The organism is Ensifer sp. ENS03, assembly GCF_014852035.1.
Classification (GTDB): Bacteria; Pseudomonadota; Alphaproteobacteria; order Rhizobiales; family Rhizobiaceae; genus Ensifer; species Ensifer adhaerens.
Genome location: NZ_JACVAV010000013.1, coordinates 1 through 115,343, shown reverse-complemented (window position 1 = coordinate 115,343; position 115,343 = coordinate 1). Strand labels below are relative to the sequence as shown.

99 protein-coding genes (1 of these 99 running past the window's edge) are annotated in these 115,343 nt (G+C 64.1%); 66 read left to right on the top strand and 33 right to left on the bottom strand.

Annotated elements, in window-relative coordinates; translation table 11 throughout:
* Both IB263_RS30580 and IB263_RS30575 read right to left on the bottom strand, forming a co-directional pair.
* Positions 1–819, bottom strand: partial view of a sugar ABC transporter ATP-binding protein gene (locus IB263_RS30580; RefSeq protein ID WP_112975368.1) — the 5' portion only. 696 nt of this gene lie to the left of the window's left edge; 819 of the gene's 1,515 nt are visible here — the first part of the coding sequence; the start codon lies at positions 817–819; the stop codon falls past the left edge of the window.
* A 140-nt stretch (positions 820–959) separates the two neighbouring features.
* Positions 960–1,952, bottom strand: a complete 993-nt coding sequence (locus IB263_RS30575) for an autoinducer 2 ABC transporter substrate-binding protein (RefSeq protein WP_090299213.1) — start codon at positions 1,950–1,952, stop codon at positions 960–962.
* Positions 1,953–2,196: 244 nt separating this feature from the next.
* Here IB263_RS30575 and IB263_RS30570 point away from each other — a divergent pair, with 244 nt between their 5' ends.
* The 3 genes from IB263_RS30570 (at position 2,197) to IB263_RS30560 (ending at position 4,516) form a co-directional block, all read left to right on the top strand.
* A complete protein-coding gene (locus IB263_RS30570) occupies positions 2,197–3,255 on the top strand; it encodes a LacI family DNA-binding transcriptional regulator (RefSeq protein WP_034789995.1) in 1,059 nt (352 codons plus the stop codon).
* 88 nt (positions 3,256–3,343) lie between these two features.
* A complete protein-coding gene (locus IB263_RS30565; RefSeq protein ID WP_192439443.1) occupies positions 3,344–3,796 on the top strand; it encodes an Lrp/AsnC family transcriptional regulator in 453 nt (150 codons plus the stop codon).
* A gap of 96 nt (positions 3,797–3,892) precedes the next feature.
* Entirely contained in the window at positions 3,893–4,516 is a 624-nt protein-coding gene (locus tag IB263_RS30560) for a LysE family translocator (protein WP_034790024.1), read from the top strand.
* Positions 4,517–4,570: 54 nt separating this feature from the next.
* Here the strand turns inward: IB263_RS30560 and IB263_RS30555 are convergent, their stop codons facing one another.
* Positions 4,571–4,984, bottom strand: a complete 414-nt coding sequence (locus IB263_RS30555) for a GFA family protein (RefSeq protein ID WP_192439442.1) — start codon at positions 4,982–4,984, stop codon at positions 4,571–4,573.
* Between the two features lie 67 nt (positions 4,985–5,051).
* Between IB263_RS30555 and IB263_RS30550 the strand changes: the two genes are divergently transcribed.
* Positions 5,052–5,210, top strand: coding sequence for a hypothetical protein (locus IB263_RS30550; protein ID WP_192439441.1), 159 nt, complete (start codon positions 5,052–5,054; stop codon positions 5,208–5,210).
* Positions 5,211–5,238: 28 nt separating this feature from the next.
* On the opposite strand, the gene IB263_RS30545 is transcribed toward IB263_RS30550, so the two are convergent.
* The 3 genes from IB263_RS30545 to IB263_RS30535 form a co-directional block, all read right to left on the bottom strand.
* Positions 5,239–6,231 (bottom strand): DUF535 family protein, encoded by a 993-nt coding sequence (locus IB263_RS30545; RefSeq protein ID WP_192439440.1) that lies wholly within the window; start codon positions 6,229–6,231, stop codon positions 5,239–5,241.
* A gap of 200 nt (positions 6,232–6,431) precedes the next feature.
* Positions 6,432–7,604: an ATP-binding protein gene (locus tag IB263_RS30540; RefSeq protein WP_034790027.1), complete on the bottom strand. Its 1,173-nt coding sequence runs from the start codon at positions 7,602–7,604 to the stop codon at positions 6,432–6,434.
* The gene (locus IB263_RS30535) at positions 7,601–8,296 is read right to left on the bottom strand and encodes a response regulator (RefSeq protein WP_060643952.1); all 696 of its coding nucleotides are present in this window, start codon (positions 8,294–8,296) and stop codon (positions 7,601–7,603) included. The genes IB263_RS30540 and IB263_RS30535 overlap by 4 nt, the downstream gene beginning before the upstream one ends.
* Positions 8,297–8,667: 371 nt before the next feature.
* Here IB263_RS30535 and IB263_RS30530 point away from each other — a divergent pair, with 371 nt between their 5' ends.
* Complete coding sequence (locus IB263_RS30530; RefSeq protein WP_192439439.1) at positions 8,668–9,465, top strand: phosphatase PAP2 family protein; 798 nt, start codon at positions 8,668–8,670, stop codon at positions 9,463–9,465.
* A gap of 24 nt (positions 9,466–9,489) precedes the next feature.
* On the opposite strand, the gene IB263_RS30525 is transcribed toward IB263_RS30530, so the two are convergent.
* Together IB263_RS30525 and IB263_RS30520 are read right to left on the bottom strand one after the other, a co-directional pair.
* The gene (locus IB263_RS30525) at positions 9,490–11,583 is read right to left on the bottom strand and encodes a PAS domain-containing sensor histidine kinase (protein WP_192439438.1); all 2,094 of its coding nucleotides are present in this window, start codon (positions 11,581–11,583) and stop codon (positions 9,490–9,492) included.
* Entirely contained in the window at positions 11,580–12,323 is a 744-nt protein-coding gene (locus tag IB263_RS30520) for a response regulator (RefSeq protein ID WP_060643955.1), read from the bottom strand. The genes IB263_RS30525 and IB263_RS30520 overlap by 4 nt, the downstream gene beginning before the upstream one ends.
* Positions 12,324–12,541: 218 nt before the next feature.
* Between IB263_RS30520 and IB263_RS30515 the strand changes: the two genes are divergently transcribed.
* The 5 genes from IB263_RS30515 (at position 12,542) to IB263_RS30495 (ending at position 19,009) form a co-directional block, all read left to right on the top strand.
* The gene (locus IB263_RS30515; protein WP_226020740.1) at positions 12,542–13,564 is read left to right on the top strand and encodes an ABC transporter substrate-binding protein; all 1,023 of its coding nucleotides are present in this window, start codon (positions 12,542–12,544) and stop codon (positions 13,562–13,564) included.
* Between the two features lie 128 nt (positions 13,565–13,692).
* Positions 13,693–14,718, top strand: a complete 1,026-nt coding sequence (locus IB263_RS30510) for an ABC transporter substrate-binding protein (RefSeq protein ID WP_034790034.1) — start codon at positions 13,693–13,695, stop codon at positions 14,716–14,718.
* 140 nt (positions 14,719–14,858) lie between these two features.
* Positions 14,859–17,093 (top strand): iron ABC transporter permease, encoded by a 2,235-nt coding sequence (locus tag IB263_RS30505; protein ID WP_192439437.1) that lies wholly within the window; start codon positions 14,859–14,861, stop codon positions 17,091–17,093.
* Between the two features lie 8 nt (positions 17,094–17,101).
* A complete protein-coding gene (locus tag IB263_RS30500; protein WP_060585829.1) occupies positions 17,102–18,163 on the top strand; it encodes an ABC transporter ATP-binding protein in 1,062 nt (353 codons plus the stop codon).
* A gap of 33 nt (positions 18,164–18,196) precedes the next feature.
* The gene (locus tag IB263_RS30495) at positions 18,197–19,009 is read left to right on the top strand and encodes an inositol monophosphatase family protein (protein ID WP_060585772.1); all 813 of its coding nucleotides are present in this window, start codon (positions 18,197–18,199) and stop codon (positions 19,007–19,009) included.
* On the opposite strand, the gene IB263_RS30490 is transcribed toward IB263_RS30495, so the two are convergent.
* A complete protein-coding gene (locus tag IB263_RS30490; RefSeq protein WP_034790039.1) occupies positions 19,010–19,795 on the bottom strand; it encodes a slipin family protein in 786 nt (261 codons plus the stop codon). It abuts the gene before it with no gap.
* Positions 19,796–19,849: 54 nt separating this feature from the next.
* Positions 19,850–21,184, bottom strand: a complete 1,335-nt coding sequence (locus IB263_RS30485; RefSeq protein ID WP_089043676.1) for a nodulation protein NfeD — start codon at positions 21,182–21,184, stop codon at positions 19,850–19,852.
* A gap of 272 nt (positions 21,185–21,456) precedes the next feature.
* Here IB263_RS30485 and IB263_RS30480 point away from each other — a divergent pair, with 272 nt between their 5' ends.
* The 9 genes from IB263_RS30480 to IB263_RS30440 all read left to right on the top strand — a co-directional run bounded on the left by IB263_RS30480 (position 21,457) and on the right by IB263_RS30440 (position 29,963).
* Positions 21,457–22,146: a DUF2161 domain-containing phosphodiesterase gene (locus tag IB263_RS30480; RefSeq protein ID WP_060585768.1), complete on the top strand. Its 690-nt coding sequence runs from the start codon at positions 21,457–21,459 to the stop codon at positions 22,144–22,146.
* A gap of 64 nt (positions 22,147–22,210) precedes the next feature.
* Positions 22,211–22,534 carry a YbaN family protein gene (locus IB263_RS30475; RefSeq protein WP_060606331.1) on the top strand — a complete coding sequence of 108 codons (324 nt, stop codon included), beginning with the start codon at positions 22,211–22,213 and terminating at the stop codon, positions 22,532–22,534.
* A gap of 447 nt (positions 22,535–22,981) precedes the next feature.
* Positions 22,982–23,461: a GNAT family N-acetyltransferase gene (locus IB263_RS30470; protein WP_034790046.1), complete on the top strand. Its 480-nt coding sequence runs from the start codon at positions 22,982–22,984 to the stop codon at positions 23,459–23,461.
* Between the two features lie 21 nt (positions 23,462–23,482).
* A complete protein-coding gene (locus IB263_RS30465) occupies positions 23,483–24,505 on the top strand; it encodes a glycoside hydrolase family 3 N-terminal domain-containing protein (protein ID WP_089043675.1) in 1,023 nt (340 codons plus the stop codon).
* 40 nt (positions 24,506–24,545) lie between these two features.
* Positions 24,546–26,195: an ABC transporter substrate-binding protein gene (locus tag IB263_RS30460; protein WP_089043674.1), complete on the top strand. Its 1,650-nt coding sequence runs from the start codon at positions 24,546–24,548 to the stop codon at positions 26,193–26,195.
* Between the two features lie 193 nt (positions 26,196–26,388).
* A complete protein-coding gene (locus IB263_RS30455; RefSeq protein WP_060529168.1) occupies positions 26,389–27,366 on the top strand; it encodes an ABC transporter permease in 978 nt (325 codons plus the stop codon).
* A 1-nt stretch (position 27,367) separates the two neighbouring features.
* On the top strand, positions 27,368–28,258 hold the full coding sequence (locus IB263_RS30450; protein ID WP_192439436.1) for an ABC transporter permease: 891 nt from the start codon (positions 27,368–27,370) through the stop codon (positions 28,256–28,258).
* Positions 28,255–29,058, top strand: a complete 804-nt coding sequence (locus IB263_RS30445; RefSeq protein WP_034790084.1) for an ABC transporter ATP-binding protein — start codon at positions 28,255–28,257, stop codon at positions 29,056–29,058. Before IB263_RS30450 ends, IB263_RS30445 begins: the two co-directional genes overlap by 4 nt.
* A gap of 5 nt (positions 29,059–29,063) precedes the next feature.
* Complete coding sequence (locus IB263_RS30440) at positions 29,064–29,963, top strand: ABC transporter ATP-binding protein (RefSeq protein WP_192439449.1); 900 nt, start codon at positions 29,064–29,066, stop codon at positions 29,961–29,963.
* 121 nt (positions 29,964–30,084) lie between these two features.
* On the opposite strand, the gene IB263_RS30435 is transcribed toward IB263_RS30440, so the two are convergent.
* Together IB263_RS30435 and IB263_RS30430 are read right to left on the bottom strand one after the other, a co-directional pair.
* Positions 30,085–31,125 carry a glutamine synthetase beta-grasp domain-containing protein gene (locus IB263_RS30435; RefSeq protein WP_034790086.1) on the bottom strand — a complete coding sequence of 347 codons (1,041 nt, stop codon included), beginning with the start codon at positions 31,123–31,125 and terminating at the stop codon, positions 30,085–30,087.
* A 338-nt stretch (positions 31,126–31,463) separates the two neighbouring features.
* On the bottom strand, positions 31,464–32,879 hold the full coding sequence (locus IB263_RS30430) for a PLP-dependent aminotransferase family protein (RefSeq protein WP_034790116.1): 1,416 nt from the start codon (positions 32,877–32,879) through the stop codon (positions 31,464–31,466).
* Positions 32,880–32,980: 101 nt separating this feature from the next.
* On the opposite strand from IB263_RS30430, the gene IB263_RS30425 reads away from it, so the two are divergent.
* The gene (locus tag IB263_RS30425; RefSeq protein WP_060606261.1) at positions 32,981–33,844 is read left to right on the top strand and encodes a DMT family transporter; all 864 of its coding nucleotides are present in this window, start codon (positions 32,981–32,983) and stop codon (positions 33,842–33,844) included.
* A gap of 34 nt (positions 33,845–33,878) precedes the next feature.
* Here the strand turns inward: IB263_RS30425 and IB263_RS30420 are convergent, their stop codons facing one another.
* The gene (locus tag IB263_RS30420) at positions 33,879–34,772 is read right to left on the bottom strand and encodes a LysR family transcriptional regulator (protein WP_034790120.1); all 894 of its coding nucleotides are present in this window, start codon (positions 34,770–34,772) and stop codon (positions 33,879–33,881) included.
* 112 nt (positions 34,773–34,884) lie between these two features.
* Between IB263_RS30420 and IB263_RS30415 the strand changes: the two genes are divergently transcribed.
* The 3 genes from IB263_RS30415 (at position 34,885) to IB263_RS30405 (ending at position 36,853) form a co-directional block, all read left to right on the top strand.
* Positions 34,885–35,754 carry an NmrA family NAD(P)-binding protein gene (locus tag IB263_RS30415; protein ID WP_192439435.1) on the top strand — a complete coding sequence of 290 codons (870 nt, stop codon included), beginning with the start codon at positions 34,885–34,887 and terminating at the stop codon, positions 35,752–35,754.
* Between the two features lie 45 nt (positions 35,755–35,799).
* Positions 35,800–36,045 (top strand): DUF2798 domain-containing protein, encoded by a 246-nt coding sequence (locus IB263_RS30410; protein WP_192439434.1) that lies wholly within the window; start codon positions 35,800–35,802, stop codon positions 36,043–36,045.
* Between the two features lie 127 nt (positions 36,046–36,172).
* Positions 36,173–36,853: an XRE family transcriptional regulator gene (locus IB263_RS30405; protein ID WP_210338354.1), complete on the top strand. Its 681-nt coding sequence runs from the start codon at positions 36,173–36,175 to the stop codon at positions 36,851–36,853.
* Positions 36,854–36,911: 58 nt separating this feature from the next.
* On the opposite strand, the gene IB263_RS30400 is transcribed toward IB263_RS30405, so the two are convergent.
* The gene (locus IB263_RS30400) at positions 36,912–37,883 is read right to left on the bottom strand and encodes a quinone oxidoreductase (protein ID WP_034790126.1); all 972 of its coding nucleotides are present in this window, start codon (positions 37,881–37,883) and stop codon (positions 36,912–36,914) included.
* A 166-nt stretch (positions 37,884–38,049) separates the two neighbouring features.
* Here IB263_RS30400 and IB263_RS30395 point away from each other — a divergent pair, with 166 nt between their 5' ends.
* Entirely contained in the window at positions 38,050–38,919 is an 870-nt protein-coding gene (locus tag IB263_RS30395) for a LysR family transcriptional regulator (RefSeq protein WP_192439433.1), read from the top strand.
* A 25-nt stretch (positions 38,920–38,944) separates the two neighbouring features.
* Here IB263_RS30395 and IB263_RS30390 read toward each other — a convergent pair whose 3' ends face one another.
* Positions 38,945–39,985 (bottom strand): dipeptidase, encoded by a 1,041-nt coding sequence (locus tag IB263_RS30390; RefSeq protein ID WP_192439432.1) that lies wholly within the window; start codon positions 39,983–39,985, stop codon positions 38,945–38,947.
* Between the two features lie 245 nt (positions 39,986–40,230).
* Here IB263_RS30390 and IB263_RS30385 point away from each other — a divergent pair, with 245 nt between their 5' ends.
* Positions 40,231–41,751: a serine hydrolase gene (locus IB263_RS30385; protein WP_192439431.1), complete on the top strand. Its 1,521-nt coding sequence runs from the start codon at positions 40,231–40,233 to the stop codon at positions 41,749–41,751.
* A gap of 84 nt (positions 41,752–41,835) precedes the next feature.
* Positions 41,836–42,735 carry a LysR substrate-binding domain-containing protein gene (locus IB263_RS30380; protein WP_192439430.1) on the top strand — a complete coding sequence of 300 codons (900 nt, stop codon included), beginning with the start codon at positions 41,836–41,838 and terminating at the stop codon, positions 42,733–42,735.
* Here the strand turns inward: IB263_RS30380 and IB263_RS30375 are convergent.
* From IB263_RS30375 to IB263_RS30365, 3 genes are all read right to left on the bottom strand, one after another.
* Positions 42,732–43,076 (bottom strand): hypothetical protein, encoded by a 345-nt coding sequence (locus tag IB263_RS30375; RefSeq protein ID WP_210338352.1) that lies wholly within the window; start codon positions 43,074–43,076, stop codon positions 42,732–42,734. The two genes, IB263_RS30380 and IB263_RS30375, sit on opposite strands and share 4 nt — an antisense overlap.
* A 36-nt stretch (positions 43,077–43,112) precedes the next feature.
* The gene (locus IB263_RS30370) at positions 43,113–43,973 is read right to left on the bottom strand and encodes a D-amino-acid transaminase (protein WP_090299175.1); all 861 of its coding nucleotides are present in this window, start codon (positions 43,971–43,973) and stop codon (positions 43,113–43,115) included.
* Positions 43,974–44,044: 71 nt separating this feature from the next.
* Positions 44,045–45,103, bottom strand: a complete 1,059-nt coding sequence (locus IB263_RS30365) for a P1 family peptidase (protein ID WP_089043667.1) — start codon at positions 45,101–45,103, stop codon at positions 44,045–44,047.
* 288 nt (positions 45,104–45,391) lie between these two features.
* On the opposite strand from IB263_RS30365, the gene IB263_RS30360 reads away from it, so the two are divergent.
* The 4 genes from IB263_RS30360 to IB263_RS30345 all read left to right on the top strand — a co-directional run bounded on the left by IB263_RS30360 (position 45,392) and on the right by IB263_RS30345 (position 53,806).
* On the top strand, positions 45,392–46,774 hold the full coding sequence (locus IB263_RS30360; protein WP_246811122.1) for an amino acid permease: 1,383 nt from the start codon (positions 45,392–45,394) through the stop codon (positions 46,772–46,774).
* A gap of 62 nt (positions 46,775–46,836) precedes the next feature.
* The gene (locus IB263_RS30355; protein ID WP_210338351.1) at positions 46,837–49,131 is read left to right on the top strand and encodes an Orn/Lys/Arg decarboxylase N-terminal domain-containing protein; all 2,295 of its coding nucleotides are present in this window, start codon (positions 46,837–46,839) and stop codon (positions 49,129–49,131) included.
* A 22-nt stretch (positions 49,132–49,153) separates the two neighbouring features.
* Positions 49,154–50,719: an arginine/agmatine antiporter gene (gene adiC / locus IB263_RS30350; protein WP_192439428.1), complete on the top strand. Its 1,566-nt coding sequence runs from the start codon at positions 49,154–49,156 to the stop codon at positions 50,717–50,719.
* A gap of 288 nt (positions 50,720–51,007) precedes the next feature.
* Positions 51,008–53,806 carry an autotransporter domain-containing protein gene (locus tag IB263_RS30345; protein ID WP_192439427.1) on the top strand — a complete coding sequence of 933 codons (2,799 nt, stop codon included), beginning with the start codon at positions 51,008–51,010 and terminating at the stop codon, positions 53,804–53,806.
* Between the two features lie 21 nt (positions 53,807–53,827).
* On the opposite strand, the gene IB263_RS30340 is transcribed toward IB263_RS30345, so the two are convergent.
* Positions 53,828–54,766, bottom strand: coding sequence for an AraC family transcriptional regulator (locus IB263_RS30340; protein ID WP_192439426.1), 939 nt, complete (start codon positions 54,764–54,766; stop codon positions 53,828–53,830).
* A 108-nt stretch (positions 54,767–54,874) separates the two neighbouring features.
* On the opposite strand from IB263_RS30340, the gene IB263_RS30335 reads away from it, so the two are divergent.
* Positions 54,875–56,077 carry an MFS transporter gene (locus tag IB263_RS30335; protein WP_051659184.1) on the top strand — a complete coding sequence of 401 codons (1,203 nt, stop codon included), beginning with the start codon at positions 54,875–54,877 and terminating at the stop codon, positions 56,075–56,077.
* Positions 56,078–56,271: 194 nt separating this feature from the next.
* Here IB263_RS30335 and IB263_RS30330 read toward each other — a convergent pair whose 3' ends face one another.
* Positions 56,272–57,393, bottom strand: coding sequence for a DUF930 domain-containing protein (locus IB263_RS30330; protein WP_113504335.1), 1,122 nt, complete (start codon positions 57,391–57,393; stop codon positions 56,272–56,274).
* Between the two features lie 340 nt (positions 57,394–57,733).
* Here IB263_RS30330 and IB263_RS30325 point away from each other — a divergent pair, with 340 nt between their 5' ends.
* From IB263_RS30325 to IB263_RS30310, 4 genes are all read left to right on the top strand, one after another.
* Entirely contained in the window at positions 57,734–58,777 is a 1,044-nt protein-coding gene (locus tag IB263_RS30325) for an amino acid ABC transporter substrate-binding protein (protein ID WP_034790164.1), read from the top strand.
* 20 nt (positions 58,778–58,797) lie between these two features.
* Positions 58,798–59,988 carry an amino acid ABC transporter permease gene (locus tag IB263_RS30320; protein ID WP_192439424.1) on the top strand — a complete coding sequence of 397 codons (1,191 nt, stop codon included), beginning with the start codon at positions 58,798–58,800 and terminating at the stop codon, positions 59,986–59,988.
* Positions 59,985–61,058, top strand: coding sequence for an amino acid ABC transporter permease (locus tag IB263_RS30315; protein WP_034790167.1), 1,074 nt, complete (start codon positions 59,985–59,987; stop codon positions 61,056–61,058). The genes IB263_RS30320 and IB263_RS30315 overlap by 4 nt, the downstream gene beginning before the upstream one ends.
* 80 nt (positions 61,059–61,138) lie before the next feature.
* Positions 61,139–62,353: a TIGR03862 family flavoprotein gene (locus IB263_RS30310; RefSeq protein WP_034790169.1), complete on the top strand. Its 1,215-nt coding sequence runs from the start codon at positions 61,139–61,141 to the stop codon at positions 62,351–62,353.
* 54 nt (positions 62,354–62,407) lie between these two features.
* On the opposite strand, the gene IB263_RS30305 is transcribed toward IB263_RS30310, so the two are convergent.
* The gene (locus IB263_RS30305) at positions 62,408–64,222 is read right to left on the bottom strand and encodes an ABC transporter ATP-binding protein (protein WP_192371945.1); all 1,815 of its coding nucleotides are present in this window, start codon (positions 64,220–64,222) and stop codon (positions 62,408–62,410) included.
* A gap of 512 nt (positions 64,223–64,734) precedes the next feature.
* Here IB263_RS30305 and IB263_RS30300 point away from each other — a divergent pair.
* The 7 genes from IB263_RS30300 (at position 64,735) to IB263_RS30270 (ending at position 74,508) form a co-directional block, all read left to right on the top strand.
* Positions 64,735–66,090 (top strand): ABC transporter substrate-binding protein, encoded by a 1,356-nt coding sequence (locus tag IB263_RS30300; RefSeq protein ID WP_162770656.1) that lies wholly within the window; start codon positions 64,735–64,737, stop codon positions 66,088–66,090.
* A gap of 2 nt (positions 66,091–66,092) precedes the next feature.
* On the top strand, positions 66,093–67,994 hold the full coding sequence (locus tag IB263_RS30295) for an ATP-binding protein (RefSeq protein WP_192439423.1): 1,902 nt from the start codon (positions 66,093–66,095) through the stop codon (positions 67,992–67,994).
* A complete protein-coding gene (locus IB263_RS30290; protein WP_192439422.1) occupies positions 67,991–69,331 on the top strand; it encodes a sigma-54 dependent transcriptional regulator in 1,341 nt (446 codons plus the stop codon). The genes IB263_RS30295 and IB263_RS30290 overlap by 4 nt, the downstream gene beginning before the upstream one ends.
* Positions 69,332–69,490: 159 nt before the next feature.
* Positions 69,491–70,810 carry an ABC transporter substrate-binding protein gene (locus tag IB263_RS30285; protein ID WP_034790202.1) on the top strand — a complete coding sequence of 440 codons (1,320 nt, stop codon included), beginning with the start codon at positions 69,491–69,493 and terminating at the stop codon, positions 70,808–70,810.
* Positions 70,811–70,932: 122 nt separating this feature from the next.
* The gene (locus IB263_RS30280) at positions 70,933–72,642 is read left to right on the top strand and encodes an iron ABC transporter permease (RefSeq protein ID WP_113553547.1); all 1,710 of its coding nucleotides are present in this window, start codon (positions 70,933–70,935) and stop codon (positions 72,640–72,642) included.
* A gap of 14 nt (positions 72,643–72,656) precedes the next feature.
* Complete coding sequence (locus tag IB263_RS30275; RefSeq protein ID WP_113504339.1) at positions 72,657–73,757, top strand: ABC transporter ATP-binding protein; 1,101 nt, start codon at positions 72,657–72,659, stop codon at positions 73,755–73,757.
* A gap of 88 nt (positions 73,758–73,845) precedes the next feature.
* Positions 73,846–74,508, top strand: a complete 663-nt coding sequence (locus tag IB263_RS30270; protein ID WP_060529145.1) for a histidine phosphatase family protein — start codon at positions 73,846–73,848, stop codon at positions 74,506–74,508.
* Positions 74,509–74,596: 88 nt separating this feature from the next.
* On the opposite strand, the gene IB263_RS30265 is transcribed toward IB263_RS30270, so the two are convergent.
* Complete coding sequence (locus IB263_RS30265; RefSeq protein WP_113504340.1) at positions 74,597–77,896, bottom strand: autotransporter domain-containing protein; 3,300 nt, start codon at positions 77,894–77,896, stop codon at positions 74,597–74,599.
* A gap of 248 nt (positions 77,897–78,144) precedes the next feature.
* Here IB263_RS30265 and IB263_RS30260 point away from each other — a divergent pair, with 248 nt between their 5' ends.
* Positions 78,145–78,927, top strand: coding sequence for a DeoR/GlpR family DNA-binding transcription regulator (locus IB263_RS30260; RefSeq protein ID WP_371814280.1), 783 nt, complete (start codon positions 78,145–78,147; stop codon positions 78,925–78,927).
* Between the two features lie 254 nt (positions 78,928–79,181).
* Here IB263_RS30260 and IB263_RS30255 read toward each other — a convergent pair whose 3' ends face one another.
* Both IB263_RS30255 and IB263_RS30250 read right to left on the bottom strand, forming a co-directional pair.
* Positions 79,182–79,820, bottom strand: coding sequence for an NrsF family protein (locus IB263_RS30255; RefSeq protein ID WP_113504342.1), 639 nt, complete (start codon positions 79,818–79,820; stop codon positions 79,182–79,184).
* A 2-nt stretch (positions 79,821–79,822) separates the two neighbouring features.
* On the bottom strand, positions 79,823–80,359 hold the full coding sequence (locus IB263_RS30250; protein ID WP_060519968.1) for a sigma-70 family RNA polymerase sigma factor: 537 nt from the start codon (positions 80,357–80,359) through the stop codon (positions 79,823–79,825).
* A gap of 208 nt (positions 80,360–80,567) precedes the next feature.
* Here IB263_RS30250 and IB263_RS30245 point away from each other — a divergent pair, with 208 nt between their 5' ends.
* The 4 genes from IB263_RS30245 to IB263_RS30230 all read left to right on the top strand — a co-directional run bounded on the left by IB263_RS30245 (position 80,568) and on the right by IB263_RS30230 (position 83,248).
* Positions 80,568–80,891 (top strand): DUF2282 domain-containing protein, encoded by a 324-nt coding sequence (locus IB263_RS30245; protein WP_034790329.1) that lies wholly within the window; start codon positions 80,568–80,570, stop codon positions 80,889–80,891.
* 126 nt (positions 80,892–81,017) lie between these two features.
* Entirely contained in the window at positions 81,018–81,944 is a 927-nt protein-coding gene (locus tag IB263_RS30240) for a DUF692 domain-containing protein (protein ID WP_113504343.1), read from the top strand.
* Positions 81,945–81,957: 13 nt separating this feature from the next.
* Positions 81,958–82,734 (top strand): DNA-binding domain-containing protein, encoded by a 777-nt coding sequence (locus tag IB263_RS30235; protein ID WP_192439421.1) that lies wholly within the window; start codon positions 81,958–81,960, stop codon positions 82,732–82,734.
* A gap of 4 nt (positions 82,735–82,738) precedes the next feature.
* Complete coding sequence (locus IB263_RS30230) at positions 82,739–83,248, top strand: DoxX family protein (protein ID WP_371814279.1); 510 nt, start codon at positions 82,739–82,741, stop codon at positions 83,246–83,248.
* A 45-nt stretch (positions 83,249–83,293) separates the two neighbouring features.
* On the opposite strand, the gene IB263_RS30225 is transcribed toward IB263_RS30230, so the two are convergent.
* Genes IB263_RS30225 through IB263_RS30215 form a run of 3 tightly spaced genes read right to left on the bottom strand, consistent with a single transcriptional unit; the run spans position 83,294 to position 86,443 of the window.
* Positions 83,294–84,394, bottom strand: coding sequence for an ABC transporter substrate-binding protein (locus tag IB263_RS30225; protein ID WP_113504345.1), 1,101 nt, complete (start codon positions 84,392–84,394; stop codon positions 83,294–83,296).
* Between the two features lie 2 nt (positions 84,395–84,396).
* Entirely contained in the window at positions 84,397–85,782 is a 1,386-nt protein-coding gene (locus IB263_RS30220; protein ID WP_192439420.1) for a sensor histidine kinase, read from the bottom strand.
* A complete protein-coding gene (locus IB263_RS30215) occupies positions 85,769–86,443 on the bottom strand; it encodes a response regulator transcription factor (RefSeq protein WP_192439419.1) in 675 nt (224 codons plus the stop codon). Before IB263_RS30215 ends, IB263_RS30220 begins: the two co-directional genes overlap by 14 nt.
* A gap of 279 nt (positions 86,444–86,722) precedes the next feature.
* Here IB263_RS30215 and IB263_RS30210 point away from each other — a divergent pair, with 279 nt between their 5' ends.
* From IB263_RS30210 to IB263_RS30185, 6 genes are all read left to right on the top strand, one after another.
* Positions 86,723–87,694, top strand: a complete 972-nt coding sequence (locus IB263_RS30210; protein ID WP_113504347.1) for a tripartite tricarboxylate transporter substrate binding protein — start codon at positions 86,723–86,725, stop codon at positions 87,692–87,694.
* Between the two features lie 127 nt (positions 87,695–87,821).
* Positions 87,822–88,280 (top strand): tripartite tricarboxylate transporter TctB family protein, encoded by a 459-nt coding sequence (locus tag IB263_RS30205; protein WP_034790226.1) that lies wholly within the window; start codon positions 87,822–87,824, stop codon positions 88,278–88,280.
* A 24-nt stretch (positions 88,281–88,304) separates the two neighbouring features.
* Positions 88,305–89,810 carry a tripartite tricarboxylate transporter permease gene (locus IB263_RS30200; protein ID WP_060529152.1) on the top strand — a complete coding sequence of 502 codons (1,506 nt, stop codon included), beginning with the start codon at positions 88,305–88,307 and terminating at the stop codon, positions 89,808–89,810.
* A 156-nt stretch (positions 89,811–89,966) separates the two neighbouring features.
* Positions 89,967–90,578: a transcriptional regulator gene (locus tag IB263_RS30195; protein ID WP_083523682.1), complete on the top strand. Its 612-nt coding sequence runs from the start codon at positions 89,967–89,969 to the stop codon at positions 90,576–90,578.
* The gene (locus IB263_RS30190) at positions 90,575–91,552 is read left to right on the top strand and encodes an ornithine cyclodeaminase family protein (protein ID WP_060606183.1); all 978 of its coding nucleotides are present in this window, start codon (positions 90,575–90,577) and stop codon (positions 91,550–91,552) included. The genes IB263_RS30195 and IB263_RS30190 overlap by 4 nt, the downstream gene beginning before the upstream one ends.
* Complete coding sequence (locus IB263_RS30185; RefSeq protein WP_060606180.1) at positions 91,549–92,511, top strand: pyridoxal-phosphate dependent enzyme; 963 nt, start codon at positions 91,549–91,551, stop codon at positions 92,509–92,511. Before IB263_RS30190 ends, IB263_RS30185 begins: the two co-directional genes overlap by 4 nt.
* Positions 92,512–92,545: 34 nt before the next feature.
* On the opposite strand, the gene IB263_RS30180 is transcribed toward IB263_RS30185, so the two are convergent.
* Entirely contained in the window at positions 92,546–93,487 is a 942-nt protein-coding gene (locus IB263_RS30180) for a LysR family transcriptional regulator (RefSeq protein WP_060606177.1), read from the bottom strand.
* A gap of 111 nt (positions 93,488–93,598) precedes the next feature.
* On the opposite strand from IB263_RS30180, the gene IB263_RS30175 reads away from it, so the two are divergent.
* The 11 genes from IB263_RS30175 (at position 93,599) to IB263_RS30125 (ending at position 108,257) form a co-directional block, all read left to right on the top strand.
* Positions 93,599–95,398: an adenine deaminase gene (locus IB263_RS30175; protein ID WP_060606174.1), complete on the top strand. Its 1,800-nt coding sequence runs from the start codon at positions 93,599–93,601 to the stop codon at positions 95,396–95,398.
* A gap of 59 nt (positions 95,399–95,457) precedes the next feature.
* On the top strand, positions 95,458–96,858 hold the full coding sequence (locus IB263_RS30170) for an NCS2 family permease (RefSeq protein ID WP_060520030.1): 1,401 nt from the start codon (positions 95,458–95,460) through the stop codon (positions 96,856–96,858).
* Between the two features lie 67 nt (positions 96,859–96,925).
* Complete coding sequence (gene ade / locus IB263_RS30165) at positions 96,926–98,722, top strand: adenine deaminase (protein WP_060606171.1); 1,797 nt, start codon at positions 96,926–96,928, stop codon at positions 98,720–98,722.
* Between the two features lie 530 nt (positions 98,723–99,252).
* Positions 99,253–100,929 (top strand): bifunctional diguanylate cyclase/phosphodiesterase, encoded by a 1,677-nt coding sequence (locus IB263_RS30160; protein ID WP_060606168.1) that lies wholly within the window; start codon positions 99,253–99,255, stop codon positions 100,927–100,929.
* 147 nt (positions 100,930–101,076) lie between these two features.
* Positions 101,077–101,595 carry a hypothetical protein gene (locus IB263_RS30155; protein WP_034790260.1) on the top strand — a complete coding sequence of 173 codons (519 nt, stop codon included), beginning with the start codon at positions 101,077–101,079 and terminating at the stop codon, positions 101,593–101,595.
* A complete protein-coding gene (locus IB263_RS30150; RefSeq protein ID WP_060606165.1) occupies positions 101,595–102,767 on the top strand; it encodes a class I SAM-dependent methyltransferase in 1,173 nt (390 codons plus the stop codon). The genes IB263_RS30155 and IB263_RS30150 overlap by 1 nt, the downstream gene beginning before the upstream one ends.
* Positions 102,764–105,124: a SpoIIE family protein phosphatase gene (locus IB263_RS30145; RefSeq protein ID WP_060606162.1), complete on the top strand. Its 2,361-nt coding sequence runs from the start codon at positions 102,764–102,766 to the stop codon at positions 105,122–105,124. The genes IB263_RS30150 and IB263_RS30145 overlap by 4 nt, the downstream gene beginning before the upstream one ends.
* Before the next feature lie 4 nt (positions 105,125–105,128).
* Positions 105,129–105,689, top strand: a complete 561-nt coding sequence (locus IB263_RS30140; protein ID WP_034790266.1) for an ATP-binding protein — start codon at positions 105,129–105,131, stop codon at positions 105,687–105,689.
* 13 nt (positions 105,690–105,702) lie between these two features.
* The gene (locus IB263_RS30135; RefSeq protein WP_034790268.1) at positions 105,703–106,044 is read left to right on the top strand and encodes an STAS domain-containing protein; all 342 of its coding nucleotides are present in this window, start codon (positions 105,703–105,705) and stop codon (positions 106,042–106,044) included.
* A gap of 234 nt (positions 106,045–106,278) precedes the next feature.
* Positions 106,279–106,956, top strand: coding sequence for a FadR/GntR family transcriptional regulator (locus tag IB263_RS30130; RefSeq protein ID WP_060606160.1), 678 nt, complete (start codon positions 106,279–106,281; stop codon positions 106,954–106,956).
* On the top strand, positions 106,953–108,257 hold the full coding sequence (locus tag IB263_RS30125) for an MFS transporter (protein WP_060585714.1): 1,305 nt from the start codon (positions 106,953–106,955) through the stop codon (positions 108,255–108,257). The genes IB263_RS30130 and IB263_RS30125 overlap by 4 nt, the downstream gene beginning before the upstream one ends.
* A gap of 85 nt (positions 108,258–108,342) precedes the next feature.
* Here IB263_RS30125 and IB263_RS30120 read toward each other — a convergent pair whose 3' ends face one another.
* A complete protein-coding gene (locus tag IB263_RS30120; protein ID WP_060585713.1) occupies positions 108,343–109,557 on the bottom strand; it encodes an MFS transporter in 1,215 nt (404 codons plus the stop codon).
* 308 nt (positions 109,558–109,865) lie between these two features.
* Between IB263_RS30120 and IB263_RS30115 the strand changes: the two genes are divergently transcribed.
* Together IB263_RS30115 and IB263_RS30110 are read left to right on the top strand one after the other, a co-directional pair.
* Positions 109,866–111,086: a hypothetical protein gene (locus IB263_RS30115; protein WP_060606157.1), complete on the top strand. Its 1,221-nt coding sequence runs from the start codon at positions 109,866–109,868 to the stop codon at positions 111,084–111,086.
* 10 nt (positions 111,087–111,096) lie between these two features.
* The gene (locus tag IB263_RS30110) at positions 111,097–111,738 is read left to right on the top strand and encodes a DUF5074 domain-containing protein (RefSeq protein ID WP_060520008.1); all 642 of its coding nucleotides are present in this window, start codon (positions 111,097–111,099) and stop codon (positions 111,736–111,738) included.
* Positions 111,739–111,956: 218 nt separating this feature from the next.
* Here IB263_RS30110 and IB263_RS30105 read toward each other — a convergent pair whose 3' ends face one another.
* The 4 genes from IB263_RS30105 to IB263_RS30090 all read right to left on the bottom strand — a co-directional run bounded on the left by IB263_RS30105 (position 111,957) and on the right by IB263_RS30090 (position 115,195).
* Complete coding sequence (locus IB263_RS30105; protein WP_060520010.1) at positions 111,957–112,787, bottom strand: alpha/beta fold hydrolase; 831 nt, start codon at positions 112,785–112,787, stop codon at positions 111,957–111,959.
* A gap of 85 nt (positions 112,788–112,872) precedes the next feature.
* On the bottom strand, positions 112,873–114,474 hold the full coding sequence (locus IB263_RS30100; protein WP_192439418.1) for an MFS transporter: 1,602 nt from the start codon (positions 114,472–114,474) through the stop codon (positions 112,873–112,875).
* On the bottom strand, positions 114,471–114,857 hold the full coding sequence (locus tag IB263_RS30095) for a DoxX family protein (RefSeq protein WP_371814281.1): 387 nt from the start codon (positions 114,855–114,857) through the stop codon (positions 114,471–114,473). Before IB263_RS30095 ends, IB263_RS30100 begins: the two co-directional genes overlap by 4 nt.
* 122 nt (positions 114,858–114,979) lie before the next feature.
* Entirely contained in the window at positions 114,980–115,195 is a 216-nt protein-coding gene (locus IB263_RS30090; protein WP_060520016.1) for a hypothetical protein, read from the bottom strand.
* Between the last annotated feature and the right edge of the window lie 148 nt (positions 115,196–115,343).

Here is a 115,343-nt window from a genome sequence, read left to right as displayed (position 1 = left end):
GCCCTTCACATCGAGCACGACGGGCTGACCGTCGCGGAATTTCGCGCGCACCTGCTGGTCGAAGGTCTTGCCGGTCATCAGTTCGGTGATGCGCGACTGGGTCATGCCGGCGGCGGGGTAGACGCCCACCAGCGCACCATCGCGCAAGACCGTGATGCGGCTCGAAATCTCCAATACCTCGGCAAGCCGATGGCTGACGAAAACGACGGCGACGCCGGAGGCGGAGAGCCCGCGAACGATATCGAGCAGATGGTCGGTTTCCGATTGCGTCAGCGACGCGGTCGGCTCGTCCATGAAGACGAGCCTCGCTTCACCCACAAGCGCCCGGGCGATCGCCACGATCTGGCGCTGGGCAATCGCATATTCCTTGAGCGGCAGGTCGACGTCGAGTGTCACGCCAAGACGGGCGAGCGCATCGGTCGCGATCTGGCGCATTCGGCCATAATCGACCAGTTTCGGCCAGCGGCCGAGCACCGTCTGGAAGGCGATGTTTTCGGCGACGCTCATTTCGGGAAACAGCGCCAGGTCCTGCCAGATCACCTGGATGCCGCGATCCTGCGCGGTCACCGGTGACATGTGGGAATAGGTTTCGCCATCGAACTCGATCGAGGCGTCATCGGCGGGGCGGTAAACGCCGGTGATGATCTTGATCAGCGTGCTCTTGCCGCAACCGTTTTCGCCGGCAAGGCAATGAACCTCGCCCGGTCGGACGTCGAAGCTCACATTCTTGAGCGCACGAACCCCACCAAACGTCATGTTGATATCGCGCAGGGCCAGAAGCGGCTTCTCGCCTCCTCCCGCGGTCGCAAGCTGGTGCATGGACTGCCCCTAAATCACGTTAAGTCCGAGCAAGATGCGGGCAGAAACCGCAAACACCTTTCCTCATCCGGCTCCGGTACGGTTGAGGGACTTGCCAGGCCGGCCGAAGCCGGCCCAGCAGCCGGGAGAACCCTTGAGGATCAGAGACCCATGGCCGCGAGATCCGCGACCGTGTCCTTGTTGATCGGCACGAGCTGATCGACGATGATGTTGCGGTTTTCGAAGTCCGGCTTGACCTTGCCGAGACCTTCGATCTCGTCACCGTCCTTGACCTCCTCGCCCTTCATCAGCTTGTCGGCAAGCGTGACGAAGACTTCGCCGGCCTGCTTCGGATTCCACATGAAGCCGCCGGAGATCGCATCGGACTTCACCAGCTTCTGGCCTTGGCCGGGAGAGAAGGGACCGAGCACGAAGATCTCGCCGACCTTGCGGCGCTCTTCGACGGCGCGGCCGGCGCCGATCGGGCCCTGGCTGCCGAAGGCAAGGAAGCCTTTCAGGTTCGGATGGGCAGAGATCAGGTCGAGTGCAGTCGAGCGGCTCTTGTCGACGTCTTCGGCAACACCGTAGCGATCGCCGACCAGCGTCATGTCCGGATGGTTCTTCTTGATGTAGGCGATTGCCGCATCGGCCCAGGCATTGTGCAGCGGCACGGTCAGCGAGCCGACGAAGACTGCATATTCGCCCTTGCCGCCCATCTTCTCGGCCAGCAGCTTGCCATGCGCCTCACCGAAACCGGTCGAGGATGCGAGCTCGAAGTCCCAGTCGGCACCCTTCTGGCCCGGGGATTCGTGGGTGATGACGATGATGCCCTTTTCCTTGGCCTTGGTCAGCACCGGCTCAAGCACCTTGGCGTCGTTCGGCACCACGCCGATGACCTTCACGCCTTGGGCGATGAGATCCTCGATGGCGCGCACCTGCAGCGCCGGGTCGGCGCTGGTCGGGCCGACCATGAAGGCGTCGATACCGAGCTTCTGGCCGCGTTCCTTGATGCCGGCTTCCATGGCGTTGAACCACGGAATGCCGCCGATCTTGACGACGACGCCGACCTTACCGGCATCCTGCGCAAAGGCGGTCGCCGAACTCGCAAGCGCCAGCGATGTCGCCAGGGCGGCGACGAGAATTTTCCTGATCATGTTCTCTCCTCCACTCGTTCCCATAGGGGGAACGCGCCCGGTCGCCTCAGCGCCGGCCTCCAGTTTCAAATCATCACTGGCGAAGTGTTCCTCGCCTCCCTGAAACGCCGCCTCCTCAGACGACACCATCAAATGTGCACAATCGATATTTCTTGTTTGCACAATCGATGGTGCAAGAACTATTGTGCAGACTTAATCTTTCGTCAAGGGGAAATCGGCACTAAAACCACCAGGGGAGAAACCGATGGCCAGCAGCAGCAAGAAGAAAGCGACGATCTACGACCTGTCAGTGTTGTCAGGAAGCTCGCCTTCAACCGTAAGTGCGGTCCTGAACGGCACCTGGCAGAAGCGCCGGATCAAGGAGAGCACGGCGGAACTGATCCGCAACCTCGCCGAGACGCACCAATATACGGCCAACCGCCAGGCGCGCGGACTGCGCAGTTCGCGCTCCGGCCTGATCGGGCTGCTCCTGCCGATCCATGACAACCGCTACTTCTCGTCGATGGCGCAGACCTTTGAGGCGCATGTTCGAAGCAAGGGGCAATGCCCGATCGTCGTCAGTGCCAGCCGCGATCCGGAGGAAGAGCGCAAGACCGCCGAAACGCTGATCTCCTATTCGATCGACGAGCTGTTCATCTGCGGCGCGACCGACCCCGACGGCGTGCACGAGGTCTGCGAGGCGGCCGGCCTCAAACACATCAACATCGACCTGCCCGGCACCAAGGTGCCCTCCGTCATCAGCGACAACTACGAGGGCGGGCGAATGCTGACCGAGGCGATCATCCGCCACTTCCAGGCATCAGGTCCGCTTGCGCCGCACGATCTCTACCTTTTCGGCGGCCGCAACGACCATGCCAGCCGCGAGCGCATCCGCGGCTTCCGTGCCGTCAAAAGCGAACTGCTCGGCGCCGATCCGGACGAATGCATCCAGCCGACGGGCTATGCGCCGAACAATGCCCGCCTCGCCTTCGAGGCCTTCTACGAAAAGCACGGCAAGCTGCCGCGCGGTCTCTTCGTCAACTCGTCGATCAACTTCGAGGGGCTGCTGCGTTTCATGGCAGGGCATCCACACGAAAACTTCGCCGACCTCGTGGTCGGCTGCTACGATTACGATCCCTTCGCGTCCTTCCTGCCCTTCCCCGTCATCATGATCCGCCAGGACGTCGAGGGCATGATCACCAAGGCCTTCGACGTCATAGAGGAAGCCCGGCCGCAGCCGCGCATTCACCTGATCCAGCCCGAACTGGTGCAGCCGCGCACGGCACTGACCGGCCCGCTCGACGCCTTGAAAGACATCGAATAGCCCCGGCAACCAACGTTTCCGCGGAAACTGCAGCTTCAGACAGAAAAATCCTCTGTACATTCTATTAGAAACAGCGTATTCATTGGACATGGATGACGTTGACAGAAAAATCGTCGAAATTCTCGCTGACGATGCGAGGCGATCGCTGACTGATATTGGTGCTGCGGTGGAGTTGTCGCCGTCGGCCGTCAACGAACGCATTCGCCGGCTCGTCGCCAATGGCGTGATCCGAAATTTCACCGTCGAGGTCGATCATCGCGCGCTCGGCCTCGACGTACTCGCCTTCGTCTGGGTCGGCCTTGCGCCGGACGCGGACGAGGAAGCGTTCCGCAGCTTCATGGCCGGTCACCCTGCCGTAGCGGAATGCCACCATGTCACCGGCGCCTGGTCCTATTGCGTCAAGGTCCGGATGCCATCGCTCGGCGACCTCGAGCCGTTCCTTGCCGAAATGAAGCAACGGCGGTTCCTGGCGCGAAGCGAAACGGTGATCGCGCTGTCGACCGTGCGGGAAAGCCTGGCAACGACCGCGCAGCGCGCCTGACCGGACGCGCACACTGCTGCAACATTTTTTGTTTGCCGGGCATGCACCGTCCTCGAAGCGAACGGCGCAACCATGCCCCGGCCGGAGCCCTACGCCATGTCCACATTGTTGTTTGGAAAAAGCCTCCTCGTCGGCCTCGCGGTCGCAGCCCCTCTAGGCCCGATCGGGGCGCTCTGCATCAACCGCACGCTGGAGCGCGGCTTCTGGGCGGGCGTGGCCGGCGGCCTCGGGACAGCCGCCGCCGATGCCACGTATGCAGCACTGGCTGCGATCGGATTCGCGGCCTTCGCAGCGGTCCTTGCCATCATCGCCACGCCGCTTAGCTTGGCCGGTGGACTGTTCATGATCTGGCTCGGCTGGAGCGGATTACGGCCAAGGGCGGTGACGGCAGCCGCCGATGTCGGCGGACGCGATCTCATTCGCACAACCATCGCCACCTTTTTCCTGACGATGACGAGCCCGGCGACGATCCTCTCCTTTGCCGCGATCTTCGCCGGCCTCGGCCTTGCCGAAGCGGGCGACGCGCTCAGCGCTGCCGTCGTGGTCATGGGCGTCTTCCTGGGATCGCTCGGCTGGTGGTTTTTCCTAAGCGGCGGCGTTGCGATCGCCCGGACGCGACTGCCCGACAGCTTCGTCGTCTGGGTATCGCGCATTTCGGGGCTGGTTCTGATCGCTTTCGGCATCATTGCCATCGGAGCCGCCGTGAAGGGGCTGCTCTAGCCCCTGTCGACGCAGCCTCTACCGGCTGCGTCAATCACTTTCGACCCCTGCTCGTCAGGTCGTGGGCTTCACCGCCTCCACGTGCCACCACTTGGGTCGGGCAGTGCGATAGCTGTGGCTCTTCGGAATCAGATCGATGGCACTCGTCTTGTCGAAGACGCCCAGCAGAAGGGCAACCACCGGCGCATCGTCGATCGCACCGAGACTGCTGCCGCAGGCCGGGCAGAAGGCGCGGCTGGAATAGTCCGAGGAGCGATAGACCGATGGCGCGCCGCCCGGTCCGGTCCAGGTTACGGCTTCGCTCGGGAATTCGACCCACGCCAGGGTCAAGGCGCCCGAATGGCGCTGGCACATCTTGCACGAACACGTATGCGGCTTTCCGGCCGTCCCCTGCACCTCAAACCGGATTGCTCCGCAGAGGCATCCGCCCGTGTGCGGCTTAAGCCTCTTGGCAACGGCCCGCGTCATACTTACCTCCAGTTGTGGTTTCGAATCGGCGCCAGTATAAACAACCGCGACAAAATTGGAGGCATCCATGCGTGCAATTCGGGTGATATCTGCCCTTGTGGTTGTCGGCGGCATCGCAGGCGAGGCGATGGTTGAGGATGGTGTGCGCCCGTCTGCAGCCGGGCCAACGCCGAAGGGCCGGATCGTCTCCGGCGCCTTCGAGATGGACTTCAGGAAGATCCCGTAATCGCGGCAGCTTACATGCCGGTACCGGCTCAGTAGAACCACGCGCCGATGTCGCGAAACGCGCGTTTGCTCTGATCGCGCCTGTTGCCGTCCCGCGCCGCCGGGTCGTCGCCGATCGGCAGACTGAAGCCGAAAGGCTCGGCCGGCACGCCGCCGCGATCGCACCAATAGGCATCGAGGTCGGCCCTCATCATGCGGCGCCGCTTCAAGCGGCGGCGGTTGATGACGTGCTTGTCGTTCGAGACCGCAAAGACGTGGCCCGCGTGGCCTTCCGTCACCAGGCCATTGAGGACGAGCAGCGCCGCATCCTTCGGCCGGAGCCCGCCGAGATCGCGAGTTGCCGTGATCAGGGATCGCTTGGCCTCTTCGCCCTTCGGCCCCTGCATCCCGCCGATGGCGAGACTATAGGTGTCGCCTTCGCAACGCACGAAGATGAAGCCGACAGTGCAGAGCGCATAGCCATCGCTCTGCCGGCACAGCCGGATCGCGAATGCCCCCTCATGGCGGGCGCCGCCATGGTCGGCCAGTTGCAGCTGGATGCGATAGTTCTCGCTGCGGCCGGAAACCGTGCCCATTTCCAGCGTGCTGCCGCGCCAAAGGGCCATCAGTGAACGGCGCGACAGGACCTCGCTTGCGACATCGAAGTGATTGAGCAGCAGGTCGAGCCTTGCTGTCGACGACGCGCCGTGCAGGAAGAATGTCGGGATCGACTTGCGCACGAGATCATCGTGCGGCAGACCCAGCCGGTAGCGTTCGGCGAATTCGCCTAGAAAGCCGATCCAGCGCGATGTCAGGAACGGATGGCGCGCAAACCGCATGGAAAATACGACGGCGCGCTTCAAGCTCACCCTCAGGCCGAGCTTGAGCACATGGCTGGTGATCGACGTCTCTCGCGAGCCTTCACCGACGACGGGCGCAGAAACCGGCCGGCCCGAAGGCGTCAGCTGTTCGCCGACGAATGCCTTGCCATCGACCGGCAACCGCAGATCCGCGCTGTATTCCTGACTGAATTCCAGGGACATGGTGCTATCCTTGAGAGCAAACGCTGTTGGCCGAAGGACTCGGCCGAGCTCAGGTTTGCCCGGGCACTGTCAAGGATTTGCGGAGAACCGGTGGGCAATTGCACGCCGATTCTAAGCGGGCGCGAGGGCGGCGAAGCCGCCGATGTTCCGATCGGGAAAAGCGGAAAATTGCTTGGCGCAACGGCTGTTGCGCCAATCGCTCACAGGGCGATTTCCCGCGGCAGGACGAGCGTGATCACGGCGCCGCCGCCGGCACGCGCGGAAAATTCCAGCCGTCCGCCATGCGCCTTGGCGATCGCCTGGACGACGGAAAGCCCAAGGCCCGTGCCGCCCGTCGCACGCGACCGCGAGGCGTCGCCGCGCCAGAACAGGTCGATCGAATGGATCGAAACGTCGTCCGGAAGACCGGGACCACGGTCCAGCATCCGGATAAAAGCCTCGTCGGCACCCCGCCGCCCGGTCTCGCAGCGCAGGACACGGCCGTCTGCGGCGTAGCGTGTAGCGTTTTCGATCAGCGCCAGCAGCGCCTGGCGCAGACGCTGCGAATCGCCGGAGACCCGCACCGGCTCAAGCGCGACCTCCACCGACATGCCAACAGAGCCAAGCAGGGTGTTTGACGCACCAAGCACCTGGGTCGCCTCCACGGCGAGGTCCACCGTCTGACGCTGGGTGACCAACTTCTGGCCGGCGGCGAGCGAAAGCGTACGCAGATCTTCAACCAGGGCGGAAAGCCCCTCCACCTGCAGCAGCAACTGCCGCACCCTTTCCGGCTCGAGAGGAAAAACACCGTCGGCCATTCCCTGAAGGTTGCCCTGCAGGATCGTCAGCGGCGTACGCAGTTCGTGCGCCACCGCCATCGTATTGAAGCGCAGCCGGTTCTCCATGTTTTCCAGTTCGGCTGCCAACTCATCGAAGGTCTTCACGAGCGTCGCCACCTCCTTGGCACCCTTGCGAAACGATCCGACGCGCACCGCGAAGTCACCCGTCCTGAGGTCCTGCGTCGCCTGCGCCAGCACTTCCAGTGGCCGGCTGATCTTGCGCGCCAGCCAGTAGCCCACGAGCCCGCAGAAAGTGACTGCCGTCGCTCCGAAACCGAGGATGATCTTGTCCACCTCCCAGTTCGCCCAGTCTTCGAGTTCCGGCATCGTCGAAAGTAGCTTTTGCAGCGACTCCTGGCGCGGCAACTTGCCGGCATTGATGTCCTTGTAAGCCTGGGCCGCCTCCGCAGGCATCCGCTCCAGCAGTCTCGCCTCCAGCCGCGGCTCCATAAATTCGACGCCGGCATAGATGATGAACACGCTGATGATGAGCAGCGCGATCGTCACGAGCGCGGTGAGAATGCCGAGCGGCAGGCGCGAGAGACCGATCTTCATCTGGGCTCCACGAAACGGTAGCCGACGCCGCGCACGGCACTGAAGAAGCCGCAGGCACCGAGATCTTCCAGCTTGCGCCTGAGATTGGCGATATGGGTATCGACCGTGCGGGCGAGCGCATCGCTGTCCGGCAGGCAGGCGTCGAGGATATCGGCGCGATCGAAGGCATGCGTCGGGCGGCGGATCATGTGGGCAAGGATGCGGAATTCGCTGAGCGTCAGCGGCACCGACTGGCGATTGCCGGCCCTTTCGACGAAGGCGACATGGGCATCGAGATCGACCTCGACACTCTCGAAGCGAAGCACGGTGGCGCCGGCGCCGTTGCGGGTACGGCGCAGCACCGCGTTGACGCGCGCCACCACCTCCTGCGGGTTGAACGGCTTGATCACGTAGTCATCGGCGCCGAGCCTCAGCCCGGTCAGCCGGTCGAGATCTTCTGCCAGTGCCGTGACCATGATAACCGGCGTATTCCCCTCGCGGCGAAGGCGGGCGAGAACCTCGAACCCATCGAGCTTCGGCATGCGAACGTCCAGCAGCACCAGGTCCGGCGACAGCACCGCATGGTGGGTCAGCGCCGTCTCGCCGTCGGCGGCACGCACCGTCCGGAAACCGTCGCGCACGAGATAGGCATCTAGGATCTGCGCAATCTCCGGCTCGTCCTCCGCCAGAAGGATGAGACCCTTATCGACCATGAACTAACTCCCTGGGTCTGATGTTGTGATCAGCAGCTTATGTGACGAATAAGCCCGCGTTGCAATTCGTCCGCGCGGCCCAATGGTCGCTTGATCGGCCCTCCGGATAGAGCTCCGTACAAATCTTCGCCGTTTCTTGACAATTGGCGACGGACGCGCCGCACAACCGACAAACCGGGCCTCTCCCCGCGGCCGAAATGCGGGGCAGAGTGCCGGAGACCTCCTTCCCGCATGTCGGTCGCGCTCGACCAGAAGCTGTATCAGCCAACCGTTCGGTCTTGCGCATCAAGCGCTCCCAGTTCCTCGACGCAGCCTTGACAGAGCGGCGCAAGTGTCCGGCCCACACACACAGACAACTTGCGAGCGACCGCATGCCCAGCCTTTATTCATCCACCGCGACCTCTTCAGACAGCGGCCGATGGCCGCGCGCCAATCCTCGTCTCTGGCCGGGGCAGGCGCGCGCGTGCCTGGAACACCGGCCAATCGCGGCCGCCGGTGCAATGACCATTTGCGCGGCCTTCGTCTTCATGGCCTTTCCCGGGATCGATCTTGCCGTCTCGCGCTGGGCCGCCTTCGCCACCGGCGACTTTCCGCTCTCGCGCGAGCCGGAGCTGCGGGCCCTTCGCGACTTCAACCGTATCTTGCCGGTTTTCATTCTGCCTTGCGTTCTGGCGCTTCTGGTTGCGCAGGCCATCGCACCCCGCCCATGGCTGCCCCGCCCGCACAAGGCACTGTTCTTCCTGACCTTCTTTGCGCTCGGGCCGGGGCTCCTTATTCAGGCGCTGAAGCGGCTGATCGGACGGGCGCGCCCCCATGAGATCACCGATTTCGGCGGCAGCCTGCCGTTTACGCCGGCCTGGCAAGTGTCCGGCGCCTGCTCGCGCAGTTGCTCTTTTGCGTCGGGCGAATCCGCCACCGCGATCGCGCTCGTGGCGCTCGCACTGCTGTTACCGGTTCAATGGCGACGGGCGACAATCATCGCCCTCGTCCCCCTTGTCCTCGCCTTCTCGCTGAACCGGATCGTGTTCGGCGCGCATTATCTGTCCGATGTCGTTCTGGCGTGGTGCCTGATGCTGTGGCTGATGGCGTGGCTGTGGGCCGTATTTGCCGACAACGGCGAACGGATCGATGCCGCCGTTATGCGCCTTTCGCGCCGAAGCGCGCCATAGAGCGCCCGAGAAACCGGTATCGCTTCAGCGCGGAAAGACGAGTTCCACCGTCGTCCCGCGCCCAGGCTGCGAGAGAATGCGGGCATCGCCGCCGCTTTGCCGAACGAAGCCGTAGACAACGGCGAGGCCAAGTCCGGCACCGCCCTCCTGGTCACGGGTGGTGAAGTAGGGCTCGAACGCCTTGTCCACCGCCTCCGGCGACATGCCGATCCCCGCATCGGTCACCGAGACGACGACATCGCTCTCGACGCAGCCCGCGCGGACGAGGATGGTGCCGCCGAGCGGCATCGCCGCGGCGGCATTGAGGCAAAGGTTGAGGATAGCCTGCTCGAAGAGCGCTGCATCGAGATGCGCGTTGGGCAAGCCGTCCGCAATCTCGAAGGCGAGCCGGCATTTTTCGCCGACGGCGATTTCAAGCACGTCGGCCATGCCGCGCAGCACCGCGCCGATTTCGAGCGCGCCCGGCTGGAGTGGATGCTGGCTGCCGACAGACAGCATGCTCGAGGCCAGCGAACGCCCCCGGTCGGCCGCCTTGCGAATGCGGGCAATATGGCGTTTCTGCCGGTCGCTGAAGCCTGTCTCGCGCTCCAGCAGCCCCAGGCTGCCAGTGATGATGCCGATCATGTTGCCGACCTCATGGCTCACCTGGTGGGTCATCCTCATGATCCCGTCCAGCCGCTGCGCCTTCGCCGCCTCGGCCTCCTGCCGGTCGATCTCCGTCACGTCCCGCGCCAGCAGCACGATGCCCCGGTCCGGCTGCCGCGACAAGGAGACCTCGGTCACCCGGCCCATGTCGGAGCGATGGCGCAGCACCAACCTGTCGTCGAGCGATCCCGCGTCGCGATCGGCGGGCAAGAGGGTTGGATCGATCTCCGGCATTGGGCTCACGAACCGGCGCAGCGGAAGCTTCCGCGCCGAGCCTGGCCAGCCGACGAGCTCCATGACGCGACGATTCATCGTGATCGGTTTGCCGCCGGGATCGAAAAGCGCGATCCCTTCGTTCATGTTGCGGAAGGTCGAGCGAATGGTGCGCGCCGCCGCCTCGGCCGTCCGACGAAGCCGCGACACACGCTCGACGCTTTCGCGGAAGGCGCTGAAGGCTTCAAGCAGCCGCAGGAACTCGGTCTCAGTCCCCTTGTAGCTCGGCGTGTCGACGTCACGGCGCCCCTGGGCAAGCGCGTTCATGCCCTTGGAGAGCGACACGATCCCGCGCGACACCCGCATGACGGAGCGGATCGAGAAGATCGCCATGACGAGCACCAGCAGGGCGGAGACCGCGACGATGACGAGCAGTCGGCTCAGCGCATCAGAGGTCGAGGCGAGATCCTCGTTGAGCCCCCGGGCAACGGCCTCGCTTTGTGTTTCCGTGGCGTGCGAAAGATCGCGCGAGACCGTGTGCAGCCGCGCCACCGCGGCGCGGATGGCGAACATTTCCAGAAGATAGTGGGTCTGCGCCTCGAACACCCGTTCATAGGGCGTCAGCTCGGCTGCCGAAATCCGGCTATCCGGCCCGGCGGGCGCCAGCCGGGGCGTCGTTACGGCAACGTAGCGGCGGCGCAGTTCGCCAAGCTGGAACAGGCTGTCGGAATTGGATGCCGATTGCACGATCGCGTTGAGGCTCTGGCGAACCTCTGCGTCGGCTATGCCGTTGCCGGTGGCGATCTCTCCGAGCGCTGCTGCCGCATCGGCCTTGTACTGCTGGGCCGAATCCGCGTCGGCGGCGAGTGTCACCGTCTGTGTGCGGATCGCATCCAGCAACTCGACGATGTGGGCGCTGGCAAAGCCCTCGACCGCTGTCTTGCCGGTCTCCGGCGCCATGGTCTGAAGCAGGACGTCGACCTGCGCGACGACCGAGCGGCTTTCGCTCGACACCCGATAGGGCGAGGTTGCGTTCATCAGGAACGGCGCGCTGGACACGAGATCGGAAACCTGGCGCGAAACCAGCGAGGCCTTGGCAAGGCTCGAAAAGGCCTGCAGCCCGTAGGCCGCCATCTCGTCACGCGCCCGTTGCAGGCCGAACACGGCGACCGTTGCCAGGCTGAAAACGAGCACGCAGATGAAGACGATCGCAAACGGCAGGCGGAAGGCGATCGACGAAAGGAACGGGCGGCTGATCACGGCCGGGCCTCGTCGTCGTCGTCGGTATCCAGCACATAACCCTTGCCGCGCCGCGTCTTGATGTGGCGCGGAAGGTCCGGATTGCGCTCGATCTTGCGCCGGAGCCGAAGCACGAGCACATCGACGTTGCGGTCGATGTAGCGATCGCTTTCGGCGCCCAGCCGATCGAGGATATGGGCGCGGGTGACTGGCGTGTTCGGCGTTTCCGCGAGAATTTCCAGCAGAGCGAACTCGGCGCTGGTGAGCGAGCGGGTCGCATCGGAAAGGCAGACCGCGCGCCGGCTCTTGAGGTCGATCGACCAATCGCCGAGTTTCAGCGCCGCGGGCTCGTGCTCGCGCTCGGTCTCCCGCTCCGGCTTCAGCGACGGGTAAGTCCGTCGAAGCACGGCCTTGATCCGGGCCGTCAGTTCGATCGGCTCGAACGGCTTGACGACATAATCGTCGGCGGCCGTCTCCAGTCCCAGCACCCGATCCGCGGCGCTGCCTGCCGCCGTTACCATGACGATGCCGATATTGGTGCGCGCCCGCAGCCGCTGGGCAAAGGTCCGGCCCGAGGCTCCAGGCAGGTTGTGGTCGACGAGCACCAGGTGCACCGTTTCCCGCTCGAGGACGACAGCGGCGGCCTCCGCCGATGGCGCCGTCAGCGGCATCCAGCCTTCGGCCTCCACCAGATCGGAAACAAGCTCCGCCATGTCCGGATCGTCTTCGACGATCAGAATCCGTATTCTCTCACTCAGCATGCACGTCCTCCCGCCGCCATCATAGGCGGGGCTGCCCCAATGATCAAAGCGGCTCGCGTTATCCGCATTGTCACATTTGTAATCTTTATAATCTTGAAACGGCAAAGCCGCATCCGTGTTGTAAGAACGGTAACCATTCTGCGGGTTGCGACCCGCAGGGAATACCGACATCCTGATTGCGGAGATTGGGGCGGCAACGCTCCAAATGGGAGGACATCGTGAAAGGCATTACCGCTATCGGCGCGGGCGTGGCCCTATGGCTGTGCGCCGCCACGTCAGGCATGACGGCACCGGCGCTCACCGTGCTTTGCGGTGTCGACGAAGCGTGGTGCGCGACGATGAAGGCCTCTTTCGAGGCGAAGTCGGGCATCGAGGTCGCTATGACCCGAAAAAGCAACGGCGACATCCTCACCCAGATCCGGGCCGAAAAGGACACCCCTACCGTCGATGTGTGGTGGGGCGGGACAGGCGACACCCATCTGCAGGCGGGATCGGAGAACTTGCTCGAACCCTATCGGCCGGCGCATGAGCGCGACATGCTGCCCTGGGCGCAGAATTTCTTCGCCATCTCCGGCGGACGTTCGGCGGGCATTTATGCCGGAGCGCTTGGCTTTGCCTACAATGCCGACCTGCTGCATACGCTGAAATTGCCGGCCCCGACCTGCTGGAAGGATCTCGCCGACAACGCCTATCGCGGCCGTATCCGCAGCGGCAATCCGAACTCGTCGGGCACCGCCTTCACCACGCTTGCAACGCTGGTGCAGCTCTTCGGCGAGGATGAGGCCTTCCGGTTCATGGGCGCACTCAACCGCAACATAGACCAGTACACCACGGCCGGCTCGGCACCGGTCAAGGCGGCAGCACGCGGGGAAACCCTGATCGGCATCTCCTTCATGCATGACGCGGTCACGCAGAAGCAGGCGGGCTTCCCACTCGTCATCGTCGCGCCGTGCGAAGGGACCGGCTACGAAATCGGCGCCGTCAGCATCGTCAAGGGCGCGCGCCATCTCGAAAACGCGAAAAGCTTCGTCGATTTCGCGCTCACCCCGGAAGGCCAGGGTACGGGTGCAGCTGCCGGCCAGAACCAGGTCCCATCCAACGCCCGCGCGGAGTTGCCGCCTGGCGCACCGGACATATCGCTGATCAAGATGGTCGATTTCGACTTCGCCACCTTCGGCTCGCCGGAGGAACGAAGTCGATTGCTCAAACGGTTCGACGCGGAGATCGCCGCGACGAACTGAGCGCTTCGCAGAAGCGTAGCAAAATCCACAGCACCGAGATCGTGAACGTGCCGCCCGGCGGGCAGGCCGATGGCCGCGCCATGCCCGTTCGCGCCCAAGTTTCAAACAGGCAACAGGAGGATGCCCCAATGAAAACAACGACGCTTTCCCTCATGCTCTTTGCAGGCACGGCGCTTGCCGCCCTGCCCGCCCAGGCTGCCGGCAGCCTCAACCTCATCTGCTCCGCAGACGTGGTCATCTGCGAACAGATGACCGGCGACTTCCAGAAGGAAACCGGCATCAAGGTCAACATGGTTCGCCTGTCTTCGGGCGAAACCTACGCCAAGATCCGCGCCGAGGCGCGCAACCCGAAGACCGACATCTGGTGGGCGGGCACCGGCGACCCGCACCTGCAGGCAGCCTCCGACGGCCTGACGCTCGAATACAAGTCGCCGATGCTGGACCAGCTCCAGGATTGGGCGAAGAAGCAGGCTGAAGGCTCCGGCTATCGCACCGTCGGCGTTTATGCCGGCGCGCTCGGCTGGGGCTACAACACCGAGATCTTCCAGAAGAAGGGCCTGAAAGAGCCGAAGTGCTGGGCCGACCTGCTCGACGCATCGCTGAAGGGCGAGATCCAGATGGCCAATCCGAACTCTTCCGGCACCGCCTACACGGCGCTTGCCTCACTGGTGCAGATCATGGGCGAGGACCAGGCCTTCGATTACCTCAAGAAGCTCAACGGCAACATCGCGCAGTACACCAAGTCCGGCTCGGCACCAGTGAAGGCAGCCGCACGCGGCGAAGCCGGCCTCGGCATCGTTTTCATGCACGACGCCGTGGCACAGACTGCCGAAGGCTTCCCGATCAAGTCGATCGCGCCTTGCGAGGGCACCGGCTACGAGATCGGCTCGATGTCGATCATCCGCGGCGCCAAGAACCTGGACAATGCCAAAGCCTGGTACGACTGGGCGTTGAAGCCCGAGGTCCAGTCGCGCATGAAGGACGCCAAGTCCTTCCAGCTGCCGTCCAACAAGTCGGCCGAAGTGCCGAAGGAAGCACCGAAGTTCGAGGACATCAAGCTGATCGACTACGATTTCGCCACCTTCGGCGATGCCGAGAAGCGCAAAGCCCTGCTCGAGCGCTGGGACCGCGAGGTCGGCGCGAGCGCCAACTGATCGCGGCCTGAACGGTTCGGCCGGGTGATTGATCCGGCCGGCACCGCCCAACGGTCCCAACCGTCGTTCATCGCTTCCGGCAGGCGCCGCGGCGATGCAATGTCACATCATCTTTCATTCCAAATTGCGCGAGGACCGTCATGGAACATCGCAACCGCAGGCTCGACCTCACGCTCGGGCTCGGACTGGCCGCATTCTTGGCTGTCCCCTGGTATCGCATCGAAGGCGGCTTCTTCGGGCTCGGCTGGCTTGCCGATTTCCCCGGGGATCCGGCCGTTGCCCCCGGCCTGATGCAGATTTTCGCCCATGGTAAGCCGTGGCTGATCGTGGCACTGGCGCTGCTCGGCATCTGCGTCGCAGCGCGGTTCGTCCGCGATCCCGCGCGTCGAGGGCTTCTGCTTGCCGTCGCCGGCGCAGCGGGCGTTCTCTATCTCGCTCTCCAGGGGCTGGCGATCGGCTTTTCCGGCTGGACCTGGACGATCAGCGAGACCCTGTTCGGCGCGCTTTCCGACGGTCAGCCGTCGATGGGCGCCGGCGCCGTGCTTATGGCACTCACCTTCGTTCTTCTGTTCGCCTTCGGGCTGGCCGAGCGCGGCGTGCTCAAGGGCGACGCCTTCATCGTCGCGGCGATTTCCCTGCTCGTGACCCTCGTCATCGTCTTCGTCTTCTATCCGGTCGGCAGCATGTTCGCGGCGTCGGTTCAGGATTTCGACGGCTCGTTCAAACCGGATGGTTTCATCCGCAATATCCAGGACGCCTCGATCTGGAGCCTGAGCTGTGCCGTCGGCGAAGGCCGCTGCGGCGTCGCCTGGCGCACCCTATGGCTGGCGCTGATGACGGCGTCCGGCTCGACGCTGCTTGGCCTTGCCTTCGCGCTTGTCGCCACCCGCACCCGCTTCCCCTTCAAGAAGGGCATGCGGCTCTTGACGGTGTTGCCGATCATCACGCCGCCCTTCGTCATCGGTCTGGCGTTGACGCTGCTCTTCGGCCGCGCCGGGGTCGTTACCGAATTTCTCTCGGATGCCTTCGGCGTCGAACCGGGGCGCTGGCTCTATGGCCTCACCGGCATCTGGATCGCGCAGGTCCTCTCCTTCACCCCGATTTCGTTCCTCGTGCTGATCGGCGTCGTCGAAGGGGTCAGCCCTTCGATGGAAGAGGCGTCGCAGACGTTGCGCGCCGATCGCTGGCGCACCTTCTGGACCGTCTCTCTGCCGCTGATGAAGCCGGGCCTGGCGAACGCCTTCCTCATCGGCTTCATCGAAAGCATGGCCGACTTCGGCAATCCGCTGGTGCTCGGCGGCAGCCATGGCGTGCTCTCGACCGAAATCTTCTTCGCCGTCGTCGGCGCGCAGAACGATCCGTCCCGTGCGGCCGTGCTCGCCATCATCCTTCTCTGCTTCACGCTCACGGCCTTCGTGGCGCAACGCTACTGGCTCGCCGGCAAGAACTATTCGACCGTGACCGGCAAGGGCGATTCCGGTGCCCACAGTGCACTGCCACGCTCGATCTCGATCGGCGTTCACGCCATCGTCATTCCCTGGATGATCTTCACCGTCGTCGTTTACAGCATGATCCTCTTCGGCGGCTTCGTGAAGACCTGGGGTCTCGACAATTCGCTGACGCTCGACCACTACGCCAAGGCCTTCTCGATCTCGTTTGCCGACGGCGCAATCGCCTGGACAGGTGTTGCCTGGAACTCCTTCTGGACGACCATGGAGATCTCGCTGATCGCAGCACCACTGACGGCTATGGTCGGGTTGCTGACGGCCTATCTGATCGTGCGCCAGCGTTTCGCCGGCCGTGATGTCTTCGAGTTCGCGCTGATGCTGAGCTTTGCTATCCCCGGCACCGTCATCGGCATCAGCTACATCATCGCCTTCAACCTGCCGCCGCTCGAAATGACCGGCACGGCGCTGATCCTCGTCGCCTGCTTCGTCTTCCGCAACATGCCGGTCGGCGTGCGCGGCGGCATTGCGGCGATGAGCCAGCTCGACAAGAGCCTCGACGAGGCGTCGCTGACGCTTCGGGCAACGAGCTTCCGCACGTTGCGCAAGGTCATCCTGCCCTTGCTGCGTCCGGCGATCGTCGCGGCACTCGTCTACTCCTTCGTCCGGGCGATCACCTCGATCAGCGCCGTCGTCTTCCTCGTCAGCGCCGAGTACAACATGGCCACCGCCTACATCGTCGGCCTTGTCGAAAACGGCGAGTTCGGCGTGGCGATCGCCTACTCCTCGGCCCTCATCCTGGTGATGATCACCGTCATCACCGGCCTGCAACTCCTCGTCGGCGAACGCAAGCTGAGGCGCGAGAACCGCGTCCTCGGCGCCGCTCCGGTCCGTTCGTCCAACACCATCTCCCAGGAGAAAACCGCATGAGCACCTCCATGAGCACCCCGCGCACCGGCTCGGTCGTCTTCCAGAACGTGCGCAAGCAGTTCGGCAGCTTCACCGCCATCCACGACCTGTCGCTCACCATCGAGCCGGGCACGCTGGTGACCCTGCTCGGCCCTTCCGGCTGCGGCAAGACGACGACGCTGCGTATGCTGGCCGGCCTCGAACACCCTTCCGCCGGCCGGATCCTGATCGGCGGCAAGGACGTGACCATGCTGCCGGCCAACGAGCGCGACGTGTCGATGGTCTTCCAGTCCTATGCGCTCTTCCCGCACATGTCGGCGCTCGACAATGTCGCCTACGGCCTCGAATCCTCGGGGATCAAGAAGAAGGAAGCGCGTGAGCGCGCCGAAGAAGGCCTGCAGCTCGTCGGCCTCGGCGGCCTCGGCCAGCGGCTTCCGGCCGAACTTTCGGGCGGCCAGCAGCAACGCGTCGCCGTTGCCCGCGCGCTCGTGCTCGAACCGCAGGTGTTGCTGCTCGACGAACCGCTGTCCAACCTCGACGCGCGACTGCGCCGCAGGGTGCGCACAGAGATCCGCGAGTTGCAGCAGCGCCTCGGGTTCACCGCCGTCTACGTCACCCACGACCAGGACGAGGCGCTTGCCGTTTCCGATCGCATCATCGTCATGAAAGATGGCGCGATCGCGCAGCAAGGTGCGCCGCGCGATCTCTATGAAGCGCCGGCCTCCACCTTCATCGCCGACTTCATGGGCGAGGCCAATGTGCTGCCCTGCGAGGTGACCGCGACCGACGCCGGCCTGGCGACGATCCGCATCGGCGGATTTGAGCACCGCCTGCCCTCCAAGGGCGCCCGGACGGGTCCGTCGAAACTCGCCGTAAGGCCCAACGCGGTGACGCTGACGCCGGCCAAGGGTGCCGCCCTTTCAGGCACGATCAGCAGCGCCGCCTATCTCGGCGGCCACGTCGAATACGAGGTCGAAACGCCGGCGGGTCTCCTCTTTGTTGTCGATCAGGCGGTGGAGGAAATGCTATCTCCGGCAACGGAGGTCGCGATCGGTTTCCGCAGCCGCGGCCTCGCTTTGATTGACGCATGACTTTTCACAACTGGATACGAGAAGGACACTTGCATGACTGCTGAAATTGCCGGCCTCGATGCCCGGTTCGCGCTTGCCAAATCCATGGCCGAGGAGGCCGGCCGGCTCGCCTACGATTACTTCCTGAAGCGGGAAACACTCGTCATCGAAACCAAGCGTGACGCCCACGACGTCGTCTCGATCGCCGACCGCAACGTCGAGACGTTGATCCGCGACAAGATCGCCGCCGCGTTTCCGGACGATGGCGTGCTCGGAGAGGAGCATGGACTTCTCGACGGCACATCCGGCTTCACCTGGGTGCTCGATCCGATCGACGGCACCACGCCCTTCGTCAACGGCATGCCAAACTGGTGCGTCTCGATTGCGGTGGTCTATGCGGAGAAACCCGTTATCGGCGTGATCCACTCGCCCTGCCACCAGGAAATCTATGCCGCTGCAACCGGCCGGGGCGCGACGCTGAACGGCAAGCCGCTTCGTCTCGACGGCACGCGCACGATCCGCAACGCCGTCACCGGGCTTGGCGCCAACGATCAGGTGAAACCTGGCGAGATGGGTGCCATCGTCGAGCGCCTGCTCTCGAATGGCGGCAACTTCATGCGCAACGGTTCCGGCGCACTGATGATCGCCTATGTGGCGGCAGGTCGCCTCGTCGGTTATTACGAACCCTACATGCATGCCTGGGACTGCCTTGGCGGCTATTGCCTGGTGACCGAAGCCGGCGGCTGGACGCTGCCTTTCCCCGCGCGGGGCGAGGCGCTGACGCATTGGGCACCGGTGTTGGCCGCAGCCCCGAGCGCCGTCGATGACCTGCTGAAGGTCGCCCAGCTTGACCGGGCAGCAGCTTGATCACTCTTGCGTCGAGCCGGTGGGTTTGTCGGGCTTGAACCCCAGCAGACCACCGAGTTCCATCGGGAATGGGAAGATCACGGTCGAGTTCTTCTCGCCGGCAATGACGTTCAAGGTGCTCAGATAGCGCAACTGCATGGCCTGAGGCTGCCGGGCGAGGATCTCGGCGGCCTCGAGCAGCTTGGCCGCGGCCTGCTGCTCACCCTCGGCATTGATCACCTTGGCGCGCCGCTCGCGTTCGGCCTCCGCCTGACGGGCAATCGCCCGAACCATGCTCTCGTTGATGTCGACATGCTTGATCTCGACGGTCGCCACCTTGATGCCCCAGGCATCCGTCTGGCTGTCGAGGATCTTCTGGATATCGTCGTTCAGCCGATCGCGCTCGGCCAGCATCTCGTCGAGATCATGTTTGCCGAGCACGGAGCGCAGGGTCGTCTGCGCCAGCTGGCTCGTCGCCATCATGAAGTCCTCGACCTGGATCGTCGATTTCTCGGCGTCGATCACCCGGAAATAGATCACGGCGCTGACCCGGACGGACACGTTGTCATGAGAGATGACGTCCTGGCTCGGCACGTCCAGCACCCGGGTTCTGAGATCGACCCGCACCATCTGCTGCACATAGGGCACAAGCAGGATCAGCCCCGGCCCCTTGACGCCGGTGAACCGGCCGAGGGTGAAGATCACGCCCCGTTCATATTCACGCAGGATCCTGATCGAATAGGCGATGACGAGAATGACGAGCACCAGCAACGCAGCAAAAGGAGCAAGGCTCCCGAACATGTCCATGACCATTCCTCCATTCCGGGCGCCTTCACCGCGCCCTCACCCGATCCGCGGGCGCTATGTCTTTGGTCCGTCGCGGATCACTTCGAGCGTCAGTCCGTTCCGCCCGATGACCTTCACGTTCTCGCCCCTCGACAGCGTCTCCGTGCTGACGGCCTGCCAGCGCTCGCCATGGGCGATGACGTAACCGGCCGCGCCGGTCCAATTTTCGACCGTGCCGGCAAGGCCGATCATCTGTTCGCTGCCGGTCACCACCGCATGGCGCCGCGAACTGAAGGCGAGCCGAGCGACCAGAAGGCTAAAACCGAGGCTTGCAACCGCAAGCGCCGCCAGCACGGACCAGGAAACCCCAAAACCCGGCGTATCCGTATCGAAGAGAATGGCCGCGCCCAGAACCAGTGCAAAACTGCCGCCGGCGCCGAGCACGCCGAAGGATGGCGAATGCGCCTCGGCGACCATCAATCCGATCCCGAGCATGATCAGCCCTATGCCGGCATAACTGACGGGCAGCACCGAAAGCGCATAGAGCCCGAGCAACAGGCAGATGCCGCCGATCGTTCCCGGCGCCACCGACCCCGGCGACAGGAACTCGAAGATCAAGCCGTAGATGCCGATCATCATCAGGATGACCGCGATATTGGGATCAGTGACCACTGAAAGCAGCCGGGTGCGCCAGTCGGGCACGAAGTCCTCGGTCGTAAGACCTGCGGTATCGAGCACGATCTCTCGCTGCCCCACGCGCACCGTCCGCCCGTTCGCCTGCTTCAGGAGATCGGTAACGTCGGTCGCGGTGAAATCGACGGCCTTTTCCCGGACGGCCGCCTCGGCCGAGAGGCTTGCAGCCTCGCGCACCGCCTTTTCGGCCCAGTCGGCATTGCGCCCGCGCAACTCCGCCAGCCCGCGGATATAGGCCACGGCATCGTTGACCATTTTTGCCTCGGCAGGGCTCTGCGCCGCCGGCTGTTTGTCGCCGTCCTTACCCTCACCGAACATGTCGCCACCGATCGCAATCGGCGTCGCGGCGCCGAGGTTCGTTCCCGGCGCCATCGCCGCAATGTGGCTGGCATAAAGGATGTAAGTGCCGGCGCTCGCCGCCCGCGCGCCGCTCGGCGCAACGTAGGTTGCGACGGGTATGGGCGAGCCAAGGATCGCTCGGATAATCTCGCGCATCGAGGTGTCGAGGCCGCCGGGCGTATCCACCTGCAGGACCACCAGCGGCAGGCGGCGCTCTTGCGCCTTCGTCAGGCCACGCCTGACATATTCGGCGGTCGCCGGACCGATGGCGCCGTTGACATGCAGCACCAAGGCGACCCGATCGTTTTCGGCCCGCGACGAAGCTGGAAACGCGAAGGACAAGATCAACAAAAACAACAGCGTGAGGGTTCGCAACATCCGTCGTCAGAACCTCGCATGCTCGACACCTGCGAAGAGGGCCACTCGCCGCATGATAGCACAACACAAGGTTAGCACGAAGCGAAGGCCTCTACTGCGCCCGCGCACTCGCGCGTCAGAGCACGGGACGCCGGCGGCCTCTCGGCTGCGACGGGATGACAACGGCGGCGATCGGCGGTATCTGCTAGATGTTCATTTGAGCGGCAACGCTTCGCCGCCAATTCGAGGCCGCCTTTGGCGCCTTCCAGTTTCAGCAGAACAGGATTTTGGGTTTGGAGACGACCCTCTACCAGCCGATCAAGAGCTTCCTCGAAACCCGCGGCTATAGCGTCAAGGGCGAGATCGGCGGCTGCGATATCGTCGCGCTCAGCGACGACGAACCGCCGCTGGTGGTCGTGTGCGAACTGAAGCTGAGCTTCAATCTCGAACTGATCCTCCAAGCGGTCGATCGCGCCACCGCGGGCGACGAGGTGTGGGTCGCCGCCCGTGTTTCGGCCAAGGGCAAGGGGCGGGAGAGTGACCGGCGTTTCCGCGATCTCTGCCGCCGGCTCGGCTTCGGGATGCTGGCGGTCGCCGACAACGGCATGGTCGATGTTATTCTCGCGGCTTCCGCGGTGATGCCGCGCAAGAACAACAGGAAAAGAGCGCGCCTGATCAGCGAGCATCGCCGCCGCAAGGGCGATCCGACCGCGGGTGGCGCCACGCGCACACCGATCATGACCGCGTATCGGCAGCAGGCGCTCGCCTGCGCTGCCGCCCTGCAAGCCGGCCAGCAGCGCCCGCGCGATCTGCGCCCGGTAGCACCGGATGCCGCCAAAATCCTGCTCAGCAACGTCTATGGCTGGTTCGACCGGGTCGACCGCGGCATCTACGCGCTGTCGGAACAGGGCGCCGAAGCACTTCGCCGCTGGCCTCCGCTCGAGACCGCAACGGTCGTGATCGCCGAGGCATCCGAAGCATGACACAGCCTGGAGCCCTCCGGTGAACCCCGCGCTTCGCCTTCTCTATCTTTGCCTCGCATGGCTGATGGTCGGTTTCGGCGTCATCGGCGCCTTTCTTCCGATCCTGCCGACGACGCCGTTCCTGTTGCTGGCAGCCGGGCTCTTTGCCCGCGCCTCGCCCCGGCTGGAGCAATGGCTGCTCAACCACCGGGTCTTCGGGGCCCCGCTTCGGCTGTGGCGCGAAAAGGGGGCGATATCCCGGCGGGCCAAGACCGGTGCGGTCAGCCTGATGGCCGCCAGCTTCGGCCTCTTCCTTTTCTTCGGCAATCCGAGCCTCTCGCTCGCCGCTATCGTCGCAGCCGCAATGGCGCTTCCCGCGCTTTTCATCCTGACGCGTCCAGCGGAGTAGCCGGTCGGCACGGCCAACGAACCAGAGCGGTGCAAACGGGAAACGATACTTTTCCTCTCAAGAAATACTTGATTGCGCGCGAAAAGGTCGAAATATTCTCCGGGCGCACACGCTATAAGCGTATACATCCATACTTAGTGTTTTTGTAAATCAAAATATACTTCGAACAACTCAAGAACAAAGTTGTACAAATGTGCAATTTCCGCGGCCGCGCAGCGGCTCGCTCTCTTGCTCGACCGTTGTTCCGCATCCACGCAATGCACGATCGCGTGAATTTATGCATCGCGAACGGCCGTGGAAACGTTTCATCGGCTCACATAGGCACCTGCTGAACGCAGATAGACCCCCAAAACTGACGATTGGCGATTGACAAGCCGGTCCGGTTGGCTCCATCTATTGCATTACAAAGGCAGCAATTCCTTAATAAAGGAATATGTGGAGGAGCATATGCCTGACATGCTGGTGAGCTTGTATTCGCCGATCCTCGGTGAACTCAAGCGCAGAACAAAAACCGACAAGGTGACGATCCGTCCCGCCTTGCCGCCGGAAATGGGCCTGGTCGTCGGCTGGGTTCGGGAGAATTTCAGCGAGAACTGGGCGAGCGAGGTGACTGTCGCCTTCACGCGCAGGCCCGTCGCCTGTCTTATCGCGGTTGACGACGGCAAGCTCGTCGGCTTCGCCTGCTACGACACGACCGCTCCCGGCTTCTTCGGCCCGACTGGCGTCGATCCCGTCGCCCGCGGCAAGGGCATCGGCGTCGCCCTGCTTTCCGACTGCCTCGACACCATGAAGACGCTTGGCCACGCCTATGCCTTCATCGGCGACGCCGGCCCGGTCGATTTCTACGCAAAGACCGTAGGCGCCGTGCCGATCCCCGCCCCCGACAAGGGGATCTACCAGGGCATGCTGCGCCGCCCCTCCAAATAATTCCAATCTCGGAGCCTCTGAATGTCCTCGACACCCCTAGCCCTTTTTGTCGGTCTTCCGAACCCTACGCTTTCGGACGACGAGTTCGCCCTGTTTCGCGAAACCAACCCGCTCGGTCTCTTCGTTGGCCGCCGTAACCTGCGTGATCCGCAGCAGGCAAAGGCTCTGATCGAACGCTTCCGCGAAGCCGTCGGCCGCGAAGACGCTCCCGTCTTCACCGACCAGGAAGGCGGACGCGTTCAGCATCTCGACGCCGGCCCCTGGCCGCTGTTCCGCTCCTTTGGCGAATTCGCCGAACTCGCCCGCCGTGACTTTGCCCTCGGCAAGAAGGCCCTGCGCCTGTCAAGCCAGGCCATGGGCACGATGATGACCGATCTTGGCCTGACGAGCGGCTGCTCGCCGGTGCTCGACCTCGTCTTCTCGACGACGAGCTCCGTCATTGGCGCCCGCGCCTTCGGCGCCGACCCGGACTTCATCGCCGCACTCGGCCGCGAAGTGGTCGACGGCCTGCTCGAGACCGGCAACATGCCGATCATGAAGCACATTCCCGGCCATGGCCGCGCGACGCTCGATTCGCACAAGGAGCGCCCGGTCGTCGACGCCTCGCGTGAATTGCTGACGTCCACCGATTTCAAGCCCTTCGTCGCCCTGCGCGACACGCCCTGGGCCATGGTCGCCCACGTCGTTTACTCGGCCTTCGACAAGGAACTGCCGGCGTCCATCTCGCCGATCATGCACGACGTCATCCGCAACAACATGGGCTATGACGGCGTACTCATCTCCGACTGCATCTTCATGGAATCGCTGCGCGGCACCCTGCCGGAGCGTGTTCGCCAGGTGCTCGATGCCGGCTTCGACATCGCGCTCCACAGCCATGGTGATCTCGCCGAAAGCGAAGCGGCAGCCAAGGCGGCAAGCCCGCTGACCGCCGCCGCGCAAAAACGCATCGACGCCGCCAACGCCCGGCTCGGCACGCTCAAGGTCGACGTGCGCGCCGTGCATGCGGAAGTCGAGGACATGTTCAACAGCGCCCTCGTTGCCTGACCGAAACAAGAAATCCTAGCGATCTAAAAGGGGAACTACCGTGAAAAAATCGCTTCTCGGCGCAGCCACCGCGCTCGCCCTCATCGCCGGCCCGGCGGCGGCACAGACCGTGCTGACGGCCAATATCGAGCCGGCGACCACCTGGGTTCGCAACTTCAACCCGTTCAACCAGACCTCGGCGCGCCAGAGCACGCTCGACTTCATCTACGAGCCGCTGGTCGTCTTCAACCGCTTCGACGGCAACAAGCCGGTCTTCCGGCTGGCCGAAAGCTTCAAGCTCTCGGACGACCTGAAGTCGATCGAGTTCAAGCTTCGTCCGAACCTCAAGTGGTCCGACGGCAAGCCGCTGACGGCGACCGACGTCAAGTTCACCTACGACTACCTGAAGAAGTTCCCGGCGCTCGACTTCGTCAGCATCTGGACCTTCATCACCGGTGTCGAGGCCGTGGACGCTGAGACCGTGCGCTTCACGCTCGCCAATCCGAGCTCGCTTGCAGCCGAACAGCTGGCGCAGCTGCCGATCGTGCCCGAGCACGTCTGGAAGGACATTGCCGAGCCGGTCACCTTCGCCAACGAGGCGCCCGTCGGCAGCGGTCCGCTGACCGAAATCCCGCGCTTCACCGGCCAGACCTACGACCAGTGCCGCAACCCGCACTACTGGGACGCAGCAACGCTCAAGGTCGACTGCGTGCGCTTCCCGCAGCTTGCCGACAACAACCAGATCCTGACGGCGACCGCGTCGGGCACGCTCGACTGGGGCGTCTCCTTCATCCCGGATATCGAGAACGTCTATGTCGCCAAGGATCCGGAACACTTCCACTTCTGGTATTCGCCAAGCAGCATGGTCGCCTTCCTGTTCAACCAGGAAACGGCGAGCGAGAACAACCGCAAGGCCTTCAACGACGTGAAGTTCCGCCGTGCCGCCTCGATGGCGCTCGACCGCGGCACCATGGTCGACGTCGCCGGCTACGGCTACCCGACGCTCAACGAAGACCCGGCAGGAATGGGCGAGCTCTACAAGAGCTGGGCCGATCCGTCAGTCGCGGCCGATTTCGGCAAGTACGGCAAGTACGATGCGGATGCCGCCAAGGCGCTGCTCGACGAGGCCGGCTACGCCGACAAGGACGGCGACGGCTTCCGCGACAACCCGGATGGCAGCAAGATCTCGTTCTCGATCATCGTTCCGAGCTCCTGGACCGACTGGATCGACACGGTGACGATCGCCGTCGAGGGCCTGCAGGCCGTCGGCCTCGACGCCAAGATCGAGACGCCCGAGGAAGCGGTCTGGACCGGCAACCTCATCAACGGCACCTTCGATGCGGCGATCAACAGCCTGCCGGCATCGGCCTCGCCCTACTACCCCTACAAGCGCGCCTTCAGCGCGTCGGACAAGGGCAAGACCCGCTTTACCTCGCAACGCTGGTTCAATCCGGATGTCGAAGCGCTTCTGACCGAGTTCACCCAGACCGCGGACCCGGCCAAGCAGAAGGAAGCGATGAACAAGGCACAGCGCATCGTCGCCGAAAACATGCCGATGATCCCGGTGTTCAACAACCCGAACTGGTACCAGTACAACACAAAGCGCTTCAAGGGCTGGGCGACGGCGGAAAACCCCTTCGTCAACCCGTCGATCACCCGCAACAACCCGGCGCGTCTTCTGCACCTTCTGGCGCTTGAACCGGTGAAGTAATCCCTGATCGAAGGCGCGGCGCCCTTTCGGACGACGACCCGGGAGGGCGCCGCATCTCGATCGGCAACGGTGGCGGGCGCTTTTCGCCCGCCACGCAATCGTCCTTGGGGTCAGTCTCCACGGGCGGTTCGACAAGAAGACAGCCCTGCCGCCTGACGCGCGCTTGCGGCAGCCGCAGTCGATGGAGTTCCCTATGGCTTTTCTGCTACGCCGCCTCTGCTTCTATCTGGCGGCCTTCGTCGCGGCGGCGACGATCAACTTTTTCCTGCCGCGGCTGATGCCCGGTGACCCGGTGCAGATCATGTTTTCGAGCGCCGGCGCTGAACTGCCGCCCGAAAGCCTGCAGGCCCTGAAACTCACCTTCGGCTTCGTCGATGGCCCCCTTTGGCAGCAGTACCTCACCTATCTCGGCAGCATCTTCAGCGGCGACCTCGGCCGTTCCATCAAGTATTTCCCGCTGCCGGTGACCACCGTGCTCGGCAACGCACTCGTCTGGACCGTCGGTCTGATGGGAACTGCCACCATCGTCAGTTTCGCGCTCGGCACCTTCCTCGGCATTCTCGCGGCCTGGCGCCGTGGCAGCCTGTTCGACGTCATCGTTTCCGTCGGCGCGATCTTCGCGACCTCGGTTCCCGCCGTCGTCACCTCGCTGATCGTCGTCTTCACCTTCGGCTTCACGCTTGGCTGGTTCCCGACCGGCTATGCCGCCGATCCGGCGCTCGATCCCGCCTTCACGTTCGAATATATCGGCAGCATCCTCTACCATGGCATCCTGCCGATGCTGACGCTTTGCGCGGTTCTGACCGGCGGCTTCGCCGTGACCATGCGCAACAACATGATCAACCTGCTCGGCGAAGACTACATCGTCATGGCCCGCGCGAAGGGGCTCTCCGACACCCGCGTGATGATCTGGTATGCGGCGCGCAACGCCCTGTTGCCGACCGTCTCGAGCCTTGCCATCGCCATCGGCACGGTGCTCGGCGGCTCGCTGGTGACCGAGGTGGTGTTCAACTATCCGGGCCTCGGCAACATTCTCTACCAGGCGATCCTCGCCCGCGATTACCCCGTCATCCAGGGACAGCTCTTGATCATGACCGCCACCATGCTCATTGCCAATTTCATCGTCGACGTCAGCTACGTGCTGCTCGACCCGCGACTGAAGAGGGCGTGATATGAAAACCTCCTCCTTTCCGCTCGTCCACAACCGCAAGGCCATGGTCGGCGCGCTGATCGTCGCCTTCATCCTGGCTGTCGCGATCGCAGCCCCCTTGCTGACCTCCTATGACCCGGGCGCCCGCGTCGGACGGCCGCATCAGTCACCGTCGCTCGAGCACTGGCTCGGTACCACCCGTATCGGCCAGGACGTCTTCGCCCGCCTCATCTACGGCGCACGCACGTCGCTCGCCGTCGGCTTCGGCGCCGGGCTTCTCATCACCATTGTTGGCACAGCACTCGGCATCATCGCCGGCTATCGCGGCGGCAAGATCGACGAGGTCATCAGCTTCTTCACCAACATGGTGCTGGTCGTGCCGAACCTGCCGCTGCTGCTCGTGCTCGCCGCCTTCATCGGCCAGGCAAGTCCGTGGGTCATCGCGCTCATTCTCGGCTGCACGTCCTGGGCCTGGGGTGCCCGCGTCACCCGCGCAGAGACGCTGTCGGTCAAACAGAAGGACTATGTGAAGTCCGCCGAGATGATGGGCGAGCCACGCTGGCGCATCATGACCTTCGAAATCTTCCCCAACCTCATCTCGATCGTCGGCATCAACTTCATCGGCAGTGTGATCTTCGCGATCATCACCCAGGCGACGCTCGAGTTCCTGGGCCTCGGCGATCCCAAAGTCGTTTCCTGGGGCACGATGCTCTATGCGGCGCAGAAGGCCTCCGCCCTTTCGGTCGGCGCCTGGTGGGACATCCTGACGCCCTGCTTCGCGCTCGCCTTCCTCGGCATCGGCCTGTCGCTGCTCAACTTCGCCGTCGACGAAATCGCCAATCCGCGGCTTCGCACCGGCAACCGGCTCGGCCGCTGGTCCGCGCTCATCCGCTCCGGGGAGGGCCGCCTGTGACCGCACCTTTGCTTTCGGTCAAGAACCTGACCATCGATTACATTGGCGAGACCAACGATTTCCGCGCCGTCGACAATGTCAGCTTCGACGTTGCCCCCGGTGAGGTCTTCGGCCTTGCCGGCGAATCCGGCTGCGGCAAGAGCACGATCGCCTTTGCCATCAGCCGGCTGCACAAGCCGCCGGCGCTGATCCGCAAGGAAAGCGCCATCCTGCTCGACGGCCGCGACGTGCTCGACCTCGACCAGAAGGATCTCGCCGACTTCCGCTGGCGCGAAGTGGCGATGGTGTTCCAGAGCGCAATGAACTCACTGAACCCGGTGTTGCGCATCGAACAGCAGTTCTACGACGTCTTGAAGACGCACAAGCGCATCACCCGCGCACAGGCGCGTGATCGCACCGCCGAGATGCTCAAGCTCGTCGATATCTCGCCGGACCGGATGCGCGATTATCCGCACCAGTTTTCCGGCGGCATGCGCCAGCGCATCGTCATCGCCATCTGCCTTGCGCTCGATCCGCGGCTGATCGTCATGGACGAGCCGACGACGGCGCTCGACGTGGTGGTGCAGCGCGAAATCCTGCAGCGGATCAACGAACTCCGGCGCAAGCTCGGTTTTGCCGTGCTCTTCATTACCCACGACCTCGGGCTGATGGTGCAGTTCTGCGACCGCATCGGCATCATGCTCGGCGGCAAGCTGGTCGAACAGGGCACCGCCGACGCCATCTACCGGACACCGGAGCACGACTATACCAAGAAGCTCTGGGCCTCCTTCCCCTCGCTGCACGGAGGCGTTCTTCGATGACCGGCATGTCCGCACCCATTCTTACCCTGGACAAGGTCAGCAAGACCTTCGGCAATGGCCCCGCCGCCGTGCGCGCGGCGAGGGCTATCTCGTTCTCATTGCATGCGGGCCGGGCGCTTGCCGTCGTTGGCGAATCCGGCAGCGGCAAGACCACCTGCGCCCGCATCGCCATGCGCGAATACGAGCCGAGCGAAGGACGGCTGCTCTATAAGGGCAAGTCCGTCGACGCGGCCGGATCCAAGGAAATCGCCGACTATCGCCGCTCGGTGCAGATGATCTTCCAGGATCCCTTCGCTTCGCTCAATCCGGCCCACACCATCGCCTACCACCTGAAGCGGCCGCTGATGCTGCACCGTGCTGACATCAGGGGTGCGGCGGTCGACGAAGAGATCAAGGCCCTGCTTCGGCAAGTGAAGCTCGATCCTGAGATCGTCGCGCCGAAATACCCTCACGAACTTTCCGGTGGCCAGCGCCAGCGCGTCAACATCGCGCGGGCGCTCGCGGCCAAGCCCGAAGTCATCGTCGCCGATGAGCCGACCTCGATGCTCGACGTTTCCGTGCGGCTCGGCGTGCTCAATCTCTTGAGCGAAATGAAGCGCGAGATGAATCTCGGCCTGCTCTACATCACCCACGACATCGCGACGGCCCGCTACGTCGCCGAGGATATCGCGGTGATGTATGCAGGCCAGATCGTCGAATGGGGCAACACCGGCAAGGTCATCGACAACCCGGCCCATCCCTATACCAAGCTGCTGCTCTCGGCGGTGCCGGATCCGGACATCCGCTTCGACGATCCGAACGCGCAAGTCAGTTCCGCTGAAGCCGATGAAACGCGCCGGCGTTCGGCGGCGACCCAAGAGACAATCCGCGAAGTCGAGCCCGATCATTTCGTGCGCGCGGCCTGAGCCGCCCACCGACTGGCTAAAGCAAAAACGCCTCGCTTACCGCGGGGCGTTTTTGTTTGGTCGCGAAAAGCGCAACCCCGTCGATTTTTGGCCCGGCGCCCTCGTGCGCCGGGCCAAAAAATCAGGCGGCTTCGCGCTTTTCGACGTCGGTCGGAACGGTGGAGATCGTCTTCAGGATCTGCGAAGCGATCTGGTAGGGGTCGCCCTTGGAGTTCGGGCGGCGATCTTCGAGATAGCCCTTGTAGTCGTTGTTGACGAAGCTGTGCGGAACGCGGATCGACGCACCACGGTCAGCAACACCGTAGCTGAACTGGTGGATCGAAGCGGTTTCATGCTTGCCGGTCAGGCGCATGTGGTTGTCCGGGCCGTAGACGGCGATGTGGTCGGCACGAGCTTCGGCGAAAGCAGCCATCAGCTCTTCGAAGTATTCCTTGCCACCGACTTCGCGCATGTAGGCGGTCGAGAAGTTGGCGTGCATGCCCGAGCCGTTCCAGTCGGTGTCGCCGAGCGGCTTGCAGTGGTATTCGACGTCGATGCCGTACTTTTCGGTCAGGCGCTGCAGCAGGTAGCGGGCAAGCCAGATTTCGTCGGCAGCCTTGCGCGAGCCCTTGCCGAACACCTGGAATTCCCACTGGCCCTTGGCGACTTCCGCATTGATGCCTTCATGGTTGATACCGGCAGCCAGGCAGATGTCGAGATGCTCTTCGACGATCTTGCGGGCCACGTCACCAACGTTGCTGAAGCCGACGCCGCAGTAGTAGGGGCCCTGCGGCGCGGGGTAACCGGCATCCGGGAAGCCGAGCGGGCGGCCGTTCTGATAGAAGAAGTATTCCTGCTCGAAACCGAACCAGGCGCCGTCGTCATCCAGAACCGTAGCGCGGGTGTTGGACGGATGCGGCGTCTTGGCATCCGGCATCATGACTTCGCAAAGGACGAGAACGCCGTTCTTGCGCTCCGGATCCGGATAGACGGCGACCGGCTTCAGCACGCAGTCCGAGCTGCTGCCTTCGGCCTGCATCGTCGACGAACCGTCGAAGCCCCAGAAGGGCAGCTGTTCCAGCGTCGGGAAAGCATCGAATTCCTTGATCAGGGTCTTGCCGCGCAGGTTCGGGGTGGGCTTGTAACCGTCGAGCCAGATGTATTCGAGCTTAAACTTTGTCATTTCGTTCTCTCACATGACGCCAGGAATGGCTTGGTTCCGAAGCGGTTGGGCAATCCAGACTGGCTGCCCGACGACCGATGACCGTTAAGAAGCATTAATCGTGCCAACTCGGATTAGGCGTCGAGAATCCAGAAAAAGGGTCATTAGAGGCAGGTGTGAGGGCTGCCGAACCGATACCACAGCGCAAGGAAGCAGCGATTCGCACAAAAAATAGGCAAAACCTGCCCGACTCCGCGGCAAAGCAGGGCGGCAAGTCTGCGATCAAAGATCCAGCGTCAGTAGATGCCGGCGATTGCCTGCAAAACGTGCAGTGGCGCAATGAACCGGACAGGTCAACTTCAGCGCCCGACGACGCATTGGCGCATGATCGCGGGCAGGACCTTGAACAGCCGCGCGTCCTCGCACTGGGAAACATTGAAGCGCATGAAGCCGTTGGCGGTTCCGGCGTGAGAGAAGACGTTGCCGGGCGCCAGCACGATTTCCTGCTGCAGCGATTTCTGCGCCACCTCGGCCGCGTCGATGCCATCGGGCAAACGGCACCAGAGAAACATGCCGGCCTGCGGCTCGATCCATGGCGTGATACCGATCTCGCCGAGCCGCGCCGCCGTCTCGTTCATCGACCGTGCCAGGCGCTCGCGCAGTGCCTCCATGTGCTTGCGGTAGCTGCCGTCCTTGAGCATCGCAAAAACCAGCTCCGCCGCAAGGCTCGGCCCGCCGAACGTGGTGGCGATCTTCAGGTCGACCAGCCCCTCGATCCACCCCCGCGGCGCGGCGATGAAGCCGCAGCGGATGGAGGCCGAGAGAGTCTTGGAGAAGCTGCCGATCTGCACGACACGCTCGAGCCCGTCGAAGGCGGCAAGCCGCGGCGCCGGCGTATGCTCGAAATCGGCGAAGATATCGTCCTCGACGATCGTCAGCCCGGCCTGTTCGGCAAGCTTCAGCAGACGATGGGCGACGACCGGCGAGAGCGTGGCGCTTGTCGGATTGTGAAGCCCGGAATTGGTGATGTAGAGCCGCGGCCGGTGGGTTGCGAGAACCTCAGCGAATTTCTCGAGATCGGGGCCCGAAGGCGTATAGGGCACGCTTACGACCTCTGCCCGATGGGCGCGCAGCAGAGCATGGAAATTGAAATAGCAGGGGTCGTCGACCACGACCGTATCGCCTGGCTCAATCAGGAAGCGGCAGAGCAGATCGATCGCCTGCGTCCCGGATTCCGTCAGGATGATCTGGTCGGGCGATGCCTCGACGCCGTGCTCGCCGAGACGCCGCGCCAGAAGCTGGCGTAAGGGCCGATGGCCAAGCGGCGTTCCGTAGTCCGTCAGCCCGCTCGCCTCCAGCTTGGATGCCGATTTAAGAGCACGGCGGATTGCAGTTTCCGGCATCCAGCTCGGCGGCAGCCAGCCGCAGCCGGGCTTCAGCACGCTATCGCCCGTTTCCAGCGCCTGGCGCGACACCCACAGCGGATCGACGGCCCGGTCGAGCCGCGGACCGATCTCGGCCAAAGACAGAGGCGCCAGCGGCGCCGCCACGAAGAAGCCGGCGCCGGGCTTCGAGCGAATGACACCTTCGGCCACCAGCCGTTCATAGGCTTCGACGACGGTGGATTTCGAAACGCGCATGGTGTTGGCGAAGGCGCGGATCGACGGAAGCTTCGCCCCCGGCGTTAGGACACGTCCGGCGATCCGCTGCCGGATCGTCGCCATCACGCCTTCGAGCAGCGTTTCGCTGCCGAGCTCCAACTCCTGAACCGTCATCCGTACTGCTCATACACCCAATACAGTTTTGCAAAACTGTACCGCATTGTCTCTGGCAGAGCCAGTCCGTTCGACGGATACAGACGAAAAAGGAGAATGCTATGGACAAGACGGCAGACGGTTGGATGAGCGGTTTTCTCGGGGTACTGATCTTCAGCGGATCATTGCCAGCGACCCGCGTCGCAGTGATGGACTTTGATCCGGTGTTTCTGACAGTCGCGCGCGCGGCGATCGCCGGCCTGCTCGGCCTCTTGTTGCTTCTCATCTTCCGCCAGCCGCGACCGGCGAAGGCCGATCTCGTTTCGCTGGCAATCGTCGCCTTCGGCGTCGTGCTCGGCTTTCCGCTGCTAACCGCGCTGGCCTTGCAGCACGTCACCTCGGCGCATCTGATCGTCTTCGTCGGACTTCTGCCATTGGCAACCGCGATCTTCGGCGTGCTTCGTGCCGGCGAGCGGCCGCGCCCAGCCTTCTGGCTCTTTTCCTCGCTCGGCAGCGCCGCCGTCGTCGGTTTCGCGCTGGTGCAGGGCTTTGCCGCATCGCCCGTCGGCGACCTCCTGATGCTCGGCGCCATCATTGTCTGCGGCCTCGGCTATGCCGAAGGCGCCAGCCTTTCGCGCAAGCTTGGCGGCTGGCAGGTGATCTGCTGGGCGCTGGTCCTGTCCTTGCCGATCATGCTGGCGCTGACGCTCTTCACGCTGCCGGCCTCCTTCGCAGCCGTCACCAACGGCGCCTGGGCGGGCCTTGCCTATGTCTCGCTCTTCAGCATGCTCGTCGGCTTTGTCTTCTGGTATCGCGGCCTTGCGCTCGGCGGCGTCGCCGGCGTCGGACAGTTGCAGTTGCTGCAGCCCTTCTTCGGCCTGGCACTCGCTGCAACACTTCTCGGCGAGCCGGTCAGCTGGAGCATGCTGGCCGCGACCGGCGCGATCGTGCTCTGCGTTGCCGGCGCCAAGAAATTCGCGAAATAGGCGGCTTTTCACGGGGCGGCGCAGCCCAAGCCCTTCAGAGGCGGTCGAGCTTCAACCGCGCGCCGAGCAGATCGAGAAAGCGGCGGATCTTTGCAGATGGGGTCCGCCCTTCTAACCACAGCGCATGGATCGGCACCGGGGCCGGCTCGAAGTCTTCAAGCACGGTTTCGACCTTGTCGGCATCGATCAGATGTTTGATCTGCCAGAGCGGCGAAAAGCCAAGGCCGAGGCCCTGCTCCACCGCCGCATAGATCGCATTCATCGAGTTGGTGCGAAACCCGCCGCTCACCTTGACGGCGCGAGCCCGCCCGTCGATGCTGAACATCCAGACGCCGGGTCGCTCGTCGCCCGTGCGCGTGACGCAACGATGCGCAGCGAGTTCCTGCGGATGAGACGGCCGGCCGAAGCTCGCAAAATAGGCGGGCGAGCCGAAGACGACGCGGCGAAGCGCGCCCAGGCGCTTGCCGGTCAGGCCAGAATCCTGCAGATCGCCGATCCGCAAGACCAGATCGAGTCCGCTCGCTGCCAGATCGACGAAGGCATCGGAGAGGTCGAGATCGACCTCGACTTCCGGATATTTCGCCATGTACTCGGCGATCACAGGTATCAGGAACCGCGGCGCAAACAGATTGGGCGCCCCAAGGCGCAGCACGCCTGACGGCTCGGAGCGCCGCTGTGCGGCCTCCTCGCGCGCGTCGTGTATCTCCTCCACCGCAGGCTTGATGCGCAGATAAAAGCTCTCGCCCGCCTCGCTCGGCATTGAGCGGCGGGTCGTGCGATGCACCAGCTCGACACCGACATCGGCTTCGAGCATGGCGAGCGACCGGCTGATGGTCTGGAGCGGTCTGCCCAGGCGTTTCGCCGCGGCCGTCAGGCTCCCCTGCTCGACGATGGCCAGAAAGGCCTCCAGATCTTCGATGCGGCTCATTCGATAATCCCGTTTTGCTGGAGAATAAATCACATTTTGCGTCGATTGTCCGCATTGTTGTGCAGCACTAGCTTGAGATCGTCACATCACGACGGCTCGAAAGGCAGACCCCATGAACCAGCGCTCCAACACGATCCTTGTCGTCGGTGCCACCGGCCGCTTCGCCGGCCTTGTCCTTCCCGAACTGGCGCGGCGCGGCGCCAGGGTCCGTGCCCTCATCCGCGACGAAGCGCAGGGCACGATTGCGAAATCGCTCGGTGCATCGGAGATCGCGATCGGCGATCTGCGCGAGCGCACCAGCCTTGACCGGGCACTTGAGGGCGCTGACGGCGTCTTCCACATCGGCCCGGCCTTTGCGCCGGACGAGGCGGCGATGGGCGTATCGATGGTCGAAGCCGCCGTTCGCGCCGGCGTCCGGAAGTTCGTTTTCTCCTCGGTCATCCAGCCAACCCATGTGCGGCTGAAGAACCATGCAGCAAAGATTCCGGTGGAGGACGCGCTCTATTCCTCGCCGCTCGAATACACCATTTTGCATCCGGCAAACTTCATGCAGAACCTGCGGTCGGCCTGGGCGAGCGTGCTTGCCACCGGCAGCTTCGCCGAGCCGTTTCCGACAGCGACGCGCATCGCCCGTGTCGACTACCGTGATGTCGCTGAAGTCGCGGCCATTGCCCTCACGGAGGACCGGCTCGCCTATGCGACGCTGGAACTTAGCGCCGAGGGCCGGCACAACCGCGAGGAAATCGCCCGAATGATGAGCGCCGCGCTCGGTCGGCCGATCATTGCGGCAACCATCGGCTTTCACGAATGGGCAAAACCGATCGCCGCGAAATACACCGACCACCAGCTGGAGCTGCTGTCCAAGGTTCACGCCCACTATGCCGAAGTCGGACTTGGCGGAAACAGCCTGACGCTCCGCGCCGCTCTTCAGCGCGAACCGCGCAATCTCGAGAGTTTCATTCGCGAGCTGGCGCAGGCCTAACGGTCGGCGGCCACACCTGTTCCCTTCACCCCCGGAGTTCACCTCATGTCAAAAAAGCTTCCGCATCGATACCAGGCCATCGTCATGCCGCTTGTTCTTTCCGTCCTGATGTCGGGCATCGTCTCCTTCGTCTCGACGGCCATCGCCAACGGCATCCATCCCGATATTCTCACACTATGGATCAAGGCCTGGGCTTTCTCCTGGCTGGTCGCCTTTCCGAGCCTGCTCGTGGTCCTTCCGCTCGTGCGCCGCATCGTGGCGGCGACCGTCGAACAGCCGCGCAGCAACTGACCGATCTCGCGCTATTCACCCCGAGCCGACCTTTCGGGCGCACCCGATATTTTTAGGATATCTAAAAACGATTGACAGGAAATCGGGCCGCGCCCTAGCTTGAGGAGAGACGAGAAGGGGACAGACAGTGACGACGGACCATGCCAGCGGCGCTTCGCCCGGCGAGGCAGAAACGCCGCCGCTCGGCGATCGCCTGCGCCAACGGCGAAAGGCCCTGAAGATGACGCTTCAAGAGGTCGCCGACGAGGCCGGTTTTTCCGTCGGCTTCATCTCGCAGATCGAGCGCGGCATCACCGTCCCGTCGCTGACCTCGCTGATCGCCGTCTGCCGGACCTTGAAAGTCGAGGCCGGCAGCTTCCTCAATCCGCCGAAGGTGGCGACGCCATTTACCCGGCGCGAACACCGTCCGGTGTATGGGCTCGGCGGAGAAAGCGGCAAGGCCGTCTCCTATGAGCGGCTCTCCGCCTCCTTTCCCGGCAACGTGCTCAGAAGCACTATTATCCACGAGCCGCCCGGCCATCGCAGCGAGCCAATGTCGCATGAGGGAGAGGAAATCTTCTTCATCTTGAAGGGAGCGTTGACGCTGGAGGTGGACGGCGAAGCGATGGTTCTCGAAGCGGGCGATTCCGCTCATTTCCCGTCGCTGCGCACCCATACGATGTGGAACCACACCAGTGAGCCGACCACGATCCTGCACACCTGCACCATGGACGTCTTCGGCGACGGAGCGCCCTCAGGAAGCCCCACCGACAGCCTCGCCGTGACCCGGGCCGAGAACCGGCTCGAGGGGATCGCCGAAGGCAAGTGACGGGCGCCACAGCCAGCGCCGCCACGAGTTCTTAGAACATATCGCCCCATCGCTGGCCTTACGGCAGGAGCACCAAGGCGCCTGTCGTCTGGCGTCCTTCGAGCCGGCGATGCGCCTCGGCTGCCTCGGCCAATGGCAGACGCGCGTGCACGCGGATATTGACCGCGCCGCGCGCGACAACGTCGAAGAGATCCTTGCTCATCGCCAGCACGTCCTCGCGTCGCGATAGATGCGCAGGTAACAGCGGCCAGGTGGCATAAAGCGATCCCTTCTGCGCCAGCGTCGTGATGTCGAAGGGAGGGATCGAGCCGGAAGCGGCGCCGAAACTGACGAAATGACCGAAGGGGCGCAGGCTGTCGAGCGAACCTTCGAACGTCGCCTTGCCGATGCTGTCGTAGACGACGTCGACCCCCTCGCCTTCGGTGATTTCGAGCACGCGCGTTGCAAAGTTCTCCTTGCCGTAGTCGATCACGTAGTCCGCACCATTGGCCCGCGCCAGTTCGGCCTTCTCCGGCGAACCGACGGTGCCAATGACCTTTGCCCCAAGATGTTTCGCCCATTGCGTCAGGATCAGGCCGACACCGCCCGCGGCCGCATGAACGAGGAGGGTGTGGCCGGCCTCGACCCGGAAGGTGCGACGCAACAGATATTGCGCCGTCAGCCCTTTCAGCATCATCGCCGCACCCGTCTCGAAGTCGATATCCTCAGGCAGATGCACGAGGACACGGGCCGGCACATTGTGTTCCTCGGCATAGGCTCCGAGCGCCTCGGCATAGGCAACGCGGTCACCCGGCTTGAAGCCCTCGACATCGGGCCCGACAGAGACCACCTCTCCGGCTCCCTCCTTACCTGGGATGAATGGAAGCTGCGGCGGCGGGTAGGCGCCGCTGCGCAAATAGATGTCGACGAAGTTGACGCCGATCGCCCGGTTGCGCACGCGCACTTCCCCCGGGCCGGGTTCGCCGAGTTCGAAATTTTCGTAGGCGAGCACATCGGGCCCGCCGTGCTGATGCACGCGGATAGCTTTCATGGATCTGGTCCTCTGGTTGAGTTGGCTGGTCCTGGCAGCCTCCAGGCGGCGGCCGATGCCGATCTGCCTGATGCTGCCTCGCCTTCCTCGCTGATCACATCTGACAGATAGCCATGCGTGAGTTGCCCGTGTAGACTGATATCAATGACAACAGAGTTCAAACTTCATGATATCTGACCAGATCGGCATCGACCTCCTGCGCAGCTTCGTCGCGGTCTGCCGGCAGGGCAGCCTGAACCGCGTCGCCACCCAGACCGGCCGCACGCAATCGGCGCTGAGCATGCAGATGCGCCGGCTCGAAGATCTGCTCGGCCGACAGCTCTTCACCCGCACCGGTCGCGGCGTCGTGCCGACACCCGAAGGCGAATTGTTCCTCGGATACGCCACGCGCATGCTGGCGCTCGGCGACGAAGCGGCGGCGCGGCTGCGGCAGGCCGACCTGAGCGGTGGCGTGCGGGTCGGCCTGGCCGAGGAAGTGGCAACGACGGCGCTGCCCGAAGCGCTCGGTCGACTGCGGCGCGGCTACCAGGAGATCCGGCTCGACGTGGTGGTCGAGCAATGCGTGGCGCTTGGAAAGACCTGGCCCGAAGGCGACCTCGATATCATGGTCGTGCCGACCTCCGTGGTCACCGCCGACGCCCTCACCACCTGGAATGTGGAGCTGCAATGGGTCTGCGGGACGGACTACGCCTTCGACGAGACCCGACCGATCGACCTTGTTGCCTTCGCCGCACCCTGCCTCTGGCGCCGCCGCATGATCGAGACCTTGGCCGACCAAGGCCGGGAACACCGGATCACTTTTACCAGCCAGAGCATCACGGCGCTGCAGGCCGCGATCGAGAACGGGCTCGGCATTGGTTTGCTTCCGCCGGACGCGATACGCGCGGGCACGATGCGGGCGCTGCCCGCCTCGTCAGCCGTACCGAAGCCGTTTGCCGTCCAGTATGGGCTTTTTGCCAGGGATCGGCGATCGGCCGTCGTCGATTGCGCGATCAGCGTGCTGCTCGAAGGCTTGCCGATCGCTTCAAGGACCTAACGTCCTTCGCGGCTGAGCGCGACGCTCACCCGCCCCAGGTTGTCTCCAGCACGCGGATCCAGTTGCCGTGGCAGATCTTTGCGAGTGCCGCATCGTCATAGCCGCGGGTGCGCAGCAGGTCGACGAGCAGCGGCAGATCGGCCGCGCTGCGCATCGCAGCAGGGATGGCCGTACCGTCGAAGTCAGAGCCGAGCGCCACATGATCGATACCGATACGCTCGACGATATAGTCGATGTGGTCGACAAGGAGCGAGAGCGGCGTATCCGTGTTCCTGGTCCCGTCCGCGCGCAGGAAAAGGACGCCGAAGTTGATGCCGGCCAAACCGCCGGTGTCCCTGATCGCGTCGAGCTGACGGTCCGTCAGGTTGCGGCTATGCGGGCAGAGCGCGTGCACGTTGGAATGGGAGGCGACGAGCGGCGCCTGCGACAGCGCGGCGATGTCCCAGAAGCCCTGCTCGTTCATGTGCGAGAGATCAAGCATGATCTTCAGCTCGTTGCAGGCGCGCACGAGATCCTTGCCGGCCTCGCTGAGGCCTGGACCGATATCGGGTGAAGAGGGAAAGCGGAAGGGAACGCCATAGGCAAAGAGGTTCGGCCGGCTCCAGACGGGGCCGAGCGTGCGCAGACCCGCGGCGTGAAGCACATAGAGCGCGTCGAGATCGGCGCCGACCCCCTCGATACCCTCGATGTGCAGCACCGAGGCAAAGGCACCCTTGTCCATGGCGGCGCGGATATCGGCAGCACTGCGGCAAATCTTCAGCCGGCCCTCCGACTGGCGTTCGATCCGCATCAGCAGGCTCGTCATGCCGAGCGTGGCTTCGAGTGCGCTTTGTTGATCGGGCGTTGCAAACTCGCCGCCGCCATCCTTGGCAAGGCCGGGCGAGGCGACGTAGACGGCGCAGAGGCCGCCGGCAAGGCTACCCGCCGCGGCCTTGTCGAGATCGATATGCCCGGTATCGACGCCATCGAGGAAGCGGCGCTCGGCAGCGCCGCCCGGCGAACGCCAGAGCCGCGACAGCACGTCGTTATGTCCGTCAAAGACCGGGATTTTCGCTTGCGTCGCCAATTCTGGATCGCCTTCTCAACCTGTTGTCCTCAAGTGCGACTCATGGATAGTCGCCGACGGACCATAGACATTGGGTGCGGGAACCGCACCCTTTTTCCCCGCCGGCCTAACGCAATGCAGGCGGGCCGGGCAAATGCAAACCGTGCATAGGCCCTGCCGGAATCGGAATTGGCGGCACGAGGTTCTGTCGTGCTTAGTCGGAGATACGCGTGGGAAACCACTGCGACCAGAATTGGAGAATGGACATGACGAAGCCGGCATCGCTGGATTGGCAAGCCGCCGAAGCGGCTGCGAGGCGCCTGACCGCACAATGGGTGGCAGACGAACCGGGCGGCGCGGTCATCGGCTTCGATGCATCCGGACCGCGCTTCTCGCATGCGGCCGGCGTCGAGAGCCTCGCGACATCCGCCCCGTTCACGCTCGACAGCGTCGTGCGCTATGCGTCCCTCACCAAGCACGTCTTCTCAGCAATGGTGCTCGCCCACGCCGACCTTATCGGTCTCGACGATCCGCTCGGCCAGCATCTTCCGGAACTGCGGTCGCCACTTGCGCGCGTGACGGTCGGGCAGGCGCTCGACATGAGTGGCGGCCTGCCGGATACCCGCGAATGCCTGTCGTTGCTCGGCCTTTCCGTCTACACGGAGACCAGGGCCGGACCGCTGCTGGAGTACCTCTCACGCCTGGAGCGGCTGAACTTTGACGCCGGCACCGAGGTCTCATACTCCAACACCGGCTATCGCCTCATCGAAGCGGCTTTGGAGCGCAAGGGCTTCCGCTTCAACGATTTCGTCCAACGGGAAATCGCGGCCCCGCTTGGCATCGCGCTGAAGGCGCCGGATGTCTGGAACGATCCGGTGAGGGACCTCGTTCCCGGCTACTGGCACTCGGGCGAAACCTGGCAGCTATCTGCCGCTGGCCTGCACATTTCCGCATCGGGCAGCCTCACCGGCAGCGCCGGGGCGCTTGCCACCTGGCTGCAGGCGCTGCTCGGTGGCGAAGGCCGCTTCGCCGGTCTTCTGCAGAAGTTGCAGGCGCCCCGATATCTCGCCGACGGGCGACCAACAGGATACGGGCTCGGCCTGCGCAACTCGTCGCTCGGCGGCCGCGAATTCGTTGGCCATGGCGGTTCACATCCCGGCTACAAGACCTATTTCCTCCTCGATCCCGAAACGCGCGCCGGCTTCGTCGTGGTCTCCAACCGCGAGGACACCAACGGTTACAAGATCGCGCTCGAAAGCATGGCAGCGCTCACCGGCATTCCTCTGCCGACCCCGGCAGCCGATCTCGGCGACGGTCTCTACGTGACGGAGGCCGGTCCCTGGTGGGTCGAGGTCAAGGGCAGCACCTGCACCTATCTCGATGCGGATGAGACGCTCTATGACGACGGCGACGGCTGGGCCTCGTCGCGCTCGGCCTCATCCCCTGTCCGGCTGCGCCGCGACGGCTCCGCCCTTGTCGGCGAGGTCGGCCATGCGGCACGGTGCTTCCTTCCAGCGGCGACGCATGAGCCGCTGCCGGCGTCGCTCTCCGGGGTCTGGCGCTCCGACGAAAGGGCGGAATTCACGGTCGAGAACGGCGCGGTCCTGATGGGCGTCGGCCCCGTACGTCAGACCATGAAGCTCACTCCCCTTGGCAATGGTCGCTTCCTGTTCACGCTGAGCGATGGGCCCTGGGTCAAGCGCATCTGCCTGCATCTCCTCGGGCCCGATCACCTCGAACTGGTGACAAGCCGAGCCCGGATGATCGAATATCGCCGCCGCGCCTGATTTTTCTTGATGACGCGCGGGCGCTGCCACAAAAGAAGTCCGGTCGCCGGCGAATGACGGACCAGACTTCAGGAGTGCATGCCCGTGGAAATCAAATGGCTTGAGGACTTTCTGGCGCTCGCCAGCACGCTGAACTTCTCAAAGGCGGCGGACGAGCGCCATGTCACCCAATCCGCGTTCAGCCGCCGCATCCGGCAGTTGGAGGCCTGGCTCGGCGCCACGCTCGTCGACCGCGCGACCTATCCTTCACGCCTGACGGAGGCGGGGTCGAAATTCGTGCCGGTGGCGCAGGAGACTCTGAAACAGCTCTACCAGGCAAGGCGCAATCTGCAGCAGGAGGAAGGCTCCGACGCCCGCACCATCAAGCTGACAGCGCTGCATACGCTCTCCTTCACCTTCTTTCCCGCATGGATGACACGGGTCAACGCCCGGAGTGGGCCGCTCTTCTCCCGACTTCGCCCCGATTCCGGCAGCATGGAGGAAAACCTCAACTCGCTTGTCGACGGCGAATGCGACTTCCTGCTGACCTACGCCCATACCCAGGTCCCGCACCTGCTCGACCCGCAGGCCTTCGAACATCGCGTGCTCGGCCACGAACGCATCATCCCCGTTTCGGCGGCGAATGAAGCAGGGGAGCCCCTGCACCGGCTGGAAGGCGGCACGAAGCCGTTCCCGCATCTGAGCTACGAAAAATCGTCGTTCTTCGGCCAGCTTCTGGATGATCTGATCGGGCGCGAGCTACCGCCGGCGCAAAGGGTGCACGAAGGCAGCATGTCGGTGGGGCTGAAAGCCATGGCCGAATCCGGCTGGGGCATCGCCTGGGTGCCCGAAAGCCTGATGACGGATGAGCTGGCGAACGGCTCGCTGGTCAGGGCCGCCGACCCGCACTGGGACGTCAGTGTCGAGATCCGGCTCTATCGCGCCAAGGAAAACCGCCGGCCGATCGTCGGCCGCGTCTGGCAGGGCCTGGAAGCCGGGTCCTAGTCACGCGGCGCGAGAAGTGTGCTGTCGTACCAGACATCCTCGTAGTCAGGCGCAATCAGAAAGCGCCAGCCCGGAGGCAGCGCGAGATACGGCAGCACTGAAACACAAAGTTTCTGCAGATGATGGGCATGGAGAGGCATGAAGAATTCAGGATCGGCAGATAGCTCTTCCCCTCCCCAGATATACCAGCCATTCGTTCCATTCTCGGGCGGATGCCGCAGCCCATTGAGCCGCTGTTCCCCTCGCAATGCGCCGGCAGAAATACCAAGCTTGCAAGATAGGTCGAGCGCGTCGAACCCGGCCCCGTAGCGCCGGCAGACGTCGCGTTGAGCCTGCTTCATTTCTCGCTCTTCCAAGGTAGGAGATCCGGCCGTCGGCTAGATCGCCGTCTGCCGTGCACGTTCCAGATAGAGTTCGCGCAGGCGCTTGACCACCGGGCCCGGTTCACCGCTACCGACAGGCTTGCCGTCGATGCGGGTGATCGGCGCAACGAAGTTCGAAGCGCTGGTGAGGCACGCTTCGCGGGCGTTGAGCGCCTCTTCGAGCGTGAAGGGGCGTTCTTCCAGCGTCATTCCCTGTTCGGCGGCGAGCGCGAGAGCGGCGAGCCGGGTGCAGCCGGGCAGCGTCTTGTGGCTGTTGCCGCGCGTGACGATGCGGTTGTCCGCGGTGACGATGTAGGCGGTGGAGGAAGCACCTTCCGTCACGAACCCGTCCTCGATCATCCACGCCTCATCGCAGCCTTCAGCCTTGGCGATGCGCTTGGCGATCACCTGCGGCAGCAGGCACACACTCTTGATGTCGCGGCGCGCCCAGCGCTGGTCGGGCACGGTCTTGACCGACAGCCCCTTGGTGGTGGCAGTCACCAGCGTCTTTGCCTGGGTGAAGAGCACCAGCGTCGGCTTGATATCCTCGGAGAACAGAAAGTTCCGGTCCTCGGCGCCCCGGGTGAGCTGCAGATAGACCATGCCTTCGACAAGGCCGTTCTCTTCGATCAGCCGCTTTTCGATCGCGACGATCTCGTCGGTCGATACCGGCAAAGGCACATCGATTTCACGCGCGCAGCGCTCCAGGCGCGCCATATGCGATGCGCTGTCGATCAGCCTGCCCTCAAGCACGGCGGTGACCTCGTAGATGCCATCACCGAAGAGGAAGCCGCGATCGAAGATCGAGAGGCGCGCCTCGTTCTCGGGCAAAAACTCGCCGTTGAGATAGACGGTGCGGATGGACGGCTGGGACATGTAGGCTCCGTAAAAATTGGTTTGGCAGAAGCGCATGGACCGCAACACCGAACGCGATCCAGGGGCACAAATCAGTGTTCGCTGAGCGCGCGAAGCCGTTCGAGCGAGATCGCCTCGACCGTGCTCGGCTTGCCGTTCGCGGCATTGAAGCCATGCGTCGTGCGGGCCATGGTCAGCGAATTGAGGATGGCCTCCTCCGTCGCCTCGATGGCCGCTTCGAAGAGCGGCGATATTAGGTCGTTTGGAAGATCGGGATAGTCGGCAATCGCGGCCCGGCGCGCCTTGGTGCGACGAACGGCGGCAGCCGTCGAGAAGGCGAGCGCATAATCGCCGGAACCATTGCTGAGCGCGGCGCCGGTGCGGGCCAGGCCGCCGAAGGCGCGTTCGGCCAGACGCTTGAGGTTGCGGGAAGAGAGCGGCGCATCGGTCGCGATCACGATGACGATCGAACCGTCGCGGTCGTGTGCCGCCGGCGCCTCATAGGCACGACCGCAGACGGTGAGCCGGCCGCCATAATTGGATTGGACGAGCACGCCGAGCGTAAAGACCTCGCCTGCCGCCTTCACAAGTCGCGAGCTCGTACCGATGCCGCCCTTCAGCCCGAAGGCCACCGTGCCGGTTCCGGCACCGACAGCCCCCTCCTCGACGGCACCGGTCTTCGCGGCGGCAAGGGCGGCGCCGATCTCGTCGATCGTCGGGCGACCGGCGCGGATATCGTTGAGGCGGGAGTCGTTGGTCTCGCCGACGACCGCGTTCAGCGACACGACCTTCTCGTTGCCCGGCTGCGCCAGCGTCCAGCGATTGACGGCCTCGATGGCGCGTCCCGTCGCCAGCGTGTTGGTGAGAACGACGGGCGTTTCCAGCTCGCCGAGCTCCTCTACCTGGGTGGAGCCCGCAAACTTGCCGAAGCCGTTGAGCACAGCGAAGCCGGCCGGCACCTTGTCCTGAAAGAGGTTGCCGTCATGAGGCAGTATGGCGGTGGCGCCGGTGCGGATGCAGTCGGCCTCGACAACGGTGGCATGGCCCACCGCGACACCCATCACATCGGTGATCGCATTGAGCGGTCCGGGTTCGTAAGCCCCCGGGCGGAAACCGATGTCGCGAAGCCGTAAATGCTTGATATTTGTCATTTTTCGCCGTTTTCCTCACCCATCACCGCGGTCGCGAAGCAGTCATTTCGTCGCAGGCGACCCTACCTGTATCGGCGGCAAAACGGCATCGCAAAAATGGAATAGTTTCATGAGAAGCCTGCAACGCCGCCCTTCGCGGTCGGTCGTGGAGCTATGAGCCGAATGAGACTTTTCCGCATGGGCCCATGGGTCAGCGCGGCGACTGATAGTCGAGTGAAATAAAGCAGTTGCAACCATAAGAAACAGTTCATAAGTTCGCCTCGTCTTTGGCAAGGGAGCCTCCCATCCATGACGAAGCCGCTTGATGCAACCTCAGGCAGGTCTCAGCAGACGACGCCCGAAATGGCGACACGGCCGAGCCTCGGCATCTGGGCTTGCTCCGCGCTCGTCGTCGGCAACATCATCGGCTCCGGCTTCTATCTCTCTCCCGCCGCACTCGCGCCCTACGGCGCCGCAGCCCTCGTCGGCTGGGTCTGCATGGCGGTTGCCGCCATGTGCCTCGGCCTTGTGTTTGCGCGGCTCGCAGGCGTCAGGCCCGCGACCGGCGGCCCCTACGCCTACAGTCGCATGGCTTTCGGTCCGTTTGCCGGCTTTCTGGTCGCCTGGGCCTACTGGATCTCGATCTGGGCGTCGCTGCCGGCGATCGCCATGGCCTTCACCGGTTATCTCGGCGTGTTCTTCCCGAACCTTCAGCATATGCCGGGCGGCTTCACGGCGGTTTCGCTCGCCGCCATGTGGCTGGTTGCCGCCATCAACATGTTCGGCGTCAGGAGCGCCGGGCGTTTCCAGATCGTGACCGTCGGATTGAAACTCCTTCCCTTCATCGCGATTGCGCTTTTCGGCCTCTTCTGGATCGAGCCGCAGAACCTGACACCCATCAGCCCGAGCGGGCTGTCCATGCTCGGTCTGATCTCCGCGACCGCACCGTTGACGATGTTCGCCTTTCTCGGCATCGAGTCTGCCACCGTTCCGGCCGGCGATGTCGACGATCCGAAACGCACGATCCCGCGGGCGACCGTGCTCGGCACGCTCTGCTGCGGCCTCATCTTCATCCTAGGCACGCTCGTGGTCATGGGCACGGTCCCGCGCGAAACGCTTGCGCGTTCCGCCGCTCCCTTCTCCGATGCGGCCTTCATGATGTGGGGCTGGTGGGGGAGCACGCTGGTTGCGGCCGCCGTCGTTCTTTCGTCGATCGGCGCGCTCAACGGCTGGACGCTGCTGATGGCTCAGGTGCCGATGGCAGCGGCCCGCGATGGGCTGTTCCCTCCAGTTTTCGGGCGCCTTTCCAGCCGTGGCGTGCCGCAGTGGGGTATCGTCCTGTCGATGCTACTTGCTTCGGCCCTTCTCGTTCTGCAGACCTCGGGCGTGTCGGGACTGATGGCCGTCTATAGGTTCGCCGTCGACCTTTCGACCACCGCAGCCATGGTGCCTTACGTCTTCTGCAGCCTCGTCGAGGGCGCGCTGTTCCTGGCACTCACACGTCCGCGCGACGAGGAATGGGGCGGCTTCCGCCTTGGCCCCTACAAGCCTTATGCCCTGGTCGCCTTCATCTTTTCGCTTTGGACGGTCTACGGCAGCGGACCTCAGGCGGGCCTCTGGTGCCTCCTGCTGCTGCTCGTGGCACTGCCCGTCTACCTGTCAGTCGAAAGGAAGGAGCCGTCCACTGGCTGACGTCAAAAAGAATACCCCCACCTGCACCTAGCACCGAACTAGAGAGAGGATTGGATATGAGCATGTTAAACAGGGGTCACCGCCGTCTCGGCATGAAAGCACTCGTTCTTGACGACGAGATCAGCGAGGAAAGTGCTGCAGGCCGCGCCGTCCGGTCGCTGATCGCGGAGATGGAGCGCCGCCAGATCGAGGTGGTGACCGCAGAAAGCGCCGATGACGGTATTGCGGTGATCCGATCGGACCCCGCTCTCCAATGCGTATTGGTCGACTGGGATCTCGGGTCGGACGGCCACGAACAATCGATCGGCGTCGTCGAGGCGCTGCGCAAGCGCAACGGCACCGTTCCGCTGCTGCTGCTCGCCGACCGCAGCGTCGCCTCGTCGGTTCCGGCCGATATCATGGCGAAGGTCGACGATTTTGTCTGGATGCTCGAAGACACGATGGACTTCGTCGGCGGCCGTATCCAGGCGGCAATCGAGCGCTATCGTTCGACCGTGCTGCCGCCGATGTTCAAGGCGCTCGCCCAGTTCTCCCAGGTGCACGAGTACTCCTGGCACACGCCCGGACACACCGGCGGCACGGGTTTCCTGAAGTCGCCGCCCGGCCGCGCCTTCTTCGAGTTCTTCGGCGAACCGCTGCTGCGCTCGGATCTCTCGATCTCGGTCGGTGAACTCGGATCTCTGCTCGACCATTCCGGCCCGATCGGCGCCAGTGAAAAATACGCTGCCCGCGTCTTCGGCTCGCACCGCAGCTACCACGTCACCAACGGCTCCTCGACCTCCAACCGCGTCATTCTGATGGCGAGCGTCAGCCGCGACCAGATCGCGCTGTGCGACCGCAATTGCCACAAGTCGGCCGAACACGCGATGACCATGTCGGGCGCCGTGCCGACCTATCTGGTGCCGACCCGGAACCACTACGGCATCATCGGGCCGATCCCGCCGGAACGGCTGACCGCGGTCGCGATCCGCAAGGCGATCGACCAGAACCCGCTTGCCGCGGACCTTTCGGACAAGGAGCCAAAGCACGCCATCATCACCAACTCGACCTATGACGGTCTTTGCTACAACGTGACCCGCGTCGAGGAACTGCTCGGCGCCAGCGTCGACCGCCTGCATTTCGACGAGGCCTGGTACGGCTACGCCCGCTTCAACCCGATCTATCGCGACCGCCACGCAATGCACGGTGATCCGAAGGCGCATACGGCCGACAAGCCGACGGTATTTGCCACCCAGTCGACGCACAAGCTGCTGGCGGCCCTTTCTCAGGCGTCCTTCATTCACGTACGCGACGGCCGCAAGCCGATCCCGCATGGCATTTTCAACGAGACGTTCATGATGCACGCCTCGACCTCGCCGAACTACGCGATCATTGCCTCGAACGACGTCTCGGCGGCGATGATGGACGGGCCCGGCGGCGCGGCGCTCACCAACGAGTCGATCGAGGAAGCCGTGGCGTTCCGCCTGATGATGTCGCGGCTGGCCAACGACGCGGCAGAGCGCGGCGACTGGTTCTTCGATTGCTGGCAGCCGGATACGGTGCGCGACCCGAAAACCGGCCGCACAAGCCCCTTCCATGAAGCCTCGCCGGAATCCCTCGCGACCGATCCGTCCTGCTGGGTGCTGAAGCCCGGGGCAGCGTGGCACGGCTTCGGCGAGATCGAGGACGGCTATTGCATGCTCGATCCGATCAAGGTCTCGATCGTCACACCGGGTGTTGCGCCCGGCGGCGGGCTGATGCCGGTGGGCATCCCCGCAAGCCTCGTCACCGCCTATCTCGATGCCCGCGGCATCGTTGTCGAGAAGACGACCGACTTCACCATCCTGTTCCTCTTCTCGCTCGGCATTACCAAGGGCAAATGGGGCTCGCTCGTCAGCGCGCTTTGCGACTTCAAGCGCGACTACGACGCCAACCTCACGCTCGAAGTGGCCATCCCGTCGCTGATCGAGGACCACCCGGAACGCTACGCCGGCATGGGTCTCAAGGATCTCGCCGACACAATGTTCCAGGCGATGGACCAGCTGAAGACCACCGCCTCCATGGCCGCCGGCTTCTCTGTCCTGCCACATCCGGACCTGAGCCCGGTGCGCGCCTACGAGCGGCTGGTGCGCGGCGAGGTGGAACAGGTGACGCTCGACCATCTGGCCGGCCGCACGGTCGCAACGGGCGTCGTGCCCTATCCGCCCGGCATCCCGCTTCTAATGCCGGGCGAAAACGCTGGGCCCGCCGATGGTCCGGTCCTCGGCTACCTCAAGGCGCTGGAGGCCTATGATCTCCGGTTCCCGGGCTTCACCCATGACACGCACGGGGTGGAGGTCGAGGACGGCCTCTACCGCGTCTATGTGTTGACCCGCTGACCCGGCTTCAGGAGCGAGAACAATGGCTGCTGTCGATACGGCTTCCAAAACCACATCCGCGGGCGTCGCGGAATCCGCCAAGATCGGCCTCGCGCCCGCGACCCTGATGGTCGCGGGCAACATGATGGGCTCCGGCGTCTTCATGCTGCCGGCAAACCTTGCCGCAGTCGGCTCCATCGCCGTCTTCGGATGGCTGATCACGATCGCCGGCGCGATCGCGCTGGCTTTGACCTTCGCCAAGCTGGCAGCGATCGACCCCGCCGCCGGCGGACCCTACGCCTATACGCGCAAGGCCTTCGGCGACTACATGGGCTACCAGACGAACCTCATCTACTGGCTCGCCAACGTCGTGGGTAACGTCGGTCTGGCGGTCGCGGGTCTCGGTTACCTCACCGCCTTCTTCCCGATGCTGCGCGATCCGCTCGTCTCGGCGCTGGCGCAGGTGGCGCTCATCTGGTTCTTCACCTACGCCAACATTCTCGGGCCGAACGTGGTCGGGCGGCTGCAGTCCTTCACCACCTCCTTCGCCCTGGTGCCGATCCTCGGCATGGCGATCTTCGGCTGGTTCTGGTTCTCGCCGGCGACCTTCTCCGAGGGCTGGAACGTATCGGGCAAGGACAGCTGGGCGGCGATCATGGCGACGCTCAACTTCACGCTCTGGGCCTTCATCGGTGTCGAAAGCGCGTCGGTCTCGGCGGGCGTTGTGCGCGACCCGCAGCGCAACGTGCCGATCGCCACCGTCGGCGGCGTCATTCTCGCGGCCGTTGCTTATATCCTGTCGTCGACGGTGATCATGGGCATGATCCCGAACAAGGAGCTGATCGCGTCTTCGGCACCTTTCGCAGACGCCGCGCGGTTGGCGCTCGGCGATACCGCAGGTGCCGTCGTTGCGATCTGCGCCGCACTCGGCTGCCTGGGCTCGCTTGCAGGCTGGACGCTGCTCGTCGGTCAGACGGCGAAGGCCGCCGCCGATGACGGCCTCTTCGGCTCGATCTTCGCCAAGGTCAATTCCAAGGGCGTGCCCTCGGCCGGCCTTGCGATCGTTGCCGTGATCATGACCGTGCAGGTCTTCGCCACGATGTCGCCGACCGCCAGCGAGCAGTTCGGCAAGATCGCCTCGATCGCAGTGATCATGACGCTGCTGCCCTATATCTACTCGGCGATCTCCATCAAGGTGCTCGGCTACAAGAAGATGCCTGCAAGCACCTACAACTGGTACGTCATCATCGGCCTGGCGGCCGCGATCTACAGCCTCGTTGCGCTGATCGGTTCCGATGGCGAGCAGACGCGCTGGTCGCTGATCTTCGTGATCTCGACGATCGTCTTTTATTCGGCTGCGATCACCCGCAAGCGCGAGATCGACGAGAAGCACATCGATCCGGGTGGGCACGCCCCGACCTGGATCCGCTATGTCACCGTGACCGTGACGATTGTCGCCCTCGTCGCGCTCTTCTGGGTCTCGGTCGGCCGCCATCGCGCCGAGACGCTGCGCACGCGCTCACCGGTGCCACCGGTGGAAAGCACCACGCAGCCAGCCGCCGGGTCTCCGGCGGCAATGCTGCCGGCTGAACAGCAGCCAGCTCAGTGACAAAGTAAGGGGCGGTGATGCGACGACCGCCCCTCGCGCTATACCCTGGGGAGCCCAAGCGAAATGTCCCTAAGCGGACACCGCGTTCGGCCATTGGGCACCCGTCCCCACTCCCCGCCGCTCAGGCCGGGCGATAGGCGGCGAAGCAAGCCGACGAAATACGGCATCTGCCGTATTTCCCAAAGCCACGCGCGAGGCTAGCGTTCGCGCGCCCGTGCCGTAAATTTCCGTTTTCCTTCAATACGATGCGCAACGGACGCGCCGTGATGCCGGGCATTGGGGAATGTCTTGGAAAAGTATTGTCGTAGCGTCATCCATGTCATCACACTCTTGTTGTTGACCGCAGTGCCATCCCTTGCGCTCGCGCAGGATGCGGGCGACCCCCGCGATCCCGAGACATGGCGCACTGCTGAGTTCAACGCACAGTGGGGATTGGCGGCGATCGACGCCGAATATGCCTACATGCTGGGCTACGACGGCAGCGGCATCAAGGTCGGTGTGGTCGACAGCGGCCTCGACATTACCCACCCGGAGTTTGGCGGACGCTATGCGGAGGGTATCACCTATGATCCGGAGAAGCCTTGGACGTTCGTAGGGGAGGGCCACGGCACAACGGTCGCCTCGGTCATCGCCGCCAATCGCGATGGGGTCGGCATGCACGGTGTTGCCCCGCGCGCGACCATCGTTCAGGCAGGGGCATCCGACATACCGGGCTACATCAACAATGCTGCCGCCAACTACGGAATCCATACACTCGTCGACCGCGGCGTGAAGATCATCAACAACAGTTATGGCGACGGCTTCATTACAGAAATGACGGCCGACCGGGCCGAAGCGACGCTCTCAAACAATCTGTCCGCCTATCGCTACGCGGTTTCGCGTGGTGCACTTCTCGTCTTCGCAGCGATGAACGACGGCGCGGCACAACCGTCTATCGATGCGGGTCTCCCCTATCTTTTCCCGGAGCTGGAACAGGGCTGGCTCGCCGTGGTGGCGACCGGTCCTACACACATGCCCGATTGGTCGAACAGGTGTGGCGTTGCAGTAAATTGGTGTCTTGCCGCACCTGGTGGAGACGACGCCACGCGCTGGGACCCGGAAAGAGGCGAATGGGTCTGGGCCAATCCTCAGGACAACATCATGGTCGCCGTCCGCGGTGGAGGATACAGCAGGGAAAACGGCACGTCCCTGGCTGCACCGTTCGTGGCCGGAACGGCCGCGCTGGTCGCGCAGGCATTCCCGTACATGACGATGGACCAGGTCCGCCAAGTCCTGTTGGGAACGGCCACCGACTATGGCGACCGGGGCGTCGATCCCGTGTTTGGCTATGGCATGGTAAACGCCGGGCGGGCAGTGCGAGGTCCGGGCAAGTTCGACTGGGGTGATTTCCACGCCGTGATCGAGGACGGCGAAAGCGCATGGTCCAATAACATCACCGGCGCGGGAGGGCTGATCAAATCGGGCGACGGCATATTGATCTTGGCCGGTGACAGCACATATCACGGCTCCACACGCGTCGATGGCGGCTTCCTGGCGATTGCCGGCAGCATTGCCTCCGAGACCTTTGCTGACGGAAACGGCATACTCTCCGGCAACGGTACCATCTACGGCAATGTCGACAACAACGGCGCCGTCAATCCGGGCTGGGGCCGCAGGGGCGGTGCGCTGACCCTGGCCGGCAACTATCGCCAGTCGGGCGACGGCTGGTTCCTCGTCAATCTCGACGCACCCGATGGCACCAGCCGGCTCGACGTCACGGGCACGGCGGAGATCGCCGGCGCCGTTGATGTCAGGGTCAGACCCGAAAATTACAAGGGCGACGGCCGCCACACCATTCTCTCCGTGCTCGGCGGGGTGACCGGGCGCTTCGAAGATGACTGTGGCTGCTATGCCTTCCTCGATCTCACCCTCGCCTACGACCCGAACACCGTCTATCTCGATGTCGCGCGCAATGCCGTGGCCTTCGCGGATCTGGCGACGAGCCGCAATGGTGCAGTTGCTGCCTTGGCAATCGAGCGGCTCGGCATCGGCGCGGAACTCCATGATCTCGCCGTCACTCTCGACGAGCACACCGCAACCGACCTCTTCGGGCAACTGCCGGGCGAGGTTCATAGCTCCACGGTGACGGGTCTCATCGAAAACAGTCAGCTCATCAGCTACCGGATGAACGACCGGCTGCGTGCGGCCTTTGAAACTGTCGGCGCCACGGCGCGGCCGATCGTTGGCACCGACGAGATCACCACGGCATCGATTTCTCCGGCAGAAACCATGGGCGCGTGGGGCTCGGCGTTCGGGTCCTGGGGGGATACCGACGGCGACGGCAATGCAGCCGACTTGTCTCGATCCACCGGCGGTTTCGTTGCCGGTCTCGATGGTGAGATCGGCAGCGGCTGGCGGCTCGGCTTCCTCGGAGGCTACAGCCATTCCAGCTTCAAGGTCGACGACCGCCGCTCACAGGCCTCGAGCGACAACTATCATCTCGGGGTCTATGGCGGCGCGGTCCGGGGCGCTCTGTCGTTCCGCTCCGGTCTTGCCTACACCTTCAGCGAGATCGACAGCAGCCGGCAGCTCGTTTCGCCAGCGCTTGTCGACAGCCTGACCGCGGACTACCGCGCCGGCACCACGCAGGTGTTTGGCGAACTCGGATACGCCCTCACGGCCGGCGATATTGCTTTCGAGCCCTTCGCCAACCTCGCCTATGTCAACGTGCACACCAACGGGTTCAAAGAGGTGGGCGGTGCGGCAGCGCTCTCCGTTCATGGCGGCTCCAGCGACATGGCCTTCACCACAACGGGACTTCGCGCGTCTGCCGATTTCGAGCTCGGGGCCGGAAAGGCGACGGCGCGCGGTATGATCGGCTGGCGGCATGCCTATGGCGACATCACCCCTGCGCTCGCCCAGGCATTCTCCGGCAGCGAGGCCTTCTCGGTCGCCGGTGCGCCCATCGCGCGCGACGGCGCCATCCTCGAGGCCGGTATCGATTCCGCGCTGACGCCAGCATCGACGCTCAGCGTTTCCTATCAGGGTCAGATCGCCTCGACGGCCCGGGAGCACGGGGTCCGAGCCGATCTCAATGTCAAGTTCTGAGGTTTCGCGACCGAAAGCGGATCAGGACGCCAGTTGATCCGCTGACATAGTCAGGTTTCGCGAATGGCTTGGCGGCGCGCCCATGATCTTGCGGAAGGCGCGGCTGAACGACGCCTCGGAATCATAACCGAGCCGGTTGGCGACATGGGCGACCCGTTTTCCTTCGCGCAGCCACTGATGCGCTTGGTGCATGCGCATGCGTGCCACGTAGCGGGCCGGTGTCTCGCCGACCGTATCGGCGAAGCGCTGGGCAAAACCGGAACGCGACGCCCCCATGAGCTTTGCCAGTTCCGGCACCGTCCAGTCCTTCGTCGGGTCGAGATGGATGGCGGCGAGCACCCGGCCCACCTCCGGATGGCGCACGGCGGCAAGCCAGCCGGTTGACGTGCCGCAACCGTGTTCCACCCAGGCGCGGATGATCGTGGCGGTCAGCACGTCGGCAAGGCGCGCCAGGATACCGCCCGCACCGACGCGCTGCATCGCGGCCTCGCGCGTCATGGTATCGAGAAGCGACGGGATCGACGGCTCGCTCTTGGCAAGATCGCTGGTGCGCATGACCGACGGCATCAGCTGCAAAAGCGGATGCAGGCGGTCGACGTTGAATTGCATCACTGCGAAGAACAGGAGGTTCTGGCTGTCCGAGTTGGGGCACTGCACATCGACGATGCCGTCGCAAAGCTGCCGTTTCGGCAGGTCGCGGATCGATATCGTCGGCAGGCCGGGCTTGCTCGCGAGCACGTGCGCATCGCCCCGCGGCAACAGCACGGCATCCCCGGGCGTCAACTCCATCCACGAACCATCTGGCGATTGCAGATGGGCGGAACCGGAGGCAAGAAAATGAAATCGTGCCGGTTCCTGTTCGGGATAGGAGGTCGCCCATGGCGCGCAGGGCTGGCAGCGCCCATATTCGACACCGTCGAGCCTGAGGCCGCGCAGGATCTCCGTCAGCGCATCGCTCATATTACATCTCACCTTTGGACAAACAGCACAGTGTTTTGGATTTTCTAGCATAGAAACTCCAGAGGGCCATGCATATTTTCATCATCACATGCAATGGAGATGAAAGTCATGGATGGTATTGTCGCCAAGCCCACGGGACAGGCGGATGAACGGGACAAGCCCTTGTGGGCGGCTGTCGTTTCCCTGTCGCTCGGCGTTTTCGGCCTGGTCACGGCAGAGTTTCTGCCGGCAAGCCTGCTGACGCCGATGTCGGCGGATCTCGGCGTGACCGTCGGTGCCGCCGGCCAGTCGGTCACCACTACGGCCGTGGTCGCGGCCATCGCCGGCCCGGCGATCGTCGTCTATACCGGACGTTTCGACCGCCGCAACGTGCTCTTGTCCCTAACCGCGCTGCTCATCGTTTCCAGCCTGATCGCCGGTTTCGCGTCCAGCCTTTCGATGCTGCTCGTCGCCCGTTTCCTCCTCGGCATCGGCCTTGGCGGTTTCTGGGCGCTGTCTTTGGCGCTCGCCATGCGGCTCGTTCCCGGCCGGCTGATGCCGCGGGCGATGGCAATCGTGATGTCCGGCGTCTCGATCGCAACCGTCTGCGCGGCCCCGGTCGGCGCCTGGATCGGCGCGACGCTCGGCTGGCGCTACGCCTTCCTGCTTGCCGCCGCCGTCGGCATCGTCACCTTCATCGTCCAGGCGCTAACGGTTCCGCGCCTGCCTCCCATCGGCACAACCGGCCTCGACACGATCCTCAACGTCCTGAAGCGCCCGGCGATCCGGCTCGGCCTTGCGACCATCCTCTTGGTCGTCACCGGCCACTTTGCCGGCTTCACCTATGTCCGCCCGTTCCTTGAACAGGTGCCGCAGTTCGGCGTCGAGGCGATAACCGCGATCCTGCTCGCCTTCGGCATCGGCGGCTTCTTCGGCAACATTGCCGGCGGCTTCCTCGCCGAGCGCAGCACGCGGCTCTCGATGATGTCGGCGGCCGCCGGCGTCGCTGCCACCACGCTGGTCCTGGCCCTGGCGGGCGCGCTGCCGGCCGTCGCCATCGTCGCCACGGCGGCCTGGGGCTTCGCCTTCGGCGCCCTGCCGGTCAGCGTCCAGTCGTTCCTGAGCCGTGCGGCCGGTGATGAGGCCGAAGGTGCTGGAGCGGCGACGCTCACCACCTTCCAGATCGCCATTTCCACCGGGGCGATCCTCGGCGGCCTCCTTGTCGAACTGCAGGGCCCGGCCGGCGTCTTCCTCTTTGCGGCGGTTGCCGCGATGCTCGGCACCTCACTGGTTTCGGTCTATCGCGAGCGGGCTCTTCAACCGGCGGAGTAACAACATCCGCGCCAGCTTGGTGCGAGAGTGGCAACTCGCACTCGCGCCTGCCGGGCTCGGAAGAGTCCGGCAGGCAAGAATGTTCTAGGTGCAGCGCGGCGATCCGTGACGTCTGGCAACAGGCGTTGCAAGAAGGCGCGCACCGGTTGCGGCATGAGGCAAGACCGACGCCGCATCGCCTGTGCCGCAAGAAATCAATTCCCGGGAATTCTCCTCTTCTTCCAGTCTGCCTTCGGCACCTGGCCGCCAATGGCAATGCTGAAAGAGACCACTTCCGTCGCCTCGTCGTTGACGATGCATTGGAAATCGACGTCGTACCAATTCGATTTGCTCGGGTAGGCACCGCCGCTGGCGTCCATACGGTTTTTGGTGATGAAGCCACCGTTAGGTCCGAAAGGGAACAACCCTTCGGGCGGCGTATCTGGTCGCTGATTGCGGATCTGCTCCAGTGCCTCGATATTGCAGATTTGCCGGATGCGTTTCTTGACCGGCAGATTGATCAGCGCCTGCTTAACGCGAGGATCGGCGATCGACTTTGCCGAGTAAAGTTCCTTTGCGTCGGTCATCTTACTCGGAACCGGCTTCAGGTCGACCTTCGCTGCGGCATCGGCCGGTTTTGCCTTTGCAGCCTCCTGCTCCGATTTGAGGGGCTGCTCTTTGGCCTCGGGCGCTTCTTTCGGCTCAGGCTTGGCCTCGGCAACCGTCGCCGCTGCCTTTTCATCCGCCTTCTGCTTGGCGCTGTCGGGGGATTTCGCAGGGACGGCAAGAGTTGTCGGCGGCTTAGGGTCCTTCACCGGCTCTTTCTTCTCGGCCGACGGCGCCTTTGCCGGTTCATCCACTGGCTTCGCCTTGTCGTCCACCGCCTTTGCCGGCTCGGAAACTTCGGTCTTCTTCACCGACTCGCGCGCGGCCGGCGGAAGTTCCGCCTCCTTGTTGTCCTGCTTGGTCTTGGCCATGGCAGAGGCGAAGGACTGTGGCAGCTGCTGCGCCGGTTTGGGTTGCGGCTTCGGGTCTGCCTTCGGCTGGGGCTTGGGCTTAGGCTGGGGCTGCGGCTTTGGCTGTTCAGCCTTTTTCTCTTCGCCCTTTTTCGGCCCCGCCTTCTTCTGCTCCGCCTGTTTCTGTTCGGCCTTCTTCGGATCCTTGGCCTCGGCGGGAGGCGGAACGAGCTCGACGTTGACCGTCTGCTCCTTCGGCGGCGTCGGCAGCTCGAAGGGCAGGTCGTACAAAAGGAAAAGCGCTACGACGAGGTGCAGGGCGACCGACACCGGCGCGCCCCATCCCATCCGTTCCCGCCATTTTCCCGCAAAAAGCTGCATCGCCAAGGAGATAAACCAATCGACGGGCGGAACCTAGGAGCTTCCGCCGATCTCAACAAGAGGCTCAGCCTGCATATGCAGCCGGAGATCCGCGCGGCAATCTGCGGGCCATCGATCGAGGGCGGATGAAATTGACGCCTTCGGGGGTCGCCGCCATCAACCGCTGGCTTCTTGTCAAAAACGTTCCCGGCAAAAACGAGGCGGCGAAATCTGTTTCGGGCCACGCGCCAATTTCGCACAAAAATACCTATTATATAATTTCTATAGATTTAATTTTTACTCACGCCCGAACGGCTTCGCCCGGTGGCGCAATGACATTCTTTTGGCTTTGGGGACCCTCATGCAGCGAACTTCCACTCACCGAAAACTTTTCACAAAAGCCTTTGCCGCGACGGCAGCGCTGGCGGCGGGCCTCATCGCCACCTCGGCGCTTGCCGGCGAAACGCTCGACAAGATCAAGGCGCGCGGCGTCATCAAGGTCGGCGTCGGCACCACGCCGGGCTTCTTCTCACCCGACAGCAACGGCCGCTGGCAGGGCTTCTTCGTCGATTTCGGCCGCGCCATCGCCATCACCGTCTTCAACGATGCCGAAAAGGTCGAGTTCACCAACTCGTCGCCGCAGCAGCGCTTGCCGGCGCTGCAGTCCGGCGAGTTCGACATCCTGCTGTCCGGCGTGACCCAGACGGTGAGCCGCGCCTTCAAGCTTGGCTTCCACTTCGGCCCCGTCGTCTTCTACGACGGCCAGGGACTGCTGGTGCGCAAGGACCTTGGCGTAGCCAAGGGCGAGGAACTCGACGGCGCAACGATCGGCGTCCAGAGCGGCACGACCGGCGAACTCAACATCGCCGACTTCTTCCGCAAGACCGGCAAGGCCTTCACGCCGGTCACGATCGAGGAAACCGGCGAGTTCCTGAAGGCGCTCGACTCGGGCCGCGTCGACGCCCTGACCCAGGACGCGACCGACCTTGCGGCCAAGCGCACCCAGCTTTCCAAGCCCGACGATTACGTGCTTCTGCCCGAGCGCCTGTCGAAGGAGCCCTTGGCGCCGGCGATCCGCGCCGGTGACGACCAGTGGCTCGAAATCGTCAACTGGACGGTCTACGCGACGATCCAGGCCGAAGAGTTCGGCATCACCAAGGAGAACGTCGACACGTTCCTTGCGAGCGAGGATCCGGCGATCAAGCGCTTCCTCGGCGTCGATCCTTCGCTCGGCGAAGCGATCGGCCTTGATCCGAAATTCGCCTACAACATCGTCAAGACCGTCGGCAACTACGGCGAGATCTTCGAGCGCAACGTCGGCAAGGGCACGCCGCTCAACTTCGAGCGCGGCTACAACCAGCCCTGGACGGCCGGCGGCCTGCTCTATTCGCCGCCGTTCCGTTGAGCCGGTTCATGGTCCTTCCCATGACACGCCAACTCCAACCGGGCCCTTCGGGGCCCGGACCCGTCTCGCGCCTCCTGTCCTGGATCGGACCGCTGCCTTTGCAGCAAGGCCTGCTCTTTGTCGGCGTGCTGCTGCTCTTTGCCTTTCTCGGCCAGAACACCGCCGAGAGCATGCACCGCATGGGACTGACGCCGGGCTTTGCCTTCCTCTCCCATCAGGCCAATTTCGAGATCGGCGAAAGCGTTCTTCCTTACGCGGCCGGCGACAGCTACGCCCGGGCGCTTGCCGCCGGCATCGCCAATACCGTCAAGGTCGCGCTCGTCGGATGTCTGCTTGCAACCGTGCTCGGTGTCGCACTCGGCATCTTCAGGCTGTCCGGCAATCTGCTGCTAGCGACCTTCGCCCATGGCTATGTCGAGCTTCTGCGCAACACGCCTTTGTTGCTGCAACTGTTCCTGTGGAGTGCGATCATCCGCGCGCTTCCGCCGCCGCGCGGCGCCTATACGTTTCTGGGCAGCGTCTACCTCAGCAATCGCGGCGTCTTTCTGCCCTCGCTTTCGGTCGACGGTCTGCCGGCCTCCGTATGGCTGCCCGCGGTGCTCCTGACCGTCTTCGCGGCACTCGTCATTTCCAGGCGCCTGCTGGCGGGCGCGACGTTCTATCTGCCGAAAACCGCCGGCACCGTACTCGGCGCGTTGGCAATCTTCTATTTCGCTCTCGTATCCCTCGGCTTCAGCGCCTCGGTCGAAGTGCCTGCCAAGGGCGGCTTCAACATTCGCGGCGGCCTATCGCTGACCCCGGAATTCGCCGCTCTGCTGATCGGCCTCGTCGTCAATGCCTCCGCTTCGATTTCCGAGATCGTGCGCAGCGGCATCCAGTCGGTGACGTCGGGTCAATGGGAAGCCGCTCGCGCACTCGGGCTGAAGCCCGCGCAGATCATGCGCCTCGTCGTACTGCCGCAGGCGCTTCGGGTGATCACGCCGCTGATGATTTCGAGCTTTCTCGATCTGACCAAGAATTCGAGCCTCGCGGTCGCAATTGGTTACCCCGATCTCGTCAGCGTCGCCAACACGACGGCCAACACCACCGGTCAGGCTCTAGAAGCGATCATCATCATCGGCGTCGTCTACCTGACGATCAGTCTTGCGGTTTCGGCCCTCATGAACCTCTACAACCGGCGCGTCGTTCTGCGCGGAGAAGGAAAACGATGAGCCAGATCGAACTTGCGCCGCCGGTCGCGCCCGACTGGCACCGCTGGCGTGAAGGCCTCTTCAACGGTTGGGCCAATGGCCTCGTCACGCTGGCGACGCTCGCCGCAATCCTCTGGATTGCACTTCCCTTTGTCCGCTGGGCCGTCATCGATGCCGTCTGGACCGGCACCGCGGCCGATTGCGCCACGGAAACGGCGGGCGCCTGCTGGGCGTTTGTCGGCGCCAAGTTTCGTTTCATGCTCTTCGCCTTTTTCCCGCCGCCGCTGCAATGGCGCCCGGCGCTGGTGATCGCCCTCATTGCTGCGCTCCTGACCGTCTCCGCCATTCCCCGTTTCTGGAGCTTCCGCCTGGTGCCGGTCTGGTTGCTGGCGCTCGTCGGCATCTGGCTGCTGATGGCGGGGACGTCGGGCTTGGAACCGGTCTCGACCAATCATTGGGGCGGGCTGCCGATCACGCTCACAGTCTCGATCGCTGGCCTTGCCTTCGCCTTTCCGATCGCGCTGCTGCTGGCGCTTGCCCGCCAGTCGGACATGGGGCTCGTGCGCTCCCTGGCCATTGCCTTCATCGAAGTGCTGCGCGGTGTGCCGATGATCGCCGTGCTCTATGTCGCCATGCTGATCGTGCCGATGGCGCTACCGAGCGGCGCGGCCATCGACAAGCTGCTTCGGGCGCAGATCGGCGTCACCCTGTTCTTCTCGGCCTACCTCGCCGAGATCATCCGCGCCGGATTGCAGGTGATCCCGGCGGGTCAGAAGGAGGCGGCGCTGTCGCTTGGCCTCAGCCGGATCCAGATGCTCCGGCTGGTGGTGCTGCCGCAGGCGCTGCGAGCTGTCATCCCGGCCATCGTCAACCTGTCGATCGGCATCGTGCTCAACACCTCGCTGCTTGCGGTCATCGGCATCTACGATCTGCTCAATGCCGCCAAGACCTCGGCCACCGATCCCGCCTGGCTCGGCTTTTACAGCGAGGCCTATATCTTCGCGGCATTGGTCTATTTCGCCATCTGCTTTTCCGGTTCGCGCTACAGCCTGTGGCTGGAGAAGAAGCTCAACGGCGCCCATCGCCGATAGCGGCATCTGACGGGGGTTGCGTGCCACGCGCCGCCGGGCCAAGAGTGCGCCGAAGCGAAATCTGTGACCGGGCAAAGCGCATGGGACAAAAGAACATCGCCGTCATTGGCGGCGGACCGAGCGGCTTGATGGCCGCCGAGGTGCTGTCCGAGCGCGGCCACGCGGTCACCGTCTATGACAGCATGCCGACGGTCGCGCGCAAATTTCTGCTGGCCGGCAAGTCGGGCCTGAACATCACCCATTCGGAGCCCTATACGGCCTTTGCGGAGCGCTTCGGCAATGCCTCGCCGCGATTGCGTGCGGCGCTGGACGCCTTCACGCCCGATGACATCAGGCAATGGGCGGCAGACCTCGGAACCAGGACCTTCGTCGGCTCCTCGGGCCGTGTCTTCCCGGAGGTGATGAAGGCGTCGCCGCTCCTGCGCGCCTGGCTCAAGTCGCTGGAAAGCCGAGGCGTTCGTATCCTGACGCGGCACCACTGGACTGGCTTTGAAGGCAAAGCACCCGCGTTCGATACCCCGGACGGCAAGACGCTTGTCAGCGCAGATGCGACTCTGCTCGCCCTCGGCGGCGCCAGCTATCCGCGTCTCGGGTCGGATGCCGCCTGGGTTTCCTGGCTGGAACAGAGGGACGTGTCTGTCGCCAAATTCCAGCCCGCCAATTGCGGCTTCGACGTCGACTGGAGCGAGACCTTCCGCGATCGCTTTGCTGGCGCCGCGCTGAAGGGCGTCACCGCAACGTCGGAAGCCGGCACCGTCCCGGGCGAATTCGTCATCAGCAGGACCGGCATCGAAGGCAGCCTCGTCTACGCCCATACGAGCGCGCTCAGGGACCGGCTGTCGCGCGGCGAACTGGCCGACCTGGTGGTCGACCTCACCCCGGGACGTGCCGTCGGGAAATTGGCAAAAGACCTTGGCCGCCTCGACACCAAGACCAGCTTTTCCAACCGCCTGCGCAAGGGGGCCGGGCTCGAAGGAGTGAAAGCGGCGCTGCTGCGTGAGGTTTCGCCTGATGCCGCGCGCTTGCCGCCTCCAGAACTTGCGGCCTTGATCAAGGCGTTGCCAATCCCGCTCATCCGCCCACGCCCGATCGCCGAGGCCATCTCCTCCGCCGGCGGCATCGCCTGGTCCGCGATCGATGACGAATACATGTTAAGAGCGCTGCCCGGCACCTTCGTCGCCGGCGAAATGATCGATTGGGAAGCGCCGACCGGGGGCTATCTGCTGACCGCCTGCTTTGCCACAGGGCGTGCGGCGGCTCGCGGCCTCGATCGTTGGCTTAACCGGCCAGCATAAAAGATCGCCGCGCCTTTGGCAGGCGCGGCGATGGTTTCAGGTGGCGTCAAAGCCTTACTGGTCGTTCAGCACCAACCCCTTGGTCAGCTCCAGCGCCTGGCGCTCGAAGAGACCGCGGTAGATGCCACCGTCGAGGCGGATCAGCGCGTCGTGCGTGCCCTCCTCGGCAATCCGGCCGTGGTCGAAGACCAGCAGCCGGTCGAGCGCCCGCACCGTCGAGAGCCGGTGCGCGATGACGAGCGTCGTGCGCCCCAGCATCAGCCGCTCCATCGCCTGCTGGATCAGCACTTCCGATTCCGAATCGAGGCTCGATGTCGCCTCGTCGAGGATCAGGATCGGTGCGTCCGCGAGGAACGCGCGGGCAATTGCGATGCGCTGGCGCTCGCCGCCCGAGAGCTTGACCCCGCGTTCGCCCACCAGCGTGCCGTAACCTTTCGGCAGAGCCGTGATGAAGTCGTGGGCGCTCGCAAGCCTTGCCGCCTTCTCGATCTCGCTCTGCGTGGCGTCCGGCCGCGCATAGGCGATGTTCTCCGACAGAGAGCGATGGAACAGGATCGGCTCCTGCTGGACGATCGCGATCTGCTGGCGCAGCGACGTCTGCGTCACCGATGCGATGTCCTGACCATCGATCCGGATCTCGCCGGCCTTCAGGTCATGCAGACGCTGGATCAGCTTGACGAAGGTCGTCTTGCCCGAACCTGAGTGCCCGACAAGACCGACGCGTTCGCCCTCCCGGATCGTCACCGAGAAGCGGTCGTAGAGCGGCTTGCGGTGCGCACCGTAGTGGAACGTCACATCCCTGAACTCGATGCGGCCGTCGGTGATGCGGATCGGCTTGGCATCCGCCTTGTCGTCGATGCCGAGCGACTGGCCATGGATGTCGACAAGCTCTTCCATGTCGTTGATCGAGCGCTGCAGGTTGCGGATGTGCTGCCCGACTTCACGCAGGTAACCCTGCAGGATGAAGAACGAGGTAAGCACGAAGGTGATGTCGCCGGGCGTCGCCTGGCCTTTCGACCAGAGGAACAGCGCAAAGCCGATCACCGCCGCGCGCAGGATGAGCAGCATGGCGCCCTGCGACGTGCCGTTGGTCGTGCCGCGGATCCAGGTGCGGCGCGTACGGTCACGCCATTTGGCGAGCACCTTGGCAAGGCGTGCGTCCTCGCGGCTTTCGCCACCAAAACCCTTGACGACGATGTTGCAGCTCACGGCATCGGCGAGCGCCCCGCCGAGCTTGGTGTCCCACCGGTTGGCAAGGCTTGCCATCGGCGCGACGTAACCAAGCGACAGCACGATCGTCATCAGGATGAAGACGATCGACCCGATACCGATGATGACGCCCATCATCGGCCAGTAGAACGACATCAGGATTGTCGATCCGACCAGCATCACGACGGACGGAAACAGGGCGACGAGCAAGGTGTCGTTCAAGAGATCGAGCGCCCACATGCCGCGCGTCACCTTGCGAACCGTCGATCCGGCAAAGCTGTTGGCATGCCAGTCGGTCGAGAAGCGCTGGATGCGGTAGAAGGCAGCCGACGCGATGTCGGTCATCATCTTGAGGGTCAGATCGGTGACCCCCAGGAAGGTGAGGTGCCTGAGAATGATCGCACCGAGCGACAGCGCCATCAGCATCCAGAAGGCGGCAAGCGCCGCATCCCAGGCAAGCTGATCGGTCGCCACACCGGAAACGACGGCATCGACGAGCCGGCCCGAATAGAGCGGCGTCAGGACGTCAGCGAGGGTCGACAAGAGAACCATGCCGAGAATGACGCTGATGCGCAGCGGCTGCGCTTTCCAGTGAGACCAGGTGAATCCAAGAACGCTGCGGAACGCACCGCCGCGCAGGTCAATACGAGTAAAAGCCATAACAATCGCCCGATGCGCGACGCATCGGCCTCAAACAAGATCAGAATGGAATATGCCGTTAAAAGGAACCCAGCTTCCGATGCGGCATCATTGGAGTGACCGAATCCTCCGGAGAGGAAGGGCCAAGGTCAGCGAAACGAAATCCGACCTGGAAAAGACGAAAAGGCGAAAATGCCCTTCCCGGCCCAGTTCAAGACTGCACGCCGCCCCGTAGGGAGAAAGAAAAAGCTGGCATCTTTTGAAACCTCCCTGATTGGTTGCCGGAAGACGACCTATAGGCGAATCGCGCGCAACCGCCAAGTGCAGAAATCTTGCCATGGCGCCAATCGTCGCGGCTGCGACCTGTTTGCAACAGTCTCCGACATGCCTCCCGGGGTTTACGGCGGTGGGCTCTTCGTAGCAGAGTACGCCGCGATCGCCGATCGTGCATGCACGAAACGGCGGCATCTTGGGGAGGGTCCGCGACCACCGGCACCGGCAATGACCGGACGGCGATGCGCGGTGGGAGTGAATTGACAAGGTTCCGGTTCGATATCGTCGCGGCACTGCTGCCGCTGATCACACTTGGCTTCATGGCGTTTGCAGGGCCCGCGCGTGCTGTCGAGAAGCAGGAACTCGTGGTGGTCACCTCCTACCCGCCCTCCTTCTTCGTGCCCTTTCGCGCCGCTTTCGAACGCGCCAATGCCGACATGCGGGTGACGATCGTGCAGCGCAACACGGCGAGCGCCAGCCGCTTCGTCATTGAGAAGGCGGACGTGCCGGCCGACATCTTCTGGGCCTCGGCGGCCGATGCCTTCGAGCTCTTGAAACGCAACGGAAGCCTGCGCCCGATCGCGCCACGCAACACCGGCGCACCGGATCATGTCTTCGGTTATCCCGTGAACGACCCACAGGGCTACTATCTGGGCTTCGCGCTGTCGGGCTACGGCTTCGTCTACAATCCCGCCCATCTCGCCCGGAGCAAACTGCCCGTGCCGGAGGACTGGCAGGATCTGCTGAACCCCGTCTATTCCGGCCAGATCGGCATCACCACGCCTTCCCGCTCGGGCACGACGCACCTGATCGTCGAAGCCTTGCTGCAAACCTACGGCTGGGAGAAAGGCTGGGCGATGCTGTCGCAGCTCGGCGGCAATCTCTCAACGGTTACCGCCCGCAGCTTCGGGGTTGCTTCGGGCGTGGCGCAGCGGCGCTTCAGCATCGGCATCACCATCGATTTCCTCGCCACCTCGCCGGATTTCGCCGGCGCCGGTAATGTCTTCGTCCTGCCGCCCGACACCGTGTTCGTGCCGGCAAGCATCGGCATTCTGTCCCGGGCGCGCAACGTGCCGGGAGCCGAACGCTTCGTCGATTTCGTGCTTTCGGAGGCTGGCCAGAAACTCCTGCTGTCGCCGGCAATCGCCCGTATTCCCGTCAATCCGGCGCTCAACAGCGGCCTGCTGCCGCAGGAAGACGGCGAGCGCCTGCTGAAATCCGGCGGCTTCGACGCCGCCCTGTCGGCGCGCAGATATGGCCTCGTCAATCTGATTTTCGACGACTATATCGTGCGCCGCCGGGCAACCCTTGCCCGCCTGTGGAAGAGGGCTGCGGATCTGGAGGCGATGAACATCGAAGACGCGCAACGGCTGAGCATGCTGGCTCGGGCGCGGCGGCTGTTGGGTCAGCCTCCGCTTTCGGCAAGCGAAGTCGCCAACGTTGCTGAGGCCCTGCAAGGCGAATGGCCCCGCGGCGTCGCCCGCTCCCCTGCCCACGCAGAACTCGCGAGCCGCCTGCGCGCACTGATCGAACAGAACCTCAACGAGGCGGAGCGGCTGCTCTCCTCGGCGGCGCGATCCGGCGGTCCCGTCAATCTCCATCCGTGGCGGCAGTGACGATGGCAGTTCTCGAAACGACCGCACCGCAGCCGCGCTGGCGCTTCGGTATCGGCGCCCGCCTCGTGCTCGCCTTTGTCGCGATCGTCGGGCTCGCTGTCGGCGCCTGCCTGGTCGGCTGGCTTTCCTACGAGCGGCTGTCGGGCGAACTGTCGCGCATGGCGGATGAGCAGATGCCGCAGCTCGCCTTCGCGTCGCGACTCTCAAAGGCCGGGGCCGACATCGGCTCCGTGACGTCGGTACTTGCCGGCGCCGAAAGCCGCACCGAGTACAACGAGATCCGCGCCGTCTACGCGACGCGCCTCCAGACCCTTCGCGCCCTGCTCGAAGAAAACACGGCGCAGTCGAGCACGGCGGCGCTGCTGCCGCTCGCCGAGGCCATCGGCACCAATCTGAAAAAGATCGACCTTGCCGCGGGCAAGCGCTTCACGCTGCGCGAGGCGATGCGGTCGGACATCGACGAGTTGCGCTGGGTCCAGGCCGATCTTCTGGAAGAAGCCGATCCGTTGGTCGACGACATCCGCTTCAACATCGAAGCGGAGACCCGCAAGGGTCAGGGTGCGGCCGCACTCGCCGAACAGCATAAGAGCGAAGCGCTGCTGACCGTCGTCTCCCAGGCGAACCTTGCGACAGGCCTGATCGGTCGGCTGGTCAACGCCACGACCGAAGAGGAAATGCAGGAGACCAACGCCTTTCTCGGCGACAGCGCCGACGAACTGGCAAGCCGCATCCGCTCGCTCGACAGCTGGCCCGACAGCATCACCGTTCGGCAGCTTGCCGGGCGCATTCTCGACCAGTCCAACGCCTCGACGGGCATACCCAATCGCAAGCGCTCGGAAATGCTGCAGGCCAGCACACTTGCCGAACTTGCCGGCGAAAACGGCCGGCTCGTCGAGGAGCTTGGCCGCAAGATCGAAACGGAAGTGATCGCGATCGAGGCAAGCGCCGGGGACGCCGCCCGGCGCGCGGCTGCGGCAATCGAGACCGGGCGAAGCCTGCTGGTCGCGATCGCCATTCTCTCGGTGCTCGTCGCAAGCGCGATCGGCTATTTCTACGTCCACCGCAACCTCATTGCCCGTATCCGCCTGCTGGCGACGGCCGCCGGTGCGATCAGCGGGGGCCGGCACTCCACGGCGATCCCGCCGCCCGAGGCCGACGAACTCGGCGACCTCTCGCGTGCTCTCACCCTCTTTCGCCAGACCCGCGACGAGCTGATCCAGTCTGCAAAGCTTGCGGCCCTCGGCCAGATGGCGGCCGGCATCGGCCACGAACTCAATCAGCCTCTAGCCGCCCTTCGCGCCCATATTCACAGCGCCGCCACTCTAATCGGCCGCGGCAAGGGCGAGCAGGCCGTCAACAACCTCGACAAGATGAAGGGGCTGACGGGACGCATGGCAGACCAGATCAGCCATATCCGCCGCTTTGCCCGGCGGCCGGACGCGCAGCTGCGGCCGGTCGATCTCACCGCGGCGGTGCGGGACGCCCTCAGCCTGCTCGAACACCGTTTCGAGGAGGAGACCGTCGCCCTCGATCTTTCGTTGCCGCAGGACAGTTCGGCAATGGTCATGGCCGAACCGGTCCGGCTCGAGCAAGTCGCCGTCAATCTCGTCGGCAACGCGCTCGACGCCGTCGCTGGCCAGCCACTTCGGCGCGTGAGCGTCAGCGTTGAAGTCACCGGCGGCGTCGCCCGGCTGATCGTCGGCGATACCGGGCACGGCATCGCCACGGAAAACCTGCCAGCTGTGTTCGATCCCTTCTTTACCACCAAGCCGGTAGGCTCGGGGCTCGGTCTCGGCCTGTCGATCTCCTACAACATCGTCAAGGATTTTGGCGGCGACATCACGATCCTCGACACCGGTCCGGCCGGCACACGATTCCTCGTATCCCTGAAAGGCCCGGAATGAGACCGGAAGCGGACATCATCCTGATAGACGACGACGCCAGCGTGCTTGAGGCCTGCTGCCAGGTGTTGGAACTGGAGGATTTCACAGTCTCCCCGCACGGTTCCGTCGTCGCGGCGCTCGCCGGCCTTCGCGCCGACAGCGACACCGTCATCGTCTCGGATGTGCGCATGCCCGATCATGACGGCTTCGACCTGGTCGCCGCCGTGCGCAAGGTCGATCCCGATATCCCGATCGTGCTGATGTCCGGACATGGCGATATCCCGATGGCGCTGCGTGCGATGCGCGAAGGCGCCTGGGATTTCCTGGAAAAGCCAGCCGATCCGGTGCACCTGATCGAAACCGTGCGCCGGGCCCGCGATCACCGTCACCTGCTGCTGGAAAATCGGCGGCTGCGCCTCTCCGTCGACAAGGACGGCTGGGAGACGCGGCTGATCGGCCATTCGGCACCGATGGTGGCGCTGCGCGAAAAGCTGCAGCGCATCGCTGCCGCCTCCGCCGACGTGCTGATCATCGGCGATACCGGCACCGGCAAGGAAGTGACGGCAAGGGCGCTGCACGATTTCAGCGGCCGCAAGGGCCGTTTCGTCGCCGTCAACTGCGGCGCCATCCCCGAGACCATGCTCGAATCCGAGCTTTTCGGCCATGAGGCCGGCGCCTTTACCGGCGCGCGCGAAAAGCGCATCGGCAAGATCGAATATGCCGATGGCGGCACGCTGTTTCTCGACGAGATCGAGTCCATGCCGATCGCAGCCCAGGTGCGGCTGCTACGCGTCCTGCAGGAGCGCGTCATCGAACGGCTCGGATCGAACGTCGAACTGCCAGTTAACATCTGTGTGGTGGCGGCAACGAAAGCCGACCTGCACGATGCCGCGCGGCGGGGAGAATTCCGCGAAGACCTCGCCTACCGCCTCGACATCGCCCGGGTCGAACTGCCGCCGCTCGCGCGCCGCAAGGGCGATGTCGGCCTCCTGTTCCAGCACTTCCTCAGCCTTGCCGCAAAGCGCCAGGGGCGCACTGCGCCGCCGGTCGGCGTCGATCTGCTGGCCGATCTCAACGCCCGGCCCTGGCCCGGCAACGTGCGTGAACTGCGCAATGTCGCGGAACGCTTCGTGCTCGGGCTCGAAGAGCGCCCGGACACCGAAGGCACGACCGCAGGCGGCGAGACGCTGGAAGCGCAGATGGACCGGCTGGAGCGGACCATCATCATCAACAGTCTCGCCAGACATGAGGGCCGCGTGGGTGCGACCGCCGATGCGCTCGGCATTTCCCGCAAGACGCTCTATCTAAAGATGCGCAAGTTCGACATCGACGCCCGGGCCGATGGCGACGAGGGGTAATGTTACCCTTTTGACCCCGCCTCGCCCGCCCCGATGTTACCTTTCTTACCCATCCCGACGTGAAACTGGCTGGTTTTGCCGGGTTTTTCGATCTGGCACGGGCCTTGCTCTCAATAGGACAGCCGCCAAGCACTGGCGGTCTATTGGGAGGAGATACCTATGTTGAAAACCATCGCAGCAGCGATGCTGATGTCGGCTGCCTTTACCGTGACGGCCCACGCCCAGGACGGTGGCAAGGTGACGATCGTCACTTCGTTCTCCAAGGACGTGACCGATCCGTTCAAGGCGGGCTTCGAGGCCGCCAATCCCGGCTTTACCCTTGACGTCCAGAACAAGAGCACCAGCTCGGGCGTGAAATACATCGACGAGACCAAGGTCAACAACCAGGTCGACCTGTTCTGGGCGTCGGCGCCTGACGCCTTCGACAGCCTGAAGAGCAAGGAACTCCTGGCCAAGTTCACCCCGTCGGTGACGGGCCTGCCCGAAAAAGTCGGCTCCTATCCGGTCAACGATCCGGACGGCTTCTATTTCGGCTTTGCCGCGTCGGGCTACGGCATCATGTCGAACGACCGCTACCTGGAAGCCAACAACCTGCCGAAGCCCGCCGAATGGGGCGACCTCGCCAAGCCGGAATACTTTGACCACGTCGCCATCGCCGCCCCGTCGCGCTCCGGCACCACCCACCTGACGATCGAGACGATCCTGCAGGGCGAAGGCTGGGACAAGGGCTGGGGCACGCTCAAGGGCATCGGCGGCAACCTGCAGCAGGTAACCGAGCGCTCCTTCGGCGTTCCCGACGCCGTCAACTCAGGCCAGACCGGCATCGGCATCGTCATCGACTTCTTCGCCTTCTCGGCCCAGGCGAGCGGCTTCCCGGTGAGCTTCGCCTATCCGTCGGTCACGACGGTCGTGCCGGCCAATATCGGCATCGTCGCCAATGCGCCGAACCAAGCGGGCGCTGAAGCCTTCGTCAACTACATCCTGTCGGAGAAGGGCCAGGAAGTTCTGCTCGAGCCGGCGATCCGTCGCCTGCCGATCAACCCGGCGCTCTACGCCAAGGCGCCCGAAGGCTTCCCGAACCCCTTCAAGGATCCGCGCTTCCAGTCGATGATCACCTTTGACAGCGACGTCTCGAAGAAGCGCACGGATGTCGTCGACACGCTGTTCGACCAGCTCATCTCCTTCCAGCTCGAAAACCTGAAGGGCGCCACCCAGGCGATCCATGCGGCCGAAAAGGCGCTCGCTGCCAACGAACAGCCGGCGGCCCGCGCGCTTCTTGACGAAGCCAAGGCCCTGGCTGCCGCCATGCCGATCACGGCGGAGGAGGCAGCCAGCAAAGAAACGCGCGACGCCTTTACCGGCGGCGAAGAGAAGACCGCACGCCAGGCGGAACTGGAGCAGAAGTGGGCCGCGTTCGCGACGGAGAAATATGCCGCCGCCAAGGCCAAGGCTGAAGAAGCCCTGAACCTCGTCGACTAAGCGAGGACAGCGACCGCCTGCCCAACTGGCGGGCGGTCATGCTCCCAAAACATCATAGCTTCGCCGACCCTGGCGCGCCTTGCGCGCGCCCGGTTGGCCGAACTCATTCCGGAGTCTGCCCCATGGCGCTCGTCGCTTCCGTTCCCATCAGGCCCGCCGTGGCCAAACCAGGCCAGATCCTGGCGGTCTCGGTGATCGCCCTATTCCTGGCGATCTTCCTGGTCATCCCCGCCGGCACGGTCATCTACACCGCCTTCACCGAGAAGGGCACCGGTGCGCTGACCATCGTCAACTTCATCGACTTCTTCAACACCGACCTCTTCCGCCGGTCCTTCTTCAATTCGGTCTATGTGTCCGGCATGTCGGTCGTCTGGGCGAGTGCCATTGCGCTGCCGCTCGCGGTGCTCACGACCCGCTTCGATTTCCGCGGCTCGCTCATCATCCAGACGCTCGGCTTCGTGCCCCTGATCATGCCGCCCTTCGTCGGCGCGGTGGCGATGCAGCTTCTCTTCGGCCGCAACGGCACGGTGAACCTGCTCTTGAACGACTGGTTCGGCATCCGCATCCCCTTCATGGAGGGGCTGAACGGCGTCATTTTCGTGCAGTCGCTGCACTATTTCCCCTTCATCCTGATCAACCTGTCGACCAGCCTGCGCAATATCGACCGGTCGATGGAGGAAGCTGCCCAGAACCTCGGCTCCTCCGGCTTTCGCCTCTTCCGCCGCATCGTCTTTCCGCTTGCCATGCCCGGCTATCTCGCCGGCGCGTCGCTCGTCTTCGTCAAGGTCTTCGACGATCTGGCGACACCGCTGCTCCTCAACGTCAAGGACATGCTGGCGCCGCAGGCCTATCTCCGCGTCACCTCCGTCGGCCTCACCGACCCGATGGGCTACGTCATCTCGGTCATCCTCATCGCGGTCTCGATCTTCGCCATGTGGCTTTCGGCGGTCGCCATGCGCGGCAAGGACTATTCGACCGTGCAGCGAGGCGGCGGCGGCCTTTCCAGGCGCAAGCTCAGCCGCGGCGAAAGCGTCATCGCCTATGGCGTCGTCGCTCTGATCCTTCTCCTGGTGCTCTCGCCACACATCGGCCTGCTGCTGCTGTCCTTCGCAACCGTCTGGTCGTTCAGCCCGCTGCCGGACGCCTATACCGTTGCGCATTACGGCCGCGTCTTCGGCGAAAGCTCGCTCTACATCAAGAACACGCTGATCTACGCCAGCCTTGCCGGCCTGATCGACGTCGTCATCGGCGGCGCCATCGCCTATCTGGTGCTGCGCACCAAGGTCGTCGGCCGTCGCTGGCTCGACTGGGCGGCCACTGCAGCGCTCGCGATCCCCGGCGTCGTGCTCGGCATCGGCTATCTCCGGACCTTCTACGGCATCACGCTGCCCGACGGTACACCGCTTGCAACGCTCTGGGTCATGGTGGTTTTGGCGCTTGCCATCCGCCGCCTGCCCTATGCGCTGCGCGCCTGCTACGCCGCCCTGCAACAGGTGTCGGAATCGCTTGAAGAAGCCGCTGAAAACCTCGGCGCCACCAAGCAGCGGACCATCCGCCGCATCGTCTTGCCGCTGATGACCGCCGGCCTGCTTGCCGGCTTCGTCACCAGCTTCTCGACGGCCGCCGTCGAGCTCTCGGCAACGCTGATGCTGATCCAGAGCAACTCGGACGCGCCGATCGCCTACGGGCTCTACGTCTTCATGCAATCGCCGGCCGGTCGCGGTCCGGGTGCGGCCCTCGGCGTCATCGCCGTGATCATGGTCGCGCTCTGCACGCTCCTGTCCCACTACGTCATCGAGCGCCGCCAGAAGGCGCTCGGGACGGCAAAATAATTCGGGAGGAAACAATGACAGTGAACAACAACAGCGCCGCACTCGCCGCCGGCCCCGCCAAGGCGATCAGCATCAGTGACGTCAATCTCTACTACGGCGCGCTGCACGTCCTGAAGAACATCAATCTCGAAATACAGCCGGGGGAATTCTTCGCCTTTCTCGGCCCGTCCGGCTGCGGCAAGACCACGCTTTTGCGGCTGATCGCCGGCTTCAACAACGCCCGTCAGGGCAAGGTCGTGATCGGCGGACAGGACGTGCTCGACATGCCCGCATGGAAGCGCGACATCGGCATGGTGTTCCAGTCCTACGCGCTCTGGCCGCACATGACCGTCGCCGCCAATGTCGCCTTCGGCCTTGAAGAACGGCGCCTGCCACGCGCCGAGGTCGACCGTCGGGTCAAGGCGGCGCTGGACCTCGTCGGCCTCAAGCACCTCGCTGATCGCCGCCCGTCGCAGCTTTCCGGCGGCCAGCAGCAGCGCGTGGCGCTCGCCCGCACCATCGCCATCGAGCCGAAGGTGCTGTTGCTCGACGAGCCCCTGTCCAACCTCGACGCCAAGATGCGCGTCGAAGTCCGGCGCGAACTGCGCGAGCTGCAGCAGCGGCTGCAGCTGACAACCATCTTCGTCACCCACGACCAGGAAGAGGCCAACACGGTCTGCGACCGGATCGCCGTCTTCAACGAGGGCAGCATCCAGCAGGTGGGAACGCCGATGGGGCTCTATGAGAAGCCAGCCAATCTGTTCGTCGCCAACTTCCTTGGCACCGCCAATATCCTCGACGGCAAGGTGGCAGGCAGCGGTGCCAGCAGGAACTTCGAGGTGGTTGGCGGCGGCTCCATCCCGATCCCGGCGGGCACCGATGTGCCAGCAGGCGCCAAACTCGTCTTCCGGCCGCAATATGCGACGATCGGCAGCCTCGAGCCGGGCGCCGTCGCGCTCGAAGGCATCATTGCGCATCGCGAATTCCTCGGCGCGACCGTGCGCTACGGTGTCAGGATTGGGGCGGCGACGGTGCTGATCGACGCGCCGTTCCATTCCGGCGACGCGCTTCTCGAACCCGGCGCGACGACGACGCTCGGCCTCAAGCCGTCGTCGGCGCAATGGCTCGCCCACTAGAGCATACGACGCGCGTCCGCCGGTCTCGCCGGCGGGCGCGAGCTTCCCCATTTCAAGCAGCGCCAGATCGCTGACACCCGAGTTCCGCATGAAAAGAGATCTTCCAAGCCTCATCCTTATCCGCCACGGCGAAACCCAATGGAACGTCGCCGGCCGCCTGCAGGGCCGCAAGGACACGCCGCTGACCGCCAATGGCGTGCGCCAGGCACTCGCCGTCGGCCTGCGCCTTGCCGAACGGATCGCCGACGAGGAAAAGAACCTGACCTTCTGGGTGAGCCCGCTCGGCCGCGCCCGCCAGACCGCATCGATCCTCGCCGACACCTGGTCGATCCCCTTCGATCGTTTTGCCGAGGCGGCTGCCCTTGCCGAACGCTCCTATGGCGCCTGGGAGGGGCTGGCCCATGACGAGATCGAGCGCGATCTTGCCGATCAGTACGATGCGCACAGCGCCGACCCGTTCGACTATTCGATGCCGGGCGGCGAAAGCCGGACTGCGCTTTCAGCGCGCCTTCAGGCCTGGCTCGACACGCTCGACCGCGGCCGCCGCCATGTCGTCGTCACCCATAGCGGTTGCCTCAGGGCCCTGCGCGGCATCTACACCGCCGCCTCGCGCGACGAGATTCTTGCCTATCGCGAGCCGCAGACCGCCTCGTTCCTTCTGACCGCAGGTCGCGAGACCATGCTCGACGTGCCCCTCAACATCCTGCGCGCCCTTGGCTGCGATGGCGCAGGAAGGACCGTCTGGATCTGATCGACAAGGCCGCCGCAACCAACCCGAAGAAACGCCGCGCATGAAAACCATGCGCGGCGTTCGATGTTCAGAGCGATGTGTTGCCGCCTCAGAAACTCACCTTCAGCTTGGCGTTGACGCCGTGGTCGGAAACGCCTGAGGCGATCTGGCCGGTGTAGTTGACGCCGAAGGTCGCGGCCGGAGCGATCTTGAAGTCGATGCCCGCTTCGACGAGTGCCGCATCCCGGGCAATCGGCGCACCGCCGACGGTAAAGCCCTGGCCGCCGGCAAAGGCAAGCGTGGAGGTCGGCACGGCATCGCCGAAGGCATGGCGCCAGCCGACGGTGCCGCTCAGAACCGCCGCCGTTTCGCCGAAAGAAACGTCGGTCGAGGTGCGCACGCCAATCGTCGTGAAGGTCGTGTCGTTGTTGTTCGAGCGGCCGGAGAGCGCCGCTGCCCCGCCCTTTTCACGGAAACCGTCCGTGTCGAGGTTGAGATAGGCGAGATTGGCGAAGCCTTCGAAATCGAAGCGACCGGCACTCGCGGCATAGCTCGCCTCGCCGAAGATCTGGGCGGTGCGGGCGTCATAGGTCGCCGACAGGCTGTCGTCGAAACCGCCGAAGGACACGCTGCGCGTCGTTTCGATGCGATGCCAGCTATAGGTCGCACCCGCCGTCAGCGACAGCGCGCCAAGCCCGGTCCCGGCATAGGCACCGATGTGGTAGTTGTCGCTGTCCCCGGAGGAATGACGGTCGACCACATCGAAGGACGAGCGGCTGTAGCCGCCGAAGAGACCGGCGCGCCAGTTGTCGCCGACGAGGCCATCGGCGCCCATGAGAAAGCCGCCGACGTTACGCTGGAAGCCCGCCGCATTGCCGTTGCCATCCGTATCGCCCCAGATGCCGAAGGCCTGGCTCCAGAAGGCGAAGCGGTCCGTATCGGCCGCAACGCTTTCAATGCCGCCTTCGCCATAGGCGAGCACTGGCGTCGCCTTGGTGCTGTCATCGCCGAAAGCCGCGCGGATGCGGTTGGTGGCTGCAGCGTTCAGGAGCAGGCCGTCCTGCAGCAGCATACCCTTGGTCGAGGCATGGATTTCACCCGAGAGCTGGTCGAAGGCAAAACGCGCCTGCGCGCGGTCGTGGTTGGTGAGCGCCGAATAGGCTGCATTGGAGAAGCCGAGGCTTTCAGCGGCGATCGCCGTTGCCCGCTGGTTGGCGGTTTCCGCGACATCCGCGAAGCGGATGTCGTTGCGGCTGAGTGTCAGCGTCACGTTGTTGGCGTCGTAGCCGAGCGTCGGATCGAGGAAGACGAGGCTCGATGCGACGTCGGCAAAGGTACCGGTCACGCCGCCGGCCGCCGTCAGGATCGTGTAGTTGGTCTGCGGCGCATAGCTGCCATTGGCTGCGAGCGCCAGGACAGAGCCGCCGTTGAGCGTCGCCTTGCCTGACGCGACGATCTTGTCGCTCTCGCCCTTGTCGTTGGCCTCGACCTCATAGGTCGAGCCCGCTGCAAAATTGATATCTCCGGCAACGTTGAGCGTGCCGATCGAATTGCCGGGGGCAATCACGCCGCCGTCGGCAATCGTGATGCTGCCGAACGTCCCGATGCCGCCGATGGCGCCGTCCTTTTCGATGGTCAGGCCCGATGACGAGGCGATCGACCCTTGCACCGAAAGCAGGCCGGACTTGACCACGGTCGCGCCGGTATAGGTGTTCTGGCCGTTAAGCACGAGTGCGCCGGCGCCGAGCTTGGTGAGACCGCCGCTGCCGCTGATCGCCTTGTTGATGGCAACCACGTTGGCGGCGTCCGCCACGTCGAGCGCGCCACCGGCACCTTCGAGAACGATATCGCGGTTGATCTGATGCATGTCGCGACCGGCGATCCTGAGGGCCCCGCCATCGAGCCTCAGCTTCGCTGCTGCGCTGCCAAGCGCAGCGTCCTCTTCGACCACAACGGTACCTCCGTCGGTCACCAGCGTTTCGCCGATGAACGAATGATCGTCGATGCAATAGTCGCGGATCGCCTGCTGGAAGCGCGGATCGCTGCTCTTGCAATCAAGCAGCGTCTTCTTCTCCTGGTCGGTCAGACCGGCCAGAATTGGCAGGCCGTTCTCGTCGGCGATCTGGCCGAGATAGACGTCGTTGCGCATGTTGTTGCGGCTAAGGTTGAAGACCTTGCCCTTCTCGGCGAAGGTCGATGCCTCATCGCCCCAGACGATCCGGGTCCTGGCCGTCGCTGTCGCCGGATCCGTGTAGTTCTGCAGCACCGGACCGACCCAGCGCACCGTGTGGGCGACCGGCTCGTGGTCCGAAAGCGGCGTCTTCGATCCATCCGGATTGGTCACGTAGCTGACGTCGGTGATGACGCCCGAATAGGGATCCTTCGGATCGTCGGCCAGCGTCCACCACTTGCCGAAGGGACGCGACGCCAAGAAGTGATCGATCTTGACCCGGTGCCAGCTTGCCCAGGTGTTGGTGGCGTCTTCGCCGTGCGACGGCCAGGTGACACTGCCGTCGTTCAAGCCATGCGGCGAGAACTGCTCGCGCTCGTTTGGAAGCTGCAAGATCTGGAACTGCTTCTTCAGGATGTTCATCGTCTGCGGCAGGTTGCCGGCAACCGGATACATCTCGTCGGCAAAGAGGCCAGAGGGAACCGTCGAGGCGTTGATCGCCGAAGCACCCTTGCCCTTCCAATCGGCGATATAGGCGTCCAGCTTCTGCTGGTCTTTTGCATAGTCGCGCAGCAGGCTCATGTAGAAGCTGTTGGTCGGGTTCTTGACGTAGGTTTTCAGCAGCAATTCCTGCTGGCTGACAGAATGCAGGCCGCGCTCCGAGACGTCGCCGGCGTTGAAGTCGCCGGTGAGGATGATGGGCCGCGTCTCGGACTTGGCCCATTGATTGATGCCCTTGGCTTCGTTGATGCGGGTCGTCGGCGGGTCGTAATAGTTGAGGTGCGTGGTGCCGACGACCACCTGCGGCTTGCTGACGGTAGGGTCGACCACCGTGTAGGTCACGATGTCGCCGAGCGTGCTGGCGCCGAAGGTGCCGGGGAGACGCGAGAACACGCCGGTATCGCTGTCCTGGCGCGTCGCGTAGGTGCCAAGGCCCGCATTCTTCAGGATGCCGGGAATGTCGCGTGCGTAGGTGCTGTTGGCGCGGAACTCCTGGAAGGTCAGGATGTCGTAGTTCCCCTTGATGAAGAAGTCCGACATCACGCTCGGGTTGGCCTTGAAGCGGTCCAGCCAGGTGTTGAGCGTCAGGATCTTCATGCTGTCGTCGGCGGCGCGCGCCTCGGCCGCCGAGAGCGTCAGGCTCGTTCCGCACAGAAGGATCGCCGTCGCCAGGCGCAACGGTTGCGTGAGGCGCGCAAAAGCCCGCACCCCGCGGAGGTGATGTCCACGTTGTCTCATATCTTGCTCCAATGTCGCGATGCGAACACGCTCCGTCACAAGACCTTCATGGCGATGGTATTGATGTGCGGAAGAGTTCACTGAAATGTACGATTACGGACATTAAGCGAGTCAAATGTCAGTTTTACAACATTTCATGGGGCGCCATAAAATTTCGCGCGGCCCATAGGTGCTGCGCTGATTTCCTTGGAGATCGGCGTCGGCCCTATGGTAGCAAAGCGTGCTGAGGGGCAATCAGGATGAGGGTGATGGACGATCGGGATATTTCGGATGGGGACAAGAAGACGCGCCGGCAGGCGCAGCTTCTCAGCCACCTCGAGAAGAACCACTATATCTCGATCGAGGAGATCACCGGCCTGTTCGGCGTCACCACCCAGACGGCACGGCGCGATATCATGGCGCTCGAACAGGAGGGCAAGGTGCGGCGCCTGCACGGCGGCGCGACCATTGCGACTCCGGTTGATCCCAACATCTACCGCCAGCGGCGCATCGACAACGCGGAGGTGAAGGAACGCATCGGGCAACTGACCGCCGAGCTTGTTGCCGACGGCGCTGCCGTCTTCCTCGACACCGGCACGACCTGCGAAGCGGTGGCGCGCGGACTGCTCAAGCGCCGCGATCTTCGTGTCGTCACCTACAGTCTGCGCGTCGCAACCACGCTCAGCGAAAGCAGCAGCTTTGCCGTCGCGGTGCCTGGCGGCTTCGTGCGGCAAGTGGATGCCGGCGTGTTTCGCGAGGAGACCGCCGACTATATCCGCAAGTTCAAATTCGACGTCGCCATCATCTCGGTCAGCGGCATCGATCAGGACGGCGATATCGGCGACGACGACCATGCCGAAGTCGCCGCCGTCTCGGCCGCGATGCGCCAGGCCGAGCGGGTGATCCTCGCCGTTGACAGCAGCAAGTTTGGCCGGCGTGCGCTGGTGCGCCTGGCTTCGCTTGCCGATATCGATGCGCTGGTAACCAATGAATTGCCGGAGGAGCGTCTCGTCTCCCTACTGCGCCAACACGGCGTCAGCATTCATTGCTAGTGCAAGGGCCGAAGCGATGGAAGCCCGCGGCGATCTCTTGCCAGGGGCTTGAAACCTTTGGTGCGGCACCACACATAGGCATCAAGAAATTGCCCGTGGAGCCTGACGGACATGATCAACCGAAGGCTCCGGGCGTAGTTCGCGCGCAAACGCTGACCACGGATGTACTGGCAGTGTGACGCAGCGAGCGGGAAAAGGTCGGCATTGCCGGCCTTTTTTGTTTTGAACGCCGGCAAAGGCTCATATGGCCGGCCCTACCAGCGAACCGCCCAGCGGCCGCCCAACGCCCCAAGCACCGTCAGCATGAGGACCGCGATCGTGTACCAGGTCGCGACGAAAAGCGGTGAATCGTCCGGGCAGTGGGCCGCGTAGAAGGTCGCGGCGATGCCGCCGGCCGCGAGCCCTGCCAGGGCGCCGGCAAAGCCGGGGCGCGCCGGCGCACCATGGCGCAGTGCGAGAAGGAACAGCGCCAAGGGCGCAAGGCCGATCAGTGGAATGAAGGTCATGCAGACGAGATAGTTGGTTCCGACGAGTTTCGTCGTCCAGGTATCGGATGGCACCGCAAGAAGCTCGAGCAACACCCCGCCGGCAACGAGCGCCGGCGCGACGGCAAGGTAGGGCACGAGCTTGCGCGGATCCGCATCGGGCCATGCGGCAACGCGCATGGCCGCAAAAGCGGCCGCGGCGAGCGCTATCGTGACCACGAATTTGAACAGGAACCGCACCGTCTCGGCGGCAGCGGCGATATCCGGCCGCGGCCCGAGCAGGATCGAGAACACGACACCGGCAAGGACGAGTGCGCCGATGGCGACGCCGGACCATACGGTGTTCATCGGCAGGCCGGGTCGCCGATTGTCGGCTGCGAGAGCCTTGATGAGGTCGTTCGTGTCCATGGTCAGTTTCGTCCAAATCGGCGGGCGATTGCAGCAAGGCCTCGGTGAAGCGCCACCCGAACCGCCGTTTCATTCATGTCCAGTTTCTGCGCCGTCTCAGCCACCGTGAAACCCTCGATCGAAATCGCGTTGACCACTGAGCGCTGCCCAGGTGCCAGCCCTTCCAGCGCCCGGCCGATTTCCCAATCCCTGGCCTTCTCCGTCTCCACGCTTGCCAGCGTGTCTTCAAGCCCCTCGATGCCGACCGTCGGGCGGCGAGCCTGACGACGCACGGCATCGACGTATTTGTGCCTGGCAATGGCATGCAGCCACGGTATGACCGGCGCATCCTCCCGCCAGGTGTGGCGCTTGACGTGCGCTGCCAGCAGCGCCTCCTGCACGACGTCCTCGGCATCGACGCCTCCGCCGATGGTCCAACGTCGGGCCCAGCCACGGATCGCCTGCGCTGCGTCCCGCAGGAAGTCGGCATAGGCTTTTTCGTCGCCGGCCACGGCCGCGCGGAGAAGTCTTGCGAGATGTTCGTCGTCCGCGCCGCTCACCCGCGCCTTTCCTCCCCATTCGCCGATTCCCGGCGTTTGTTACACGGCTATCTCAAATTCGCGGCCGCTGTCTGCTCAGACCGACCTCGCGAGCCCATCACGAAAGCGTGTTGCCAACGTTATGTAACGCCCGGTGTCGCCGCGGCGAAAGACCCGATGTGCGCCTCAGACAGGACGCACGGGAACAGTTCAACACGGAGATAATATGATGTCCATGAAGTCCACGATCAGCAGCGCAATGCTGGCAAGCGCGGTCGCCGCCGCCCTGTCGTCGCTCGCGGTTGCGAGCCCGCTGACTGAAGCGCAGGTCAAGTCCGCCATGGATGCCGGCAAGGAGAAATGCTTCGGCGTTGCGCTCAAGGGCCAGAACGATTGCGCCGCCGGCCCGGGCACGACGTGCCAGGCAACATCCACCGTCGACTATCAGGGCAATGCCTGGAAATTCGTCGACGGCGGCACCTGCACGACGATGAAGCTGCCCGACGGCCGCATGGGTTCGCCCGAGGCGCTTTCCCGCGACATGCCGTCCTGATTGATCGCAATTCAGGAACGGGACGCGGGGCAATCGCGTCCCGTTCCGCCTCGGTTTTCAAGGGGTAGCGGTCCAGGGACGTTCCCACCCGCCATCCAGGGTCTCAGGATTATGACGGGATTGGCAATGCGCACATCAACGGACGACGGCAGCAGACTTGCCCCGGTAGGTCCTCACCTGCCGAAACACGAAATCGCCGGGCTCGCCGGAACGAGCTTCAAGCATCAGCACCTCCAGGCGATCCTTGCCGATGATGCCTGCGGCGGCTTCTTCGAAATTCATGCGGAGAACTACATGGGTGCCGGCGGACCGCCGCATGCGGCGCTCGCCCGCATTCGCCAGGATTTTCCGGTGTCTCTGCATGGTGTCTGCATGTCGATCGGCGGCCCACAGCCGCTCGACAAGGCGCACCTGGGGCGGTTCAAGGCACTGGTCGACCGCTATGAACCGGCCCTCGTCTCCGAGCATCTCGCCTGGTCGACCCACGAGACCACCTTCTACAACGATCTCTTGCCGCTGCCCTACACCGAGGCCACCGTTGCCCGCGTATCCGATCATATCGACGAGGTCCAGGACGCGATCGGCCGCCGGCTGCTGCTCGAAAACCCGTCGACCTACGTCACCTTCCAGGATTCGACGATGAGCGAAACGGTATTCATCCGAGAACTGGTGAAGCGCACCGGCTGCGGGTTGCTGCTCGACATCAACAATGTCTTCGTTTCCGCCACCAACCAGAACTATTCGGCGCTCGCCTATCTCAGCGACTTTCCGCTGGAACATGTCGGAGAAATCCACCTTGCCGGGCATGCGGAGCAGCAAGACGACGAGGGCGACCTGCTCCTGATAGACAGCCATGACGGGCCGGTTGCCGACGCCGTCTGGAAACTCTACGACATCGTCATCGCCCGCGTCGGCGCCATCCCGACGCTGATCGAGTGGGACAGCGCCATTCCGGATTGGCCGGTCTTGAAACGCGAGGCCACGGCGGCGCAGACGATCCTCGATGCCTACGGGCAGCGGATATCGCGGGAGAAGATCCGTGTCCGCGCCTGACGGGTTGCTCCCCATGCCTCTTAACCGCATCGGCAATTATGCCGCCGGTTTCGTGCCGCCGCTGCTCGCACCTGACCGGCCGACGCCGGCTCTGGTCGCCGGCTCGAACGGCAAGGCGGCGGTGAAGCGCTTCAATGTCTACCGCAACAACGTCACCGTCAGCCTGATCGAAGCGCTGGCGGCGACCTTCCCGGCGACCGAGCGCATTACCGGTGAGGCCTTCTTTCGCGCCATGGCCCGCTTTCACGTGCGCGAAACACCGCCAGTCTCGCCGCTGCTCTTCGAATATGGCCGCGACTTTCCGGGTTTCATTGCCTGCTACGAGTATGCCCAATCCATGCCATGGCTTGCCGATGTAGCAAGGATCGAACGGGCCTGGCTCGACGCCTATCACGCCGCCGACGCCCCGGCGCTTCCGCCTTCTGCACTTTCCCTGATTGCGCCCGAGCAGCTCGGCGGCCTCGTCTTCGATCCGCATCCGGCGACCAGGCTTGTCCGTTCCGATTATCCGGCCGTCACGATCTTTGCCGTCAACCGCGAGAGCGGGCCGGTCGGACGAATCGAAACGGCTGATGCGGAGAGCGCGCTGATCACCCGCCCTGACCTGGAGGTCATCGTTCGCCGCCTCGCGCCCGGCGCCGATCTTCTGCTTTCGCGGCTGCTGGCAGGCATCCCCCTCGCCGCGGCTGCTGCGGATGCTGCCACGCAATGCCCCACGCTTGATCTCGCAGCCGCAATCGCCACCGCGCTCGAAGCGGGGGCCTTTACGGCAACTCATCACGGAGGATGAAACCATGATGTCCGCATCCAGATTTTCGCAAAACGGCCACACAGCCGATCTGTCGCAATGGACCCGTCGGGCGAACCGAGCCGTCGGCGCGCTCGCGCCGCTCTGGCTCTCCCAGCTTGTCCTGCGCTTCGGCCTTGCCGTTCCCTTCTTTCGGTCAGGCATGAGCAAGTGGGACGGGTTCCTGCAATTGAACGACGTGGCGGTCCTGCTGTTCAGCTCGGAATTCCGGCTGCATCTACCCGGCGGCCCCTATCCCTATCCGGCTCCCGCCGTGACGGCCTTTGCCGCCGGTTCGGCGGAAATCACTCTTCCCATCTTGCTTGTCTTTGGCCTGGGAACGCGTTTTGCCGCCCTCGGGCTGCTGGTCATGACAATTGTCGTGCAGCTGACCGTACCGGACGGCTGGCCCATCCACATTACCTGGGCTGCCATGGCGCTCGCGCTGATGGCCTCCGGTCCCGGGAGGCTGTCGCTCGACCACGCATTGTGCGCCTGGCGCAAGGGCGAGCGATAGGCCGCGCGCGATCCCGGCGCCTGCTTTGACCGCAGGCAGCGCCCTTCAATTCGGGCGCAGCCGAACCGGGGTATCGACGATCAGCTTGGTCCAGTCGTCAATGAACCGGGAGCGCTGCAGCCGGTCCTGCGCGGCAAGCAAGGCCGGGCCGATCCGGATCGGCCGGCCGATCCCGGACTCCACCAGTTTTTCGGGTCCGTCGACCTCGGCCGGCAGTGCGCCGCTCCGCGAGAAGAAAAACGCTTTCTCCCGTGCCACGTCCTGTCCTCGTTCGGACAGCAGATAATCGAGGAAGCGACCGGCAAGCTCGGGGTGCTTGGCGCCCGTCGGAACCAGGGCGCCGCGGCTGAGGATCAGCGTGTAGTCGCGCGGCAGCACGATCCTGAGCTTGCCGTTACGTCGCGCCGCGGCATAGGCGTAGGAGCCGAGGATGTTGTAGCCGATATAGACGTTACCGCTGTCGAGTTCAGACAACACCGCATTGTTGCAGCAGCGCAGCACGGCTTCGGCGCGGCTGAGGCTTTCGAGCAGACGGCCGTAGGTCGTCGAGGCTTGCTGGGCATCGAGGAAGGCGAGCAGATAGCCGATGCCGGACTGGCGCAGGTCGTAGGTGCCGATGCGGCCGCGATAATAGTCCGGCTTGAAGCGCAGCAGGTCGGTGAGCTCTCCATGGGTGTGCGGCACATCCTCCGGCGGCACGAAATCCTTGTGGTAGACCATGACGGAGGGCTCGAAGGTAAAGCCGAAGACCTCGTCACGCCAGTTCGCCCAGGCCGGCACGTCGCGGGTTTCCGGCGAGACATGCGCCAGCGCACAGCCGTCGTTTGCAAGCTTCACCAACTGATCGACGGATGAAGACAGCAGGAGATCACCGAAAGGCTGCTTCAATCGGCAGGCGATGTCGGCGTCCCGATAGAGATCGTTGGTCACGTAGTCCGTATAGTCGATGGCGACATCGCGCGCCGTCTCCTGAAAATCGCGGATCAGCGGCTCCATCGCCTCGATGTCGGTCGCGCCGTTGATGACAAGCCGGCCGCGCTCGGCTTCGAGCGCCGGAAAGAACGCCCGCGTGCCCTCGACCGCCCCGGCCGGGCTGGCAAAGCCAAGGACCGCAACAAGTGCGATCGGTCGAAGTTGCCGCCACATCCTCATGTTCCCTCCCGATAAAGGGGAACATCGAGAATGACCGTGAAGTCGCGCGCGCCTTTCTCCAGAAACCGAACTGTGCCGCGATGCGCCACCGCCACCTCCGCCGCGATTGCAAAGCCGAGCCCCATGCTTCCCTCTCCCGTCTTGGAACTGACGAACCGCGTCGTGACCGCCGCCCATTCTGCTGGCGGAATGCCGGGACCGTCGTCGGCGACCTCCACCAGGGCCCGGTCATCCTCGCGCCTCACGCGCACGGCCAGCCGTTGCTCGACACCATGCTGCAGCGCGTTGTCGATGATATTGGCTATCGCCTCACGCAAGCTCACCGCATCGCCGCGCACGAAGACCGGCTCGGCACTGTCCTCGAAGGAAACGACGACGTCCGGGTCGACTGTAATCGGCACCGTCGAGCGGAAAGCCTTCCGGGCGATATCGCCAAGGTCGACGGGCTTGAAGCGCACGGAATCGGACCGGTGGATGACCATGGCATGGCTGAGCAACTGGTTGGTGAGGCGCGCCAGCTGGCTGACGCGGTCCCGCACGCGCCCGAGATGCCGCTTGCGGTTGACGTCGAGGTCGTCGTCTTCGAGCATGTCGACCTGTGCCGAAAGGGCCGTCAGCGGCGTGCGTATCTGATGCGCCGCATCGGCGATGAAGCGCTGAAGCAAGGTGACGCGCTCGTCGAGGCGGCCCATGAAGTGATTGATCGACCCGACGAAAGGCTTGAGCTCCCTGGGCATTTCGGCCTCGACGGGGGTCAGATCCTGCGGATCGCGGGCACGCAGCGTCGCGGCAAGGGCATCGACGGGCAGCAGTGAATAACGGATGGCAAGCACGGTGCCGGCAAGCGCAAGCAGGCTCATGATGCCGACGAGGATCATGGCGCGGGTCGTCAATTCCCCAGCAAGCCCGCGCCGCGCTTCGGTCGTCTGCGCCATGACCACATAGGCCCAGCCAGAAAAGGACGGATCCGAAAGCGCCCGCGAGACCACGGCCACGCGGACCGGCACGTTGCGATATTCCGTCGTCAGGAACACCGGGCCGGCCCGCGCCGCGGTGACGTCGACGCCGGTGTCGAGATCGTCGTAGCCGGTCAAGGTTCGGCCGTCGGGGCCAACCACGCGATAGAAAATGCGGTCGCGCTCGGCAAGGCCAAGCAACTCGAAGGCCGACGACGGAAGCGTTACACCCAGATTGCCCGCATCCACAGTCATGTTCGCGGTGATCTGGATCGCCGCCCCGAGGAGCAGCCGGTCATAGGCATCGTCGGCGGCCGCGCGGGCATAGTACCAGGCGGCGGCGGAAAGCAGCGTCGCACCACCACAAAGCACCAGCGCCACGCGCAGCACGAGCCGCCAGAAGAGCGAGGTTTCACGCCGCTTCATCGGCCACCAGTTGATAGCCGAGACCGCGGATGGTGACGATGCGTACCGACGAGCCCTCGATCTTCTTGCGCAGCCTTCCGACATAGAGTTCGACGGCGTTGTGGTTGACGTTTTCGTCGAAACCGAAGAGCCGATCGAGCAGTTCGTCCTTGCTGAAAACCCGGCCCGGCCGGGCGGCCAGCACTTCGAGAAGCGTGATCTCGCGCCGCTTGAGCTGGACCTCGCGGTTGCCGACCCGCACCGAGCGGCTGTTGCGATCGAGCACCAGATCGCCGCACTCGATGAGGTTGGTCGGGTCGCCCTGGCGGCGGCGCAGGAGCACGCGCGTGCGCGCTTCGAGCTCGCGGAAATCGAACGGCTTGACGAGATAGTCGTCGGCGCCAAGGTCCAGCGCGCCGACCCGGTCCTCGATTTCAGAACGCGCCGTCAGTACCAGCACCGGCGTCGTCTTTTTCCGGGCGCGCAGATGGCGCAGGATCTCAAACCCGTCGAGCCCCGGCAACATGACGTCGAGGATCACGAGATCATAGTCGGTAAATTCGAGTATGTCGGCGGCGGCTTGACCGTCCGTCTGCCAATCGACGGTGTGCCCGACCTTTTCCAGTCGCCGGCTGATTGCCTCCCCGACATCCCTCGTGTCCTCCACCAGAAAGATGCGCATGGGCAAGCAGTGACACGGAAGATTTCACCGATCAACCCGACGGATCTGACCGCTTTCGTGACAGCGTGGTGACAGGTTCGCGGAGGAAAGAGGACTGCCTGATCGCGACAACGGGAGATGCGGCCAGGGTCTGGAGGACAATCATCGCCGAGGCATTTTCAGGCGGCCGCCACGCGGTCCGTCGATGCGGGTCGATGCCGTCCGGATCCTGGATGTCACGGTGGAGGCAGGCGCGCGATAGCGCCTTTGAAAGAAGACCTCATGGATGGGAGAGAGACCATGACCCGAACCTTTGTGAAGACCCTTCTGGCGGCCGGCTTTTTCGCCGCCGTGGCATCGCCCGCCGGTGCGGAGCCGTCGAAGCCCGAGTGCCTGGCCGGCGCCAAGCCCGGCGGCGGCTTCGACCTGACCTGCCGGCTTGCCGCCAATGCGCTGCTCGAAGCCAAGATCATCGGCAAGCCGATGGCCGTTACCTACATGGAAGGCGGCGTCGGTGCGGTTGCCTATAACCACGTCATCGGCAAGCGCGGCGCCGACAGCAACCTGATCACCGCTGCTTCCTCCGGCTCGGCGCTCCTGATCGCCCAGGGCAAGTTCGGGCAATATGACGAAACCGCCGTGCGCTGGCTCGGCGCGCTCGGCGCCGACTACGGCGTGCTCGTGGTCGCCGCGGATTCCCCCTACAAGAGCCTCGGCGAGCTGATCGCCGCCTACAAGGCAAGCCCGACCGACTTCTCGGTCGCCGGCGGCGGCGCTGTCGGCTCGCAGGACTGGATGAAGGGCTCGCTCTTGGCAAAGGCTGCGGGACAGGAGCCGAAGCAGATGCGCTACGTCGCGCTTGAAGGCGGCGGCGCAGTACTGACGGCGCTCGAAGGCGGCCACGTCAAGGTCGGTGCCGGCGATGCGGCGGAAATGTCCAAGCACCATGCGGCCGGCAAGGTCCGCGTGCTCGCGGTCATGGCGCCCGATCGCCTGCCGGGCGAACTCGCCAAAGTGCCGACCGCCAGGGAACAGGGCGTCGACATCGAATGGCCGGTCTGGCGCGGCTACTACGTCGGCAAGGACGTCTCCGACGCCGACTACAAATGGTGGGCCGATGCCTTCACCAAGCTCGCCGCAACGCCGGAATTCGTGAAGGAGCGCGAGGCGCGCGGCCTCTACGAATACACCCAGGTGGGCGACGCCTTCGACCAGCAGGTCAAGGCGGACGTGGCACGCTTCAAGATCATCGCCAAGGAAGCCGGCATGTAAGCCGGACGGTGGAGCGGGACAGTCTCCCGCTCCGCTTGTTTGCCACCACTTTACGGGCTCCCTGCCGATCGTCTCATCCGGCCGGATTGAAGACCCGTTCCCTGGCGTAAACATCTGGAACAGAACCATGTCAGACACCACTTCCTCATCCTCCCGCATCGGCAGGGTCGGCGGGCTCTTGATGCTCGCGCTGGCGATTGCCTATGGCATCGGCGGCAGCCAGATCGAATATGCCTTCGCCTCGGACCCGCTCGGTCCACGCGTCGTGCCGGTGCTGCTCGCCATCACCCTCGCGGTGCTTTGCCTCTTCTACCTGAAAAGCCCCGGAACGACCGAAGCCTTTCCGCAGGGGCGGCTTCTCGTGAAGATCATTGCAGTACCGCTCCTGCTTCTTGCATCGGCACTGCTTCTGGAGCCCGCCGGCTTCGCCGCCTCGATCTTCCTGCTGACCTTCGGCGTCGGCTGGATCTTCGGCGCGCCGCTGCGTCTCGCGCTGATTGGCGGCGTCGGGCAAGCCGCCCTCTGGTGGTTCGTCTTTTCCTACCTGCTCGACGTCTATCTGCCCGCCGGCCGGCTGTTTGGCTGATCCGCCGGTTATGGAGTGATCTCAATGAATCTCGATTATCTCTGGAACGGTTTTACCGTCGCCCTCACCCTGCAGAACCTGCTCATCGGTCTTGCAGGCTGCTTCATCGGCACCCTGGTCGGCGCGCTACCGGCGATCGGGCCGATCAACGGCATCGCGCTGCTGATCCCGATCGCCTATACGATGGGCCTGCCGGCCGAAAGCACCATGATCCTGCTCGCCGCCGTCTATTGCGGGGCCGAATATGGCGGCCGCATTTCCTCGATCCTTCTGAACGTGCCGGGCGATGCCGGCGCGGTCATGACGGCGCTCGACGGCAACCCGATGGCCCGCCAGGGCCGCGCCGGCGAAGCGTTGATGCTCTCCGGCCTCTCCTCCTTCGTCGGCGGGGTCTTCGGCGCCGTCGGGCTGGCGCTGTTCGCACCGCTGCTTGCGGGCCTCGCCATCGGCTTCGGCCCGGCCGAATACTTCGTGCTGATGGTGTTCGCCTTCGCGACCCTCGGTTCCATGGTCGGTAGCCAGCCGGTAAAGACGCTGATCGGCTGCACGCTCGGCCTGATGCTTGCGACCGTCGGGCTCGACGCCACCTCCGGCGCCTATCGCTTCACCTTCAACGAGCCGGAACTCGGCGACGGCATCGAATTCGTCGTGCTGGTCATCGGTCTCTTCTCGGTATCCGAGGCGCTGCTGATCCTCGAACACCAGGCAAGCGGCGTCACGGTCATCCGCGAACTCGGCCGCATGACCGCCCGCCTCGACGATATCCGCAAATCGATCGGTGCCACGCTGCGTGGTTCGGTCATCGGCTTCATCGTTGGCGTGTTGCCGGGCACCGGCGCATCGGTTTCGAGCGCCGTTTCCTACACCACGGAGAAGCGCATCTCCGACAGCGAAGGCACCTTCGGCAAGGGCGACGTACGAGGTCTCACTGCCCCTGAGGCTGCCAACAACGCCACCGCCTGCGGCGCCTTCGTACCGATGCTGACGCTCGGCGTGCCCGGCTCCGGCACGACCGCCGTCATGCTCGGCGCATTGATGCTCTACAACATCCAGCCGGGTCCGATGCTGATTACCGAGCGGCCGGAAGTGGTCGGCGGTCTCGTCGCATCGCTCTTCATCGGCAACGTACTCTTGCTTCTCCTCAACCTGCCGCTCGTCAACATCTTCGCCCGCGTCTTGACGGTACCGAACTGGCTGCTGGTTCCGGGCATCCTCGTGCTGTCGGTTGTCGGCGTCTATTCCACCCACGCCTCGGTTTTCTCGATCCTCCTGATGCTCGGCATCGGCATCATCGGCTGGCTGCTTCGAAAGGCCGGCTTCGACATGGCGCCGATCATCCTCGGTTTCGTGCTCGGCCATGTGATGGAGGTGAACCTGCGCAATGCGCTGGCGATCAGCGGCGGCGATATCTCGATCCTGTTCCAGAGCAAGATCTCGATCATTCTCTGGATCCTGGCGGGCGCCATGGCCGTGATGCCACTCGTCGCCGGCTGGAGGCGGACGAAGGTCGTCAAGACCGCCACCAGCTAGCTGATCCCTCTCTCTGTCGGCTGCTTGGACAGCGGCGCGCGAGCCCATGGCGGCGCGCCGCTGTCGTCGTTTTGAGCGGCATTCAGACTATAAATCTAATATAGACTTTTATGTCTACGCGTGATTTAAGGATTGCTATCGAGGAAGAGGAACGCCGTGACCCCAGAACTCCGCCCCTATTGCCTGGTCTGCGACGCGATCGCCTTGCTGTTCCAGCCCTATGCCGAGGTCGTGCTGCACGATCTGGCGACTGAAACCGTCGTCCATATCGCTGGCAACTTCTCCAAGCGCGAGATCGGTGAAGCTTCGCTGCTGAGCGAAATCGGGTTCAGCCAAGGCGAAGCGATCATCGGCCCCTACGAGAAGGTCAATTGGGACGGACGCTCGATCAAGGCGATCAGCGCCGTGCTGCGAAACGCGGACGGCAAGGCGATCGGCGTGCTCTGCATCAATGCCGATGTCTCCGACTTTCATGCGGCACTCAGGACGCTCAACGCGCTCGTCCGCGTTCCCGTCGACGCGGACAAGCCCGAGAGCCTGTTCAAGGAAGACTGGCACGAGCGCGTCAACGAATATGTCCAGCAATGGACCGTGGCGCGCGGGCTGACAGTCTCGAGCCTGAGCCGCAACGACAAGCAGGCGCTGGTGATCGCCCTTTCTGCTGATGGCGCCTTCGGCGGCAAGAATGCCGCCTCCTACATCTCGCGCATCCTCGGCATGGGCCGGGCGACCGTCTACAAATATCTGAGCCAGGGGAGCGCGCCATGATCGTCATCGATCGAGAAAGGCTGGCCGAGCTGCCGTTGCTGACGCTCGCGGCACCGGCCATCCGCGACGCCTATATCGCCGTCACCGACGGTCGCGCCAATCTGCCGCCGGTCGGCTATCTGCCGCTTCCCGGTCGGAATGCGGATTGCCACATCAAATACGGCTACATCGAAGGCGATCCGATCTTCGTCGTGAAGATCGCCTCCGGCTTCTACGACAATCCGGCCAAGGGACTGCCGTCGAGCACCGGCATGATGGTTGCGGTCTCCGCAGAGACCGGCGACGTGGTGGCCGTGCTCGACGACAAGGGTCTCCTCACCGATCTTCGCACCGGTCTCGGCGGTGCGATCGCGACCACGGCGCTCTGGCGCAAGGACGCCTGCTCGATCGGGATCGTCGGCGCCGGCACGCAGGCGCGCATCCAGATCCGGGCGCTCGCCTCCCTCTCGAATCGTCCATTGCGGTTCACGGTCTGGGGGCGATCAATGGAACGGGCGAACGCCGTGCTTGCCGACCTCGCGGACCTCGGCCTTCCCATCGCTGCGACAACCGATCTCGAAGCGCTCTGCCGCCAGTCCGATGCGATCGTAACCACGACGCCATCGAAGGAGCCGCTGATCCGATCGGCCTGGATCGGGCCTGGCACCCATATCACCGCCATGGGCGCGGACGCACCCGGCAAGCAGGAGCTCGAAACTGCCCTCGTTGCCCGCGCCGACCGCCTCTTTGTCGATCTCGCCGAGCAATGCCTGGACCACGGGGAATTTTCTGCAGCGGATCGGGCCGTGGTGATCCAGGAGGAACGCTGTGTCGCCCTCGGCGCGGTCCTTTCCGGTGCGGCCGAAGGTCGACGTTCGGACAACGACATCACCATCGCCGACCTGACAGGGATCGCGACGCAGGACATCGCCATTGCCCGCACGGTGCTCGATGAACTCGGCTTGCTCGGCCGTTCGCAAGGAACAACCGCATGACCAAAGACGTCTTCGAAACGGCCGCGCGCGCTGTCCGCGCACGCCAGCGCATCCGCCCCTTCATCTACGAGACGCCACTGATCCCGTCGCGCGCGATCGGTCCGCAGACAGCCTCGACGGTACTGTTGAAGGCGGAAAACCTGCAGCTGACCGGCTCCTTCAAGATCCGGGGGGCTGCGAGCAAGATGACCTCGCTGCCAAGGGACCAGCAGGTGATCACTGCCTCCTCCGGCAATCACGGCATCGGTTCTGCCCATGCGGCAAGCGCGATCGGCCAGAAGCTGACGGTGGTGCTGCCCGAGATTGTCAAGCCGGCGAAGCTGGAGCGCATCCGCGCCTACGGCGTCGAGGTCGTCCTTCACGGTTCCGAAACCGGGCTTGCCGAACAGCATGCGCAGCAGCTGGCCGCGACCGAAAAGCTCGGCTACGTCTCGCCCTACAACGACCCGGAAATCATCGCCGGCCAGGGCACGATCGCACTTGAACTCCTTGAGCAAGGCGAACGCATCGACAATGTCTTCATCGCCATGGGCGGCGGCGGACTGATCAGCGGCATCGGCTCGGTGCTGAAGAGTTTCCGCCCGCATACTCGCGTCATCGGCGTGTCCGCTGCAAATTCGGCAGCGCTTGCGGCCTCGATAAGGGCCGGCCGGGTGGTCGAAACCGAACACCTCGAAACGCTCGCCGATGCCGTTGCCGGCGGTCTCGACGAAGACAGCGTGACCCTCCCATTGTCGATGGCCGTGGTCGATGAGGTCGTGACCTGCTCGGAAGCAGAGATCGCGGCCGCAATGCGGGACCTGCTGCTCGACGAGCATATGCTGGTAGAGGGGGCGGCAGCTCTCGCACTTGCCGGCTTCCGGCAGATCGCGGCGAGGTGCACCGGCCAGACCAACGTCATCCTGCTTTGTGGCGGCAATGTCGACGGCGCCAGCGCGCTGCCTTCGTTGCTGGGCTAGAGACGCCGCTGCATGGCGCTGCCCCGCCTCGCCTCTAGAGGCTGACGCGCTCCACGTAGTAGCGCGGGATCTTCACCCGGTCCCGGTCGCGGTAGAAGTCGATGCAGAAGTCGACGAAGGCCTTGAACCGCTTCGAGACGTGCCGGCGGCGCGAATAGATGAGGTTGATCGCCGTCTGCGGCGAGCGCCAGTCCGATAGCACCGGCTCCAGCAGGCCGGCTTGCCGCTCGGTCTCGACGAAAAAGTCGGGCAGATAGGCGATGCCCTCACCGGCGACGGCGAAATACTTGATCGTCCAGTAGTCGTTGGTTGTGCAGGTCGCCGTCGGCAGCAGGTCCACCTCGTCTTCGCCTGGCTGTGTCAGATACCAGGACTGCAGCCGCGTCGGCTGGCGGAAGACGAGGCCGCGGTGGCCGGCAAGCGCATCCGGATTATCCGGCTGGCCATGGCGGGCGATGTATTGCGGGCTGGCGAAGAGGCCATAAGACGAGACCGAAAGTCTGCGGCTGATGTAGTCGACATCGGACGGCTCGCCCCAATGGAAGATACCGTCGAGCGCCTGTTCGGTGACGTCGGAGAATGGCTGGCGCGAGGACAGGAACACAACGTCGAGATTGACCTGCGGATATTGCTGGCGAAAGGCATAGAGCAGTTCCGAGGTGATCGTCGTGCCGAACTCGCCGGTCGAGCCCACGCGCAGGGTGCCCGCCACCTCCTGGCGCATCTCCGCCATCGCCGTTGCCGCATCGTCGCAATTCGACTGAATGAGCCGGGCGTAGCGCAGGAACTCCGCGCCCGCGTCGGTCACATGCAACTGATGACCCTCGCGCACGAAGAGCTCGATGCCGAACTCATCCTCCAATTGCCGGATCTTGTGGCTGAGTGTTGATTTCGGCAGGCGATGGCGCCTGGAAGCCGCTGAAATCGAACGGGAATCCGCAACTTTCACGAAACAGTCTATGAGCGAAAGATCCATATTTCGTCCAAAATCTTGCACGATATGTCCAGAGGATAGCCTATTTCGGCCCATTGTGTAAACGACTGGGAATTGGGAATATTCACTGGAGCTAAGGGAGAAGAGGTTCCAGTGAGCGATATCAGAGAATTCATTCGCGCCGCATCCGGCACCGGCGGCAAGGCAACGTTGGCGATCCGCGGCGGTCGCCTGGTCAACGTCGTTTCGGAAGAGATCTATCAGGCCGACGTCGCGATCTATGGCGAACGCATCATCGCCGTCGGCGACATCACCGACTATATCGGGCCAGAGACCAGGATCGTCGATGCCACCGGCAAATACCTGGCACCCGGCATGATCGACGGGCATCTGCATGTCGAATGCTCGAAGATGTCGCTGACGAGCTTTGCCAAGGCCGTCGTGCCGCTCGGCACCACCTCGATCGTCACCGGCCTCGACCAGATCATCGTCGTCGGCGGCCCGGCCGCGGCGCGCGAGTTCCTCGACGAGGCAAAACAGACGCCACTCAAGGTCTTCTGGGGCGCGCCGTGCAAGACGCCCTACACCATGCCGCGCTCGACCGTCGGCCACTATTTCAGCCCGGCCGACCACCAGGCGACGCACCACTGGCCGGAATGCGTCGGCATATGGGAAACCGTGCGCGAGTTCATCCAGGAGGAGGACGCCGACGTGCTCGCGGCGCTCGAACTCGCCGAAAAGAGCCGCCTGCCGGTTCTCGGCTGCTGCCCGATGACCCGTGGCGCGCGGCTCAACGGCTACCAGCAGTCCGGCGTTCGCGCCGACCACGAGAGCTACACGCCGGAAGAAATGCTCGAAAAGCTGCGCGCCGGCATGCATGTCGTTGTACGAGAATCCTCGATCTCGCACTTCCTCGCCGACAACCTGCGCATCGTCACGGAAATGGGCGTTAAGGCGCTGCGCCGCATCAGCTTCTGCACCGATGACGTGGTAGCAAGCGACATCCTCAAGCGCGGCCATCTCGACAACATGGTGCGCATGGCGATCGCCATGGGCATTTCGCCGATGGCGGCGATCCAGATGGCGACGATCAACGGCGCCGATGCGCTCCGCATCGACGACAAGGTCGGCTCGATCTCGCCCGGCCGCGCGGCCGACATCCTGCTCGTCGACGACCTGCGCAACTTCACCATCGAAACCGTCGTCGCCAAGGGTGAAGTCGTCGCCCGCAACGGCAAGATGGCGATCGAACTGATCCCGCCGCAGCGCAGCGTCGCACTTCTGAACTCGGTGAAGGTCGCACCGCTTCAGCCCGGCGATCTCAAGGTCGCCTATCACGGCGCCGGCGAGACGGCAGACGCCATGGCGATCGCCGTCACCCCGGAAAAGATCTTCGTGCGCACTCGCCGCGACGTGACGCTTGCGGTCAAGGACGGCCAGGTGCTCGCAGATCCCGCACGGGACGTGCAATACGTCACCGTCGTCGAACGCTACGGCAAGACGAGCAACCGTCCGGTCGCCTTTGCCTCCGGCTTCGGCCTCAAGCAAGGCGCGATCGCCAGCTCCACTGCGCCCGATGACAACAACATCATCTGCATCGGCGCCGATCTCGAGGATATGCGTATCGCCATCAACCACCTGATCGCCAACCATGGCGGCCAGGTCGTGGTCAGGAACGGCAAGGTCGAAGCCTTCCTGCACCTGCCGATCGGCGGCATCGTTTCCGACATCGAGCCGGCCGAGATGGCAGCGCTGGAAGACCAGCTCGACGACGCGGCCCGCGCCCTCGGCTGCCCGCTGCCCTGGCCCTTCATGTACATGTTCGTGTTGCAGATCACGGCGATCCCGGAATATGCGATCACCGATCTCGGTGTCGTCGACTGCGTCGGGCTGAAGGTGATCTCGCCGTTTTCGCCCGCCGGTGGGGACGAGCGCGCCGTCGCTGCGGAATGATGCCTTGGAAGGGGGCCGGTCATGCCGGCCCCCTTCTTCGTTCAAAAAAGGGGAACAAGATGAACTATCAGAACAAGTCCGTGGAGGCGGCACCAAGCCCGGAGACATCCTGGCTCGCAGCGCTGCTCGACCGCTACTTCCAGATTTCGCGGCTCGGCTCGACCGTCCGCACCGAGATCCTCGCAGGCCTCACCACCTTCCTCGCCGCCTCCTACGTCATCGTCGTCAATCCCTCAATCCTGGCGCATGCCGGCATTCCGTTTTCGGCCGGCGTGACGGCGACGGTGCTCGTCAGCTTCATCGGCAGCTGCGCCATGGGGCTCTATGCGCGTAGCCCCATTCTGGTGGCGCCGGGCATGGGCATCAACGCGCTCTTTGCCTACACCATGGTGGTCGGCGCCAAAGTGCCGCTCGAGGTCGCGCTTGGCTGCGTCTTCTGGGCCGGCGTGCTCTTTACCGTCATGGCGTTCTTCAATCTGCGCCAGACGATCATCGAGGCGATCCCTGTCGATCTGCGCTATGGCATCGCCTGCGGCATCGGCCTCTTCATCGCGCTGATCGGCCTGGAAAACGCCAAGTTCATCGTCGCCAACCCCGACACGATCGTTGGTCTCACGCAGTTCAACCCGGTCACCCTCACCTTCATCGCCGGCTTCGTGCTCACGGTGGCGCTGGTGGTGCGGCGGGTTCCGGGCGCGATGATGGCCGGCATGATCCTCACCACTATTCTCTCGATCCCGATCGGTCGCTGGTGGGGCGACGGCAGCGCGTTTTGGCCGGAGACGCCGGATGTGCACACGCTGGTCAACTGGAGCGGTTTCTCCGCTGCACCGGATTTCAGCTTCGTCGGCCAGATCGATCTCCTGGGCGCGCTGAACCTGATCTACCTGCCCTTCATCTTTGTCTTCCTGTTCACCAACTTCATCGAGGCGCTCTCGACCTTCCTTGGCCTTGCGGAAGCGGCAGACCTCAAGGATGAAAACGGCATGCCCCGCAACATCCGGGAATCGATGCATGTCGACGCCATCGCGGCACTGATTTCCGCACCGCTCGGCACCAGCCCGGCGACCGTCTATCTCGAATCCGGCGCCGGCATCCAGCAGGGTGGACGCACCGGTCTCGTCGCGCTGGTCGCGGGTCTGCTCTTCGTGCCCTTCCTGTTTTTGTCGCCGCTGCTTTCTCTGGTGCCGGCGGTTGCAACCGCACCGGTGCTGATCCTCACCGGCCTCTTCATGTCCGAGCCTATCAGCAACATCCGCTGGAGCGCGCTCGACGAGGCGATCCCGGCCTTCCTTGCGATCGTATTAATCCCGCTCACCTTCTCGATCACGCTCGGCCTGTCGCTTGCGATCATCGCCTATGTGCTGATCAAGCTGGTCTGCGGCCGGGCTGGCGATGTAAGACCGGTCATGTGGTTCGTGGCACTGCTCGCCGCAGCGCTCGTCGCCCAGACCCAGTAACCGCCAGAAAATCCGACGGCGCCCTTAATGCAAGGGCGCCGACATCGCCCATCCGAAGGAAACAGTCATGCTTCAATCCTGGTCGAAGACCGCACCCGAACTGGTCGACGTCGCCATGGGCCGCAAGCCCGCCGATCTCGTGATCCGCAACGGCAAATGGGTCAACGTCTACTCCGGCGAAATCATCCCCGGCACCGATATCGCCGTCAAAGCCGGCCGCTTCGCCTATGTCGGTCCGGATGCCAGCCACACGATCGGCGAAGGCACCAAGGTCGTCGACGCCGCCGGGCGCTATCTTGTTCCCGGCCTCTGCGACGCGCACATGCATGTGGAGAGCGGCCTCGTCACCGTCACCGAATTTGCCCGCGCGGTCATTCCGCACGGCACCACCACCATGTTCATCGACCCGCACGAAATCGCCAATGTGCTCGGCCTCGACGGCGTCCGGCTGATGAACGAGGAAGCCCAGAGCCTGCCGATCAACGTGCTGGTCCAGGTACCAAGCTGCGTGCCGAGCGCCCCGGGTCTTGAAACTGCCGGCGCCGAGCTTTCAGCACAGGATGTCGCCGAGGCGCTTGCCTGGCCGAACGTCATCGGTCTCGGCGAGATGATGAATTTCCCCGGCGTTGCCGGAAACGATCCGAAGATGATGGCCGAGATCGCCGCCACCCAGGATGCGCGGCTGACCGTCGGCGGGCACTATGCCTCGCCGCATCTCGGCCGCGAGTTCCACGCCTATGCCGCCGGCGGACCGGCCGACGACCATGAAGGCACGACGGTCGACGACGCAATCGCCCGTGTGCGCCAGGGCATGCGCGCCATGTTGCGCCTCGGCTCCGCCTGGTACGACGTTGCCGCGCAGATCAAGGCCGTCACCGAATCCGGCCTCGACCCGCGCAACTTCCTGCTCTGCACCGACGACAGCCACTCCGGCACGCTGGTTCACGACGGACACATGAACCGCGTCGTGCGCCATGCCATCGCTCAAGGTCTGAAACCCGTGACCGCGATCCAGATGGCGACGCTCAACACCGCCCAGCATTTCGGCCTGGAGCGCGAAATCGGCTCGATCGCACCGGGTCGCCGGGCAGACCTGATCGTCACCTCGGACCTCGCCGCGCTGCCGATCGAAATGGTCTTTGCCCGCGGCGAGCTGATGGCCGAGAACGGCACACTCGCGCGCGATATCCCGGCCTATGTCTACCCGGAAAGCGCCCGCAACACCGTCCACCTTGGCCGGTTACTGGCCGCCGCGGATTTCGACATCCCATCCAACGCACGGGCGACGCGCGCGCGGGTCAACGTCATCGGCGTCGTCGAGAACCAGGCGCCGACGCGGGCGCTTCAGGCCGAGGTGGCGATCGAGAACGGCCTCGTGCAGATGGACCGGGCCAACGACGTCTGCCAGATCGCGCTCGTCGAGCGCCACCGCGGCACCGGCGACGTGGTCAACGCCTTCGTCTCCGGCTTCGGCTATGACAGCGATTGCGCCATGGCGAGCACGGTCGCCCATGACAGCCACCATATGATCGTCGTCGGCACGAACAAGGCGGACATGGCCAAGGCCGCCAACCGCCTGCACGAGGTCGGCGGCGGCATCGTCGTCATCAAGGAAGGCCGCGAACTGGCCCTGGTCGAGCTGCCCGTCGCCGGCCTGATGTCGGATCAGCGAGCGGAGATCGTCGCCGAGAAAGCGGCCGCCATCGTCGAGGCCATGCGCGACTGTGGCTGCCGGCTGAACAACGCCTATATGCAGCACTCGCTGCTGGCGCTCGTCGTCATTCCGGAACTGCGAATTTCCGACAAGGGCCTGATCGACGTCCGGACCTTCCAGAAGACCGACGTGATTCTGAGCACGCACTGAGCTTAATAGCGATTGGCCACCGGCAACCCGGTGGCCAACCCGCCCGTGGTTCTTAATTCCGGGTGATCGCGGGATGGGTCAAGCCACATAATCCCCTGAAAACTTCCTTTATGGTTAACCGATACTTAAGCGGAGCCCAACGGCCCCGTTGCCCAGGCGTATCTGCCGTTTGCTTAACCGCGACCGGCCGCAGTAGACGCCCGAAACCCCTGCTGATATGGCGTCCCACAATGGGACATGCGTGTAGGCGGAGCCGAAACGCCCACAGCTGTTCCGCCCCAAATTGCATGCAATGATGGCAAATGATACAAGAGGAAGCTTATATACAACCGTGTGGGGCAAAGAATATCGAGCAGCGCTCGCCATGCTCCGAAGCGAGGTTTCCACAGGTAAGATCGCAGGCAGCCTATTGGCATTGACCCGGGCGGGCGACGCGGTAGCTTTGCAGAAGGACGAGCCGAACCGGAGCGCCGCTGGAGCGGGCTTTTATATTCTTCCGGCGCGTTCGAAACAGAGAGGGAAAGGCAAGCATGCCGGACACTGATGCAACCTTGTCTGCTTCAGCTTCAGTGCAGGATCCCGTTGCGGCTCATATGGACGAGGTTCTCTCGTTCTATGACGAGGCCTTTCATCTGACCAGCGCCTCGCCGGCGCTGCAGGAAACCTACGAAGTCGGCACGCTCGTCGATGCCACCCTGTGGCATCTGTATCCCGAATTGCTTGCGCCCGTTTCCAAGGCGGCGGTGGAATCCGTCATCGCTTACGGCGTGCCGCGCAGCGTCGAGGTGGTCGACGCCGCCACCAAGTCGCGGCGCACGCTGCTCGTCTTTCGCGCCATGCGTGGCATCGGCGTGCTCGAAACCAGCGGCCGCGCGACCCGCCGCGAGATCGGCAGCCATGGCGAAAGCGAACGCGCGCTGCTGTTGCACCAGGCGACCCACGACGTGCTGACCGGCCTGCCCAACCGGCGGCAGTTCAGCGACGACCTGCAGAGCATCCTGCCGACATCCGGCGAGAAGCTTGCGCTGATGCAGATCGACCTCGACGATTTCAAGCCGGTCAACGACACGCTGGGCCACGGCGCCGGCGACGCCGTCCTCAAGATGGCGGCCGAGCGCATTCGCGGCGCCCTTCGCGACGGCGAAGTCGCCTATCGCCTGGCCGGCGACGAATTCGCCGTCATCCAGCGTCAAAGCGACCAGCCGGCGGACGCCGAGTATCTCGCCGAGGCACTGATCGAGGCGTTCAGCGAACCTTTCACGATCGACGGCATTTCCGTCTTCGTCGGCGCCAGCATCGGCATTGCCATTGCGCCGAACGACGGAAACGACATCGAGCAACTGATGAAGGCGGCGGACATTGCGCTCTATGCCGCCAAGAAGGATGGACGAGGCCGGGCAAAGACCTTCAGCCGTTCCATGCTGATCGTGCTGGAACAGCGCGAGATGCTGCGCCGCAGTCTGCGCACCGCGCTGCAGGACAAGCAGTTTTCAATCGAATACCAGCCACTCGTCGAGCCGCCATTTTCGATCGTCGGCTTCGAGGCGCTGGTGCGCTGGCATCATCCGCTGGTCGGCACGATCCCGCCCAACGTCTTCATCCCGATGGCGGAAGCCGACGGCCTGATGAACGAGATCGGCCAATGGGTGCTGGAGGAGGCCTGCCGGCAGGCTGCCACCTGGCCGTCGCATTTCACCGTCGCCGTCAACCTGTCGCCGGCGGAGTTCCTGCGCGAGGGCCTGACGGACCGGATCGCCCAGGCGCTCGACATGGCGGGACTGAGGGCCGACCGGCTGGAGCTGGAAGTCACCGAATCGGTGCTGCTTGAACGCACGACCAACAATCTCGACACGCTGAACACCCTCAACGTGCTCGGCATCCAGATCTCGCTCGACGATTTCGGCACCTTCTATTCGTCGCTCAGCTACCTCAAGAACTTCCCCTTCGATACGATCAAGATCGACCGCTATTTCATCAAGGATCTGGAGAGCGACGAAAAGAGCCAGACGATCGTCCGGTCGATCATCGCCCTTGCCCACGGTCTCGGCATGCGCGTGACCGCCGAGGGCGTCGAGACGATCGGGCAGGCCGTCTGGCTTCGAAAAGAGGGTTGCGACCGTCTGCAGGGTTATTTCCTGGGCATGCCCATGCCGGCGGACGCGATCGGCGCCTATCTTCGCCGCTCATCGGCAATGGCGACGCTGTAGCCCCCGCATCTGTGCGTTGCGCCCGATATGGCGCGAGGCAATACCTGGGTTGTCTTCATGCAAGATCCCGGGGTTGCGTGGTTAGAAATCATTATAGAAAGTGGCGTATGGCCGTGGCAGAGTTCGGGGTGCGGAGGACATTGCTGCATGGGTGCTAGTGTCAATAAGACCACGGAAACGGCTTTCGAGCCGCTGCTTCAGTTCGATATGGAGATGGAAGATTTCCTTTCGGACTGGCACCATTGCGATCATGTCTCGAGCTACCTCGCCCGGATGATCAGCCACAACAGGACCGATCCGGTACGGCATTCCAACTTCTTTTCCTCCGCCCTCAACGAGCTTCTGGAGGTTTCGTTTCGCGGCGGCACCACCGACGGAAAGATCGGCCTGTCGATCTATCGCCAAGGCGCCACGGAACGGGTTCAACTGAGCTTTCCATGCCCACCTGGTCAGGCGCGCTTCTATCGCGAGGCGGTCTCGAAAACCCGCGAGAGCGATGCCCAGGCCCGCTATCTCGACGCCATTTCCAACGACCTTGCCCCCAGCCGGGAATCGGTGCTTCTGGACCTGGCGGTCAACTATGACGCCCGCCTCCGGCTTGACGAGGATGCGGCTCCGGCCATCACCCTGATCGTGGATCTTCCTCTTGAAGGAATGGTGAGTTGATGGCGGCGAGCCTTCCTCAGCGTTTCAAGGTCGACTTCGATCCCAACAGCCAGATCTTCTCGCTTGCCGGAACGATTCGGCCGCGTTCGATCGATGAAATCGCCGAGAGTATCCATGCGCTGAGGGAAGCCATCGATACGGTGCGCGGCGTTCTCTATATCGATGTGAAGCGCCTCATCCAGATGAACAATACGGCCTTCCAGGCCTTCATCCGGGTCGCCCTCGACGCCTGCCGGGAACGGTCGGACCTGCGCCTGATCGTCGTCACGTCAAGCGTCGTCAGCTGGACGACGCGCATGTTCCGGCACCTGAGCACGATCGAGCCGCAGATCTCCGTCGAGGTCTATGATTCGATGTTCTATCCCGGCCAGGACTACTTCGAGGATACGAGCTTCATTCCAATCCTGCGCGCGCAGACCAAATTGACGTGGCGCCACGAGCGCACCATCCTGCCGCGCCACGGCATGCGGCCCGGCATCGCCGTGGCCGACATCTGCTGCGGCATCGGCGATTTCGCCGTGCTCGCGCAGAAGGAGTTCCAGCCGTCGCGGATCGTCGCGCTCGACCACTCGAAGCCGAGCCTCGCCTATGCCCGGAAGGTGGCCGCCGAGTTCGGCGTGACGGGTATCGAATACACCTACGGCGACGCGTCGGAGATGCTGCTTGAGGACAACCAGTTCGACTTCGTGAGTTGCCGCCACTCGCTGCAGGTCTTCAATCAGCCGGAGTTGCTTCTCAAGGAACTCTATCGGATCGTGAAGCCGGGCGGCCGCGTCTACATCACCAACGAGAAGAACTCGCACTGCCTCGGCGAGCCGCGGGCGCAAAGCATCCAATGGACCTACAATGAGCTCGCGCGGCTTTTGAGCAATTTCGAGATAGATGTGGAGTTCGGGCCGAAGAGCCGGCGCTATCTTGCCGACACGGGCTTCGACGACATCCTGGTCGAATCCTTCATGGTCACCAATCTGGACGGTGACCCACAGGATTTCGCCGATATCATCGCCGGCTGGGAGAAGATGTTTGCGGACATGGCGGTGAGGCACGGCGAAACACCCGAATTCATCGAGCGGTTCCGCCAGGGCTTCCGGGATCACATCTTCGCTGCACTGCATCCGAAGGGCTATGCGGGCTGGCCGATCTGGGCAGCGTCCGGGCGCAAACCACTATGAGCGCGAGCAATATCAAACGCCCCCGGTTCGGTTTGAGATCCTTTCGCGCCAAGTTCGTGCTGGTCGTCGGCAGCGCCGTGCTCTTCGACCTCCTGCTGACAGGCGGCCTGGCGCTCTGGAACGTTCAAAGACTGTCGCGCGACGCGACGACGGAAGTCGGACAGGGCCTGCAAAACGCCAACGAAGACTACATGCTCACCTACGCGGAATCGACGGCCGCGCGGGTTAATCTTCTGCTCGGCCAGGTTCACGCCGACGTCGCCACGCTCGCGGGCGTAATCCAGGCGCAGATCGACCGCCCCGTGCGCCGGTCCGACGTCGGCGAGGCCCTTGCGCGGCACGCACCGGAGTCCGTTACCGTCACTTACGATGCCAAAGGTGGGTGGGCGCAGAACCTTCCGGGGCCGCTCTCGAGCGTAAGCGTCTGGAGCTATCTCCTTGGCCCCGACCATCGGCCACTACCCGAGGTACAGGCCGATATCGAGAACAGCGCCGTTCTTGATCTGGTTGCGCCCGCCCTGCTTGCGCACGGCCGCTCCAAACTGCAGATGTACTACGTCGGACCAAAAGAACGGCCGATCTTGCGGATGGCGCCCTATGCGGATCAGGCACAGACGTTCGACCGTCTCTACCCCGGCCATAACGAAGCCAACTTCTGGAACTTCTTCTTCCCCGGCCTCTATGAGTCCTGGGAGGAATGGGCGAAGCAACCGAGCCTCAGGCCCGTTGCAGCCGATACCACGCAAACGGCACCTTACACCGATGCCGCCTCGGGCAAACTGATCGTCAGCTTCTTCCAGCCACTCTGGACGCCCGACCGCAAAGGTGTCGCCGGAGCAACCGGAACCGATATCACGCTCGACCAGCTGGCCGAGGTTGTCGAAAGCGTCAAGGTCGGCGACAGCGGCTTCGGATTTCTGGTGATGTCCGACGGCAACGTGCTTGCCATCAATCCGGTCGGCGAAAAGGTGATCGGCCTGCGGCGGTCCAGCGACACGGGTGGACAAGGCGTCACCGGGTTGGAGCGCTCGCTGCGCCGCAGCGCCCAGCCCGCGATCGCAGAGCTGCCGCTTGGCACCGATGGCGCCATTCAGCGGGTGCTGCTCGATGAGGGTGGTGAGAAGGTCCCCTATCTCATTCTCCTCAAGCAGCTCGAGCCGGAGAACCTCTGGGTTTCCGGCCCGGTGCGCCGCGAGACCATGTCGATCGGCATCGTCGTGCCGGAGCGCGAAATCTATGCCTCGCTGTTTGCGGCACAGGCGAGTATCTCTGAAGCGACGAACCGCATCCTCATCTATCAGATCCTGGCCCTGCTCGCTTCGCTGCTGTTCGTCACGCTCGCCGTATTCGGCATCTCCAAGCGGGTTACCCGCGGCATCAGCGCGCTCGCCGGAGCGGCAACCAGCATCGAGGCGAAGGACTACTCCGTCCGTGTGCCCATCACGACGCGCGACGAAGTCGGTGAAGCCGCTATCGCGTTCAATAGAATGGCTGAGGAGATCAGCTACCATACCGAGAACCTCGAAAACCTGGTGACCGAACGCACCAAGCAGCTCGAGGACGCCAACCATCAGATTTCGACGCTGAATACCCAACTGCGCAGCGAGAACCTGCGCCTTGGCGCCGAACTCGCCGTCGCCAAGCAGATCCAGATGATGGTGCTGCCGAAGGCCGGCGAGCTCGCGGAAATCGCCGATCTCGAAATCGCCGCCTATATGCGCCCGGCCGACGAGGTGGGCGGCGACTACTACGATGTGCTGCGCGACGGTGAGCGGCTGAAGATCGGCATCGGCGACGTGACCGGTCATGGCCTCGAAAGCGGGGTGCTGATGCTGATGGTGCAGTCGGTCGCAAGGGCCCTGCAGGAAGCCGGCGACATGGACCCGGAGCAGTTTCTCAACCGCCTCAACCGCGCCATCTACAAGAACATCGTGCGCACCAACACTGACAAGCATCTGTCGTTGGCCTTCCTCGACTACGACCAGGGCCGCCTGACGCTGTCGGGGCAGCACGAGGAACTGATCGTCGTGCGCAAGGGTGCGGAAATCGAGCGGATCGACACGCTCGACCTCGGCCTGCCGATTGGCCTGGAATCGGACATTTCGCGCTTTGTTGCCACCCGCGAGATCTCGTTCGGCCGCGGCGACATGATCGTGCTGCATACGGACGGCGTGACCGAGGCAGCGAACGCCAAGGGCGAACTGTTTGGCATCGAGCGACTGTGCGAGAGTGCCGGAAAGTTTTACGGACAGAGCGCCGAGGACGTCAAATCGGGTATCATCAACGACCTGATGGCGCATATCGGCAAGCAGAAGATCTACGACGACATCACGCTCGTCGTCATGAGACACAGGTGATCAGATGACCACGCTCTACGGACTGGCGGACCTGACGATCGGCGCCCACCAGAAGATGACCCGGCTGCGTCTTTACGACGGGCCGCTGGATCTCAGCTGGAAGCATTGCGCCATGGCTTCGGATTTCGTCGCCGAACTGGCGGCGCTGCGCTATCGCGCGTCGCGCAACACCTATCGGGAAGTGCGCCACAACATCGGCTACCTCACCAACGAACTGGTCGAGAATGCCGTGAAGTTCCGCGCTTCCGGTTCCGTGGTCGTCGAGGCCGCCCTCGAGGGCCACAGCTTCCGCACGAAAGTGTCGAACGTGATCGACAACGAAGCTGCTGCGCGCTTCCAGGATCTTTTGTCCGAGATCGCCGACGGCGACCCGGGCGACTTGCTCATCGAGCGCATCGAAGCCAACGCAACCGGGCTCGGCAAGAGCGGCTCGGGGCTTGGTCTTTTGACGCTGATGAGCGATTATGGCGTTCGTTTCGCTTGGGTTTTTGGCGCCCAGGGTGACGACGGCGAAACCTCATTGGAGACTTATGCCTCCATTGCGGTCCCAGACCTCTCGAACTGATGAGCCGGTGAACATGGAAAACAAGGACGAAGAAGAGTATCGCGTTTGGTCCGAAGGCAACGATATTCATTTTGAAGGCACGATGCGGCTGCCGGGAACGGAGGCCTATGCCCCGATCTTCTCGACGGTGATGGGCGTTCTGGAGACCGAGCCTGAGCACATCACGATCGACCTCACCGAACTGCAGTTCCTGAACTCGTCCGGGATCAACCTGCTCGCCAAGCTGACGATCGAGGCACGCAACCGCCCGAACGTGCAATTGACGGTGCGCGGAACCTCTGAGATCCCGTGGCAGTCGAAATCGCTGCCGAACCTCAAGAAGCTGCATCCCGGCCTCGATCTCAGGCTCAACTGAGATCACGCGGTGCCGGGACTGCATTCCCGTAGCTAAAGCCTGAGTATCGCGCGCCGACCGGCGCGCGACCGCGATTCTGCGCGCCAGCGCTTCCGCACCCCAGCCATCGACAAATCCGTCGCCGAAACCGGCCGCACGACGCTGCGACGCCTTCTTCATTCCCCGTCGTCACGCTTGACTCTGCGAACGCCTCACCCTATCCATCAAATCATCTGATGACTTGATGAACAGACAATGCGACCGATCAATCGTACCAACCTTGCCGAGAGCGCTGCCGAAAGCCTGCGGGCGGAAATCCTCCGCGGCCGCTGGGCTATCGGCGAACGCATTCCCAACGAGACGGCGCTGACCGAACTTCTGGCGGTGAGCCGCGGAACCGTGCGGGAGGCCGTTCGGGTCCTGATCTCGAAGGGGCTGCTCGACGCCCGCCAGGGCTCCGGCACCTATGTCCGCTCGACGGTCGATAGCTCGGGCGCGCTTGACCGCGTCAAGCGGGCGAGCCTGCGCGACCAATGGGAGGCGCGCGCGGCCCTCGACGTGGAAGCCGCACGCCTGGCGGCGCTGCGGCATACGCCCAAGGATCTGGAACATATGAAGCGCCTTCTTCTCGCCCGCGGCACGGTTTCCGATGGTGGGCGTGAGGCCTTCGGACGGCGCGACATTGCCTTTCATCGGTCGATCGTCGAGGCCTCCGGCAACAGGGCCATCGTCGAGCTCTATGACTTTTTCACTTCGGCCATTCTCGAAACCATTCACTCGACGCTGTCAGGCGACCTGCCGGAGCCGGACGACCGGGCGCATGCGGCGATCGTCGAGGCCATTGCGGCCAGTGATCCGGACAAGGCCGCGGCCGCCGTTCGGGCGTTCATGGCCCCCGTCCTCGCTGAACTTGATCGGCTACTTTCCCAATGAACCAGACTTTTCGTGATCCCCACAAAGCCGAAGCCGCCGAACCGCTGGACATCGAAGACCAGCTTATCGATGCCGAGGCCGACAGCCTGCCGGCACCGCAACCACCGGTGCTGAGCCGCAGCGCCCGCATCCTGCTGGGCGCCAGCCTCGTGCTCATCGCCTTCAACCTCAGGCCGCTGTTTTCAAGTCTCTCGGTGCTGCTGCCCGAGGTGATGCAGGCGACCGGCCTTTCCACCGCCAGCGCCAGCGTGCTCACCACCCTGCCGGTGCTCTGTCTCGGCCTTTTCGCGCCGCTTGCGCCGAAGCTCGCCCAACGCTTCGGTGCCGAACGCACGCTTCTCGGGGTGCTCGTCCTGCTGACGCTCGGCACGGGTCTGCGCGGCGTTCAGTCCGTGCCGCTGCTTTTCCTTTCGACATTTGCGGCAGGTGCGGCGATCGCGATCGGCAACGTGCTGCTTCCCGGGCTCGTCAAGCGTGACTTTCCCGACCGCGCCGCGATGATGACGGGCCTCTATACCATGGCGCTCTGCGCCGGTGCTGCCAGCGCCGCCGGCCTGACGCTGACGATCGAACACCATGTGGTCGGCTCCTGGTCCGGCGCGCTCGCGGCCTGGGCGGTACCCGCCCTCATCGTGCTGATGATCTGGGCACCGCAGGCGCTGCGCGGCAAGGCGCAAGCCCGCCATAGCGGCTTCCGCGTCGTCGACCTCTGGCGCGATCGGCTCGCCTGGCAGGTGACGCTCTTCATGGGTCTGCAATCCGCACTCGCCTATTGCGTCTTCGGCTGGATGGCGCCGATCCTGCGTGAGCGTGGCCTCGATGCCGCAACTGCCGGTGCGGTCGTCTCCGCCTCGATCATGATGCAGGTCGTCACCTGCCTGCTCGTGCCATCCTTCGCCGTAAGGCGCCGCGACCAGCGCGCCGTCTGCGTGGCGCTCGTCGCCGCCGCCGTCATCGCACTGATCGGCATCCTTTTCGCGCCGCTCTCGACGGTGCTCGCCTGGGCCGTTCTGCAAGGGATCGGACAGGGCGGCCTGATTGCTGCGGCGATGACCCTCATTGTGCTGCGCTCGCCCGATTCGCACGTGGCGGCCCATCTCTCCGGCATGGCCCAGGGCGTCGGCTACGTGCTTGCCGCCATCGGCCCCCTGCTTGTCGGCTTCATCCGCAGCTGGACTGGCAGCTTCGCCGCCAGCGCCGTTCTTTTCATCGCGCTCGGCATCGGCGTGGCGATCATGGGTCTCGGCGCCGGCCGGGCGCTGCATGTCGGCGCACGAACGGTCCGGATAGACGACCGCTAAGACGGACGCGGATGAGCGCCTGCAATGATCCAAAGGGCTCCCCTTCCCAGGCGGAGCCCTTTCTCTCGCTGTCAGCACGCTCGCATCAGGCCGCGGCCACCGTCGCCTGGTAGCGCGGCGCCGGCCGGAAGGTGAGTGCGATCAGGAACGCGCCGAGGCCGATGCCCCAGGAACCGATGTAAAGCCAGGTGTAGCTTGCCATCGCATCATAGATCAGGCCCCCGGCAATCGGTCCCGTCGCCATGCCAAGGCTGCCAGCCATGGCCGTCCCGCCGATCACCGTCCCCATCATCCGCAAGGGGAAATTCTCGCGGGCAAGCACCGCATAGAGCGGCATGACGCCCGCATAGATGAAGCCGAACAGGGCGGCGACTGCGTAGAACGAGCCGAGCCCGGCGGCAAAGACATAGGCAAGCGCGCCGAAGGCCTGGGCCAGAAGTCCAAGAACGAGCACACGTTTGGCCCCGAAACGGTCGCCGAGCAGACCGAAGACGACGCGGCCGCCCATGCCGGCAAGACCCTCGACGCTGTAGATCGACACGGCCGCCATGACCGGAATGCCGCAGGTGATCGCGTAGCTCACCGTGTGGAAGATCGGGCCGGAATGGGTGGCGCAGCAGAAGAAGTTGGTCAGAAGCAGGATGATGAAGAGCGGCGATTTCAGCACCTGGCTGGTCGTCATCGACGAATGGGGCTCTTCCTCGGGCGAGGCCGCGGCAGCACCGTCGGCAAGTGCCGGCGCCTGGCGAACGAGAAACGAGACCGGGATCATGATGACGGCAACGACCAGCGCGATGATCTGCAGAGCGGTTCTCCAGTCGTAGGCGGATACCAGCCAGGCGGCAAAGGGCGACATCGTCATCGGCGCCATGCCCATGCCGGCCGAGACGAGCGAGACCGCGAGGCTGCGATGCGTATCGAACCAGCCGGTAACGCAAGCCATCATCGGCGCGAAGATCGCCGCCGTCGCGGTGCCGACGACGACACCGAAAAGCATCTGGAAGGCGATCAGCGAGGTCGTCCAACTCGCTGCCATCAGGCTGACGGCCAAGAGCACCGAGCCGATGAGCACGATCGGACGCGCGCCCCATCGGTCGGAAAGGCTGCCCCAGGCGATGCTGGCAAAAGCCATGGCCAGGAAGCCGATGGTCATGGCGCTCGAAACGCCTGTCACCGACCAGCCGGTGTCGCGCGAAATCGGCAGCAGGAACACCGGAAGCGAAAACATGGCGCCGATCGCCAGGCAGCCGAGCAGCCCGCCGGCCGCCACGATGACCCAACGGTAATGCAAATTGGTCATTGCAAATCTCCTTAAAGCCGCCCGGCCACGCCGAAAAATTGTGCAACCTGATCGCGCGGCGGACCGTGCCTGGGACATCCCCTCGCCCGCCCGATTGAAAGACGCTCACGCCGACGCCAAGCCGACAGAAGCTTCGAAAGAATTTCATAATAGTTGCAGATTCACATTCGATGCAGCCTTGAAGGCGTGCGCCCGACTGTTTCCGCTTGATTGTGCGACGAAGCTTCTTTCTGTTGTCCGTTGCCACCTGAGAGATAGATAAAGGCTGGAACACGGCTTGCGGGAGTGACAAGTGTGACGGGATTTCGATGGATTCGCTGATCACCGCCGCGGCGCGAGCACTGGCGTCGGGCGACCCGCTCGGCGCGCTGAAGCGGGTGGCGCTACGCGACGATCCGCCGGCACTGGCGCTGCGCGGCATCGCCATGGCCCAGCTTGGAGACTTCGCCCGCGCAAAGGTCCTGCTGAAGAACGCCGCGCGCGCCTTCGGCCCGAAGGAAGCGGTGGCGCGGGCGCGGTGCATCGTCGCCGAGGCGGAGATCGCCATCGTCTCCCGTGATCTTTCCTGGCCGATGCGGGCGCTCGACGCCGCCCGCTCGACGCTCGAAACCCATGGCGACCACCTCAATGCCGCCCACGCCCGCAATCTCGGGGCACGGCGCCTGCTCTTGATCGGCCGTCTGGACGAGGCCGAGAACTTGCTTGCCAATATCGATACGGCGCGGCTGACACCGCTGTCGAAAGCCGCCCACGACCTGGCGCTCGCCGGCATCGCCGTGCGCCGGTTGCGAACCGAGGCCGCCACCGCCGCCTTCGGGCGGGCGGGCGAAGCGGCACGGGCGACCGGCATTCCGGCCCTGATCTTGGAAGTTGAAAACGCGGCCGCCGTGCTTAAAGCGCCGGCTGCCCGCCTCATGGCGGATGGGGAAGAGCGCTCGCTGCTGCTTGGCGAGGTCGAAGAGCTGCTTGCTTCCGGCGCCCTCGTCATCGACGCCTGCCGGAACCTCGTCCGAAGACAAGCGACCTTGTGCACGCTTGCCACTCGGCCGGTGCTCTTTGCGCTGGCGCGCGCGCTGGGCGAAGCCTGGCCGGGAGACGTCTCAAGGCGAACCTTGCTCGCCCGGGCCTTCGGCGCACGACATGTCGACGAATCCCACCGGGCAAGGCTGCGTGTCGAAATCGGCCGGCTGCGCGAGGAACTGCGCCCGCTTGCGGATATCACGGCGACGAGCGATGGCTTCCGGCTGGTGCCGCACGGCAAGCACACAGTCGTCGTCCTTGCCCCGCCGGTCGACGAGCGACATGCGACGATGCGGGCGCTGCTGGCGGACGGCGAGGCCTGGTCAAGTTCGGCGCTCGCAATCGCGCTCGACGCCAGCGCGCGCACCGTGCAGCGGGCGCTCGAAGAGCTCGCCTCGCAAGGCAAGGTTATGCCGATCGGGCGCGGGCGGGCACGGCGCTGGGTCGTGCCGCCGATTGCCGCATTCCCGACAGTGTTGTTACTCCCCGGCCCTTTGCCAAACGAATAGGATCAGACCCATGAAAAGATCCGAAGCCGAAATCATCCAGATATATGGCCCGTTCCCCGGGGCAGACCAGGTCCATGGCGTCACCTTCGACGGCCGGAACGTATGGTTCGCCGCCGGTGACACGATCAACGCCTTCGACCCGGAAAACGGTGCGCCCGTCCGCTCGATCGATGTCGCCGCGCATGCCGGTACGGCGTTTGACGGCAAGCACCTCTTCCAGATCGCCGAAGATCGCATCCAGAAGATCGATCCGGAAACCGGGAAAATTCTCGCAACAATCCCGGCGCCGGGCGGTGGCGGCGATTCCGGCCTTGCCTGGGCCGAGGGCACGCTTTGGGTCGGGCAGCATCGGGGCCGCAAAATTCATCAGATCGATCCCGAGAACGGCGCAATCCTGCGCACGATCGAATCCAAGCGCGTCGTGACCGGGGTGACCTGGGTCGACGGCGAACTCTGGCACGGCACCTGGGAGGGTGACGAAAGCGATATCAGGCGCATCGATCCGCAAACGGGAGCGGTGCTCGAAACGGTCGCCATGCCGTCCGGAATGGGCGTATCGGGCCTGGAGTCCGATGGCGGCGAGCGCTTCTTCTGTGGCGGCGGGCCGAGCGGCGTCGTCCGGGCTGTTCGCCGGCCGAAGCGGGCGCGCTGAAACTCGCGATAAGATCCAGGATCGGCGCGGCTGCGCGACGCTGTCGGTGCGGCGCCGGCACTACAGCGCCGCGCGCCTTTGAGGCGCATAGAGGGCGCTGTAGCGCTTCGAAGCGCTGCATGTTCCGTCCGCAAAACCGGCGATGAATAGGGAACCATGCAGTAGCGTTGTCCCGGCACGGTCCGCAATACCCGGACACCGCGGACCGTGCCCGAGCTTTAGGCCTTAATGAAGGCGAGCAGGTCGGGATTGATGACATCGGCATGGGTTGTCAACATGCCATGTGGATAACCCTCATAGACCTTGAGCGTGCCGTTCTTCAGCAGCTTCACCGCCAGTCGCGCGCTGTCGTCGATCGGCACGATCTGGTCGTCGTCGCCGTGCATGACCAGCGTCGGCACGTCGATCGCCTTCAAGTCTTCGGTGAAGTCGGTTTCGGAGAAGGCCTTGATGCCTTCGTAATGGGCCTTGGCGCTGCCCATCATGCCCTGACGCCACCAGTTGCGGACGACGCCTTCCGATACTTCGGCACCCGGGCGGTTGTAGCCGTAGAACGGGCCGGCCGGAACGTCGAGAAAGAACTGGGCGCGGTTGGCGGCAAGCGCCGCCCGGAAACCGTCGAACACCTCGATCGGCAGGCCGCCCGGATTGTTTTCGGTCTTGACCATGATCGGCGGCACGGCGCCGACGATGATCAGCTTGGAAACCCGGCCGCCGCCGTGGCGCGCCACGTAAGCCACCGCTTCGCCGCCTCCGGTGGAGTGACCGATGTGGATTGCATCGCTGAGGCCGAGCTTGGTGGTCAGCGCCGCAACATCCTTCGCGTAGTGTGCAATGTCGTGTCCCTCGCTCACCTGCGTCGAACGGCCATGGCCGCGGCGGTCATGGGCGATGACCCGGTAGCCCTTGCTGACGAAATAGAGCATCTGCGCATCCCAATCGTCCGCCGACAGCGGCCAGCCATGGTGAAAGACGATGGGCTGGCCCGAGCCCCAATCCTTGTAGAAGATATCGACGCCGTCTTCAGTCCTGACGAAGTTCTCGGTCATGGGAACGGTTCCTTTGTTTGGGTTGGGTGTATGTCTTTGAGATGTGGCCCCGGCGCGAGATCCGCGCCGGGACGTGCGGTCGGCGTCAACCGAGATGGGGGTGGTTGATCGCGAGAAAGTGGTTGACGACCGGCGCGGCCGGCCCCTTGTGGTAGCGGCGGACATCGTCCTGAATGTCGGCATCGGCCTTCGACACGCGCTTGTGCTGGCGCAGATGCACTGCCCAGGATTCGACCATAAACCATTCGACCAGCCGTCCGGGATCGGCCGCGTCCTCGGTCACGCCCCAGCCATAGGCGCCGTCGCGCCGCCGCTCGTGCGACAGGCGGGCGAGCGCCTTCAGGAACTCGGACCGATCCGCCTTGTCGATCGTATATTCGATCAGGACGAGAACCGGTCCGCGGTCGTGTTCGACCGGCTCGCTGGTCAGCGGCTCCGGCCAATGATTGGAAGGTATGAGATCCGCCTCACCTTTCGGCAGCTTCATGGCGTGGAAGGCGAAGCCGACTGAGAGAAGGCCGATGGCCGCCACGGCGAGCGTGAAGGGCACGCCGATCGCCGAGGCGGTCGCGCCCCAGGCAAGGCTCCCGCCGGTCATCGCGCCGTTGAAGACGGTCAGATAGACGGCGAGCGTGCGTCCGCGCACCCAGTTGGGCAGGATCGCTTGCGCGGTGCTGTTCAGCGTCGTCAACGCCGTGATCCAGGCCGCACCACAGACGAGCAGCGCCGCCACCGCCACCCATTGCGCCGGCGCGAAGGAAAGCACGCCCATGACGGCGGCGGTCAGGACCGCGGACAAGAGCAGCAATCCGTCGGCATCCATCCGGGCCCGCAAGCGCGGCATCACCAGCGCGCCGCCGATTGCGCCGGCGCCGACGGCGCCGAGCAGGATGCCGTAGAAGCTGGCGCCGCCGCCGAGAAGCTGGCGGGCGACCAGCGGCAGCAGAGCCCAGATCGCACTTGAAAAAGCGAAAAACACGGCTGCACGCAAAAGCACCACATGCAGCTCGCGGCTGGCGCGCGCATAGCGCAGGCCGGCCCGGAAGGCGCCGAGGAAGCGCTCGGCGAGCGCGTCGTCCTCCGGCACCTGCCGCCGCCACCAGACCAATGCGGCAATGACGAAGACATAGCTGATGACATCGACGCCATAGGTGACAGCCGCGCCAAACCAGGCAAGCAGCAGGCCGCCAAGCGCCGGGCCGATCGCGCGGGAGATGTTGATGCCGAGCGAGTTCAGCGCGACCGCGCCCTTGACGTCCGGTCGCGACACGAGCTCCGGCACGATCGCCTGCCAGGTGGGGGCAACCAGCGCTGCGCCGATGCCACCGACAAAGGTAAGCGCAATCAGCGAGGTCACCGACTGCAGCCCGCTTGCAGAGAGGAACAACAGGCAGAGGCTCGCAGATGCGAGCAGGAACTGCACGACGATCAGGAATTTGCGTCGGTCGAGAATATCGGAGAGCACGCCGGCGGGAATGGCGAGCAGGAAGATCGGCAGCGTCGCGGCCGCCTGGATCATCGAGACGGCGGCGGGCGTTGCCGACAGGTCGGTGACGAGCCAGGAGCTTGCGACATCGCGGATGAAGCTGCCGGTGTTGCCGATGATGGTCGCCACCCAGAGCACGGCGAAAACCTTCTGGCGCAAGGGCGCGAAAGTGCCGGCGCTGTTGGTCGCTGCCTGCGTCATTGGCCGCCCCTCTCCGTGGATGCACGTTCGCGCAGATCATAGACTGCAACGAGCACGAATGCGCCGGCAAGGCCGATATGTTCGAAGAAACCGTTTGTCGCCATCGCGCGCTCCATGCCGGGCGGCAGTTCCCAGAAGCGGAATGCGAGCAAGGTGGCGGCGAGCGTGAAGGCCGCAAGCGCGCCTGCCGCCACCCAGCGGTAGAAGCCTGAGAGAACGAGAGCCGACATGGCAAGCTCAAAAACGATGACGCCGACAGCAAAGAGCGGTGCCGGATAGAGGCCGAAATGCTCCATCTCGGCAAGCGCGCCCGGGAAGTCGAAGATTTTCGTCAAGGGTCCCTGGATATAGGCCGAGCAGAGCGCCAGCAACCCGACGAATATGACACGGTTGCCGGAAAGGCCCGGCCGGAGGCGAGCGGCGAGACGGTTTTCGAGGGAAGAGAGGCTCAATCTTTCGTTTCCTTGTCAGGCGGTCTTCGGCTTGATGGGCGGCAAAGCCGCCCTCATCGATTTTTCGGCCATTTCAAAGCGGTGATCGCGCTCTGGGATATGCCTTGGTAGTAGGCTCCATGCTTCGCCGGCGGATGGTTCACCACGACTTTCGCCGAGAGGTGCCGGACGCCCTCAGTCGGCGAGGCCGAGGCCTGCTCCGGTCCGAGCGATGCGTTGAGCAAGATTGAGACCGCGGCCATCGCGACGGCGCCGGCTTTCGTGCGCATTCTGCGTCTCCCTTCCGCTATCGTCACACCGCCCAGCAGGAGCATCCAAGCGCGCCGAAGAAACCCTTAAGGTCGGCGATCGGCAGTTTCGACGTCCAGGCGCCGGCATGATCGTGGCCATGGACGCCGCAATCGCTGGCGCAGCCGC

What these genes read in the sequence shown, in the direction of transcription:
- IB263_RS30115 (WP_060606157.1), top strand. Translation starts at nt 109,866, where the DNA reads ATGGATTCGCTGATCACCGCCGCGGCGCGAGCACTGGCGTCGGGCGAC.
- IB263_RS30560 (WP_034790024.1), top strand. Translation starts at nt 3,893, where the DNA reads ATGTCCACATTGTTGTTTGGAAAAAGCCTCCTCGTCGGCCTCGCGGTC.
- IB263_RS30485 (WP_089043676.1), bottom strand. Translation starts at nt 21,184, where the DNA reads ATGTTGCGAACCCTCACGCTGTTGTTTTTGTTGATCTTGTCCTTCGCG.
- IB263_RS30220 (WP_192439420.1), bottom strand. Translation starts at nt 85,782, where the DNA reads ATGAAGCGGCGTGAAACCTCGCTCTTCTGGCGGCTCGTGCTGCGCGTG.
- IB263_RS30155 (WP_034790260.1), top strand. Translation starts at nt 101,077, where the DNA reads ATGGGTGCTAGTGTCAATAAGACCACGGAAACGGCTTTCGAGCCGCTG.
- IB263_RS30270 (WP_060529145.1), top strand. Translation starts at nt 73,846, where the DNA reads ATGAAAAGAGATCTTCCAAGCCTCATCCTTATCCGCCACGGCGAAACC.
- IB263_RS30555 (WP_192439442.1), bottom strand. Translation starts at nt 4,984, where the DNA reads ATGACGCGGGCCGTTGCCAAGAGGCTTAAGCCGCACACGGGCGGATGC.
- IB263_RS30265 (WP_113504340.1), bottom strand. Translation starts at nt 77,896, where the DNA reads ATGAGACAACGTGGACATCACCTCCGCGGGGTGCGGGCTTTTGCGCGC.
- IB263_RS30210 (WP_113504347.1), top strand. Translation starts at nt 86,723, where the DNA reads ATGACCCGAACCTTTGTGAAGACCCTTCTGGCGGCCGGCTTTTTCGCC.
- IB263_RS30280 (WP_113553547.1), top strand. Translation starts at nt 70,933, where the DNA reads ATGGCGCTCGTCGCTTCCGTTCCCATCAGGCCCGCCGTGGCCAAACCA.
- IB263_RS30335 (WP_051659184.1), top strand. Translation starts at nt 54,875, where the DNA reads ATGGATGGTATTGTCGCCAAGCCCACGGGACAGGCGGATGAACGGGAC.
- IB263_RS30235 (WP_192439421.1), top strand. Translation starts at nt 81,958, where the DNA reads ATGCCTCTTAACCGCATCGGCAATTATGCCGCCGGTTTCGTGCCGCCG.
- IB263_RS30190 (WP_060606183.1), top strand. Translation starts at nt 90,575, where the DNA reads ATGATCGTCATCGATCGAGAAAGGCTGGCCGAGCTGCCGTTGCTGACG.
- IB263_RS30215 (WP_192439419.1), bottom strand. Translation starts at nt 86,443, where the DNA reads ATGCGCATCTTTCTGGTGGAGGACACGAGGGATGTCGGGGAGGCAATC.
- IB263_RS30540 (WP_034790027.1), bottom strand. Translation starts at nt 7,604, where the DNA reads ATGAAGATCGGTCTCTCGCGCCTGCCGCTCGGCATTCTCACCGCGCTC.
- IB263_RS30295 (WP_192439423.1), top strand. Translation starts at nt 66,093, where the DNA reads ATGGCAGTTCTCGAAACGACCGCACCGCAGCCGCGCTGGCGCTTCGGT.
- IB263_RS30565 (WP_192439443.1), top strand. Translation starts at nt 3,344, where the DNA reads ATGGATGACGTTGACAGAAAAATCGTCGAAATTCTCGCTGACGATGCG.
- IB263_RS30325 (WP_034790164.1), top strand. Translation starts at nt 57,734, where the DNA reads ATGCAGCGAACTTCCACTCACCGAAAACTTTTCACAAAAGCCTTTGCC.
- IB263_RS30360 (WP_246811122.1), top strand. Translation starts at nt 45,392, where the DNA reads ATGACGAAGCCGCTTGATGCAACCTCAGGCAGGTCTCAGCAGACGACG.
- IB263_RS30200 (WP_060529152.1), top strand. Translation starts at nt 88,305, where the DNA reads ATGAATCTCGATTATCTCTGGAACGGTTTTACCGTCGCCCTCACCCTG.
- IB263_RS30110 (WP_060520008.1), top strand. Translation starts at nt 111,097, where the DNA reads ATGAAAAGATCCGAAGCCGAAATCATCCAGATATATGGCCCGTTCCCC.
- IB263_RS30355 (WP_210338351.1), top strand. Translation starts at nt 46,837, where the DNA reads ATGTTAAACAGGGGTCACCGCCGTCTCGGCATGAAAGCACTCGTTCTT.
- IB263_RS30395 (WP_192439433.1), top strand. Translation starts at nt 38,050, where the DNA reads ATGATATCTGACCAGATCGGCATCGACCTCCTGCGCAGCTTCGTCGCG.
- IB263_RS30575 (WP_090299213.1), bottom strand. Translation starts at nt 1,952, where the DNA reads ATGATCAGGAAAATTCTCGTCGCCGCCCTGGCGACATCGCTGGCGCTT.
- IB263_RS30150 (WP_060606165.1), top strand. Translation starts at nt 101,595, where the DNA reads ATGGCGGCGAGCCTTCCTCAGCGTTTCAAGGTCGACTTCGATCCCAAC.
- IB263_RS30465 (WP_089043675.1), top strand. Translation starts at nt 23,483, where the DNA reads ATGTCCTCGACACCCCTAGCCCTTTTTGTCGGTCTTCCGAACCCTACG.
- IB263_RS30100 (WP_192439418.1), bottom strand. Translation starts at nt 114,474, where the DNA reads ATGACGCAGGCAGCGACCAACAGCGCCGGCACTTTCGCGCCCTTGCGC.
- IB263_RS30260 (WP_371814280.1), top strand. Translation starts at nt 78,145, where the DNA reads ATGGACGATCGGGATATTTCGGATGGGGACAAGAAGACGCGCCGGCAG.
- IB263_RS30510 (WP_034790034.1), top strand. Translation starts at nt 13,693, where the DNA reads ATGAAAACAACGACGCTTTCCCTCATGCTCTTTGCAGGCACGGCGCTT.
- IB263_RS30430 (WP_034790116.1), bottom strand. Translation starts at nt 32,879, where the DNA reads ATGACGGTTCAGGAGTTGGAGCTCGGCAGCGAAACGCTGCTCGAAGGC.
- IB263_RS30520 (WP_060643955.1), bottom strand. Translation starts at nt 12,323, where the DNA reads ATGCTGAGTGAGAGAATACGGATTCTGATCGTCGAAGACGATCCGGAC.
- IB263_RS30375 (WP_210338352.1), bottom strand. Translation starts at nt 43,076, where the DNA reads ATGAAGCAGGCTCAACGCGACGTCTGCCGGCGCTACGGGGCCGGGTTC.
- IB263_RS30490 (WP_034790039.1), bottom strand. Translation starts at nt 19,795, where the DNA reads ATGGACATGTTCGGGAGCCTTGCTCCTTTTGCTGCGTTGCTGGTGCTC.
- ade (WP_060606171.1), top strand. Translation starts at nt 96,926, where the DNA reads ATGCTTCAATCCTGGTCGAAGACCGCACCCGAACTGGTCGACGTCGCC.
- IB263_RS30385 (WP_192439431.1), top strand. Translation starts at nt 40,231, where the DNA reads ATGACGAAGCCGGCATCGCTGGATTGGCAAGCCGCCGAAGCGGCTGCG.
- IB263_RS30230 (WP_371814279.1), top strand. Translation starts at nt 82,739, where the DNA reads ATGATGTCCGCATCCAGATTTTCGCAAAACGGCCACACAGCCGATCTG.
- IB263_RS30330 (WP_113504335.1), bottom strand. Translation starts at nt 57,393, where the DNA reads ATGCAGCTTTTTGCGGGAAAATGGCGGGAACGGATGGGATGGGGCGCG.
- IB263_RS30415 (WP_192439435.1), top strand. Translation starts at nt 34,885, where the DNA reads ATGAACCAGCGCTCCAACACGATCCTTGTCGTCGGTGCCACCGGCCGC.
- IB263_RS30180 (WP_060606177.1), bottom strand. Translation starts at nt 93,487, where the DNA reads ATGGATCTTTCGCTCATAGACTGTTTCGTGAAAGTTGCGGATTCCCGT.
- IB263_RS30205 (WP_034790226.1), top strand. Translation starts at nt 87,822, where the DNA reads ATGTCAGACACCACTTCCTCATCCTCCCGCATCGGCAGGGTCGGCGGG.
- IB263_RS30420 (WP_034790120.1), bottom strand. Translation starts at nt 34,772, where the DNA reads ATGAGCCGCATCGAAGATCTGGAGGCCTTTCTGGCCATCGTCGAGCAG.
- IB263_RS30475 (WP_060606331.1), top strand. Translation starts at nt 22,211, where the DNA reads ATGGTCGGTTTCGGCGTCATCGGCGCCTTTCTTCCGATCCTGCCGACG.
- IB263_RS30255 (WP_113504342.1), bottom strand. Translation starts at nt 79,820, where the DNA reads ATGGACACGAACGACCTCATCAAGGCTCTCGCAGCCGACAATCGGCGA.
- IB263_RS30500 (WP_060585829.1), top strand. Translation starts at nt 17,102, where the DNA reads ATGAGCACCCCGCGCACCGGCTCGGTCGTCTTCCAGAACGTGCGCAAG.
- IB263_RS30275 (WP_113504339.1), top strand. Translation starts at nt 72,657, where the DNA reads ATGACAGTGAACAACAACAGCGCCGCACTCGCCGCCGGCCCCGCCAAG.
- IB263_RS30160 (WP_060606168.1), top strand. Translation starts at nt 99,253, where the DNA reads ATGCCGGACACTGATGCAACCTTGTCTGCTTCAGCTTCAGTGCAGGAT.
- IB263_RS30120 (WP_060585713.1), bottom strand. Translation starts at nt 109,557, where the DNA reads ATGACCAATTTGCATTACCGTTGGGTCATCGTGGCGGCCGGCGGGCTG.
- IB263_RS30365 (WP_089043667.1), bottom strand. Translation starts at nt 45,103, where the DNA reads ATGACAAATATCAAGCATTTACGGCTTCGCGACATCGGTTTCCGCCCG.
- IB263_RS30320 (WP_192439424.1), top strand. Translation starts at nt 58,798, where the DNA reads ATGACACGCCAACTCCAACCGGGCCCTTCGGGGCCCGGACCCGTCTCG.
- IB263_RS30435 (WP_034790086.1), bottom strand. Translation starts at nt 31,125, where the DNA reads ATGACAAAGTTTAAGCTCGAATACATCTGGCTCGACGGTTACAAGCCC.
- IB263_RS30440 (WP_192439449.1), top strand. Translation starts at nt 29,064, where the DNA reads ATGTCCGCACCCATTCTTACCCTGGACAAGGTCAGCAAGACCTTCGGC.
- IB263_RS30290 (WP_192439422.1), top strand. Translation starts at nt 67,991, where the DNA reads ATGAGACCGGAAGCGGACATCATCCTGATAGACGACGACGCCAGCGTG.
- IB263_RS30305 (WP_192371945.1), bottom strand. Translation starts at nt 64,222, where the DNA reads ATGGCTTTTACTCGTATTGACCTGCGCGGCGGTGCGTTCCGCAGCGTT.
- IB263_RS30170 (WP_060520030.1), top strand. Translation starts at nt 95,458, where the DNA reads ATGAACTATCAGAACAAGTCCGTGGAGGCGGCACCAAGCCCGGAGACA.
- IB263_RS30370 (WP_090299175.1), bottom strand. Translation starts at nt 43,973, where the DNA reads ATGTCCCAGCCGTCCATCCGCACCGTCTATCTCAACGGCGAGTTTTTG.
- IB263_RS30145 (WP_060606162.1), top strand. Translation starts at nt 102,764, where the DNA reads ATGAGCGCGAGCAATATCAAACGCCCCCGGTTCGGTTTGAGATCCTTT.
- IB263_RS30310 (WP_034790169.1), top strand. Translation starts at nt 61,139, where the DNA reads ATGGGACAAAAGAACATCGCCGTCATTGGCGGCGGACCGAGCGGCTTG.
- IB263_RS30135 (WP_034790268.1), top strand. Translation starts at nt 105,703, where the DNA reads ATGGAAAACAAGGACGAAGAAGAGTATCGCGTTTGGTCCGAAGGCAAC.
- IB263_RS30240 (WP_113504343.1), top strand. Translation starts at nt 81,018, where the DNA reads ATGCGCACATCAACGGACGACGGCAGCAGACTTGCCCCGGTAGGTCCT.
- adiC (WP_192439428.1), top strand. Translation starts at nt 49,154, where the DNA reads ATGGCTGCTGTCGATACGGCTTCCAAAACCACATCCGCGGGCGTCGCG.
- IB263_RS30185 (WP_060606180.1), top strand. Translation starts at nt 91,549, where the DNA reads ATGACCAAAGACGTCTTCGAAACGGCCGCGCGCGCTGTCCGCGCACGC.
- IB263_RS30530 (WP_192439439.1), top strand. Translation starts at nt 8,668, where the DNA reads ATGCCCAGCCTTTATTCATCCACCGCGACCTCTTCAGACAGCGGCCGA.
- IB263_RS30340 (WP_192439426.1), bottom strand. Translation starts at nt 54,766, where the DNA reads ATGAGCGATGCGCTGACGGAGATCCTGCGCGGCCTCAGGCTCGACGGT.
- IB263_RS30455 (WP_060529168.1), top strand. Translation starts at nt 26,389, where the DNA reads ATGGCTTTTCTGCTACGCCGCCTCTGCTTCTATCTGGCGGCCTTCGTC.
- IB263_RS30285 (WP_034790202.1), top strand. Translation starts at nt 69,491, where the DNA reads ATGTTGAAAACCATCGCAGCAGCGATGCTGATGTCGGCTGCCTTTACC.
- IB263_RS30425 (WP_060606261.1), top strand. Translation starts at nt 32,981, where the DNA reads ATGGACAAGACGGCAGACGGTTGGATGAGCGGTTTTCTCGGGGTACTG.
- IB263_RS30545 (WP_192439440.1), bottom strand. Translation starts at nt 6,231, where the DNA reads ATGTCCCTGGAATTCAGTCAGGAATACAGCGCGGATCTGCGGTTGCCG.
- IB263_RS30125 (WP_060585714.1), top strand. Translation starts at nt 106,953, where the DNA reads ATGAACCAGACTTTTCGTGATCCCCACAAAGCCGAAGCCGCCGAACCG.
- IB263_RS30105 (WP_060520010.1), bottom strand. Translation starts at nt 112,787, where the DNA reads ATGACCGAGAACTTCGTCAGGACTGAAGACGGCGTCGATATCTTCTAC.
- IB263_RS30495 (WP_060585772.1), top strand. Translation starts at nt 18,197, where the DNA reads ATGACTGCTGAAATTGCCGGCCTCGATGCCCGGTTCGCGCTTGCCAAA.
- IB263_RS30130 (WP_060606160.1), top strand. Translation starts at nt 106,279, where the DNA reads ATGCGACCGATCAATCGTACCAACCTTGCCGAGAGCGCTGCCGAAAGC.
- IB263_RS30140 (WP_034790266.1), top strand. Translation starts at nt 105,129, where the DNA reads ATGACCACGCTCTACGGACTGGCGGACCTGACGATCGGCGCCCACCAG.
- IB263_RS30505 (WP_192439437.1), top strand. Translation starts at nt 14,859, where the DNA reads ATGGAACATCGCAACCGCAGGCTCGACCTCACGCTCGGGCTCGGACTG.
- IB263_RS30535 (WP_060643952.1), bottom strand. Translation starts at nt 8,296, where the DNA reads ATGGTCGATAAGGGTCTCATCCTTCTGGCGGAGGACGAGCCGGAGATT.
- IB263_RS30550 (WP_192439441.1), top strand. Translation starts at nt 5,052, where the DNA reads ATGCGTGCAATTCGGGTGATATCTGCCCTTGTGGTTGTCGGCGGCATC.
- IB263_RS30570 (WP_034789995.1), top strand. Translation starts at nt 2,197, where the DNA reads ATGGCCAGCAGCAGCAAGAAGAAAGCGACGATCTACGACCTGTCAGTG.
- IB263_RS30225 (WP_113504345.1), bottom strand. Translation starts at nt 84,394, where the DNA reads ATGTGGCGGCAACTTCGACCGATCGCACTTGTTGCGGTCCTTGGCTTT.
- IB263_RS30470 (WP_034790046.1), top strand. Translation starts at nt 22,982, where the DNA reads ATGCCTGACATGCTGGTGAGCTTGTATTCGCCGATCCTCGGTGAACTC.
- IB263_RS30315 (WP_034790167.1), top strand. Translation starts at nt 59,985, where the DNA reads ATGAGCCAGATCGAACTTGCGCCGCCGGTCGCGCCCGACTGGCACCGC.
- IB263_RS30245 (WP_034790329.1), top strand. Translation starts at nt 80,568, where the DNA reads ATGTCCATGAAGTCCACGATCAGCAGCGCAATGCTGGCAAGCGCGGTC.
- IB263_RS30450 (WP_192439436.1), top strand. Translation starts at nt 27,368, where the DNA reads ATGAAAACCTCCTCCTTTCCGCTCGTCCACAACCGCAAGGCCATGGTC.
- IB263_RS30090 (WP_060520016.1), bottom strand. Translation starts at nt 115,195, where the DNA reads ATGCGCACGAAAGCCGGCGCCGTCGCGATGGCCGCGGTCTCAATCTTG.
- IB263_RS30410 (WP_192439434.1), top strand. Translation starts at nt 35,800, where the DNA reads ATGTCAAAAAAGCTTCCGCATCGATACCAGGCCATCGTCATGCCGCTT.
- IB263_RS30400 (WP_034790126.1), bottom strand. Translation starts at nt 37,883, where the DNA reads ATGAAAGCTATCCGCGTGCATCAGCACGGCGGGCCCGATGTGCTCGCC.